The organism is Salmonella sp. NW722 (genome assembly GCF_051702785.1).
Lineage (GTDB): Bacteria > Pseudomonadota > Gammaproteobacteria > Enterobacterales > Enterobacteriaceae > Salmonella > Salmonella enterica.
Window position 1 is genome coordinate 57672 of the sequence record NZ_JAMMIN010000009.1, and the last position, 115343, is coordinate 173014.

Here is a 115343-nt window from a genome sequence, read left to right on the forward strand (position 1 = left end):
AGGTTTATACTCCTGCGCCCGGCGAAGAGACGCTACGTTTCGCCCAGTCGCTGGATAAAGAGGACGCGCCGCCGGAGGATATGGATTTAGGTAAACAGTTTGCCCAAACGGTGACCTTGCAATGTCAGTAATTTTTTCTCAACGCGCTCCGGGGCGGCGCTGGCTCTCGCTGTGGCCACTGGCGTTATTCCTGTTGCTGATGCTGGTTGGCGGTCTGTGGATATGGCAGGCCTGGCCGCAGGTGATGTTGAAAAGCGCTCTTTGGCAGCGGGACGTAAATCAGCAGTTGAGCGTGCTGCTTAACGCGGTGGCGACGCATCCTGAGCGGGCGGGCAGATCGTTGCTTCTGCTGAGTTTTATGTATGGCGTGCTTCATGCGCTGGGGCCGGGACACGGCAAAGTGGTGATCGCGACATGGCTGGCGACGCATCCTTCGAAGTTGAAATCGAGTATCGTGTTAACCCTCGCCGCCGCGTTATTACAGGGGCTCGTGGCTATCGGGTTGGTGGTGGGCGTGCTGACCGTATTGCAACTTCCGGCCAGGCAGCTCCATCTGAGCGGTTTCTGGCTGGAAAAGGGGAGCTATGCGTTAGTTGGCGGGCTGGGCATCTTGCTGTGCTGGCGGGCCATAAAAAGGTTACGCGCGCTGCTACGTAAACCTGTCTTTATCGCTTTTACGCCGCGCCATGTTCACCATGAAAAATGCGGCTGCGGACATCAGCATCTACCGACGCAGGAACAATTGCATAGCGGCGATGACTGGCGCGTGCGACTCATGATCGTACTGTCTATGGGGATGCGGCCCTGTTCCGGCGCGATAATGGTGCTGTTATTCAGTAAAGTGATTGGCGTTTTTAGCTGGGGAATGGTGTCGGTACTGGCAATGGCGGCGGGAACCTCGCTAACGATTACCTCGCTGGCGCTGCTGGTACACACTTTTCGTGCTCTGGCGGTGAAACTCAGTGGAAACAAAGCGCCGGCGTTATGGCGGCAGGTAGGCTGGTCAACGCTGGCGCTGGCCGGAGGGGTGATACTGCTTGTCGCGGCGCTGGTCATGTGGTTTAGCGTGCCGCAGCCTGTGGGCGGGCTGCGGCCATGGCGTGGTTGATTAGTGCCCGGCGGGTTTGAGATGCATCCGCGCGACGGATTCGTCTTCGGCCCAGTAAATGCGTTCGGCGACCATCGCTTCCGGATTGAGCTGAACGCCGCGCAGTACCCGTTCTTTAAAACGCAGGTAGCCGCCTTTGTCGATCAGATGGCCCATATGTAGATAGATCGGTTTTCCGCCGAGCATCTCTTTTTCAAATTCATACAGGTTAACGATCACCTGCTTTATCACATCTTCAGTCACCCAGTTGAGGAAGAGCTTGCCGACGCGCGGCGTCTTTTTACTGGTGCGTCCGCCCAGACGGACTTGCCAGAGCTGATCCGGCTTACGTTGCCAGGCCAGCGTCGGACAGGCCAGCACGCACTCGCCGCAGCCGATACAGGCGGACTCTTCTTTGACCGCTTTGCCGTTCTTCAGCGCCAGGCAGCCTACCGCGTGGTGACTACAGGCCTTCACGCAGGCGCCGCAACCGATACAGCGATCGGCAGTGAAGCGCATTTTCGCCACGCCAATAATTCCCAGATCGGCCATTGACGCCTTCGCGCAATCATTCGGGCAGCCGACGATGACCGTTTTGAGATGATAAGGGCTGGGATAGACCAGTTTTTCAAGACGACGGGACAGGCCGGTCGTGTCAGTGTTGGCTTTCTGGCAAATGCGGTTCCCCTGACAGGCGACAATATTTCGCCCGCCAATAGCGAGATAGCCCGCTTTGGTATCCTCAACCTGGACGTCGCACAGTTCTATTTCAATCTCGCGAAGAAACGGCTCCAGCGCAGCGTTCACGTTGTCGATATCTTCGTAACGGATACCCGGCATCGCCAGCTTCTGGCGGGTAGTGAGGTGAATTTGTCCGTTGCCCCAGGTTTCGGCGATGTCACGCGCCACCGTTAGCAAATGCGCAGGCAAAATACCACCGGGAATGCGGACGCTGATCATGGCTTCGCCGCGCACTTTTGACAGGCGATATTCGTTTTTCGCACGGGCTTTAATGATATCAATATCAATGCTCATGATGTTCTCCTTAATCGGCAAAACGTTGCGCGACGGCGTAGTTAAATATCGGGCCGTCGGTGCAGACATACACTTCGCCCATACGGCAGTGGCCGCACTTCCCTACGGAGCAGGCCATCCGGCGTTCGTAGTCCACCCAGATTTGCTCCGGCTTGAGCCCTTTTTGCAGCAGCATTTTTACGGTAAAGGTAATCATTATTGGCGGCCCAACGACGATGGACTGCATGGTGTCGATATCGCTAAGCGTCATGTCGGCAAGCCGATCGGTCACCCGGCCAATCTGGTAACGGTCATCAGCCTCGCCTTCATCCAGCGTGAGCACCAGATTATGTTTGCCGCGCCACGTCGCCATTTCTTCTTTGTACAGCACGCAATCGCGATTTTTATAGCCGAGAATCATATCCAGCTGACCAATTTCCTGGGGATTCTCAACGAAATAGCGCATTAAGCCTTTCACCGGCGCGACGCCCGTGCCGCCTGCGACAACCAGTAAGGGTTTATGGCGCAGCGTATCGACCGGATAGCCATTGCCATAGCAGCCGCGTAGCCACACGTTGTCGCCTTCTTTCAGCGTAAAGAGAGCGCTGGTCACTTTTCCGACATTACGAATCAGCAGATCTATCCAGCCGTCGCCGTAGTCGGAAACGGAGATGGGCGCTTCGCCGACGCGCGGCAGCGACACCTCAACAAATTGCCCCCAGTGCGCGGGAAAATCGACGGCCACGCGGAAATTCCACTCCAGCGGCGTGTGGCGAGTAATACTGAGGATGCGGTACGCCGCAGGCAGCAAACTGTGCTGCGGTTTATCATGACAGGAACAATGTGACATGCGTTATGCCTCCTCTGCCAGCGCCTGCCGAACGGCAGCGGTCATTTTGTTGATAATCAAAGAAAATTTGATGTATTGCGGGCAGCGATCGTCGCAGCGGCCGCAGCCGACGCACATATGTTCAATGCCGTTGCGCGCTTTGTAGTCATTGACCTTATGCAGGGCGCGGTAGCGCAGACGCTCGCCGGGTTTTTCGCGAAAACCATGACCGCCGGCCATGTCGCTAAAGCCCGGCACCATGCAGCTTGCCCACTGGCGGCGGCGTTCGCCGCGCTGCGGATTTTCATCATAGGCGACGTCAAAGACGCTATAGCAGGTACAGGTTGGGCACCCGGTAGTGCAGCGGCCACAACTGATGCAGCGGCTGTCGTAGGCGTCCCATAGCGGATGGCGGGTGAGAATGTCGCGAATTTTTTGCGGATCGCGGCAAACGCTGTCCGGCGTGACGACGGTTTCCCGGTTTTCGCTGACGAAAGAGGGGGTATAGTCAGCCTCCTGCCCCAGCCCTTGTATCGCCGCCTCGATAAAGGGATCGCGGATGCTGACAAGCGCGCCCTCATCGCTAAAACGCATGGCGGCGCTATAACAGTCAGTTTTATTAGTACCCATTGAGACGCAGAAACAATTTTCGAAGCTTTCTTCACACTCAATAAGGACGAAACGAATATGCTCCCGTAGCAGTTGATAACTGTAATCGGAATTATTCCCATTTGATAAATACATATAATCCAGCCGCGACATGGCGTTAATGTCGCAGGCGCGGGCAAAGATGATTATCGGGGAAGTGTCTGTCTCGGCAATTTGAATGGTGTCTTTATCGAAATAAAAGAGCGTTTCGGTGATAGGGGCGATAATGGTATTCGGCGACATGTGCGATTTCTCGTGCCAGATGAGATCGCGCCAGCCGCTAATCCGTTGATAAATAATGTTGTCAGTGTCGGAAAAACGTCCGCCGCGAAACTCTGCGGACGGGGCAAACACGCGCCATTTTTTGTTTAATCGCTGGATAAGCAAACTAAACTCGTCAGGCGTAATTTTGATAGCCATCACATACTCCACAGTAATATTCAGGAAAAACAAATGAAAATAAATTGTTATAAAAATCAGTTGAATATTACTGTTACGCTAGCGCTAATCCACCGCCTTCGCTAACGGGAAAAAATGGTTTTTACTATCGGTATAATAAATATATTCTTAATCATAAAATATGCATATATACAGCGTCGCGCTATTTAGCGGATAGCGCGGTCTGAATAAATTTAATCATTGCATCACGGTAAAGGTTTGCATAACGTCCGGAAAAAGCATCAATGTGATCGCCGTCAGGAATGAAGATTTTTTGTTTGGGCTCCCGGGCGAGGGCATACAATTTCTCACTGTCCTGCCAGGGAATAACATGGTCTGCCGTGCCATGAAGAATCAATACCGGAATGGGGCTGATGCTGGCAATATTGCGATCCGCGCTATAGCGGTCATCAAGCAAATAGCCGCTGCCTGGGATCATCTGGTTGGCGATGGAGGAATAGGATAAAAACGTTGAGTCGAGGATAATCGCACGTATGCCCGCCTGGTCGGCGTAGCGCATATTTGCGCAGCCTACGCAGTGGCCTACGGCGGCCAGCACATTATTTCCGCCCAGGCTCTGCCCCAGCAGTACCAGGCGCTCGGGGTTAACGTCGGCGCGATGCCGCACATAATCTATCGCGCTTTTCGTATCGTCCAGTAGCCCCTCTTGTGATGGGGTACCCTCCGATTCGCCAAAACCACGGTAATCAAACATAAACAGGTTTACGTTGCGTTCTGGCAGCCAGCTGACTAACGGCCAGTGCGCCGACATATTTCCGGCGTTGCCATGGACATGAATCACCGTCGCGACGGCGTTTTCCGGCCTGCCGAAAGCAGTGGGAATAAACCAGCCGTGCAGATGCGTGCCATCTTTGGCGGTAAAGGTAATGGATTCAGCTTCGGCAGGGGTTGGTCCATAGACTTTATTGTCCGGGTAATAAAAGGCATTGATCGCTACGCGGGGTAGCAGGTAAATACAGACCACAATAATAAACAGAATAAAAAGGGATTTGACGATGCGTCGGGTATGTTGAAGGGTCATGTTCGCTTCCTTGCCGCTTTATGCCAATAGCGGAGCAGGGAGCGATCGTACAAAAACATGCAGGCAAGTAAAGCGATGAGGCTGTGTTTAGGAAAAACGCCTGAAAAGGCACGGCGGATGAGTGGCCCCATCCGCCGAAGAGACTTAGCGCTTCAGCGCATCGCTCAGTTCGTCGCGCATATTCGCCAGCATGGCTTTAACGACGCGCGGATTCCCCGCCACGATATTACCGGTCATCATGTAGTTATGACCGCCGGTGAAATCGCTGACGATACCGCCCGCTTCACGAACCAGCAGTTCGCCCGCGGCGAAATCCCACGGACGAAGGCCAATTTCAAAGAAACCATCGACACGACCTGCAGCCACATAGGCCAGATCCAGCGCGGCGGAACCGGTGCGGCGGAAATCGGCGCATTCGGTGAACAGCTTGCCGATAATATTAATGTAGGTGGTCGCGTATTGTTTGGCTTTGAACGGGAAGCCAGTAGCGAGGATAGTGCCGTCCAGATCGCGCGCGGTACTGCCGCGCAGACGGTAGCCGTTCAGCTGTGCGCCCTGACCGCGGGTGGCGGTGAACAGTTCGTTACGCATCGGATCGTACACGACAGCCACTTCAGTACGGCCTTTAATGCGTACAGCAATGGAAACAGCGAAGTGTGGCAGACGTTTGATGAAGTTGGTGGTGCCATCCAGCGGATCGATAACCCATTGAACATCCTGATCTGTGCCAACGTGCTCACCGCTTTCTTCGGTGATAATAGTGTGTTGCGGGTAAGATTTGCGAATGGTGTCGATAATCACCGCTTCAGCGGCCTTATCTACATTGGTCACAAAATCGTTACTGCCTTTTTGGCTCGCTTCTACAGCGTCCGGAGTTTCATAGTTTTTGGCAATTACATTACCCGCCTTGCGCGCTGCGCGCACGGCGATGGTCAGCATCGGATGCATCGGTCTCTCTCACTGGATGTTAAAGAACGGGAAAACGGCGCAGAGTATAGCAGCGAGATCGGAATCTGTCTTGGTTTTATGGTAAGATGTCAGAATAATCTTTAGCTGAAGAAAGACAATGCTGCAAAACATTCGAATTGTGCTGGTGGAAACCTCCCACACCGGCAATATGGGCTCTGTGGCTCGCGCTATGAAAACCATGGGCTTAACTAACCTGTGGCTGGTAAACCCGTTGGTGAAACCGGACTCCCAGGCCATCGCCCTGGCGGCAGGCGCCAGCGATGTGATCGGTAATGCGCAGATCGTCGATACGCTGGATGAAGCGTTGGCTGGCTGTAGCCTGGTGGTCGGCACCAGCGCCCGTTCCCGCACTCTGCCGTGGCCGATGCTTGATCCGCGCGAGTGCGGCTTAAAAAGCGTGGCGGAAGCGGCAAATACGCCGGTTGCGCTGGTTTTTGGTCGTGAGCGTGTCGGGCTGACTAACGATGAGTTGCAAAAATGCCATTATCACGTCGCTATTGCCGCTAACCCGGAGTACAGCTCGTTGAATCTGGCGATGGCGGTACAGGTCATCGCGTATGAAGTCCGTATGGCCTGGCTGGCGACGCAGGAAAACGGCGACGCGGCAGATCATGAAGAGACGCCGTATCCGCTGGTGGACGATCTTGAACGTTTCTACGGCCATCTGGAGCAGACGTTGCTCTCCACTGGCTTTATTCGCGAAAACCATCCGGGGCAGGTGATGAATAAATTGCGCCGTCTGTTTACCCGCGCCCGCCCGGAAAGCCAGGAGTTGAATATTCTGCGTGGGATTCTGGCGTCTATTGAGCAGCAGAATAAAGGCAAGTAACCGCGTCAATACCGCACGGAACGCTAAATACCTGACTAATTTACTCAAGTAAATAGTTGACCAAATTACTCGGGAATGTCAGACTTGTCCCTGCTATGCAATACCCCCATTTTACAATAAAAAACCCCGGGCAGGGGCGAGTTTGAGGTTAAGTAAGACATGAGACTGACATCTAAAGGGCGTTATGCCGTGACCGCAATGTTAGACGTTGCGCTCAACTCCGAAGCGGGCCCGGTACCGTTGGCTGATATTTCTGAACGTCAGGGGATTTCCCTTTCTTATCTGGAACAGCTATTTTCCCGTTTACGTAAAAACGGTCTGGTTTCCAGCGTACGCGGGCCGGGCGGCGGTTATCTGCTGGGTAAAGATGCTGGCAGTATCGCGGTCGGCGAAGTGATCAGCGCGGTTGATGAATCCGTTGACGCGACCCGTTGCCAGGGCAAAGGCGGCTGCCAGGGCGGCGATAAATGCCTGACCCATGCGCTGTGGCGTGATTTAAGCGATCGTCTGACCGGTTTTCTCAACAATATTACTTTAGGCGAGCTGGTGAATAACCAGGAAGTTCTGGATGTGTCTGGTCGCCAGCACACGCATGACGCGCCGCGCGCCAGCGGTCGTGCGCAGGACGCTATCGACGTTAAATTACGCGCTTAATTAAAATATTACGCCATCTCTTCTGGCGGCCTCATGCGGTGAATGCCGCGGTCGTCTGAAGGATGAAGCGTAAAAAAGAATTCAGAATCAGGCCGGGACGCGGACGTCCCGTCAACACGGTCGTACATCCAGCCGGTTGCCTGATTCCTTGCATTGAGTGATGTACGGAGTTTAAGAGCAATGAAATTACCGATTTATCTCGACTACTCCGCAACCACGCCGGTGGACCCGCGTGTTGCCGAGAAAATGATGCAGTTTCTGACCCTGGACGGAACCTTTGGGAACCCGGCGTCTCGTTCACACCGTTTCGGCTGGCAGGCTGAAGAAGCCGTCGATATCGCCCGCAACCAGATTGCTGAACTGGTCGGCGCCGACCCGCGTGAAATCGTCTTTACCTCAGGGGCGACGGAGTCCGATAACCTGGCGATCAAAGGCGCTGCCAACTTTTATCAGAAAAAAGGCAAGCACATCATCACCAGCAAGACCGAGCACAAAGCGGTGCTGGACACCTGCCGTCAGCTTGAGCGCGAAGGGTTTGAAGTGACCTACCTGGCGCCGCAGCGCAACGGCATCATCGATCTCAACGAGCTCGAAGCAGCGATGCGTGACGACACCATTCTGGTTTCCATCATGCACGTGAACAACGAAATCGGCGTGGTGCAGGATATCGCGACCATCGGCGAAATGTGCCGCGCGCGCGGTATCATCTACCACGTTGACGCCACCCAGAGCGTGGGCAAACTGCCTATCGACCTGAGCCAACTGAAAGTGGATCTGATGTCCTTCTCCGGTCATAAAATTTATGGTCCGAAAGGCATTGGCGCGCTGTATGTGCGTCGTAAGCCGCGTATTCGCATTGAAGCGCAGATGCATGGCGGCGGGCACGAGCGCGGTATGCGCTCTGGTACTCTGCCTGTCCACCAGATCGTCGGCATGGGCGAAGCTTACCGTATCGCGAAAGAAGAGATGGAGACCGAAATGGCCCGTCTGCGCGGTCTGCGTAACCGTCTGTGGAACGGCATCAAAGATATTGAAGAAGTTTACCTGAACGGCGACCTTGAGCAGGGCGCGCCAAACATTCTCAACGTGAGCTTTAACTACGTTGAAGGCGAGTCGCTGATCATGGCGCTGAAAGACCTGGCGGTCTCTTCCGGTTCCGCCTGCACCTCCGCCAGTCTGGAACCGTCCTACGTGCTGCGCGCGTTGGGCATGAATGACGAGCTGGCGCATAGCTCTATCCGTTTCTCTTTAGGTCGTTTTACCACTGAAGAAGAGATCGACTACACCATTGATCTGGTACGTAAATCCATTGGCCGTCTGCGTGACCTTTCTCCACTGTGGGAAATGTACAAGCAGGGTGTGGATCTGAACAGCATCGAATGGGCACATCATTAATCGGTATCGGAATCAGGAGAATTTATAATGGCTTACAGCGAAAAAGTAATCGATCACTATGAGAACCCGCGTAACGTAGGGTCGTTTGACAACAACGACGATAACGTGGGAAGCGGCATGGTTGGCGCTCCGGCCTGCGGCGACGTCATGAAGTTGCAGATTAAAGTTAACGATGAAGGTATCATTGAAGACGCGCGCTTCAAGACTTACGGCTGCGGTTCCGCTATTGCCTCCAGTTCTCTGGTAACGGAGTGGGTGAAAGGGAAATCCCTGGACGAAGCGCAGGCGATTAAAAACACCGACATTGCAGACGAACTGGAGCTGCCGCCGGTGAAAATTCACTGCTCTATTCTGGCGGAAGACGCGATTAAAGCCGCTATTGCGGATTACAAAAGCAAACGCGAAGCGAAATAAAATAGAACGTTAACATTGAGGTTTTGTTATGTCGATTACACTTAGCGACAGTGCAGCAGCGCGAGTTAATACCTTCCTGGCCAACCGTGGTAAAGGGTTTGGTCTGCGTCTGGGCGTGAGAACCTCCGGCTGCTCAGGTATGGCTTATGTACTGGAATTTGTTGACGAGCCAACGGCGGAAGACACCGTGTTTGAAGACAAAGGCGTTAAGGTAGTGGTTGACGGCAAGAGCCTGCAATTTCTGGACGGTACACAGCTGGACTTCGTAAAAGAAGGTCTGAACGAAGGGTTTAAATTCTCCAACCCGAATGTGAAAGATGAGTGTGGTTGCGGCGAAAGCTTCCACGTGTAACCGTGTTCCGCTGTTATACCGAGCATTCGTGCTGCAGAAAAGCGGCAAGCGAGTGAATCCCCAGGCGCTTACTTGAGTAAATGACTGGGGGAACCCGCGCAGACAACGCATCTGCGGCGCGAAGTAAGAAGGTATAACCCCACCGTGGTCGCCTGCGTGTGGGGTTTGTTCTGACAGGCTATCCCTGAGAATGTTATGGATTACTTCACCCTCTTTGGCTTACCAGCCCGTTATCAGATTGACACCCAGGCGCTGAGCCTTCGTTTTCAGGATCTGCAACGCCAGTATCACCCTGACAAATTTGCCAACGGCACCCAGGCGCAGCAGCTTGCCGCCGTCCAGCAATCCGCCACGATCAACCAGGCCTGGCAAACGCTGCGTCACCCTTTGACGCGCGCGGAGTATCTGCTTTCCTTACACGGGTTCGATCTGGCCAGCGAGCAGCATACGGTACGCGACACCGCGTTTCTGATGGAACAACTCACGCTTCGCGAAGAGCTGGACGATATCGAGCAATCAAAAGACGACGCGCGGCTGGAAAGCTTCATCAAACGCGTACAAAAGATGTTTGATGCTCGTCTTCAGCAAATGGTGGAACAGTTGGACAACGCCGCGTGGGACGCGGCGGCGGATACGGTGCGCAAACTGCGGTTTCTCGATAAACTGCGAAGCAGCGCAGAACAACTCGAAGAAAAGCTGCTCGATTTTTAACTGGAATCTAACATGGCCTTATTACAAATTAGTGAGCCTGGTTTGAGCGCCGCGCCGCATCAGCGTCGTCTGGCGGCGGGCATCGACTTAGGCACTACCAACTCTCTGGTTGCGACGGTTCGCAGCGGCCAGGCGGAAACTCTGCCTGACCACGAAGGGCGCCACCTGTTGCCTTCAGTGGTTCACTATCAGCAGCAGGGCCATACGGTCGGTTACGCTGCGCGCGACAATGCCGCGCAGGATACGGCCAACACTATCAGCTCTGTGAAACGCATGATGGGACGCTCGCTGGCGGATATCCAGGCGCGCTATCCGCATCTGCCTTACCGGTTTAAGGCAAGCGTTAATGGGCTGCCGATGATTGACACGGCGGCTGGATTGCTCAATCCGGTACGCGTATCGGCTGATATTCTCAAAGCGCTGGCCGCGCGGGCTAGCGAATCGCTCTCCGGCGAGCTGGATGGTGTGGTGATTACCGTTCCCGCCTATTTCGATGATGCCCAACGTCAGGGGACGAAAGACGCCGCGCGGCTGGCAGGCCTGCATGTGTTGCGCCTGCTCAACGAACCGACAGCGGCGGCGATTGCCTACGGTCTGGACTCAGGCAAAGAAGGCGTTATTGCTGTTTACGATCTCGGCGGCGGTACCTTCGATATCTCTATTTTACGCCTGAGCCGCGGGGTGTTTGAAGTGCTGGCGACGGGCGGTGATTCTGCGCTCGGCGGCGATGATTTTGACCATCTGCTGGCGGACTATATTCGTGAGCAGGCGGGGATTGCCGATCGTAGCGACAATCGCGTTCAGCGCGAACTGCTGGATGCCGCGATTGCGGCGAAAATTGCCTTAAGTGATGCCGATACCGTTCGCGTTAACGTTGCGGGCTGGCAGGGGGAGATCACTCGCGAGCAGTTTAACGATCTTATTTCCGCGCTGGTTAAGCGCACGCTATTGGCCTGCCGTCGAGCATTGAAAGATGCCGGCGTTGAGCCCCAGGACGTTCTGGAAGTGGTCATGGTCGGCGGTTCGACCCGTGTACCGCTGGTTCGTGAGCGGGTGGGCGAATTTTTTGGCCGCACGCCGTTAACAGCTATCGACCCGGATAAAGTGGTCGCTATCGGCGCAGCGATTCAGGCCGATATTCTGGTCGGCAACAAGCCGGACAGCGAAATGCTGCTGTTGGACGTGATTCCACTCTCTCTTGGGCTGGAAACGATGGGCGGCCTGGTGGAAAAAGTCATTCCGCGCAACACCACTATCCCGGTGGCGCGCGCGCAGGATTTCACCACCTTCAAAGACGGCCAGACTGCGATGTCTATCCATGTGATGCAGGGCGAACGCGAACTGGTGCAGGACTGCCGCTCGCTGGCGCGCTTTGCGCTGCGCGGGATTCCGCCGCTGCCGGCGGGCGGGGCGCATATTCGCGTGACCTTCCAGGTAGACGCTGATGGCCTGTTGAGCGTCACCGCAATGGAAAAATCCACCGGCGTCGAGGCCTCCATTCAGGTCAAACCTTCCTATGGCCTGACCGATAGCGAAATCGCCTCGATGATCAAGGATTCCATGAGTTTTGCCGAGCAGGACGTGAAAGCGCGTATGCTGGCGGAGCAAAAAGTCGAAGCCGCGCGCGTGCTGGAAAGTTTGACCGGCGCGCTAACTGCCGACGCCGCGCTGTTAAGCGCCGCAGAACGTCAATGCATTGATGATGCCGCCGCACATTTAAGCGCGGTCGCACAAGGCGATGATGTTGACGCCATAGAACAAGCCATTAAAAACGTAGATAAACAAACCCAGGAATTTGCCGCTCGCCGCATGGACCAGTCGGTTCGTCGCGCGTTGAAAGGCCATTCCGTAGACGAGGTTTAACATGCCGAAGATTGTTATTCTGCCTCATCAGGATCTTTGTCCGGATGGCGCAGTTCTGGAAGCTGAGACCGGTGAAACCATTCTTGACGTTGCGCTGCGCAACGGCATCGAGATTGAACACGCCTGTGAGAAATCGTGCGCCTGCACCACCTGTCACTGTATTGTACGTGAAGGCTTCGACTCCTTGCCGGAAAGTTCGGAAGAAGAAGACGATATGCTGGATAAAGCGTGGGGGCTGGAGCCGGAAAGTCGACTGAGTTGCCAGGCTCGCGTTACCGACGACGATCTGGTTATCGAAATTCCACGTTACACAATCAACCATGCGCGTGAGCATTAACAGAGGGTAGTATGGGACTCAAGTGGACCGATAGCCGCGAGATCGGCGAAGCGTTATACGACGCATATCCTGATGTCGATCCTAAAACCGTTCGTTTCACCGATCTGCATCAGTGGATCTGCGAACTGGACGATTTTGACGACGACCCTAACGCATCCAATGAAAAAATTCTGGAGGCGATTCTGCTAGTCTGGTTGGATGAAGCAGAGTAAGTCAAATAACGGGCTGCCCTACGGCGGCCCGTTTGCTAATAAGGAAAATAACAATGACAGAAGCCATGAAAATTACGCTTTCCACGCAGCCTGCCGATGCGCGCTGGGGCGATAAAGCCACTTACAGTATTAATAACGACGGTATTACCTTGCATCTTAACGGTAAAGACGATCTGGGGTTGATCCAGCGTGCGGCGCGTAAAATCGACGGCCTGGGAATAAAACAGGTCGCGCTGACAGGCGAAGGATGGGATACCGAGCGTTGTTGGGCATTCTGGGCGGGTTACAAAGGACCAAAAGGCGTCCGTACCGTAATGTGGCCGGATTTAGACGATGCCCAACGTCAGGAACTGGATAACCGCCTGACCATTATTGACTGGGTGCGCGACACCATTAATGCTCCGGCGGAAGAGCTTGGGCCGGAGCAACTGGCGCAGCGCGCAGTGGATCTGCTGTGCAGCGTCGCGTGCGATAGCGTCACTTACCGTATCACCAAAGGCGAAGATCTGCGCGAGCAGAACTATATGGGGCTGCATACCGTAGGCCGTGGTTCTGAGCGTCCGCCGGTGCTGCTGGCGCTGGATTACAACCCGACGGGAGACAAAGATGCGCCGGTTTATGCCTGCCTGGTCGGTAAAGGTATCACCTTTGACTCCGGCGGCTACAGTATCAAACAAAGCGCTTTTATGGACTCAATGAAATCCGATATGGGCGGCGCGGCGACAGTAACGGGCGCGCTGGCGTTCGCCATTACCCGTGGGTTGAATAAACGCGTAAAACTGTTCCTGTGCTGCGCCGATAATCTGATCAGCGGCAATGCGTTTAAACTGGGCGATATTATTCGCTACCGTAATGGTAAGAATGTCGAAGTCATGAATACCGATGCGGAAGGGCGACTGGTGCTGGCGGATGGCCTGATTGACGCCAGCGCGCAACACCCGCAGCTAATCATTGATATGGCGACGTTAACCGGCGCGGCGAAAACGGCGCTGGGTAACGACTATCATGCGCTATTCAGTTTTGACGATACGCTGGCGGGGCGCTTGCTGACCAGCGCGGCGCAAGAGAATGAACCGTTCTGGCGTCTGCCGCTGGCGGAGTTCCACCGTAACCAGCTGCCGTCTAACTTTGCGGAACTGAACAACACCGGCAGCGCGGCGTATCCCGCCGGGGCAAGCACTGCCGCGGGTTTTCTGTCGCACTTTGTTGAAAATTACCGCGAAGGCTGGCTGCACATTGACTGTTCCGCCACTTATCGCAAAGCGCCGGTTGAGCAGTGGGCTGCCGGGGCAACCGGTCTGGGTGTGCGCACCATCGCGAATTTGCTGACCGCCTGAACGGTGTTTTTGTAGGCCGGGTAAGCGAAGCGCCACCCGGCATTTTGCCTGATGGCGACGCCGTGCGTCTTATCAGGCCTACAACCCATATACATAATTTGTGATTCCTATGTCCGAAACTAAAAATGAATTAGAAATCTTGCTGGAGAAAGCGGCGACTGAGCCCGCGCATCGTCCGGCATTTTTCCGTACCTTACTGGAGTCCACCGTCTGGGTGCCGGGCAGCGCTGCCGAAGGCGAGGCGATTGTGGAAGACAGCGCTCTGGATTTGCAGCACTGGGAAAAAGAAGACGGCACGACCGTCATTCCCTTCTTTACTTCTCTGGAGGCGCTGCAGCAGGCCGTGGAAGACGAACAGGCATTTGTGGTGATGCCGGCGCGCACGCTGTTTGAAATGACGCTTGGCGAAACGCTATTCCTCAACGCTAAATTGCCGACCGGCAAAGAGTTTATGCCGCGTGAAATCAGCCTGCTTCTCGCTGAGGAAGGCAGTCCGTTAAGTACGCAGGAAGTGCTGGAAGGCGGCGAGTCGCTTATTTTATCCGAAGTGGCCGAGCCGCCGTCGCAGATGATTGATTCCCTCACTACGCTGTTTAAAACCATCAAACCGGTGAAACGCGCGTTTCTCTGCGCGATTAAAGAACATGCGGACGCCCAACCCAATCTGCTGATTGGCATTGAGGCTGACGGCGAGATTGAAGAGATCATTCACGCAGCGGGCAATGTGGCGACCGACACGTTACCGAGTGACGAACCGATCGATATTTGTCAGGTGAGGAAGGGCGAGCAGGGTATCAGCCACTTTATCACTGAGCATATCGCGCCGTTCTACGAGCGCCGCTGGGGCGGGTTCCTGCGCGATTTTAAACAGAACCGCATCATCTGAAGAAAAGAAAGCTGCCCAACAGGGCGGCCTCCTGGCTTACCTGCTCTGGACGTTGAGCGTTACGGGAACAGAGCTACCTGGGTGGCTTCTGTCTGCGTGAAGACACAACGTGCCAGAAACAAGAAGCACGACACAAAAGTATCGTACCTTCATGTTGCGGTCCTTGCGAAGACCGCATCACGGCAGCACCGCTGGCGATAATGCCGTGATAGCAGGCACTACGGTGTGCCTGCGCTTACGGCCATGGGTTATCCTCTCCTGAAGCCAGCGCCCGTTTGCGAGACGGCGGAAAGGGCCGGGCAAGATAATACCTCAAATGTTGAATAGTTTCCCGGTAAATCATATTGACATTTGCTCCCTTAAAAGGGAGTATTAATCCCCTACGGTGTGCCTGCGTTGCTATGGCAACAAAGCCTGCTGGAAAGGCCGCGAACCGGACCAGCACAAAAAAACCGCTCAATTGAGCGGTTTTTTTGTGGCCTGCTTAAACAGAATTTATGTAGATTCGCTTTAAATCAGCCTGAACGGTAGGCCGGATAAGCGTGAGCGCCACCCGACATCATGTCGATTAATCGACGAGCGCGTCCAGTTTTGCCCAAAACGCCTCATGATAATCCTCCAGGTCAAGTAAAGCGGCATCGCGTTGTTCATTCATTTTTTGCTGTGCCTTCCATTGCGGAAGATGTAAATCCTCTTCGGTAAAGCCAATGTCTTTAGCGCCCGAAATAATATTATAGAGATATTCCACCAGAGAAGACTCCGCCAGCCAGAATTCATTACGTTCCATGCGGGCAATAGGGTATTCGCCGTTGGCATCCCGTTCTGTGATATAGATAAAAATGGCCTGATCGCCGACATGATCGATACGAATTAATGCCGGAAGACGGGGATCGTTACTCCAGACAGGCATCAGATCTTCAATATCAATACCTGAGCTATCCATGCCAACGCCGTAATACGCCTCTTCATCAGGGGAGTAAGAATGAATTACTCCCTCTTTATCAATAGATCTTTGTAATGTTTCAATCACAGGCATATTATAATTGCTAAGTAGATCGCGGTCGTAGGCCAGTAGCGCCTTCAGGCTTTCAGGTAACTCAGTGGTTTCCGTATTTTGCGGATCGCGATACTTACGCACTCGCAGACGACTTATTTCCTCGGCAGGCATAGGATTAGGCACCTTATTGCGGTTAACCTTTTTAACCAACTCAATTAAATTAGCGAGTGAAATATCCATTTTCCATCCTTAAAAAATTATATTTACAGGAGTTATTTCCCGGTGAAAACCAAAACAGCAGTGATGATACTCCTTATACCCGACGTAAAGTATTTACCGATAAAAAATAGGATTTTATTAAGAGAAAATAATGACCGTTTGCAGGACAGTGGAAAACAGCTGAATAAAAGCAATGTCTGTAGATCGTTTTACATCAGCCTGAACGGTAGGCCGGATAAGCGTGAGCGCCATCCGGCATGGCGGATATTAAGCGGGTTCAACCGGTAAATCGGTACGCGCGCCCCATTCGCTCCACGCGCCGTCGTAAAGCGTGACGTCAGGCACATCCAGCGTGGCGAGCGCCAGCACCACGACCGCGGCCGTCACGCCGGAACCGCAACTGGCGATAATCGGTCTGTCGAAACTCACGCCGTGGCTGAAAAAAACCTCATTCAGTTCGTCAGTGGTCTTTAATTCGCCCTCATACACCAGTTCCGTCCACGGGACGTTTAGCGCGCCAGGAATGTGTCCGCGCCTCAGCCCCGGACGCGGTTCATCAACCTGAGCGTTGAAACGTGCCGCCGGACGCGCGTCAACGATTTGCGCGGTTTTTTCATGACTTGCCAGCAATACGTCGGTGAGACGCACCATGGCTTGCGGCGTGAATTTCGCCTCAAACTCGCCTCCTTCATGCGCTTCCTCGCCTTCGCGCAATAGCCATTCGTCGCGCTGCCAGCCCGCCAGTCCGCCCGCCAGAATGGACACTTTCTCGGCACCGAACGTGCGCAGCATCCACCATGCCCGCGGAGCGGAGAACAGATTGCCTTCATCGTATATGACCAGGTGTTTATCCTGGCGAACACCCAGTTCACGCATGGCCACCGCAAACGCTTCCGGGCGCGGCATCATATGCGGCAACGGCGATGCGCGATCGGAAAGCGCTTCAATATCAAAAAACAGCGCGCCGGGAATATGTCCGGCGCGATATTCGCCCGCCATATCACGATGTTCCTGTCCTGGCGGCGCCATACGGGCGTCAAGAATTTGTATTTCCGGATCATCAATATGTTCGGCAAGCCAGTCGGCGGCGACAAAAAAGGCGGTGGTCATGGGCATCTCCATTGTTACCTGGTTATGGTCAAATTGTCGGACGTTTCCCGAAAAGGGACAAGTAGAAGAGGCTGTTTTGGCTGGCGAAACCACATTTCTGTGTAAAATTTTCGCATCATCACAGTAATACGGACTTACACAATAAAATTTCTCGCGCATAATATCTCATCAACCGTTGCTGACAGGCCGTTAAGGCCAGGGATGAAAGATGAAACATTTACGCGTGGTGGCCTGCATGATCATGCTGGCGCTGGCGGGATGCGATAACAACGATAAAACCGCCCCGACGACTAAAAGCGAAGCGCCAGCCGTAGCGCAGCCCTCGCCCGCGCAAGACCCGGCACAGCTACAAAAGCTGGCGCAGCAAAGCCAGGGCAAAGCGCTCACGCTATTAGACGCCTCCGAAGCGCAGCTTGACGGCGCGGCGACGCTGGTGCTGACGTTTTCAATTCCTTTAGATCCTGAACAGGATTTCTCCCGTGTGGTTCACGTGGTTGATAAGAAAAGCGGCAGCGTTGACGGCGCATGGGAGCTGGCGCCAAATTTAAAAGAGCTAAGGTTACGTCATCTGGAACCTGAGCGCGTGCTGGTGGTCACGGTTGATCCCGCCGTTAAAGCGCTGAATAACGCCACCTTCGGCAAGTCTTATGAAAAAACGATTACCACGCGTGATGTCCAGCCCAGCGTCGGCTTTGCCAGCCGGGGATCGCTGCTACCGGGGAAAATCGCGGAAGGATTGCCGGTCATGGCGCTTAACGTCAACCACGTTGATGTGAACTTTTTCCGCGTTAAGCCCGGATCGCTGGCGTCATTTGTCAGCCAGTGGGAGTACCGTAGTTCTCTCTCTAACTGGGAGTCCGACCATCTGCTGAAAATGGCGGATCTGGTTTATACCGGTCGTTTTGATCTTAATCCGGCGCGCAATACGCGTGAGAAACTGCTGCTGCCATTAAGCGATATTAAGCCGCTGCAACAGGCGGGCGTATATGTGGCGGTAATGAATCAGGCTGGACACTACAACTATAGTAATGCCGCTACGTTGTTTACCCTTAGCGATATCGGCGTGTCCGCGCACCGTTACCATAATCGGCTGGATATCTTTACGCAAAGCCTGGAAAACGGCGCGGCGCAGTCGGGAATTGAGATCGTTCTTCTGAATGATAAAGGTCAGACGCTGGCGCAGGCGACGAGCGACGCGCAGGGACATGTGCAACTGGAGGCTGATAAAGCGGCGGCGCTATTACTGGCGCGTAAAGAGGAGCAGACCACGCTGCTCGATCTCACGCTTCCGGCTCTGGATCTGTCGGAATTTAATGTCGCTGGCGCGCCCGGCTACAGCAAGCAGTTCTTTATGTTCGGCCCGCGCGATCTCTACCGACCAGGCGAAACGGTTATCCTCAACGGATTACTGCGCGATAGCGACGGTAAAACGCTGCCCGATCAACCCGTTAAGCTGGAAGTGGTAAAACCAGACGGACAGGTGATGCGTACCGTCGTCAGCCAGCCGGAAAACGGGCTATACCGTTTGAATTATCCGCTGGATATCAACGCGCCGACCGGCTTGTGGCATGTCCGCGCCAACACCGGCGATAATTTGCTGCGGAGTTGGGATTTCCACGTGGAAGACTTTATGCCGGAGCGGATGGCGCTCAACCTGACGGCGCAAAAAACACCGCTGGCGCCTGCGGATGAGGTGAAATTCTCCGTTGTCGGCTATTACTTGTATGGCGCGCCTGCTAACGGCAATACCCTGCAAGGGCAACTTTTCCTGCGTCCGCTGCGCGACGCTGTCGCGGCGTTGCCTGGCTTCCAGTTCGGCAATATTGCCGAAGAGAATCTTTCGCGCAGCCTGGACGAAGTTCAACTGACGTTGGATAAAGGCGGACGTGGTGAAGTGAGTACTGCCAGCCAGTGGCAAGAAGCGCATTCGCCGCTGCAGGTGATTTTACAGGCCAGCCTGCTGGAGTCTGGCGGCCGTCCGGTCACTCGTCGCGTAGAGCAGGCGATTTGGCCTGCCGATACGTTACCGGGAATTCGTCCACAGTTCGCCGCCAAAGCGGTATACGACTACCGTACGGATACCACCGTTAATCAACCGATTGTCGACGAAGACAGCAACGCCGCATTCGATATTGTTTACGCCAACGCGCAGGGCGAGAAAAAAGCGGTGTCTGGTTTACAGGTGCGGCTCATCCGCGAGCGTCGCGACTATTACTGGAACTGGTCGGAAAGCGAAGGCTGGCAGTCGCAGTTTGATCAAAAAGCTCTGGTGGAGGGCGAGCAGACGCTGAATCTGAACGCGGATGAAACCGGAAAAGTCAGCTTCCCGGTGGAATGGGGCGCGTACCGTCTGGAGGTCAAAGCGCCGAATGAGACGGTCAGCAGCGTTCGTTTCTGGGCCGGCTATAGCTGGCAGGATAACAGCGACGGTAGCGGCGCGGCGCGTCCGGATCGCGTCACCCTCAAACTGGATAAAGCGAGTTATCGTCCAGGCGACACCATGAAATTGCATATCGCCGCGCCGGTCGCCGGTAAAGGTTATGCCATGGTGGAGTCCAGCGACGGTCCGCTGTGGTGGCAGGCGATCGATGTGCCGGCACAAGGTCTGGAGCTCACGATTCCGGTGGATAAAACCTGGAATCGCCACGATCTCTATCTCAGTACGCTGGTGGTGCGTCCCGGCGATAAATCTCGTTCCGCGACGCCAAAACGCGCCGTAGGGTTACTACACCTACCGCTGGGGGATGAAAACCGCCGCCTCGATCTGGCGCTGGAAAGCCCGGCTAAAATGCGCCCGAATCAGCCGCTCACCGTCAGGGTGAAAGCCAGCGTTAAACACGGCGAAATGCCAAAACAGATCAACGTGCTGGTCTCCGCGGTCGATAGCGGCGTATTGAATATCACCGATTACGCGACGCCGGACCCGTGGCAGGCGTTCTTCGGTCAAAAACGCTACGGTGCGGATATCTACGATATTTACGGCCAGGTCATTGAAGGGCAGGGGCGGCTGGCGGCGTTGCGTTTTGGCGGCGATGGCGACGACCTTAAGCGCGGCGGAAAACCGCCGGTAAACCATGTCAATATCATCGCGCAGCAGGCGCAGCCGATCACGCTCAATGAGCAGGGCGAAGGGGTCGTAACGCTGCCGATTGGCGACTTTAACGGCGAACTGCGGGTTATGGCGCAGGCATGGACAGCGGACGATTTTGGTCGCGGCGAAAGCAAAGTCGTTGTCGCCGCGCCAGTGATTGCCGAGCTGAATATGCCGCGTTTTCTGGCGGGAGGGGATGTTTCGCGACTGGTGCTGGACGTCACCAATCTGACCGACCGCCCGCAGACGCTGAATATTGCGCTCGCCGCCAGTGGGTTACTGGAACTGCTTAGTCAACAGCCGCAACCGGTCAACCTGGCGCCGGGCGTGCGCACCACCTTATTCGTTCCGGTACGCGCGCTGGAAGGTTTTGGCGAAGGCGAAATCCAGGCGACCATTAGCGGTCTGAATCTGCCGGGAGAAACCCTCGGCGCGCAGCATAAGCAGTGGCAAATCGGCGTGCGTCCGGCCTGGCCTGCCCAAACGGTAAATAGCGGCATTGCGCTGGCGCCGGGAGAGAGCTGGCATGTACCAGAGCAGCATCTGGCAAACGTCTCGCCAGCCACGTTACAGGGACAACTGCTGTTAAGCGGAAAACCGCCGCTCAATCTGGCGCGCTACATTCGCGAGCTGAAAGCATATCCGTACGGGTGCCTGGAACAAACCACCAGCGGGTTATTCCCGGCGCTGTATACTAATGCCGCTCAATTGCAGTCGCTCGGTATTACCGGCGATAGCGATGAAAAACGGCGCGCCGCGGTGGATATCGGCATCTCCCGCATACTACAGATGCAGCGTGATAACGGCGGTTTTGCGCTATGGGATGAAAATGGGGCGGAAGAGCCCTGGCTAACGGCCTACGCGATGGATTTCCTCATTCGCGCGGGCGAGCAGGGATATAGCGTCCCGCCGGAGGCCATTAACCGGGGCAATGAGCGACTGCTGCGCTATCTGCAGGATCCCGGCACGATGCTGATGCTGATTCGTTATAGCGATAATACCCAGGCCAGTACTTTTGCCGCTCAGGCTTACGCCGCGCTGGTACTGGCGCGTCAGCAGAAAGCGCCGCTCGGCGCGCTGCGCGAAATCTGGGAGCGCCGTAGTCAGGCGGCTTCAGGACTGCCGCTGATGCAATTGGGCATCGCGTTAAACACGATGGGTGATGCCAGACGCGGCGAAGAGGCCATTACGCTGGCTCTGAATACGCCGCGTCAGGACGAACGGCAATGGATAGCGGATTACGGCAGTTCTCTGCGCGATAACGCTCTGATGTTGTCGTTACTGGAAGAGAACAACCTCAGACCGGACGCGCAAAACGCGCTATTAAGCTCGCTTTCTGAGCAGGCCTTCGGTCAGCGCTGGCTCTCTACCCAGGAGAACAATGCCTTGTTCCTCGCCGCGCATTCGCGACAGGCCAGCGCGGGCGCCTGGCAGGCGCAGACCTCGTTAGAGGCGCAGCCGCTGTCGGGCGACAAGGCGCTGACCCGTAATCTGGATGCTGACCAGCTGGCCGCCCTTGAGGTGACGAACACCGGTAGCCAGCCGCTATGGCTGCGTCTGGATAGCAGTGGCTATCCCTCATCTGCGCCTGAGCCTGCCAGCAACGTTTTGCAGATTGAACGACAAATACTGGGGACCGATGGTCAGCGCAAATCGCTGTCCTCGTTGCGTAGCGGCGAACTGGTGCTGGTCTGGTTAACGGTAGTGGCCGATCGCAATGTGCCGGATGCGCTGGTGGTGGACCTGCTCCCGGCCGGGCTGGAGCTGGAAAACCAGAATCTGGCTGACAGCAGCGCCAGCCTGCCGGAGAGCGGTAGCGAAGTGCAAAATCTGCTTAATCAGATGCAGCAGGCGGATATTCAGTATATGGAATTCCGCGACGATCGGTTTGTGGCTGCCGTCGTTGTCAATGAGGGCCAGCCCGTGACGCTGGTCTACCTGGCGCGCGCGGTAACGCCGGGGACGTACCAGCTTGCGCAACCGCAGGTGGAATCGATGTACGCGCCTCAGTGGCGGGCAACCGGCGCGAGCGAGGGGCTGCTGATTGTGACGCCTTAAATGAACGGTTGGCGTGGTAAACGTGGCCGCTGGCTGTGGCTGGCGGGCGCGCCGCTTTTTATTTTCCTGGCGTTATGGGCAGCGGATAAACTCTGGCCGCTGCCGCTCAATGAGGTCCATCCTGCGCGGGTCGTGGTAGCCCATGACGGTACGCCGCTGTGGCGCTTTGCCGACGCCGGGGGGATCTGGCGTTATCCGGTGACGATTGAAGAGGTCTCTCCCCGCTACCTGGAGGCCTTAATCAATTACGAAGATCGCTGGTTCTGGCGGCACCCTGGCGTTAACCCTTTCTCCGTCGCGCGCGCGGCATGGCAGGATCTTACCGCCGGGCGCGTTATTTCCGGCGGCAGTACGCTGACTATGCAGGTGGCGAGACTGCTGGACCCGCATTCGCGCACGTTCGGCGGTAAAATCCGCCAGCTTTGGCGCGCCCTCCAGCTTGAATGGCATTTGTCCAAGCGCGATATCCTGACTCTGTACCTGAACCGCGCGCCGTTCGGCGGCACGCTACAGGGTATTGGCGCTGCAAGCTGGGCCTACTTCGGCAAGCCGCCTGCGCGCCTGAGCTACGCTGACGCGGCGCTGCTGGCCGTATTGCCGCAGGCGCCGAGCCGGTTACGCCCCGACCGCTGGCCTGCGAGAGCCGAAGCGGCACGAAATAAAGTGCTGGATCGGATGGCGGCGCAGGGCGTCTGGCCTGCCGAAACGGTACGCGAGTCGCGTGAAGAACCGGTCTGGCTGGCGCCGCGTCAAATGCCGCAACTGGCGCCGCTTTTTGCCCGAATGATGTTGAGTAAAAGCCAGAACGACAAAATTGTGACCACGCTGGACGCCGGATTGCAGCGGCAACTGGAAGATCTGGCGCGGGCATGGAAAGGGCGGCTGCCTGCACGCAGTTCGTTGGCGATGATCGTTGTCGATCATACCGATATGAGCGTGCGCGGCTGGGTAGGATCGGTAGACCTTAATGACGACAGCCGTTTTGGTCATGTCGACATGGTAACGGCGATCCGATCGCCGGGATCGGTACTCAAACCCTTTGTGTATGGTCTGGCGCTGGATGACGGCTTGATCCATCCCGCATCATTATTACAGGACGTTCCGCGCCGCACCGGAGATTACCGCCCGGGAAACTTCGACAGCGGATTTCACGGCCCGGTCAGCATGAGCGACGCGCTGGTACGCTCACTGAATCTGCCTGCCGTTCAGGTGCTTGAAGCCTATGGGCCGAAACGATTTGCGGCAAAACTGCGTAACGTCGGCCTGCCGCTATATTTGCCTGCTGGCGCGGCGCCCAATCTTTCGCTGATTCTGGGCGGCGCGGGCGCGCGGCTTGACGAGATGGCGGCGGCATACAGCGCGTTCGCTCGTCATGGGAAAGCGGCGAAACTACGGTTACAGCCGGACGATCCGCTGTCGGAAAGACCATTAATGTCGCCGGGAGCGGCGTGGATCATTCGACGAATTATGGCGGATGAAGCGCAACCCTTACCGGATAATGCGCTGCCGCGCATTGTGCCGTTGGCGTGGAAAACCGGCACCAGCTACGGCTATCGCGATGCGTGGGCTATTGGCGTTAACGCGCGCTATATCATCGGCATCTGGACAGGCAGACCCGACGGCACGCCTGTGGTGGGGCAATTTGGTTTTGCCAGCGCGGTGCCATTGCTTAACCAGGTCAATAATCTGTTACTGGCGCATACGGGACGCCTGCCGGAAGATCCGCGTCCGCAGGCGGTAAGCCGCGGCGTCATTTGCTGGCCGGGCGGACAGACTCTGCCTGCCGGAGACAGCAACTGTCGCCGCCGACTGGCGACATGGCTGCTCGATGACAGCCAGCCGCCCACGCTGCTGTTACCTGAGCAGGAAGACATCAACGGTATTCGTTTCCCGGTCTGGCTGGATGATACGGGGCGGCGTGTCGCTGCCGACTGTCCGCAGGCGCGTGCGCATACGTTTATCGTCTGGCCGCGGCCGCTGGAGCCGTGGCTGCCGCCTGCGGAAAGACGTAGCGCCCGCTTGCCCGCGGCGTCCGACCACTGTCCGCCGCTACAGGGCAGTGATGCCGCGCCGTTAATGCTGTCAGGAGTGAGGGATGGCGCGGTGATCAGGCAATTGCCAGGCCAGGAAAACGTCACGCTGCCCGTCTCGACTACCGGCGGCAAAGGGCGGCGCTGGTGGTTTTTAAATGGCGAACCTGTTAATGGCGAAAATAATCGCCTTTCTTTATTACTCAATATCGCTGGACGTTATCAACTTGTCGTAATGGATGAGTCCGGTCAGGTTGCTGCGGTTAATTTTGAATTAATACGTTAACAACTCTTCAGAATAAATTATGAATTTCATTTAATTTAAAGTTAATGAGAATTATTAATTTTTCCGGAATTACCCTTAATGAGGGAGCTTGATAAATATCAAGAGATCTGACACTTAAAAACGTGAGAATGGGTTTTTATTTGACGAGTCGGATCATGAAAAATATAAAAAGCCAGGGAAATGGCGAACAGCCCGCTATTTCTCGCCGCCACTTTATCCAGGCCAGCTCCGCGCTTATTGCGTTACCGTTTGTCTCCTCGCCAGCTACCGCTCAGGCGCGCGCTGTGACGGCCACTGAAAACAGGCCTGCGGAAAAAGTCGTTCAGACATGCAGCACTTTTGACTGCGGGGGCAAATGCGATATTCGGGCGCATGTTAGTGACGGTATCGTGACGCGAATTTCAACGCGACCGGATAATGCGCTGGATGCGCAAATGCCGGTGATGCGTGCCTGTGTTCGTGGACGCGCATACCGTAAATTTGTTTATCATCCTGACAGACTTAAATATCCCATGAAGCGCGTAGGAAAACGCGGTGAAGGAAAGTTCGAGCGAATTTCCTGGGATGAAGCGACAACCTTAATCGCCGATAATTTAAAATCGATTACTGAAAAATATGGCCCGGCTTCGCGTTATGTTCATGTTGGCACCGCCGTTTCCGGCGGCACCTTTTCCGGCGATAAAATGGCGCGTCGCCTGCTGAATCTGACCGGCGGCTATCTCGAAAGCTACCATTCTGTGAGTATGGGCAACACGGCGGCCGCGACGCCTTATACTTACGGCATTGCCGCCAGCGGCAGTTCGCTGGATACGCTTTTGGAGACCAAACTGGTGATTCTGTGGGGCCATAACCCGACGGAGACCATTTTTGGTCATACCAACTATTTCTTGCAGAAGATGAAGCAGAACGGTACGCGGTTTATCGTGGTTGATCCGCGCTATTCCGACACCGTTTCGTCGCTGGCGGATCAGTGGATCCCGCTGCTGCCCACCACCGACAATGCGCTGATGGACGCGATGATGTACGTCATCATCAGCGAGAATCTGCACGATCGCGCATTTATTGCGCGCTACGCTATCGGTTTTGATGAAGACTCAATGCCGGAAGGCGTACCGGCTAACGAATCGCTGGTGGCGTATCTGACCGGCGCCAAAGACGGTGTCGTTAAGTCCCCCGAGTGGGCGGAAAAGATCACCCATGTGCCGGCGCAAACCATTCGCCAGTTAGCGCGTGATTACGCGAATACCAAACCCGCCGCGTTGATTCAGGGGTGGGGACCACAGCGCCACAACTGCGGCGAGCGCACCGCGCGCGGTTCGACTCTACTGGCGACCATTACCGGTAATGTCGGCATCAAAGGCGGTTGGGCTGCGGGTTACGGCGGCTGCGCTAACCGTAAATTCGCCGCGGGTCCGGAGATGCCGGATAACCCGGTAAAAGCCAAAATTTCGGTGATGAACTGGGTGCAGGCCGCAGACGACGCCAGCAAAGTGACGCCGGATATGGGGCTGAAAGATGCCGATAAGCTGGACAGTAACATCCGTATTCTGTTCTCGCTGGCCGGGAACTATCTGGCGAATCAGAACCCCGATCTGCACCAGGCGGTACGCGTACTGGAGGATGAATCAAAGATCCAGTTTATTGTCGCCAGCGATCTGTTTATGACGCCGAGCGCGAAATACGCTGATCTACTGCTGCCGGAAACCAGCTTTATGGAACGCTGGAACATCGGTGAAACCTGGGGTACGGCAAGCTACCTGATACTCTCTGAAAAACTGATCGAGCCTGAATTTGAGTGGCGCTCCGACTACGACTGGCTACGTGAGGTGGCGGCGAAATTAGGCATTGAGAATGAATTTAGCCAGGGGCGCGATGAGAAAGCGTGGATTGAACACATCTGGGAACAGACGCGCCTGGCGATGCCGGACGAAAATCTGCCGGATTTCGCCACGCTGCAAAAGACCCGTCAGCATCTGTTCAAAAGCGCGCCATTTATCGCCTTTGAAGACAATATTCGCGATCCGGAAAATCATCCGTTCCCGACGCCGTCAGGGAAAATAGAGATCTTCTCGAAGCGCCTGTACGACATGCAGCATCCGGAAATCCCGGCGTTATCGCACTACGTTCCCGCGCATGAAGGCCCGGAGGATGCGCTGGCGAAAGATTTTCCGCTCCAGTTAATTACGTGGAAAGGAAAAAACCGCGCCAACTCAACGCAATACGCTAACCCGTGGCTGATTGAAGTGCAGCAGCAGACATTGTGGATCAACCCGCAGGATGCGCAAAAGCGCGACATTACGCATGGCGACATGGTGCGCATTCATAACTCACGCGGGATTTGCGAAATCCCGGCGGAAGTGACGCCGCGCATTATTCCTGGCGTTGTCGCGATGCAGGCCGGCGCCTGGTGGCAGCCGGATGAGAACGGTATTGATAAAGGCGGCTGTGCGAACGTCCTCAGCTCGGCCCGTATTACCGCGCTGGCGAAGGGAAATTCACATCAAACCATGCTGGTGGAGGTGGCTAAAGCATGAGTCAGTTTACACATTACCCGCCGGTGAGCGATAAACAACTGGGGTTTTTCATCGACTCCTCACGCTGCTCCGGTTGTAAAGCCTGCCAGGTGGCCTGCAAAGACAAAAACAATCTGGAAGTAGGCCGTCGTTTCCGCCGCGTCTATGAAGTCAAGGGCGGAAGTTTCATCCCGACCGGGCAGGGCGGGGTCAGCAATAACGTATTTGCTTATACGCTTTCCATTTCCTGCAACCACTGTGCGGACCCTGTCTGCACCAAAAATTGCCCGACTACCGCTATGCATAAACGCCCGGGCGACGGCATCGTGCGCGTTGATACCGACAAATGCGTCGGCTGTGGCTATTGCGCCTGGTCCTGCCCTTACGGTGCGCCGCAGCTTAACGAGCAGACCGGCCAAATGTCCAAGTGCGACATGTGCGTTGATTTACTGGCGAAAGGTGAACCGCCCGTCTGTGTTGCGACCTGTCCGCTGGAGGCCATCAAGTTTGGTCCGATTGATGAACTGCGCGCGAAGTACGGTAGCGTATGCGACGTTAACGGGCTGCCAGATTCATCCATAACCAAGCCTAATCTGGTTGTAAAAGCGCATCAGGGCGCAGAAAAAGAGGGTAAACGCCATGCATGAGTTACCGCTGCTGATTTTTACGCTCTGTTTGCAAGGGTCTGTGGGTGTGACAGTGTGGCTGGCGTTGGGCCGCCAGTACGCCGTAGAGGGACGCGTGCCTGCACGCGGCGCGCTTCCCGCGATGGTGGGGGCGTTTGTACTGGCCTGCGTGGGGCTGCTTGCTTCAGCGCTGCACATGGGCTATCCCCTGAATGCGCTAAACGCGTTACGTCATGTCGCCAGTTCGTGGCTGAGTCGCGAAATCGTCTTTGCCAGCCTTTATCTGGCGGCGCTGGGACTGGGGGTTGTGCTGCTATTTTTCCGAAAACCAGGCTGGCAGCCGCTGCTGGCGCTGGCGGCAGCGTTTGGGCTGGTGGATGTATTCTGCATGGCGCAGGTTTATATCCATGCCTCGGTGGCGACCTGGCAGCATAGCAACACGCTGGCGCTGTTTTTTGGCACGTCAGGCATTATCGGTTCGGTAGTCATTGCGCTGGCTTATCTGCGCAACGCTGGCGCCGCAATGCGCTGCGCTGTGGTAGTGGTCGCACTGATGGTGCTGATTCGCCTGATCATGCAGCCGCTATGGCTGGCGGATATTAATGCGGTGGATACGACGGTCGTCACTTTCCCGCATCATCCGCTACAGGCGCTGGCGCAGTTGCGCGACGTCTATCTTCTCGGCTGGTGTGTCTCAGCGGCGGGAATGCTCTGCTTTGCCGCAGGCGGTCTGCGAAACGCCAGAGGGACTCTGGTGGCGGGCAGCGTATTGCTGCTTCTCGGCGAGATTATGCTGCGCTACGTCTTCTTTAGTATTGGCTGATGGTTAACCTGACGATCGATCCGGCGGTAGACGTGACGCAGGCCTGCGTCCGTCGTCGCTTTCGTTTTTCTTCCTGCCGCGCTTGCGCCGATGTTTGTCCGGCGCAGGCGTTTTCGCTGGCGCAGGGGCAGGTCAGCATAGATACGACGCGCTGCATAGCCTGTGGCGACTGTCTGTTTGTCTGTCCTGTTGACGCCATTACCGGTATCAAACCGGTTAAACGCTTTGTGCAGGGGGATACGTTGGTGGGGCCGTTTTCGCTACAGGCGCCAACGGTCGATGAACTGCTTCTCTGGCACAGCCAGTACGGTATTCGCTTTATTGATATTGCGGTGGAGCGATCGGCGCAGTGGCTGATGGCGCTGGCGAGGCTAAATTTAGCGCTGCGCCGCTACGGCGAGCCGGGCTGGTCTTTCAAACACGTTGTCGGCGCGGAGATTAACGCCTCGCGGCGCACTCTGTTTCATGTTCCGCGCGACGCCATTACCCCGTGCGCCGTCGAGCCGAGGAAACGGCGTCTCAGACAGGCGTTTTCCGCGTTCAGCGAATGCGTACCCGAAATCAGTCCGCAAGAGTGCAGGATGTGCGGTGCCTGCTGGCGAAGCTGCCCGGAGAACGTTATCCAGTTTGACGACAATACCCTGACGATAGCGGCGGCGCGTTGTACGGGATGCGGCGGCTGTGCGGCGGTATGTCCGCATCAGGCGCTGCGGCTGCGGTTTGACGTGGAACCCGCCTCAACGCGGCATAGTGCGGCGTATACGCTCACCTGCGAAAGCTGCAAACGTACTTTTCATGCTCTCACGCCTGAACACACGCACTGCGTGCTGTGTCAGTCCCCTGAGTTTGCTGTGCGCCTTTAACTTTTGTTGCTAATGCTCATTTTATTTTAAAAAAATGTTACCTGCATCCATAGGCAATTGATGGGATGCTCTTTATAATCCGCGCCTGACATAACAACAGAACATATTTCAGAGGTAAACATGGCTATTGAACGGACTTTTTCCATCATTAAACCCAACGCGGTGGCAAAAAACGTTATTGGCAGCATCTTTGCGCGCTTTGAAGCTGCAGGGTTCAAAATTGTTGGCACTAAAATGCTGCACCTGACCGTTGAGCAGGCGCGCGGCTTCTATGCTGAGCACGACGGCAAGCCGTTCTTTGACGGTCTGGTGGAGTTCATGACCTCTGGCCCTATCGTGGTATCCGTGCTGGAAAGTGAAAATGCGGTACAGCGTCACCGCGATCTGCTTGGCGCCACCAATCCGGCGAACGCGTTGGCGGGTACGCTGCGCGCCGACTACGCTGATAGCTTAACTGAAAACGGCACCCACGGTTCGGATTCGCTGGAATCCGCGCAGCGCGAAATCGCCTTTTTCTTCGGTGAAGGCGAAGTGTGCCCGCGCACCCGTTAATCTCCTTCGTCTTTCACGCTGTAAATGCGTTGGCGATAAATTATCGGTTCAAATATTATTTTTGCTAATGCCGCGTGCAGACGTGGCATCCTTACGCCAGAATTTGTACAATGCAGCGCCCCCGGACGAGCAGTAAGCTTACCGGGGCGTTTCTTTTTTCAACCCTCCAGGGGCCATAACGTGTAATAACGAGGCCGGAATAGCATATGTCTGAACAAATTGTCACACCTGAAAGCAGTACCCCGGTAGTTCTTAACAACGAAACAAAAATCAACCTGCTGGATCTCAACCGTCAGCAGATGCGCGAGTTTTTTAAAAACTTAGGTGAAAAGCCTTTCCGCGCCGATCAGGTGATGAAATGGATGTATCACTATTGCTGCGATAATTTTGATGAGATGACCGACATCAACAAAGTGTTGCGCGGCAAATTAAAAGAGGTCGCGGAAATCCGCGCGCCGGAGGTCGTTGAAGAGCAGCGTTCCTCAGACGGCACCATCAAGTGGGCGATTGCTGTCGGCGATCAGCGCGTTGAAACGGTCTATATCCCGGAGGACGACCGCGCTACGCTGTGTGTCTCTTCACAGGTAGGATGCGCGCTGGAGTGCAAATTTTGTTCAACTGCGCAGCAGGGCTTTAACCGCAACCTGCGCGTATCGGAAATTATCGGTCAGGTCTGGCGTGCGGCGAAAATCGTCGGCGCGGCCAAAGTCACCGGCCAGCGTCCGATCACCAACGTGGTCATGATGGGGATGGGCGAGCCATTGCTTAACCTGACCAATGTCGTACCGGCAATGGAAATTATGCTCGATGACTTTGGTTTCGGCCTGTCCAAACGCCGCGTCACGCTCTCAACGTCCGGCGTGGTGCCTGCTCTGGATAAACTGGGCGATATGATAGATGTCGCGCTGGCTATCTCCTTACATGCGCCGAATGACACTATTCGCGACGAAATCGTCCCGATCAACAAAAAATACAATATCGAAACGTTCCTGGGCGCGGTTCGCCGCTATCTGGAGAAATCCAACGCCAATCAGGGGCGCGTGACGATTGAATACGTAATGCTTGACCACGTTAACGACGGCACTGAACACGCGCATCAACTGGCGGAGCTACTAAAAGAGACGCCTTGTAAGATTAATCTGATTCCGTGGAACCCGTTCCCTGGCGCGCCGTATGGCCGCAGCTCTAACAGCCGTATCGATCGCTTTTCTAAAGTTTTGATGAGTTATGGTTTCACGACCATCGTACGCAAGACGCGTGGCGATGACATTGATGCGGCATGCGGACAGTTGGCAGGCGATGTGATTGACCGTACTAAACGTACTCTGCGTAAGCGTATGCAGGGAGAGGTGATTGACATCAAGGCTATTTGATAGCAGTTGCGCCACGGGGCATTCATTATACCGTGGCGCAATGTCAGTTGAATAATGTCTGGCGTTGTACTTGTCTGGTCAATAATAACGGTGCGTTTTTGTCGACTTTAAGGCAGTATGTAATGGTGCAACAAGAGTTTAGCCTTGTGTCTTAGCGGTTTTGTCATCTGCGGCCTGACAGGCTTATACTGTCTGACTAAGGTTAACTAACCTGATGTTTCGCGGTGTGGGCGGGCATTACGGCTCGTCGGCGCCTGAATCCTAATTTACACGTACCTGTAGCTGTAGCGAATGAATACTGAAGCCACGCACGACCAAAATGAAGCACAAACCACCGGCGTTCGTCTGCGCAATGCCCGTGAACAACTCGGACTCAGCCAGCAGGCTGTCGCTGAGCGACTTTGCCTGAAGGTTTCTACGGTACGCGATATTGAAGAAGATAAGGCGCCGTCCGATCTTGCTTCAACCTTCCTGCGCGGATATATCCGCTCATATGCGCGTCTGGTGCATGTTCCAGAAGAGGAACTGCTGCCGGGGCTGGAAAAGCAGGCCCCGCTGCGCGCCGCCAAAGTCGCCCCGATGCAGAGTTTCTCATTAGGAAAGCGTCGTAAAAAACGCGACGGCTGGTTAATGTCTTTTACCTGGCTGGTACTGTTTGTGGTCGTAGGGCTGACCGGCGCCTGGTGGTGGCAGAACCATAAGGCGCAGCAGGAAGAGATCACGACAATGGCCGATCAAAGCACGGCTGAACTGAACGCAGATAAAGACAGCGGCCAAAGCGTACCGCTGGACACCGGTGCCGCGACAAGCCAGGATACGACGCCAGCGCAAACGGCTCCGGCTCCTGCGACGCCGGTTGATTCGACGGCGGCGACGCAAACGCCAGCGCCAACGGCGGCGGCGACGCAAAATACGGTAGTCGCGCCTTCGCAGGCGAATGTCGATACGGCTGCGACATCTGCCGCGCCAGCGGCAACGGAGACGCCGTCCGCGCTGCCGACCAGTCAGGCTGGCGTAGCGGCGCCTGCTGCCGATCCGAACGCGCTGGTGATGAATTTTACCGCTGACTGCTGGCTCGAAGTCACTGACGCCACGGGTAAGAAGCTGTTTAGCGGTATGCAGCGTAAAGATGGTAATTTAAACCTAACCGGTCAGGCGCCTTATAAACTTAAAATTGGCGCGCCGGCCGCGGTGCAGATCCAGTATCAAGGAAAACCTGTCGATCTGAGCCGCTTTATCAGAACTAATCAGGTTGCGCGTCTGACCCTTAATGCCGAACCGACACCGGCGCAGTAACAGACGGGTAACGCGGGAGGTTTTTCATGCATAACCAGGCTCCGATTCAACGTAGAAAATCGACACGTATTTACGTTGGGAATGTGCCGATTGGCGATGGTGCCCCTATCGCCGTCCAGTCGATGACTAACACGCGTACCACTGACGTGGAAGCGACGGCTAATCAGATCAAAGCGCTGGAGCGCGTTGGCGCAGATATTGTTCGTGTTTCTGTACCGACCATGGACGCCGCCGAAGCGTTTAAACTTATCAAACAGCAGGTTTCAGTTCCGCTGGTTGCCGATATTCACTTCGACTACCGCATTGCGCTGAAGGTGGCGGAATACGGCGTTGACTGCTTGCGTATCAACCCCGGCAATATCGGTAACGAAGAACGTATTCGTATGGTGGTGGACTGCGCGCGCGACAAAAACATCCCTATTCGTATCGGCGTAAATGCCGGATCGCTGGAAAAAGATCTGCAGGAAAAATACGGTGAGCCGACGCCGCAGGCGCTGCTGGAATCAGCCATGCGCCATGTCGATCATCTCGATCGTCTCAACTTTGATCAGTTCAAAGTGAGCGTAAAAGCGTCCGATGTATTCCTTGCCGTTGAGTCTTATCGTTTGTTGGCTAAACAGATCGATCAGCCGCTGCATCTGGGGATCACCGAAGCGGGCGGCGCGCGTAGCGGGGCGGTCAAGTCGGCGATCGGTTTAGGTCTGCTGTTATCGGAAGGCATCGGCGACACGCTGCGCGTATCGTTGGCGGCCGACCCGGTGGAAGAGATCAAAGTCGGTTTTGATATCCTGAAGTCGCTGCGCATTCGCGCGCGCGGCATCAATTTCATCGCTTGCCCGACCTGTTCTCGCCAGGAGTTCGACGTTATCGGCACGGTGAACGCGCTGGAGCAACGTCTGGAAGATATCATCACCCCGATGGACGTCTCGATCATCGGTTGCGTAGTGAACGGGCCGGGCGAAGCGCTGGTATCGACGCTGGGCGTGACGGGCGGCAATAAGAAAAGCGGCCTGTATGAAGACGGCGTGCGTAAGGACAGACTCGATAACGACGATATGATCGCGCAGCTTGAATCCCGTATTCGCGCGAAAGCAAGTCAACTTGATGAAGCGCGTCGGATTGACGTGCTGCAGGTTGAAAAATAAGAACGTGATGGGAAGCGGCGCGCTTCCCGTGTATGATTGAACCCGCATGGCTCCCGGTTCGTTCGGGGAAGCGCTGAGGGTTCATTTTTATATTCAGAAAGAGAATAAACGTGGCAAAAAACATTCAAGCCATTCGCGGCATGAACGATTATCTGCCTGGCGAAACCGCCATCTGGCAGCGCATTGAAGGCACACTCAAAAACGTGCTCGGCAGCTACGGTTACAGTGAAATCCGCTTGCCGATTGTAGAGCAGACCCCGTTATTCAAACGCGCGATCGGTGAAGTTACTGACGTAGTTGAAAAAGAGATGTACACCTTTGAGGATCGCAACGGCGATAGCCTGACATTGCGCCCTGAAGGTACGGCGGGCTGTGTACGCGCCGGCATCGAACATGGTCTCCTGTACAATCAGGAACAGCGTTTGTGGTATATCGGCCCGATGTTCCGTCATGAGCGTCCGCAAAAAGGCCGCTACCGTCAGTTCCATCAGCTAGGCGCCGAAGTCTTCGGCTTACAAGGCCCGGATATTGACGCGGAGCTGATTATGCTGACCGCACGCTGGTGGCGCGCGCTGGGCATCGCTGACCACGTTAGCCTGGAGCTGAACTCTATTGGTTCCTTAGAGGCGCGTGCGAACTATCGCGATGCGCTGGTCGCGTTCCTCGAACAGCATCAAGAGACGCTGGACGAAGACTGCAAACGCCGTATGTATACCAATCCGCTGCGCGTGCTGGATTCAAAAAATCCGGACGTGCAGGCGCTGCTCAACGACGCGCCCGCTCTCGGCGACTATCTCGATGACGATTCACGCGAGCACTTTGCCGGCCTGTGTAAATTGCTGGACGCGGCGGGGATTGCCTACACCGTCAACCAGCGTCTGGTACGCGGTCTGGATTACTACAACCGCACCGTATTTGAATGGGTAACAAACAGTCTGGGGTCACAAGGCACCGTCTGTGCGGGTGGTCGTTATGACGGTCTGGTTGAACAACTGGGCGGTCGCGCTACCCCGGCAGTGGGCTTTGCGATGGGCCTGGAACGACTTGTTTTGTTAGTTCAGGCAGTTAATCCGGAATTTATTGCCTCTCCTGTTGTCGATATATACCTGGTAGCTGCCGGCGCACAAACGCAGTCTGCGGCAATGACGCTGGCGGAGCGGCTGCGCGATGAAATGCCAGGCGTGAAGCTAATGACAAACCACGGCGGCGGCAACTTTAAGAAACAGTTTGCCCGCGCCGATAAGTGGGGCGCCCGTATTGCACTGGTTCTTGGCGAATCTGAAGTCGCCGATGGGACTGTTGTAGTGAAGGATTTGCGCTCCGGTGAGCAAACGGCAGTGGCGCAGGACAGCGTCGCCGCGCATTTGCGCACTTTATTGGGCTAAGGAGAAGGACAGCGTGGAAATTTACGAGAACGAACACGACCAGGTGGATGCGATTAAACGCTTCTTTGCCGAAAACGGCAAAGCGCTGGCTGTCGGAGTGATTTTAGGGGTTGGCGCGCTGGTTGGCTGGCGTTACTGGAGCAGCCATCAGACGGAGTCCGCGCGTGCTGCTTCTCTGGCGTATCAAAATGCGGTGACGGCGGTAAGCGCCGATAAGCCGGATAGCATTCCCGCCGCTGAAAAATTCGCGGCTGAGAATAAAAATACCTATGGTGCGCTGGCGTCTATGGAACTGGCGCAGCAGTTTGTGGATAAGAATGAACTTAAAAAAGCCGAAGCCCAGTTGCAGCAGGGGTTGGCGGCCACCAGCGATGAAAATCTCAAAGCGGTGATTAATCTGCGTCTCGCTCGCGTTCAGTTACAGCTTAAGCAAGCTGATGCCGCGCTGAAAACTCTGGATGCCGTTAAAGGCGAAGGATGGACGGCCATTGTCGCTGATTTGCGCGGCGAAGCGTTGCTGAGTAAGGGTGATAAAAAAGGCGCGCGCAGCGCATGGGAAGCGGGCGTCAATAGCGATGCTTCTCCGGCGTTGAGCGAAATGATGCAGATGAAAATCAATAATTTGTCCATCTGAGAGGGACCCGATGCAATTGCGTAAATTACTTCTGCCAGGGTTGCTTTCCGTTACCCTGCTCAGCGGCTGTTCACTGTTTAGCGGCGAAGAAGATGTCGTCAAGATGTCTCCATTACCGCAGGTTGAAAACCAGTTTACCCCGACCACTGTCTGGAGCACCTCTGTCGGTAACGGAATTGGCGAATTTTATTCTAACCTTCATCCGGTAATGGCAGATAACGTGGTCTATGCAGCCGATCGCGCGGGCGTGGTAAAAGCGCTCAATGCGGATGATGGCAAAGAGATCTGGTCTGTGAATCTGGGCGAAAAAGACGGCTGGTTCTCTCGTTCGTCCGCGCTGTTGTCCGGCGGCGTCACGGTCGCGGGCGGTCACGTCTATATCGGCAGTGAAAAGGCCGAGGTTTATGCGCTGAATACCAGCGACGGCACCACAGCATGGCAGACGAAGGTCGCAGGCGAAGCGTTGTCTCGCCCGGTTGTCAGTGATGGAATCGTCCTTATCCATACCAGCAACGGTCAGTTGCAGGCGCTAAATCAGGCGGATGGCGCTATTAAATGGACGGTGAACCTGGATATGCCTTCGCTGTCGCTGCGCGGCGAATCTGCGCCGGCAACCGCGTTCGGCGCGGCTATCGTTGGTGGCGACAATGGCCGCGTCAGCGCCGTGTTGATGCAACAAGGCCAGATGATTTGGCAACAGCGTATCTCCCAGGCCACTGGCCCAACGGAAATTGACCGTCTGAGCGACGTTGATACCACGCCGGTTGTGGTAAACGGCGTCGTTTACGCGTTGGCGTATAATGGTAACTTAACGGCGCTGGATCTGCGCAGTGGTCAGATTATGTGGAAACGCGAGCTGGGTTCGGTCAATGACTTTATCGTCGACGGCGACCGTATCTACCTGGTCGATCAGAACGATCGCGTGCTGGCGCTGACCACTGACGGCGGCGTAACGCTGTGGACGCAAAGCGATCTGCTGCACCGTTTGCTGACCTCCCCGGTGCTGTATAATGGTGATTTAGTCGTCGGCGATAGCGAAGGTTATCTGCACTGGATTAATGTTGATGACGGGCGTTTCGTGGCCCAACAAAAAGTAGACAGTTCCGGTTTTCTGACCGAACCGACGGTGGCGGATGGTAAACTGCTCATCCAGGCCAAAGACGGTACGGTCTACGCGATTACGCGTTAATCGTCACGGTTGTGCGTTTTAAAAAACGGCTCCTGGTGTAGGGGCCGTTTTCCTGTTTTTAACAATGGCGCAAAATGCGCGCGTTGTCTGATGATTTTTTTAATGAGGCTTTAAACATGGTACCTGTGGTCGCGCTTGTCGGGCGCCCTAACGTCGGAAAATCCACGCTATTTAACCGTCTGACCCGCACCCGAGATGCGCTGGTTGCGGATTTCCCGGGTCTGACTCGTGACCGTAAGTACGGTCGTGCGGAGGTTGAAGGCCGCGAGTTTATCTGTATCGACACCGGCGGTATTGACGGCACCGAAGATGGCGTCGAAACGCGGATGGCGGAACAGTCGCTGCTGGCGATTGAAGAAGCGGATGTAGTGTTATTCATGGTAGATGCGCGCGCTGGCCTGATGCCAGCGGATGAAGCGATTGCCAAACATCTGCGTTCCCGTGAAAAACCGACCTTCCTGGTGGCGAATAAAACGGATGGTCTCGATCCCGATCAGGCGGTTGTCGATTTTTACTCGCTGGGATTAGGCGAAATTTACCCTATCGCCGCCTCACATGGTCGCGGCGTATTGAGCCTGCTGGAACATGTGCTTCTGCCGTGGATGGATGATGTCGCGCCGCAGGAAGAGGTGGATGAAGACGCGGAATACTGGGCGCAGTTCGAGGCGGAACAAAATGGCGAAGAAGCGCCGGAAGATGATTTTGACCCGCAAAGCCTGCCGATAAAGCTGGCGATTGTCGGTCGCCCGAACGTAGGTAAGTCCACACTCACTAACCGTATTCTCGGTGAAGAGCGCGTGGTGGTATACGACATGCCGGGCACCACTCGCGACAGCATTTATATCCCGATGGAACGCGACGAACGGGAATATGTGCTGATTGACACGGCGGGGGTGCGTAAGCGCGGAAAAATCACCGATGCGGTAGAAAAGTTCTCGGTGATTAAAACGTTGCAGGCGATTGAAGACGCTAACGTCGTACTGTTGGTCATCGATGCGCGCGAGGGGATCTCCGACCAGGATTTGTCTCTGCTGGGCTTTATCCTCAATAGTGGGCGCTCACTCGTTATCGTAGTCAACAAATGGGATGGCCTGAGCCAGGAAGTCAAAGAGCAGGTGAAAGAGACGCTGGATTTCCGTCTGGGCTTTATTGATTTTGCCCGCGTTCATTTTATCTCTGCGCTACACGGCAGCGGCGTCGGCAACCTGTTTGAGTCCGTACGCGAGGCTTACGACAGTTCCACTCGCCGGGTGAGCACTGCGATGCTGACCCGTATCATGACGATGGCGGTAGAAGATCATCAGCCGCCGCTGGTGCGCGGTCGCCGTGTGAAACTGAAATATGCCCACGCTGGCGGCTATAACCCGCCGATTGTGGTGATTCACGGCAACCAGGTAAAAGATCTGCCAGACTCCTATAAGCGCTATCTGATGAACTACTTCCGCAAGTCGTTGGAAGTGATGGGGACGCCGATTCGCATTCAGTTTAAAGAAGGGGAGAACCCATATGCGAACAAGCGTAACACACTGACGCCAACGCAAATGCGCAAACGTAAGCGTCTGATGAAACATATCAAGAAAAGCAAGTAATGCTTTTTCAGTAATATTCCAGGCCTGACAAGCGCTGCGCTATCAGGCCTTTCAAGTAAAAGTGAGTCACGCGCCTGAGGAGAATGTTATGGAAATAACCTGCCCCGTTTGCCATCACGCGCTGGAGCGCAATGGCGATACAGCGCATTGCGAGACATGCGCTAAAGATTTCTCGTTACAGGCAATGTGTCCTGACTGCCGCCAGCCGTTACAGGTTTTGAAAGCCTGCGGCGCAGTGGACTATTTTTGCCAGAACGGTCATGGTTTAATTTCAAAAAAACGGGTTAACTTCGTCATTTCCGATCAATAAAACCGCTGTCGACGTTGCGCCGCAGAGCAGAGGCGCCGACGTCTTATTCGGCTAAGGGCAAAAGCGTTATTCGATACTCCCGTAATATCAGCATAGTCTCCTGCCCGACGGCTATTTTATTCTTTTTATTGATTCAATTATTTATAGAGAATATTATTCCCAAAAATTAATATTAGAAATAAATAACAGCCTTCTTTTTATTTATTATATCAATATTATAAGTCTGTTTCATATTAAACTTTTCTTTTTAGGAATATATTTAGGTCTGTTAGTTATGATTCCATCTGAATCATCCATATAATATCTTTTCATCGAGGCGTGTTTATTTAACGACAGGGATATCATATGGTGCGAAGGATTCGCATTCTGGTTTTGCTATTAGTGTCTGGAGTATCGGTTGCGGCTTCCGGCGCAGATAACTCTGTATCTGCAAATGATGAAAGCCACTCCTCCTTGCCTGATTTAGCCAGCGAATCCGCCAAAAAAGAAGAACAGGAAAATAAAGGAAAGTCCTTTAAAGAACAGGGCGCTGACTACTTTATTAATTCCGCCACCCAGGGCTTTGATAATCTCACCCCGGAAGCGCTGGAATCCCAGGCGCGTAGCTATTTGCAAAACCAAATCACTTCCTCAGCACAGTCATATCTTGAAGGCGTAATGTCACCTTATGGCAAGATCCGTACCAGCCTCACCGTAGGCGAAGGCGGCGATCTGGACGGCAGTTCGCTGGATTATTTTATTCCCTGGTATGACAATCAGAGCACGCTTTTCTTTAGCCAGATTTCGGCTCAGCGTAAGGAAGACCGCACCATTGGTAACTTTGGGCTTGGCGTGCGCCAGAACGTCGGCAACTGGCTGCTTGGCGGCAACGCATTCTATGACTACGATTTTACGCGCGGTCACCGTCGATTAGGTCTGGGAACCGAAGCCTGGACAGATTACCTGAAATTCTCCGGCAACTATTACCATCCTCTTTCTGACTGGAAAGACTCCGAAGATTTCGACTTTTATGAAGAACGACCCGCGCGCGGCTGGGATATCTGCATGGAAAGCTGGCTGCCGTTTTATCCGCAGCTTGGCGCTAAATTAGTTTACGAACAGTACTACGGCGATGAAGTAGCGCTGTTTGGCACCGATAATCTGCAAAAAGATCCTCATGCCGTCACTTTGGGGCTGGAATATACGCCGGTACCGCTGGTCACGGTTGGTACGGATTACAAAGCCGGTACTGGCGATAGTAACGATTTTAGCGTTAACGCGACCGTGAACTACCAGATAGGCACGCCGCTGGCGGCGCAACTCGATCCGGAAAACGTTAAAATTCAGCACTCCTTAATGGGCAGCCGCACCGATTTTGTTGATCGCAATAATTTCATCATTCTCGAATATCGCGAGAAAGATCCGCTGGACGTCACGTTGTGGCTGAAGGCTGACGCCACCAACGAACACCCGGAATGCGTGATTGAAGATACGCCTGAGGCCGCGGTGGGGCTGGAGAAATGTAAGTGGACGGTCAACGCGCTGATTAACCACCATTACAAAATTATTTCTGCTTCCTGGCAGGCGAAAAACAACGCCGCCCGTACGCTGGTGATGCCGGTAGTAAAAGCTAATGCGTTAACCGAAGGCAACAATAACAGCTGGAATCTGGTGCTTCCTGCCTGGGTTAACGCCGATACCGAAGAGCAGCGCACCGCCCTGAACACCTGGAAAGTACGCATGACGCTGGAAGACGAAAAGGGCAATAAGCAGAACTCCGGCGTGGTGGAAATCACCGTCCAGCAGGATCGCAAAATTGAGCTGATCGTCGACAACATTGCCGATACCGATCGCAGCGATCACAGCCATGAAGCCAGCGCGCTGGCCGATGGCGAAGACGGCGTGGTGATGGATCTGCTGATCACCGATTCCTTTGGCGACTCCACGGATCGCAATGGTAACGAACTGGTGGACGATGCCATGACGCCTGAGTTGTACGACAGCAATGATAAAAAAGTCACCCTGGCCCAGACGCCCTGCACCACGGAAACCCCCTGCGTGTTTATTGCCAGCCGTGATAAAGAAGCGGGGACGGTGACGCTTTCCAGCACCCTGCCGGGCACTTTCCGCTGGAAGGCGAAAGCAGACGCCTATGGCGACAGTAACTACGTTGATGTCACTTTTATCGGCGACAACCTGAGCGCGCTGAATGCGGTGATTTATCAGGTCAAAGCCGCTAACCCTGTCAACCTTATCGGCAAAGAAGATAAGCACCCTACGGTCAATAATGCTTACCGTTTCCTGCTGTGGCGCGACAAAAATAAAGACAATGTTTTTCAGATGTCCGAGCAGCTCACGGAAGAAGAGATGGCGCTGTACGACTACCAGTGGGAGTTTACCGGGCAGAGTACAAACGGACATACCGGCGCGTTGGCCAACACCATGAATGAAGATCTTGTCCTGCCAGTAACCAATAAAGAGGCGGCGCAGAAGTTTGCCGCCAATGAGGAAGATGGCGTTCAGGGTTACGGCATACGCGTTACGTATAGCCAGAAATAGCGTCAGCGTTATGGCTGACCAGCCAGCCGCTGAATTTGGAGAAAAAGGAGAGTCTGAATGCAAGCAACAGTAAAACGGCGGCTGACGAAGGCCGCTTTAGCATTAGTAGTTGCCGGATATTGCGCCGCGCCAGCGGTGGCGGCAAACGGTAATCTGAAATCGGGGCAGTGGCAGATTGTCTCTGAACAGACGGGTACCATTCAGGGTACGGTGCCGTGGATTACCCGCGCGGCGGATAAAACTGCGGATACCGACAAAGATCACGTAACGGTAACTATCGATCGCGGCGATCGTACCGTTGTGACCGAAGGCGATAAGCAGTTTCACGTTGGCGATAAGGTCACGGTGAACTGGGTGATTGGCGATACGGAAGGCGACCTTGACGCCAACAACGCCGCCACGAAACAGACGGTGCAGTGGATGAGATACAGCGACCAGAATGGTAGCAATCCCGAAGAGATTGGCACCAAAGGTAGCGATACCTATGAAATTCAGGCGAGTGACGCAGACCATTATATCGGTATCAAAATCACGCCAACCACCACCACCGGTGACCCTGCCGTGGCAACCGAACTGCTGTTGAAAGACCTGTCGACCGATGCGGGTGGTGGTTCGGATGATGACGAAATTCCGGAAGGTCCGGTGGTGGATGAAAACGTCCATGTGGTTATCTACGAGTCTGGCTCAACCACCAACCTGCTGGGTACCTCTACTCCGCTCAAAACCAACACAACTTATAAAGTTCTGTTGTGGAAAGATAAAGAGGGTGGTACGGCAGGTAAATACGATACCGGTGAAGAGGTTACCAGCCAGTACGACTACCGCTGGAAATTCGTCGGCACCAGTAAAATTGCAGGTACTGGTACCGGCGGTATTGTCAACGAAAGCTGGAACGATAAAGACCTTGTCATCCCTGTCACCAACGTCGAAGCGAAAGCAGCGTTCGAGGGTGCGGAAGGCGGCGTTACCGTGGGTAGCGACGGTGTCCAGGGCTTTGGTTTGTCCATCGACTACAAACGCAAATAAGTTGTCCTCAACATACCACTCCCCGCGGGGAGTGGTATTTTCCGCGCACTTTGCTTAGCCGCGCGCTAAGCAAAGTGGGTTGAATTACGACAGAGAATGAAAACGGGTGGCTATCGCTCATGGACAGGAATCGGCAAGTGAATAAAGTTGTACATTTCTTACTGACATTACTGGTCATGTTTGCAGCGTCGATCGCGCCTGCGCAGGCGCTATTGAAGGGCGGAACCTGGCAAGAGCTGAACTCGACGACCGGCGCGGTTAACGGCACCGCGCCGCTGGCCGACGGGGCCATTATCCCCCTGTATCAGGGCAGTACGTTGCTTGACCCGAGCAAAACCCACGATATTGAATTCAGCGCCATGCCGCGCGATTTTAGCGCGGATGCTACCTCAACCTCGATGCAGGCGGTCAATTCCACCGATACCGAAGGTGATCTCTTTAGCGATCCGCCCACCATCGCCTGGGAAAACCGCCAGCCGCCCGCCATGGGGCTGGTATGGGCCGATGCCGCCACGCCCGACACGCCGCTCTCGCCGCAGCCGGTTCCGAACCTGACCTTTTGCGCCCAAAACCTCGCCGGGCGACAGCTGGTGGCCTGGGCGCAGGTGGAAGATGAAACCAACGTTCCCGCGCTGTGGCTCTTTACGAATACCGGGGTGCCGAATTATGCGACCATTCCGCTGTTAAGCCCGAAAGTGACGCTCAACATTAAACCGGCCACTGACACGCCGGTTACGGTCAGCGGCGATCACGTTGATTCGGCTTTTGAGGCATCAAAAGTGAAGGTAGGGGAGAGCATCACCCTCACCATCACCACCAAAGCGTGCGACGGCACGCCTGAAGGCAACGCGCCGTTTGTTATCCGCCGTAAAGATGCGGAAAACCGCCAGGGTGTGGTCAACAATGCCAACCCGGTTCGCGTTGGCGATACCGAACTTACGACCACCCAAACGGAATATCGCGGCGTCACTGACGCCAACGGCAACGCCACGGTGGTGGTCACCCAGAAGGAAGGCCCCGGCGTCAAAACGCCGCTGGTTGTCAGCTCGGTCAACTTCCCGGCGCTTACGGCTGAAACCGCCGTCATTTTCACCACCATCACCAGTCCGGACAGCGATAAGGCCAGTATGTACGGCCACATGATAGAGAGCGCTACCGCGACGCTGAACGGTATAACCTACACCTTCACCCGCCCGAAGCTGGCGGCGGAAGCGAGCGGCGCTGACAAAAGCGTCGTCGATACCAACGAAACCTGGGCGCTGTTCGACTGGAACGGCGCCGATAACCATTGCAATATTCTGCCGGACGCCGAACAACTGGTGCAGATGCGACATGAGCACAGCACGCTGGCAACGTACACCGGCTGGCCGGCGACGGACGATGCCGAATACTGGTCGTCGACCAAAGATCAGATGAGCGGCTACCACGCTGCCGTACATATGAACAGCGCGTCGGTTGCCAGGGCCGCCGACAGCGACACGCTGCTGGTCAGCTGTGTGGATAAAGCCCAGCCTGCGGCGCACCCGCAGATTACTCTCTCCCCGCAAGGGCCGTATAAAGCGCGGGTAGGGGAGTCGATTGATCTGGTGATGACAGTGGTTGACAGGGACACGCAAAAACCGCTGCCTTACCGTTATATGGAGCTGTTTATCGACCCGGCGAAAAACCGCAAAGGGGAGCATCAGGACGCGTGGGATAACCTGCGGGTCACCGTCGATTCCGAAGGCATGAGCGCCTCGTCGCCGGAGCACTATACCGGCGTGACTGACGTTAACGGCCAGGCGCATCTGACGTTAAAACACGACAGCGGTATGGGGGTCGAAACGCCTATCCGCATCGTGATGCCGGACGACGAAGGCGGCAACGTCGAGCTGCCCTTTAGCGTGATTTTCACCGTAATCACCAGCCCGGACGTGGACGGCGCCAACATGTGGGGCCATATGCGCGGCGTGGTGGACGCGGGCAACCTGTACAAACGCCCGCTGCTGGCGGTGGAGGCCAGCCATAAAGACGGCCAGTTCGACGAAAACAACGAACAGTGGGCGACATTTAACTCCGTGGCGTCGGCCACCGCGCAGTGCGGTACCGGCCAGGTGCCGGATCAGTCGTCGCTGGCGCATTTGTACAGCGAGCATCCGAGCGGACAGATGGAAAGCGAACACGGCTGGCCGACCGAAGATTATTTCATCGCCGCCGACAATGACGCCTCCGGGACGGTACACGTCAACCTCGAAAACGGCGATAGCGGCAAATTTACCGATACGCCGAACTACCTGACCTGCTCGGCCAACGAAATGGTGGCGGTGCTGGACGTCTATTTCAACGACGACCCGGCGACCAAAAACGCCGATATGACCGCCAAAGTGGGTGAACAGATTAAGCTGAACATCCATTCGCGCAACGCTCTTAACGGCATGGCGATCGCCAATACCGACTTCACCATCACCATGGCGAACGGCAGGCGGCGCGACGGGCTGACGACCGGTTTTACCGATACCAGCAACGGCGAGATGCAGTTTGACGGCGTCGGCTACATTGCCGGACAGGTTTATCAGGGGATCACCGACGCCAACGGCGATGCGACCATTATCCTCACCCAGGATAAGGGCGTGGGGTTGCTGACACAGTTAAGCATCGTGCCCATCCATTCATACATCAATACGCCGGTTTCCCGCAGCGTGAAGTTTACCGTCGCCACCAGCCCGGATACGGCAAAAGCCAAAATGTGGGGCCATATGGCCGACACAATTACCGTGGGTGACTGGACCTTTGAGCGGCCCAAACTGGCGGGTGAAGTGAGCAACCCGCTGCGTACCCAGGACGAGAGCAATGAGACCTGGACGCGTGTGGCCCACACCGACGCGGCGAGCAACCCGGATGCGGGCGGCTGCGCGGCGAACCGCCTGCCGCGCATCGACCAGCTTGAGGCGCTGTACAACGCCAACAGTGGCGGCAAAATTAACGGCATTCAGGGCTGGCCAGTCTATCTTAACTACTGGTCGTCCACCTACCAGAGCGCCACCACCTGGAAACTGATCGCGCTGAAGGATGGTAACGTCTCCGCGGGCAGCACCGACTCCATTTACGCCAGTTGTTTGGCCAGAGACAACCCGGTACCAGCCGCCATCACCATTGAACCGGTCGATCCATCGCTGTGGTACGACGGCAGCGACGTGCATGCAGTCAAAGTGAAAAAGGGCGATACCCTACAGCTCAAGGTGACGGTGAAGGACGCCAGCGGCAACCCGGTCCCGGAAGCGCCGTTTGTGCTCACCCGCGGCGACGGTTACGATCGCCGTGGCGAAAAGTATACCGCCCAGGACGGCGACGATATGCAAGGCATCGTGACGCCCGTGGTGATCGACGGCGAATCGCTGGCCTGGACCACCACTAAAATGGGGTCGCAGACCGGCCCTGACGGCACCCGCATTATTAGTGTTACCCGCCCGGACACCCACGGCACCCGCACCGCGATTAACGCGACGCTGTATGAAAATGCCGCCGTGAGCGCCAGCATCGACACCATCTTTACCGTCGTCACCAGCCCGGATGTCAGCGTCGCCCGCATGTGGGGGCATATGGCGCCGTCGCTGACGGCGGCAGATGGCGCGGTGTACCAGCGCCCGCTGTTGTACGCTGAGCTGGCCAGTACGGACAATACTACGACTAAGCAAGAAACCAACGAAACCTGGGCGATTTTTCATGGGCCAGCCAATACAGGGGCAAATTCGGCCCGCTGCGCGGCGGGCTATTACCCTGCCGTTGAGGCGCTGGATTCGCTCTACAGCAAATACCCGAACCGAACGATAAATACTGCCCAGGGCTGGCCGGTCTACTATTCTTACTGGAGCGGATCGAACTCGACGTCACTCTCCAGCGGGGCAAAAGTTGACTTCTATTACGTAGTCGATCTGGCTGATGGTTCGCGTCGGTCAGAAAACAGCTCGCCCAACTCTGTCTGGCAGTACCAAATTTGCGCCAGGACGCCGATACCGCAGGCCACGCAGATCACCCTCACCTCCCCGCAGGCGATGGATGACGCTATTCAGGCGGTGAAGGCGAAAAACAGCGAGTCGATCCCGCTGCTCATCACCACTACCGATGCGATGGGCAACCCGATGCCTTATACGGCTTTTTCGCTTAAACGCGACGCCGGGACGCCGCGCAACACTGACTATAATAAATTTGTAGCCACTAACGGCACCAACATGACGGTGACGCCGCTAGCCGGTGCGCAGCAACAGTTTTACTATGCCACATCGGCTCTGACCGGCACCACCGGCGCGGACGGTACGCTGACTCTGACACTTGCCGAACCCGGCGGCATAGGGTTGAAAAACCTGCTGACCGCGAGTCTGTACGATACGCCGACGGCGACCTCATCGCTGCCGGTGGTGTTCACCGTCCTCACCAGCCCGGACAGCGACAAGGCCAACATGTACGGCCATATGCCGGAGACCTTCACCGCCAGCAACGGTGCGGAGTTTAAGCGCCCGCTGGTGGTAGGCGAGCCCTCATCGGAGGCGCACACGGATACCTATTTCGAAACCAATGAATACTGGATCATGGTGAATAATTTTAATACCGGTAATTACGGTGGGTGTCCGATGAATCAGATGGCTGCGATAGATGATTTCACGGCGCTGTACAACGATCACCCAAGCGGCAAGGTGGCGACCGATATTGGATTGCCCGTCGGGAAGCGGTGGTGGGCTGGCGATAGCCTGCTGAAAGGCTCAACCCTTTACTGGCAGTATAAAGATCTCAAGACGGGGAAAAACTACAGCATGTCGGAAAACCCGGGTAACTACTACTTACAACTCTGCCTGACAACATCGCGCAGCGGGCTGAATATCGCGCTCTCTTCCGACGCATGGAACGCCGATAAATCAGCGGCCGTGGCGAAAAAAGGCGAAACGATACCGATGACGGTAACGGTGACTAACGACGACGGGCAGCCGCAGGCCGGGGTGGCCGTACTGTTGACGCGTGGATACGCTTATTCGCGCGGTGCGGTGGATAAGCAATACATTGATCCCGGCGTGATTGGCGAGCCGGTTCCGTTTACAACTTCGCCAGCGAATATGATGCTGACGCCGGTTGCACCTGCGGGTACGGCAGTGGTGTTTAATAACCAGAATGGCCTCAGCACAAAATGGTCTGGCTTCACTGGCGATGACGGTAAGTTGCGGTTTACGTTAACTCAGGATAAATCGTCGGGGTTAAAAACGTCTGTCACGGCGGCGCTTGCGAATCAATTTGATGAGGCGGCGAGTGTGGATGCAATCTTTACGGTACAAACCAGCCCGGATACGCCGTATGCGTCATACTGGGGTCATATGCCGGATACCGTGCAGGTGAACGGCGTTACGCTGCGCCGCCCGTATCTGAAAGCCGAGCTCTCTGCCATGCCCCAGTATACCTGGCTGATGACTAACGAATACTGGGCGTCGAACTATTATTATCAGTCCGAGCACGTTGAAACATCGCTGACACATCTTTGCGGATCGCAGGAAAATATGGCCTCGCTGGACGATCTGAAAGCGTTGCAGAGCGTTATCGGCACGTTGCAATGGCCGACGACATCGTCCTGGGATTATGTGTCGCAAGATGAAGGTCAAAGCAATAAGGTCTACTGTTCATTTAACGAAACGACCGGCCAGACAACCTGTAATCGTGAAAAATCGACGACCTCGGGCTTAGGCTCGTGCCGGGTGCCGTAGTGAATGGGGCCGGGAGCGCCTTTGAATGTTGGGTGACGCATTGCGTCGCCCAACCTGGGTATCCCTTGCGGCTGGCGTTGTTCCGGTAGCGATGCATTTTTACGTTTTTGTATTCACGGAATGAACTGCAACGAAATGGACCTTTCTCAGGTACGTCAGTGAAATCGAAAAAGTGTGTCGGTTTTTTATTCTGGCTGCTGCTATGCGCCCTCAGTTTAACGCCTTTCTTCGCGCAGGCCGTGCGAAGCAGCGGCGCATGGCAGGAACTCACTGAGCAAACTGCGGCTATTAACGGCACTCCGCCTCAGGCCGATAGTGTAACGATCCTGGTATATCAGGGTAGCGTTCAGTTGCGCTCTGATGCGGCGAATCCTGTAGCTCGTTAGGCTGGCCGACGCAGGGCTATCCCTGTTTATCTAAATCAACCTCGAGCGGCGGCATGTATTGCGGAGTGGATGAGAATACCAGGCAACAAAACTGCGCCATTAAGCCGGCAAGCACAGCAGGTTATGCGACGTGTGTGGAGTAACGTATTACGCGTCTGGCGCTACCTATATACTCTAAATAATTCGAGTTGCAGGAAGGCGGCAAGCGAGCGAATCTCCGGGAGCTTACTAAAGTAAGTGACTGGGGGAGGGAACGCAGCCGCAGCACATGCAACTTGAAGTATGACGAGTATATTTAAAATAACGCCAGGTGTCGCATGATAATTACCCCTTTTTGCCTCGCGCATCTATTTATCTCAATATATGAAATCATTAAATGATATTCACAATATAAATATATATAAAAGAGATGGATATATTTATATCAATTATAAATTAATCAAAAGTTGACCTGATATTGAAATAGGCCTTGAAATTGGTTAATAATTTGGCTTTGATAATATATTGTTACAGGTGATTGCAATTATTCATAGAACCATATTTTTGTTATTTATTATTTATCTCATTTATATACACCATTTAAAAGCTATTTACAGCCAATCAAAATCCAGTTTGCTTCGTGAACGTTATTAAAAGGAAATTTAAAAATTGAACAGGACCTACAGTATTGTCTGGAGCGCCGTGCGAAATATGTATGTTGTGGCTTCAGAACTGGCGCGAGGCCACAGCAAAGTTAAAGCGCAAGTATGCGCGAGTGAAACCCATTCCCCAAATAAAAAGTCCGAATATGGACAAATAATAAAAGCTACGCGAGCGGCGCTGGCTTGCGCCGTGGCTGCTGCGCTCGGATTTTTCAGCCCGCTGGCCATGGCCGATAATCAGGTATCATATGCTGATGCACAGACCCACGTTCTGGATAAGTCAACGCCGCCGATGGCCTATTCGGGAGTTGAGGATGGCGCGGCACTCTATGTCTCGGGTGTCGCCACCGTCGGCTGGCAGCCCACTACGGTCACAGGGACGGGGCTCGTCATTGAAACGACCGGGGGCGGGGCAAATGCTCCGGATGGCGGTAAGTACGTTTCCAAAGCCATTTCGATAGATCATTACGCCATCCTTGATCTTACCGACACGGAGATAACCACTGATAGTATTTATTCTCTGGGTATTTCCGCAGCGGATGGCAGCAAACTGACGTTAACGGACAGTACGCTAAAGATTGACGGCAATTACGGCATAATGACGCTGTATACGGGGTCAGAAGCAACGCTGGACGGCACCATCGTTGAGGCAGCTAACAGCAGCAGCGCGCAGGTGCAACAAGGCAGTACGCTGAACGTGCTGGACGGTAGCACAATCACCCTGGCGCAAGGCCAGATAAACGTTGTTGCCGGTACCGACGCGGCAAATGCGGGTTCCACCCTGAACCTGTCTGATAGCTCGGTCAGCTCTACAGGTACGAAGGACACCATTCAGGGCAGCAATAAGGCCGATCTTAATCTCACCAACGCGACCATAACGCATACCAACGCCAGCGGCGCGGCGGTGCGGGCCAACAACGCCACCACCCTGGATATTTCAGGCGGCAACATTACCTCTGCCGGTACGGGCGTGTATATTCTGGCGTCGGACGCCAGGATCAACGACGTCACCATTAACGCCGACAGCGATGGCATCTTTATCACCAGCAAAAGAAAACTTGACGGGTATGAGGATCTCAACGCGCTGACAATAAGCAACAGCGTGATTAACGCCGACACGGACAAAACAGGGCAGGGGATCGCGCTGCACATAGACGCCGATACCACGATTAACGGTCCTATTGTGGTGACCGACAGCACATTTGAAGCGCCGGAAGTGATCAAGCTGGGCAGCAAAGCGACTATTCAGGCCGAAAAAACGATGCTGACCGGCAACATTGTCCAGACTGACATGTCATCGTCATCTCTCTCTTTAAGCCAGGGGTCCACGTTAACCGGTAGTGTAGATGCGATGTTTACTACGCTGTCGCTCGACGATACCAGCCTGTGGAACATGACCGACCCGTCAACCGTCGGCAACCTGACCAACGACGGCGGCATTACGCTGGGCAACGCGAGCGGTTCGACAGGTACGCTGCTGACGGTGGATAATACCCTGACCTTGCAGGACGGCAGCCAGATAAACGCGACGCTGGATACCGCCAACAGCTCGCCAATTATCAAAGCCGCCAACGTCACGCTGGGCGGGACGTTGAACCTTAGCTCAACGGCCACCTTTGTCGCGCCCGAAACCGACGAACACTTTGGATCGGTCACGCTGATTGATTCGCAAACTGCGATCACTACCGATTTTGACAGCGTAACGCTGGATGCCGACACCTCTGCTATGCCGGATTACCTTACGATCAACGCGGGCGTTGATGCGAATGATAATACCAACTACGAGTTGTCTACGGGCTTGAGTTGGTACGCGGGCGCAAATTCTGCGCGCGCTGCGCATGGCACTTTTACCGTTGATGCAGACAGTACCTTTACCGTCACCAGCGAACTGGACGAAACCACGGCTAACTCCGACTGGGATGGCAGCAAGCTAACCAAACAGGGCGACGGCACGCTGATCCTCAGCAACACCGGCAACGACTACGGCGACACTGAAATTGTCGGCGGCATTCTGGCCGCCAAAGACGCCGCCTCGCTCGGCACTGGCGATGTGATGATTGCAGAAAACGCAAAGCTTGCGCTGAGCCAGGGCACGCTGGATAACAACGTGACCGGCGAGGGCCAAATTGTCAAAAGCGGTAGCGATGAGCTGATCGTGACCGGCGATAACAATTACTCCGGCGGCACCACTATTTCCGGCGGTACGCTGACGGCTGACCATGCGGATTCGTTAGGCAGCGGCGATATCGACAACAGCGGCGTGCTTAAGGTGGGCGAGGGCGAGCTGGAAAATACGCTTTCCGGCAGCGGCTCGCTGGTGAAAACCGGTACGGGCGAGCTGACGTTAAGCGGCGATAACAGTTACTCCGGCGGCACCACCATTGACGACGGTGTGCTGATTGCTGCCAACGTTAACGCGCTGGGCGGCGGTGATGTCTATAACGCGGGTACGCTGAAGCTGGACGCGGAGGGCGAATTCAACCTTGCGAATGTCACGACCCAGTCTGGAGCAACGACTGAGCTGGCCAAAGGTACGACGCTCAACGTCGACTCGCTGACTCAGCAAGCCGATAGTACGCTGAATATTGACCTCAGTAAGGCCAACGGTGAAAGCGCCATTATCGCCGACAGCGTCACGCTGGGCGGCACGCTGAATGTTACCGGCATCGGCAGCGTTACAGACAGTTGGACGCCTGAGGCATACACTTACACGCTGATTAACAGCGACAGCGCCATTACGACCGATTTCGACGATCTGACCATTGCAGGGATGAACCGCGAAGATGTTGACTTCCTGACTATCGACGGAAAAGTCGATGAAACGGACAACACCAACTATGACCTGACGGCCTCCCTTTCCTGGTATGCGGACAGAGACAACGCCACTACCGACGCCCACGGCACCTTTACCCTGAGCGACCCTGACGGCAGCTTTAACGTTGCGGCTACACTGACAGACGTTGATGACACGCTGGATCCGGGTAGCAGATGGGACGGTAAATCGCTGACCAAAGAAGGCGCAGGCACGCTGATCCTCTCCGGCGACAACGACTACAGCGGCGGCACCACCATCAATGAAGGTACGCTGGTCGCCGCCAGTACGACGGCGCTGGGCACCGGTCTGGTAGACAATAACGCCACGCTGGTGCTGGACGTAGACGGCGAAGTCAGCGCGGTGGGCGGCATCACCACTCATAGCGGCGCGACGACCCAACTGGCGCTCGGCACCTCGTTGGATCTCGGCGACAGCGCGTTAATTCAGCAAGATGGCAGTACGCTGAACGTTGAGCTGAATAGTGACTCAGTGCAACCGCTGATCACCGGCGGCAGCGCCACGCTTGGCGGCGATTTGGTCGTCAGCGACGCCAGCCTGCAAGCGCGCGCCTCCGACGCGGAGTTCCAGTCCTTTAAACTGATGGATATGGACAGCGATATCAGCGGCGACTTTACCAGCCTGACGATGAACCTCACCGACCAGCCGGACTATCTGACCGTAACCGGGACAATCAATCCTGCAGATGCGTCAGAATATTTGCTTACCGAAGGGCTGAGCTGGAATGCGACCGCCACGTCAGCGACGCCAGCACACGGCACGTTTACCCTGGGCGCAGGCGACAGTTTTGAAGTCACCAGCGTACTGGGCGATAAAACCGGCAACGGCGACTGGGACGGTAAATCGCTGACCAAACTGGGCGCGGGTAAACTGACGCTGAGCGGCGCGAACACCTACACCGGCGATACTAACGTACAGGAAGGCACGCTGTGGCTGTCCGGAGACGGCTCGATTGGCGAAATGGGCAGCCAGCAGGCGGTGAACGTCGCTTCCGGGGCGACCTTCGGCGGCAGCAACGGTACTACCGTTAACGGTAAGGTGACCAACGAAGGGACGCTGGTCTTTGGCGACAGCGAGGAGACAGGCGCTATCTTCACCCTCAATGGCGATCTGATCAACATGGGGACAATGACCAGCGGTAGCAGCTCCAGCACGCCTGGCAATACGCTTTATGTTGATGGCAATTACACCGGCAACGGCGGCTCGCTTTACCTGAATACCGTCCTGGGCGACGATGATTCGGCAACCGATAAGTTGGTCATTACCGGCGATGCCTCCGGCACCACCGATCTGTACATCAACGGCATCGGCGATGGAGCACAGACCACTAACGGTATCGAAGTGGTGGATGTTGGCGGCGTATCGACCAGCGATGCGTTTGAGCTAAAAAATGAGGTTAACGCCGGTCTGTATACCTACCGTCTGTACTGGAATGAAAGTGACAACGACTGGTATCTGGCGTCAAAAGCACAGTCTGATGATGACGACAGCGGCGGTGATGACACGCCTTCGGATGGCGGTGACGATGGCGGTAATGTCACACCTCCGGACGATGGCGGCGATGGCGGTAATGTCACGCCTCCGGACGACGGCGGCGACGGCGGCGATGTCACGCCTCCGGACGATGGCGGCGATGTCGCACCGCAGTACCGTGCGGATATCGGCGCGTACATGGGCAACCAGTGGATGGCGCGCAACCTGCAAATGCAGACCCTCTATGACCGCGAGGGCAGCCAGTATCGTAATGCCGATGGCAGCGTATGGGCGCGCTTCAAAGCGGGTAAAGCGGAATCCGAGGCTGTCAGCGGCAATATCGATATGGACAGCAACTACTCCCAGTTCCAGTTAGGCGGCGACATTCTGGCCTGGGGTAACGGCCAGCAGAGCGTTACCGTTGGCGTCATGGCGAGCTACATCAACGCCGATACCGACAGCACCGGTAACCGTGGCGCAGACGGTAGCCAGTTCACCAGTAGCGCCAACGTAGACGGCTACAACCTCGGTGTCTATGCCACCTGGTTTGCCGATGCCCAAACGCATAGCGGCGCGTATGTCGATAGCTGGTATCAATATGGTTTCTACAACAACAGCGTAGAGAGCGGTGATGCGGGATCTGAATCTTATGATTCAACCGCTAACGCCGTCTCGCTGGAAACTGGTTATCGCTACGATATTGCGCTTAGCAACGGCAATACTGTCAGTCTGACGCCGCAGGCGCAGGTTGTCTGGCAGAATTACTCAGCGGATAGCGTGAAGGATAACTACGGCACCCGGATCGATGGTCAGGATGGCGACAGTTGGACAACGCGCCTGGGTCTGCGTGTTGACGGCAAGCTGTACAAAGGCAGCCGTACGGTTATCCAGCCGTTTGCTGAAGCTAACTGGCTGCACACCAGCGATGATGTGTCGGTATCGTTTGATGATGCCACGGTAAAACAGGATCTTCCGGCTAACCGTGCGGAGCTGAAAGTGGGTCTGCAGGCAGATATCGATAAGCAGTGGAGCGTTCGCGCTCAGGTTGCCGGGCAGACTGGCAGCAATGACTTTGGCGATCTGAACGGTAGCCTCAATCTGCGCTATAACTGGTAAGCTAGACAAAACCGGGCGGGCGTTCCCTGCCCGGTTTTGAGGCGAATGACAAACCGGTTGATCGTCGAATTGTGGTTACACCTTATCCGACGTGGCGCGTAGGTTGGCTGAGGCGAAGTCGAAACCCAACATCGCGCTGCAAAGGGTGGGGGAGCGTTGGATTACGTGCCCGGCGTGACGGATTTGACTTCACTTTCAAGCCAGCCGTCCTCCAGTCGCGTGGTCATAATATCGCCTGCTTTGACCTGTTTGATCTTTTTCAGCACCTTGCCGTTCGTTGTCGTCGAAACCGTATAGCCGCGCGCCAGCGTGGCTAACGGGCTGACCGCTTCCAGATGCGTGACCGCGTTGCCGAAACGCTCGCGCTGTTCGCTTAACCGTGAGCGGATATTCTCCGTCAGACGATATTCCAGCTGTTGGATGCGCGACTGCGCGCGGTGAATGCGCGGCTGCGGATTTTGCTGGCTCAGGCGTTGACTTACGCGCTGTTGGCGCTGAGTGGCCTGCTTAATCCTGGCCTCAAGCGCAAATCCCATCCGTTGGCGTAAACGTTCCAGGGCGGTTTGCTGACGGGCCAGACGCAGTTGCGGATGTTGCTGTTGCAGACGGTGAAAAATCTGCGTGAAACGGCGGCTACGGTTAGCGAGGTAGTAGTCCATCGCCATGCCCAGACGCTGCTGGGCGGACTGGATCTGACGCAACAACTCCTGCTGGTTACGGCTGACAATTTCTGCCGCTGCTGATGGCGTAGGCGCGCGCAGGTCGGCGACAAAATCAGCTATCGTGACGTCGGTTTCGTGGCCGACGGCGCTGACTACCGGAATGCGGCTGGCAAAAATCGCCCGCGCCACGCGTTCGTCGTTAAAACTCCACAAATCTTCCAGCGAACCGCCGCCGCGTCCGACGATCAGTACATCACACTCGCCCCGCGCGTTCGCCAGTTCGATAGCACGAACGATCTGCCCCGGCGCGTCGTCGCCCTGGACCGCCGTCGGGTAGATAATTACGGGCAGGGATGGGTCACGACGCTTTAGCACGTGGAGAATATCGTGCAGCGCCGCGCCGGTTTTCGAGGTGATCACCCCCACGCAGTGGGCCGGGGAGGGCAACGGTTGTTTATGCTGCTGATCGAACAAGCCTTCGGCCTGCAGTTTGGCTTTTAGCTGCTCATATTTCTGCTGCAACAAGCCTTCGCCAGCCGGCTGCATACTTTCGGCGATGATTTGATAATCGCCGCGCGGCTCGTACAGCGTAATGTTGGCGCGTACCAGCACCTGCTGCCCGTGCTGCGGGCGGAACGTCACCCGGCGGTTGCTGTTACGGAACATCGCACAGCGCACCTGAGCGGTATCGTCTTTGAGCGTAAAGTACCAGTGACCCGACGCAGGCTGCGTGAAATTAGAAATCTCGCCGCTGATCCATACCTGTCCCATCTCCTGTTCTAACAGCAGACGAACCGTCTGGTTAAGGCGGCTTACGGTAAAAATTGAGGAAGTTTGAGAGGATAACATGTGAGCGGGATCAAATTCTAAATCAGCAGGTTATTCAATCGATAGTAACCTGCTCACGGGGGATCGCAAGCACTATTTGCAAAAAAATGTAGATGCAACCGATTACGTTCTGTATAATGCCGCGGCAATATTTATTAACCTCCCAGGTGAGATATTGCCCATGCTACGTATCGCTAAAGAAGCCCTGACGTTTGACGACGTCCTCCTTGTTCCCGCTCACTCCACCGTTTTGCCGAATACTGCCGATCTCAGCACGCAGTTGACGAAAACTATTCGTCTGAATATTCCTATGCTTTCTGCGGCGATGGACACCGTGACGGAAGCGCGCCTGGCAATTGCCCTGGCCCAGGAAGGCGGCATTGGTTTTATCCACAAAAACATGTCCATTGAGCGCCAGGCGGAAGAAGTTCGCCGCGTGAAGAAACACGAGTCCGGCGTAGTGACCGACCCGCAGACCGTCCTGCCAACCACCACGTTGCATGAAGTGAAAGCCCTGACCGAGCGTAACGGTTTTGCGGGCTATCCGGTGGTGACTGAAGATAACGAGCTGGTGGGGATCATCACCGGTCGTGACGTGCGTTTTGTGACTGACCTGAACCAGCCGGTAAGTGTCTACATGACGCCGAAAGAGCGTCTGGTGACCGTTCGTGAAGGCGAAGCCCGTGAAGTCGTGCTGGCAAAAATGCACGAAAAACGCGTAGAAAAAGCGCTGGTCGTTGATGATAACTTCCATCTGCTTGGCATGATTACCGTAAAAGATTTCCAGAAAGCGGAACGTAAACCAAACTCCTGTAAAGATGAGCAGGGCCGTTTACGTGTCGGCGCGGCGGTCGGCGCAGGCGCGGGCAACGAAGAGCGCGTTGACGCGCTGGTGGCGGCAGGAGTTGACGTCCTGCTGATCGACTCCTCTCACGGTCATTCGGAAGGTGTGTTGCAACGTATCCGTGAAACGCGCGCTAAATATCCTGACCTGCAAATCATCGGCGGCAACGTCGCCACTGGCGCAGGCGCCCGCGCACTGGCGGAAGCCGGTTGCAGCGCGGTGAAAGTGGGTATCGGCCCGGGTTCCATCTGTACCACTCGTATCGTGACTGGTGTGGGCGTTCCGCAGATCACCGCTGTTTCCGACGCGGTAGAAGCGCTGGAAGGCACCGGGATTCCGGTTATCGCTGACGGCGGTATTCGTTTCTCCGGCGACATCGCCAAAGCCATCGCCGCAGGCGCGAGCGCTGTCATGGTGGGCTCTATGCTGGCCGGTACCGAAGAATCCCCGGGCGAAATCGAACTCTACCAGGGCCGTTCGTACAAATCTTACCGCGGTATGGGCTCTCTGGGTGCGATGTCCAAAGGTTCTTCCGACCGTTACTTCCAAAGCGACAACGCCGCTGACAAACTGGTGCCGGAAGGTATCGAAGGTCGCGTAGCCTACAAAGGTCGCCTGAAAGAGATCATTCACCAGCAGATGGGCGGCCTGCGCTCCTGTATGGGGCTGACCGGTTGTGCTACCATCGACGAACTGCGTACTAAAGCGGAGTTTGTGCGTATCAGCGGTGCGGGTATCCAGGAAAGCCACGTTCACGACGTGACCATCACCAAAGAGTCCCCGAACTACCGTCTGGGCTCCTGATTTTCTTCGCCCGACCTTCGCGTCGGGCGATTTATTTAATCTGTTTCACTTGCCTCGGAATAAGCGTCAATGACGGAAAACATTCATAAGCATCGCATCCTCATTCTGGACTTCGGTTCTCAGTACACTCAACTGGTTGCGCGCCGCGTGCGTGAGCTGGGTGTTTACTGCGAACTGTGGGCGTGGGATGTGACAGAAGCACAAATTCGTGACTTCAACCCAAGCGGCATTATTCTTTCCGGCGGCCCGGAAAGCACCACCGAAGAAAACAGCCCGCGTGCGCCGCAGTATGTCTTTGAAGCAGGCGTGCCGGTATTTGGCGTCTGCTACGGGATGCAGACCATGGCGATGCAGCTTGGCGGTCATGTAGAAGGTTCTAATGAGCGTGAATTTGGTTACGCGCAGGTCGAAGTGTTGACCGACAGCGCGCTGGTTCGCGGTATTGAAGATTCCCTGACCGCCGACGGCAAACCGCTGCTGGACGTGTGGATGAGCCACGGCGATAAAGTGACGGCGATTCCGTCCGACTTCGTGACCGTCGCCAGCACCGAGAGCTGTCCGTTCGCCATTATGGCCAACGAAGAAAAACGCTTCTACGGCGTACAGTTCCACCCGGAAGTGACTCACACCCGCCAGGGTATGCGCATGCTGGAGCGTTTTGTACGCGATATCTGCCAGTGTGAAGCGTTGTGGACGCCGGCGAAGATCATCGACGACGCCGTGGCGCGCATTCGCGAGCAGGTAGGCGACGATAAAGTGATCCTCGGTCTCTCCGGCGGCGTGGATTCTTCCGTCACCGCAATGCTGCTGCACCGTGCGATCGGTAAAAATCTGACCTGTGTTTTCGTCGATAACGGCCTGTTGCGCCTCAACGAAGCCGAGCAGGTGATGGACATGTTTGGCGACCATTTTGGTCTGAACATTGTTCACGTACCGGCGGAAGATCGCTTCCTGTCAGCGCTGGCTGGCGAAAACGATCCGGAAGCCAAGCGTAAGATCATCGGTCGCGTTTTCGTTGAAGTATTCGACGAAGAAGCGCTCAAACTGGAAGACGTGAAATGGCTGGCGCAGGGCACCATCTACCCTGACGTTATCGAATCTGCGGCGTCTGCAACCGGTAAAGCGCACGTCATCAAATCTCACCACAATGTCGGCGGCCTGCCGAAAGAGATGAAGATGGGGCTGGTTGAACCGCTGAAAGAGCTGTTCAAAGACGAAGTGCGTAAGATTGGTCTGGAGCTGGGCCTGCCGTACGACATGCTGTACCGTCACCCGTTCCCGGGGCCGGGCCTCGGCGTACGCGTACTGGGCGAAGTGAAGAAAGAGTACTGCGACCTGCTGCGTCGCGCGGACGCTATCTTCATTGAAGAGCTGCGTAAGGCGGATCTGTACGACAAAGTCAGCCAGGCGTTCACCGTCTTCCTGCCAGTACGCTCCGTTGGCGTCATGGGCGATGGTCGTAAGTATGACTGGGTTGTCTCTCTGCGTGCCGTCGAAACCATCGACTTTATGACCGCACACTGGGCGCACCTGCCGTATGACTTCCTCGGTCGTGTTTCCAACCGTATCATCAATGAAGTCAACGGGATTTCCCGTGTGGTGTATGACATCAGCGGTAAACCACCGGCTACCATTGAGTGGGAATAAGCCGATAACCCTTCCTGTGTTTTCATGAACAGGTAAAGGTGAATTTAACCCTCTGTTTTTGCAGAGGGTTTTTATTTATGTGCATAGATGAGTTTTCTGTGTAGTGCACAGCTTCTGGCGGCAAATTTGACGTAATTACGAACCCACGAAGGTTGGCTGTATCTTGCCGTGGTCGTTGATTTGTTCTCGCGCAAAGTTATCGGCTGGTCAATGCAACCACGAATGACAAAAGATATTGTCCTGAATGCGCTTCTGATGGCCGTGTGGCGACGTCATCCCAAAAACAGGTGCTGGTTCATTCTGATCAGGATAGTCAGTACACCCGCTATGAATGGCTGAAATCGCACGGACTGGAGGGCAGTATGAGCCGTCGTGGCAACTGTCATGACAATGCGGTTGCAGAAAGCTTTTTCCAGCTACTGAAGCGTGAACGGATAAAGAAAAAGATCTACCAACGACTCAGAAGTGCCCAGGTTATCCGTGGCGATTCAGCCCAAATAAGGGGTATTTAAAATATAATAACTTTATTCTTCAACTATATAACCAACGTCCAGCTTTAGCACTTTCAACGAGCATACCAACCGTTAGTGGCTTACGCGGATCAGGCTCTTTACTTCCAAAGTACTCTGGATTCAGATAGTTGAGTATGTCAAATCCTTCTGGATCTACATTCCAACGCTTGAAGTACTCTTGTAGAAGTTCTTCACTATCTTCAAAAACGAGTTTAAGATCATCCCTAATACTGGTATCAAGCGTGATGGTTCGCTTTGGCCCACAGAGAAAGTACTTTTTAGTGTTATATTCCTGATCGATAAAATCGATAATTTCTTTCTTAATATCTCTCATTAGAAGTACGTCCACTGAATGCGATCTTTAGGAACCGCCACACGATTAAATGTATCTTTAATATCACGCTGGATATCATAAATCGTAGTGAATGTCATAACCCAACCGAGCCAGGGTACATTACGACCAACGAAACGACCTAAATTATTCGTTGAGCTTAGCTGTAATGAGTTGATGGTTTTGCCTGTCAACGTTGGTAATCTGATCCCAGGTGGCAGTTTATAGTTCAACCAATTACTGATGTACTTAGAAGCAATTGATGTTCCTGGAGTTGTCCCACGAGGTTTACCCCTCGTAGGTAGAACTGGTTGCCCTGAGATAACCAGTGCAGCATCGACCGCTGAGATCCCCAGATGATCGCTCACAACGGCGATGGTGATAGCCCACCATAGTTGTTGTGGTGTCAGGTTGGATAACCCGCCGTAGAAGTACGTACCATTCAATGTTTCAGTAGTGTCCATTTACTCACCCCTTCTAACCATGACCAAAAATTATACAACACCTAATCTCTTTGTTCTAACTAATAATTACGGGGTAGTAAGCGATTCACCTCTTTGAAAAAAAAGATCATCGGGGTTGTTTTGCAGTACATGATAGGGGCACGCTGAAGGCTATCGGGTTTTGTATTCGGTCGAGGGAATCTTAGTAACCGCGCATGTGATCTTATCACCCAGGCAGGATATCCCGCGGTTGCTCTTTAAGCGTCTGATCATGGCCTGAACCCATTGAGTGGGTTGTCTTTTTGCGTTAACGCTAAAGCTTCTTTTTCTTGCGCGGGCTTTTTAACGGATAACAGCTTAACGTTGTCCCGGTGTGGTGACAGAAAGCGATGATTGTTGCGCTTCTTTTTTATCCTGATGGTGCTGCCAGGCGCCGATAGAAGAGTAGACGAAACGTCCAAAGAAGAAGAGAAAACTGATAAGCAGTACGATACGGGTCATGCGAGTGTTAAATCGATGTCGTTTTCGCATACTGTTGGCCTGACTCACAAAGGGTTCCTTAACGTTGGCCCAGCGGTATGGGCGGGATCAGGCTGGGTTCTTCAAGGGTATTATCAAGGCGAAGAACGTAACAAGCCTGCGTTCACTCTACATTAAGGCATACTGCGAACCGATGGTCAATTCCTCTTAATGTAAAATTGCGTCAGTTGATTTATCTTATATTGTTATGGAAGATAATTTTAGTATTTACATTAATAATAAATTAATGATAACAAAGAATAAAAAGGCGAATAAAGGCTGCAGGAGAAAGGTAATAATTGACTTAAATCAAATGTTACTTTTGTTTAATAATTACAATCGATGACTATCGTGTGATGTATATCGCATCATCAATTTAAAGTCAGGTGGGATGCCTGTCTGTTAACGCCCCTTTGGGATTGGGGGGTTCTGCTGAGCATCTATGAAACTAAATAAAAATTATATAAATATCAGAGATAAATGGTGGGGACTACCGCTCATCCTTCCTTCGATTTTACTACCTGTTTTAAGTAGCGCAAATACTTATGCGCTTACCAGCACTGGAAATGTGGTTCTTTTTTACCTGCCGTTAGCTTTTATGCTTAGCCTGATGCTCTTTTTCGGCTGGGCAGCACTGCCGGGCATTGTGCTTGCTATCTTCTGGCGCAGATACCCGCAGACAGGGCTGTATGAAACCCTTTCCGTGACGATGCACTTTATCATCACTATCGTGCTAAGCTGGGGCGGCTATCGTGTCTTTTCCCCACGGCGAAACAATGTTTCCCACGGCGACGCCCACCTGTTGTTTCAACGAATATTCTGGCAGGTATTTTGTTCTGCAACATTATTTCTGGGCATCTACCAGTTTGCCGCTTTTGTTGGCATGTACGAAAGCAAAGCCAGCCTGATGGGGGTAATGCCCTTTAATATCAACACGCTGATTAATTACCAGGCGTTACTGGTCGGTAACCTTGTCGGCGTGCCATTGTGCTATTTTATTATTCGTACTCTCCGCAATCCGCTGCACCTACGGGGGTATTATCAGCAATTAAAGCTACAGATTGATAGCAAGGCCACTAAAAAAGAGATCGTTATTTGGCTGGCCGTATTGACTACACTAATGTTTATACTGTGTATGCCATTGACTGATAATAGTTCAATATTTAGTACCAACTATACGCTTTCGTTATTATTGCCGGTCATGCTGTGGGGCGCGATGCGCTATGGCTATAAGTTTATTTCAATTATCTGGGCCGTCGTGCTAATTACGTCGATTCATTATTATCAGCGTTATATGCCCTGGTATTCAGGTTATGATACGCAATTAGCGATTACCTCTTCGAGCTATCTGGTTTTTTCTTTTATTGTTAATTATATGTCTGTACTGGCCACGCGTCAGCGCGTAGTGAGTGGTCGCGCACGGCGGCTGGCCTATCTTGACCCGGTTGTACATCTTCCCAATTTACGTGCGTTAAACCGCGCGCTCCAAAATGCGCCCTGGTCTACGATCTGTTTTTTACACGTGCCGGGCCTGGAGCTATTGGGTAAAAATTATGGCGTCATGCTACGCATCCAGTATAAGCAAAAGCTCTCTCACTGGATTACGCCGATGCTGGCCTCAAATGAGTGCGTCTACCAGATGTCAGGGCACGACCTGGTGCTGCGTCTTAATACAGAGGCGCATCAGCAGCGTATTGAAGCGCTGGATAAACATATTAAGCAGTTTCGGTTTATCTGGGATGGACTGCCGCTACAGCCGCCTGTCGGCGTGAGCTACTGCTGCGTGCGTTCTCCGGTTAGCCACCTTTATCTTCTGCTGGGCGAATTAAGCACCAGTTCCGATCTTTCGTTGACGACTAACGCGCCGGAGGATTTACAGCGGCGCGGCGCAATGCACCTGCAGCGCGATTTGAAAGGCAGAATTGCGATGATGAATCGGCTGCAACAGGCGTTGGAGCACGATCATTTTTTCCTGATGGCGCAGCCTATTTTCGGCGTTCGTGGGGACGTTTACCATGAAATTTTACTGCGACTCAGGGATGACAACGGCGACGTTATCAACCCGGACAATTTTTTACCCGTGGCGCATGAGTTTGGTTTGTCTTCCGCTATCGATCTCTGGGTGATTGAAAACACGCTGCGGTTTATGGCGGCCAGCCGGGAATATATGCCCGCGCATCGTTTTGCCATTAATCTGTCGCCAACATCGGTATGCCGCGCTCGTTTTCCTGCAGAAGTTAAGCAGCTGCTTACGCAATATCAAGTTGAACCCTGGCAACTGGTTTTTGAGGTAACGGAAAGTAACTCTCTCACCAATGCTGAGCAGGCGCAGTTGACGCTGGGACAGCTACAGCAGTTTGGCTGTCAGATAGCGATTGATGATTTCGGTACTGGCTACGCCAGCTATGCGCGGCTGAAAAACGTTGACGCCGATATTCTTAAAATTGACGGCAGTTTTATTCGCAATATAGTGTCAAACAGTCTCGATTATCAGATTGTGGCTTCTATTTGTCATTTAGCGCGAATGAAAAATATGCAGGTCGTCGCGGAGTATGTCGAGAGCGAAGAAATACGAAGCGTCGTGCTCTCGTTGGGGATCGACTATCTTCAGGGATATTTAATTGGCGAGCCGCAGTTATTATCTGAGATTCAGTAAAGGCAGACGCCGCGGCGCGGCGTCTGATCCACAATTTACGCGGCGATCTCCGGCGAGCTTTCTTCCTCAATATTGAGACGCCAGCCAGTTACCGCTTCCCAGTACTGCTGTTCTTTTTCCAGATCAAGCAGTACCAGCGCATTCTGGCTGAACCAGTCATGCGGAAAACATAACGTCCAGTGGCTGTCATCGGTCGTTAGTCGCAGCGTCGGCGGCGTAGTGGTCGCCTGCCGCTGGTTGTTCAGTAATACGCCCAGACGAAGTAGCTGAATTAACGGCAGATACTGTTTTTTCTTAAACAGCGTAAAGCGGGGCATATCATCCAGTTTTATGGCTTTACGATGGTAACGCACCAGCGTCGCCATCATCATTTGCTGCTCCTGATTAAAGCCGGGCAAATCGCTGTGTTGCAGAATATAAGCCGAATGGCGATGTAAACCGCTGTGATTAATATTCAGTCCAACCTCATGCAGCATTGCCGCCCAGCGGAGCAACGCTTCAAGCTGCGGATGCGCCAGTTTTGGCTGCTGGGCCTGCCACTGCTCGTACATCTGCATGGTGGTTTCCAGCACGCGTCTGGCCTGTTCTCTGTCAATGTTGTATTGATTGGCCAGACTTTTTGCGGTACGGCTGCGAACATCCTGATGGCGGAAGCGGCCTTCCATTTCATACAGCACGCCTTCGCGCAACGCGCCGTCGGAAAGGCGAAGCTCGCGGATAGCCAGAGCATCAAAAACGCCGCACAGAATCGCCAGGCCCGGCACAAAGACCGCTTTTCGTTCTTCAGACAGACCCGGCAGGCTGAGCGCATTAAAGGAGCGGTGCTTCAACACTTCTGACTTCAGTTTATCGAGGCGCTCCGGCGTAATGAAGCCATCTTTCTCACCCAGCGCCAGGAGAACTTCATGAGCGGCCTTAATCGTACCGGAAGCGCCCATCGCCACGTTCCAACCCTGAATACGATACTGCCAGGTTAAGGTTTCCAGTTTTTGCGCCGCCGCCATTCGGGCGCGCTGGAAGTTTTCTTTATTGATAATGCCGCCGGGAAAGTAGAGCTGCGCGAAGCTCACGCAGCCCATACGACGGCTTTCAACCAGCCTGGGTTCGAAGTTTTCGCCAATGACCAGCTCTGTTGACCCGCCGCCGATATCGATCACCAGCTTGCGGCCTTTTTCCGGCTGCGTATGTTCTACGCCCATAAAAATCAGGCGCGCTTCTTCGTTACCGGAAATAATCTCTATCGGGTAGGGAATAACCTTTTCCGCGCGTTTGAGAAAATCAGCGGCATTTTGCGCCTGACGTAACGTATGGGTACCTACGATACAGACGCTGGAAGGGGAGAAACCTTGTAAGCGTTCAGCAAACAGCGACAGACAGCTAAGCCCCCGTTCCATGGCTTCTTCGCTGAGTTTGTTATCTGCGCCCAGCCCGTCCGCCAGATGGACGCGCTGTTTTAAACGGCCGATAATCTGCATTGCGCCGTCAACCACGCGGGCAATAACCATATGAAAGCTGTTTGAGCCGAGATCGACCGCAGCGAACTCCTGCGGGCGGGGGGATTTATCGTAAATTGGCATAGCGTTAGTCTGGTTGCTCGAGTGATTTGATGTAGTCATAAATTGCCAGCTGCGCCTGGACTTTACGGCGATTGCCGCGCGGTACGTAGCGGTTGCTGAGTTCTTTATCGATAAAACGCGCTTTTACCGTGTCGCTAAACAGAATGTCAATGATATCCAGGACGCGCTGTTTAAGCCGCGGGTCGAGGATAGGCGTAGCGACTTCGATACGGTAGTCAATATTACGCGTCATCCAGTCAGCTGAAGAGAGCCAAACTTGCTTATCACCGCCGTTTTCGAAAATATAAACCCGATCGTGTTCCAGATAGCGATCCACAATGCTAATCGCGCGAATATTATCGCTAATGCCTTCCAGTTGCGGAATAAGAGAACACATACCGCGCACCAGCAGATTGACCTGGACGCCCGAACCCGACGCGGCGTATAGCCTGTCGACCAACCCTTTATCGACCAGGTTGTTAAGCTTTAAGGTAATCCCTGACGGTAAGCCTTGTTGGGCATTGGCGATTTCACGATCGATCATCTCATACAGCAGACGCCGTGAGTTTTGTGGAGAAACCATCAAATAATCGAAAGTGACCGGGCGATAGGGGTTTTCAATAAAATTAAAGACCCGGCGCACTTCATTGGTAATGCGCGCATCGGCGGTCAGCAGCGAATAATCGGTATACAGCCGCGCCGTTTTTTCGTTGAAGTTACCGGTGCCGATATGCGCATAACGCACCACGTCATCGCCCTCTTTTCGTGAGATGAGAAAGAGTTTGGCGTGAATTTTCAGCCCGGGCGCAGAGAAAATAACGTGGACGCCCGCTTCGGTTAACCGCTTGGCCCAGTGAATATTTGCCTCTTCATCGAAGCGCGCCTGCAACTCCACCACCACGGTGACTTTTTTGCCGTTATGGGCGGCATGGATCATCGAGTCAATAATGCGCGAGTCTTTCGCTACGCGATAAATATTGATTTTGATCGCCAGCACGCTTGGGTCAAACGACGCCTGACGCAGCAGTTCCAGCACATGTTCAAAGGTGTGATAAGGATAATAGAGCAGCACATCACGTTCGCGAATCGCGTCGAAACCGTTACGAAACTTCTCTTTATCAAACCAAAGATGGCGTAACCGCGGTAACGGCTTATTGACCAGGTTGGCTTTACCGACATTCGGAAAATTAATAAAGTCTTTAAAATTGTGGTAGCGCCCGCCGGGTACGATTGAGTCATACCGGGAGATCGTCAGTTTTTCCCGCAGCACGTCGACCAGCGCGGCGGGCATATCGCGTTGGTAGACAAAGCGCACAGGTTCAGCGGTCAGGCGCTGCTTCAGGCTGGAAGACATCAGCTCCATCAGACTGGATTCCATCTCATGCACCAGGTCATATTCGGCATCGCGGGTCATTTTCATCGAATAGGCATTAAGCGCATCATAGTCGAAGAACCCTTTAAAAATGTCATCCAGGCAGTAGCGCAGAATATTATCCAAGAGGATCATCGGTTTGCGTCTGCGCGGTGTCTCCGGCGGCAGATTAACGAAGCGTGGGACTTTGTCGGACGGTATCTCCAGCAGCGCATAGTTGATGGTGTCGCCACGGATAATCTCCACCGCCAGATAGGTGTAATCATCTTTTAAAAACTGAACAAGATCCGTCTCCCGGTTAATGAGAATCGGGGTAATATGCTGGCGCAAATAGTGCTTAAAATAGTGGCGCAACCAGCTTTGTTGGTTCACCGAGAGCTGACGCTCGTTGATCAGAAAGATTTGATTACGCGCCATTTCCAGCAGTAATTCGTTGTACAGGCCGTCGAACTCCTGGTCTGCTTTCAACACGCGGGACTGAATTTTGCCTAACAAATGGCGTGAATGAGAATTTGAACCCTGTTCTTCGCTGATAATAATGCGTCGTTTCAGTTCAGCGAAACGCACTTTGTAGAACTCGTCGAGGTTATTAGAATAGATTCCCAGGAACCGCATCCGCTCAATCAACGGGTTGGATTTGTCCGCCGCTTCCTGTAACACGCGTTCGTTAAATGCTAACCAGCTTAGTTCTTTCTCGATATATAGCTTTTCCTGACCCATTACTACCTATACTCCGTTTTATTCACGGGACACTGCCTGATGATTATGGCGAGCATTACGCGTTAATGTCCAACTGCGCCAGAAAAATATGACAATAAACTGATAGCATAAAGGAAGGGAAAAGAGTAGGCCGGATAGGCATTTATGCCGCCATCCGGCAAGCAGACGCAGTCCTGTTCGATGACGTATTATTCGTCAGACGCATAACCTTGCGGCGGCAGACGACGCCCGTCCAGCCAGGCGGCGTTATCGCGCATCTTTAGACGCCCCTGCGCAAACCAGCTAATCACCAGCGGATAAATCGCATGTTCCTGAGTCTGTACGCGTGCGGTGATATCATCTTCGCTGTCGTCGGCAAAAACCGGCACCTTCGCCTGGAGAATGACCGGGCCGCCGTCGAGTTCGTCTGTCACGAAATGTACCGAGGTACCGTGCTCCTCATCGCCGTTTTCCAGCGCCTGGCGATGGGTATGCAACCCCGGATATTTTGGCAGCAGGGAAGGGTGAATGTTCAGCAGACGCCCGTAGTAATGCGCGACAAACATCGGACTCAGAATACGCATAAAACCGGCCAGCACGACCACATCGGGCGCATACGCGTCTATCTTGCGAATCAACTCGCGATCGAAGGCGTCGCGGCTGTCAAACCGATCGGCAGTCAGCGCTTGCGCCGGAATGCCGGCTTCTCTGGCGCGTTCAAGGCCGAACGCGTCGGCCTTATTGCTGAATACTGCCCTGAGGGTGCCTTTAATTTTCTTCGCTTCGCAGGCATCGATAATCGCCTGTAAATTGCTTCCATTGCCGGAAATCAGCACCACAATATTCATTATTCAATAACCACACGCTGTTCGGAATCAGAGGCTTTGATGATACCGATTTTCCATGCGTTTTCACCTTTCTCGTTTAGCAGAGCAAGCGCTTTGTCCGCTTCCGGAGCGGAGAGCGCAATCACCATGCCGACGCCGCAGTTAAAGGTACGGTACATTTCATGTCGGCTGACATTACCGGCGGTTTGCAGCCAGGTAAAGATGGCGGGCCACTGCCAGGACGACTCATTAATTACCGCCTGGGTATTCTCCGGCAGAACGCGCGGAATATTTTCCCAAAAGCCGCCGCCGGTGAGGTGGGCGATAGCGTGCACATCGACGTTTTCAATCAGTTCCAGAACCGATTTTACGTAGATACGGGTCGGTTCAAGCAGATGATCGGCCAGCGGCTTCCCTTCCAGCAGAGTGGTTTGTGGGTCGCAGCCGCTAACGTCAATAATTTTCCGCACCAGCGAATATCCATTCGAGTGCGGGCCGCTGGAGCCGAGCGCAATCAGCACGTCGCCTTCGGCAACCCGGGAGCCGTCGATGATTTCTGATTTTTCGACTACGCCGACGCAGAAACCCGCCACATCGTAATCTTCGCCGTGATACATGCCCGGCATTTCCGCCGTCTCGCCGCCGACCAGCGCGCAGCCGGATTGCAGGCAGCCTTCGGCAATACCGTTGATCACGCTGGCAGCGGTATCGACATCCAGTTTACCCGTGGCATAGTAATCGAGGAAAAACAGCGGTTCCGCGCCCTGAACGACCAGATCGTTTACGCACATCGCCACCAGATCAATACCGATAGCGTCGTGACGCTTTAAGTCCATCGCCAGGCGAAGTTTGGTGCCTACGCCGTCAGTGCCGGAAACCAGTACCGGTTCACGATATTTTTGCGGCAACGCGCACAGCGCACCGAAACCGCCCAGACCGCCCATAACCTCCGGGCGGCGAGTTTTCTTCACTACGCCTTTGATTCGATCAACCAGAGCGTTACCCGCATCAATATCGACGCCGGCATCTTTATAGCTAAGAGAGGTCTTATCGGTCACTGCCTGGTTCCCCACGTTTTTTCTTGCGGTAAAAGTTAAATTCGGCGCAATTCTAACAGGGAAAGCAAACGTTTGCGAGCGTGGTCTGCGCCCTGGATATCCGGGCGATTTTTTTGGCATGGTTTCGGTCGCTGCTTGAAAATTTCTCTGTTGGTAAAAAAGAAAAGGATATCCAGCACTTGGTTTACGACAGGTGGTCTGGACAGGCCATTCACCCTTAAAATTGCTAAGATTCAAACGGTTGTTAGCCTTTATCGCCTGTTTCAACGTGAGTGATTTATACTCACTTTTCCGCTATCTGCGCTTTTGGTTGATCCAGGTCAAGCATACATTGTGTTGCGTCAGAGAGGAAAAGCGGTATAATCCGGCGATTTTTTTTGTGGTTGCCAGTCATCTGAGGATAGGAGAAGAGTATGAAGATCGTGGAAGTCAAACACCCACTCGTCAAACACAAGCTGGGTCTGATGCGTGAAAACGACATTAGCACTAAACGCTTTCGTGAACTCGCCTCAGAAGTAGGCAGCCTGCTGACATATGAAGCGACAGCCGACCTGGAAACGGAAAAAGTCACCATCGAAGGCTGGAATGGCCCGGTGGAAATCGACCAGATCAAAGGTAAAAAAATTACCGTTGTGCCGATTCTGCGCGCGGGTCTGGGTATGATGGAAGGCGTTCTGGAAAATGTACCGAGCGCGCGTATCAGCGTAGTCGGGATGTACCGTAACGAAGAGACGCTTGAGCCAGTACCTTATTTCCAGAAACTGGTATCGAACATTGATGAGCGCATGGCGCTGATCGTCGACCCGATGCTGGCGACCGGCGGTTCTGTCATCGCGACCATCGACCTGCTGAAAAAAGCAGGCTGTAGCAGCATTAAGGTGCTGGTGCTGGTCGCCGCGCCGGAAGGCATTGCAGCGCTGGAAAAAGCGCACCCGGACGTTGAACTGTACACCGCCTCTATCGATCAGGGGCTTAACGAGCACGGATACATTATTCCGGGGCTTGGCGATGCCGGCGATAAGATTTTTGGTACCAAATAAGTGAATAAATAATTAAAAGCCGACTTTAAGAGTCGGCTTTTTTTTGAATAAAACAACTCATAACAAACACACTTAGAGGAAAACACTATGACGCGCCGTGCTATCGGGGTGAGTGAAAGACCGCCGCTTTTACAGACAATCCCGCTTAGTTTACAGCACCTTTTCGCCATGTTTGGCGCGACCGTGCTGGTGCCAGTTCTGTTTCATATCAACCCCGCGACGGTGCTGTTGTTTAACGGTATCGGAACGTTGCTGTATCTCTTTATCTGCAAAGGTAAAATTCCGGCCTACCTCGGATCGAGCTTTGCCTTTATTTCCCCGGTATTACTGTTGTTGCCGTTGGGTTATGAAGTGGCGCTGGGCGGTTTTATTATGTGCGGCGTGCTGTTCTGTCTGGTCTCTTTCATCGTTAAAAAAGCGGGCACCGGCTGGCTGGATGTGATGTTCCCGCCTGCGGCAATGGGCGCAATCGTTGCTGTCATCGGTCTGGAGCTGGCTGGCGTCGCGGCGGGGATGGCCGGATTGCTGCCTGCGCAAGGGCAGTCGCCGGACACGAAAACAATTATCATCTCCATGGTCACGCTGGCGGTGACGGTGTTCGGCTCCGTACTGTTTCGCGGTTTCCTGGCGATCATTCCGATTTTGATCGGCGTGCTGGCGGGCTATGCGCTGTCATTCGCGCTAGGAGTGGTCGATACCACGCCGATTGCCCAGGCACACTGGTTTGCGCTACCGACTTTCTATACGCCGCGTTTTGAATGGTTCGCGATCCTGACGATTCTGCCCGCGGCGTTGGTCGTGATTGCCGAGCATGTCGGTCATCTGGTGGTGACGGCGAATATCGTCAAAAAAGATTTAGTGCGCGATCCAGGTTTGCACCGCTCGATGTTCGCTAACGGACTGTCGACGATCGTCTCCGGTTTCTTCGGCTCCACGCCGAATACCACCTATGGGGAAAATATTGGCGTCATGGCGATCACCCGCGTTTACAGTACCTGGGTTATTGGCGGCGCGGCGATTTTCGCCATTCTGCTTTCCTGCGTCGGCAAACTGGCGGCGGCGATTCAGATTATCCCGTTACCCGTGATGGGCGGCGTCTCGCTGCTGTTGTACGGCGTTATCGGCGCGTCGGGGATTCGCGTCTTGATCGAATCGAAAGTCGATTACAACAAAGCGCAAAACCTGATCCTCACCTCGGTGATTTTGATCATCGGCGTGAGCGGCGCGAAAGTGCATATCGGCGCGGCAGAATTGAAAGGGATGGCGCTGGCGACCATCGTCGGGATTTGCCTGAGCCTGATTTTTAAACTGATTAGCCTGTTGCGTCCGGAAGAAGTGGTTCTGGAGGCAAATGATGCGGAGCCTCCGCATCAGTAACGGGTTGCCGGGCAGCGATGCTGCCCGGTTCTATCTCACGGGAATTATGTGGTAAACTCAGCGCGATTTTATGTCATCCTGGGTTGAGGTATCTCTGAACACACCGGCACAGCTCTCTTTGCCACTTTATCTTCCTGACGACGAAACTTTCGCAAGTTTCTGGCCGGGGGATAACGCCTCTCTACTGGCCGCGTTACAAAACGTGTTGCGCCAGGAACATAGTGGATATATCTACCTTTGGGCGCGTGAAGGCGCGGGCCGCAGCCATTTACTGCACGCCGCCTGCGCTGAATTGTCGCAGCGTGGAGATGCGGTAGGCTATGTCCCGCTCGATAAACGCACCTGGTTTGTGCCGGAAGTGCTCGACGGTATGGAACACCTCTCGCTGGTGTGTATTGATAACATTGAGTGTGTCGCTGGCGATGAACTGTGGGAGATGGCGATCTTTGATCTCTATAACCGCATTCTGGAGTCCGGTAAGACGCGGTTATTGATCACCGGCGATCGTCCGCCAAGACAGTTAAATCTGGGCTTGCCCGATCTCGCTTCCCGTCTGGACTGGGGGCAAATCTATAAACTCCAGCCTCTTTCCGATGAAGACAAACTTCAGGCGCTACAGTTGCGCGCCCGGTTACGGGGGTTTGAACTGCCGGAAGATGTCGGGCGGTTTTTACTCAAACGTCTTGATCGCGAAATGCGCACGCTGTTTATGACGCTGGATCAGCTCGATCATGCGTCGATCACTGCCCAGCGGAAATTGACGATCCCGTTTGTCAAAGAGATCCTGAAACTGTAATACGCCGCGACGGCGGCGTTCAACGGTTAACCGAGGATGTCCAGTACCTGCTCAGGCGGTCGGCCAATGCGCGCCTGACCATTTGCCACCACAATGGGGCGCTCCATCAGTTTAGGGTGTTCAACCAGCGCCTGGATTAACGCCTCTTCACTCAGCTGGCTATCCGCCAGGTGAAGCGTTTTATAGAGATCTTCTTTCTGGCGCATCAGTTCGCGCGCGCTGGACATGCCCAACATACGCAGCAGTTCCCGCACGGTGGCGGCATCGGCGGGCGTATCCAGATAAAGCACCACTTCCGGTTCCACGCCGTTAGATTTCAGCAGGTTCAGCGTGTCGCGGCTCTTCGAGCAGCGCGGGTTATGGTAGATTTTAATCGTGTCGGTCATGAGTTCTCCTTGTGACGCCATCCGGCTAATAAACGGCGATTACATTTTCGTGTATGGCTTGAAGCGTTCCTGTAACTGGCGCAACTGGTCGATACGCGCATCGTAACGCGCCTGTTGCTGGCTACCCAGTTTTGCCTGGGCGCTGGCGCTACTGAGCAGTGAAATTGCCTGATCCAGTCGTCCCGCCAGCGCATAACTTTCAGCGCGCGCCGCCAGCTCCTGATCGCGGTTGTTCAGCGCGGCTTCGGCCTGAGCAAGCAGATCCCAGCCGTTACCGTCATCTTTATGGCTAAAGGTGTAGCGATTCAGAATGGTTTCCGCCGCTTTCGGCTGGCCTCCCTGGAGGTACGCATTGGCGAGGTTTAACTGCAGCACAGGATTAACGCGCAGATCGCGGGCATTTTTCAGGCGATTAATCGCGTCGTTGGCTCTTTTCTGCCCGAGGTCAATATCGGTGGCGAGGTCAAGATACCAGGCGTTGTTCGGTTCCGCGCTTAATAGCGGCTGCAACGTTTTGCGCGCTTCATCGTACTTGCTCGCTTCCATCGCCTGCAACGCCCGGCCATATTGCGCCGCATGTTGCTGACGCACGTTGCCTTTAGACCACTGATCCAGCAGGTCGCTGGTGAGCTGGTTACGTCCGGAATTGTACATTCCCAGGGCGCGCGCTTTGGCGAGATAAAAGTCGGCGGAAGATTGCACCACGACCGGGCGCATCTGGTTGGCACGGTTGCGGGCATCCGCAAGGCGGCTTTCCGGTAAGGGGTGAGTGAGCAAAATTTCAGGCGGACGCGTGGAGTAACGCGCCTGGTCGAGCAGTTTTTCGAGGAAAGAGGGCATCGCCTGTGGGTCAAATCCGGCGCGTTGCAGTACCTGAATACCAATACGGTCGGCTTCTTGCTCATTTTGCTGGGTGAAACTTATCATTCCCTGGCGCGTTCCCGCCAGAGTACCGGTTAGTGCCGCCATACCGGCCTGTGGGCTGGCCATGGCCAGCAAAATGGAACCCAGCGCGCCCACCCAGGTAAGCGGCGCGCTGCGCTTTTGATCTTCCATCGCGCGCGCCAGGTGGCGCTGCGTCACGTGGGAGATTTCATGCGCCATGACTGAAGCTAGCTGGCTTTCGTTATCCGCGTAGCGAAAAAGCGCCGAGTGCAGCACCACATTGCCGCCAAAGAACGCGAACGCGTTGATTTCGTCATTATTGATCAAGAAAAAATGGAAGGGCGTTTTGACGGAGTCGGCGTGCGAGACCAGACGCATCCCCAGCGCGTTAATGTATTGCACCAGCAGCGGATCGTTGATTAACGGCGCGCTGCCGCGTAGCTGGCGCACATAAAAGTCGCCCATTTGCATCTCTTGTCCGATAGAAAGCGTGCTTCCTGCCGAGGTTCCCATATCGGGCAGCGTGTCGGCAGGGTCGGCAAATGCGGGCGCGACCTGACCGAGAGCCAATGCTGCAATGAGGGTTGCCACCAGGTTTTTTTTCAACTGCCTGAACATAACCTCTATCCTGTTGTTTTGAGATAGCCCTTTGACCAACGTCGTGAAATATCGTTCCACGCTCCGACACTTCATAAGTATAACTGTGATGAGCACAGACTCACTATTTTAGTTTCCTGAATCAACGATAAAAAGCGAAGTCTTTTTTGTGACATTTCGATACAATTCGGCATCACAATCCCGCAGTTGAGTTCTGGGAAGGGTTTTATGCTCGAAATGTTAATGCAATGGTATCGCCGTCGCTTCAGCGACCCGGAGGCGATTGCCTTGCTGGTCATTCTGGTGGCTGGTTTTAGCATCCTCTTTTTCTTTAGCGGCCTGTTAGCGCCGCTGCTGGTCGCTATCGTACTGGCCTACCTGCTGGAGTGGCCGACGGCGCGCCTGCAGGCGATTGGCTGTTCCCGGCGCTGGGCAGCCTCCATTGTCCTTATCCTCTTTGTCGGCATTCTGTTATTAATGGCGTTTGTGGTGATGCCGATTGCCTGGCAGCAGGGTATTTACCTGATTCGTGATATGCCCGGTATGCTGAATAAACTGTCCGATTTTGCCGCGACCTTGCCGCGACGCTATCCGGCGCTGATGGATGCGGGCATTATTGATGCGATGGCGGAAAACATGCGTACCCGGATGCTTAACATGGGCGATTCGGTGGTGAAGTATTCGCTGGCTTCGTTAGTCGGGCTACTGACGCTGGCGGTATATCTGGTGCTGGTGCCGCTGATGGTCTTTTTCCTGGTAAAAGATAAAGAGCAGATGCTGAATGCCGTGCGCCGCGTGCTGCCGCGTAATCGCGGGCTGGCGGGGCAGGTGTGGAATGAGATGAATCAGCAGATCACCAACTATATCCGCGGAAAAGTGCTGGAGATGGTGGTGGTGGGCGTAGCGACCTGGCTGGGCTTTTTGCTGTTTGGCCTCAACTATTCGCTACTGTTGGCGGTACTGGTGGGCTTTTCGGTCCTGATCCCCTATATCGGCGCTTTTGTGGTGACAATTCCGGTGGTGGGCGTCGCGCTGTTTCAGTTTGGTCTGGGGACGGAATTCTGGAGCTGTTTTGCCGTTTATCTGATTATTCAGGCGCTGGATGGCAATCTGCTGGTACCGGTACTTTTCTCCGAAGCGGTGAATTTGCATCCGCTGGTGATTATTCTGTCAGTGGTGATTTTCGGCGGTCTGTGGGGATTCTGGGGGGTGTTTTTCGCCATTCCATTGGCGACGCTGATTAAAGCCGTTGTCCATGCCTGGCCGGATGGTCAGGTGACGGATACCTCATCCTGAGCGGCCTGTACAAAAGTTGTAAAGCGTGAACGACATCATAGTGCCCTGCCGCCATTTTGCGCACGCCTGATGAGGGACAAGCGCTTAGAAAGCCGCTCTTTTTTTTTATGCCGCACCGTGTTGCGGCATTTTTATTGTTGGAACCTACAAAATTCTCGCTGTAAAGCCGCCAAAATTTGGTGACTTAGCCTAAGCATTCTTCTGAGAAATTCGTTAATAAGTGACATCATTGATGCGAGATTGTTTTTTTAATGTGAAGCGATAACGAAACAGGGAATGAGTGTGTTGAGAAAACATTACTTGAAAGGGTATACCGCGCGGCAAATTGTACAGCGAGCCATGAAAATTATTCCTTACTCGGTAAACGTCATGGATGAACATGGCGTCATTATCGCGTCTGGCGAACCTTCGCGGCTTCGCCAGCGTCACGAAGGGGCCATTCTGGCGCTGAAGGAAAACCGTATTGTAGAAATTGATTCCGCTACCGCCAATCAGCTAAAAGGCGTGCGATCCGGCATTAATCTTCCCATCTCTTTTCATGAACAGCTTATCGGCGTGGTCGGCATTACCGGCGAGCCGGAGGAGGTTCGCGCGTATGCCGAGCTGGTTAAAATGGCGGCGGAGCTGGTGATCGAGCATATGGTGCTGATCGAACAGCGACAGTGGGATAAACGCTATCGCGAAGAGCTGATCAACCAATTGATTTTGCGAGAAAATTCAACAGAGTCGTTGCGCTCCATGGCGGCCTATCTGGGCATTGATCTGGCGGTTCCCAGAGTGGTGCTGATTATTGAACTTTCCCAGCCGGATCGCGAAGCGCTGCGCAATGTAATGGATTATTTCGAGAATCACGCGCGCAACCATTTGGTGACGTTTACCGAATTTAATGAATTAATCATTATTAAGCCTATCACGTTAAAAGAGGGAAAGTGGAATACCCGCCAGGAAATGGGGGAATTGCAGATTTTTAAATCATGGGCTGCATCATCGGGCTTTAGCCGTATTTTGGTTGGGGGCTATTTTGCCGGCGAGACGGGATTGCACCGATCTTTGCTCACTGCGAGAGCCACGCAGGCGATGGCGAAAAGACAAAAGCTGCGCAGCCAGTACATTTTTTATCATGACCATGCGCTTCCCGCGCTGCTAAGCGGGCTGTCTGAAAGTTGGCAAGTGCAGGAGTTATCGCGTCTGTGGCTGCAACTGGCGCAACATGACGCGAAAGGCGTATTGCAACAGACGCTGCGGACCTGGTTTGAACATAATTGTGACCTGACGCAAACGGCCAAAGCATTGCATATTCATGTGAATACATTGCGCTATCGCTTACAGCGCTGTGAGGATATTACGCACATAAAAATCAACGAGTTAAAAAGTACGCTTTGGCTTTATATCGGTATGGAGCTCCAGGCCGAATCTGTACCGTCCGACAAGTTACCGCTGCCAGGTCGAATCGAAATTTGTTGAAAGCTCCAGCGGATTTTTAGGCGGGTTTTTCCATACTGCGCGCTCCATGTTAAAGGAGGCGCAGTATATGACGTCGATATCCACCCTGGGAGCCATTGCCGCATTGGTTGTGGCCATCGTATTAATTTTAAGAAAAGTGTCGCCAGCCTACGGCATGATGGCGGGCGCGCTGGTCGGCGGTTTGATTGGCGGCGCCGATCTTCTGCAAACCGTGTCGTTGATGGTGTCAGGCGCGCAGGGCATCGTTAATGCCGTATTGCGTATTCTGGCCGCAGGCGTACTGGCGGGCGTATTAATTGAGTCCGGGGCGGCGAATACGATTGCTGAGACGATTGTCCGCAAAGTGGGGGAAACCCGGGCGTTATTGGCATTAGCCATTGCCACACTATGTCTGACCGCCGTCGGCGTATTTATTGATGTGGCGGTGATTACCGTCGCGCCGATTGCGCTGTCGATTGCGCGTAATGCAGGGCTGTCAAAAAGCGCTATTCTGCTGGCGATGGTCGGCGGCGGCAAAGCGGGTAACGTGATGTCACCCAACCCGAACGCTATTGCCGCCTCCGATGCGTTTCATGTTCCTCTTACCTCTATTATGCTGGCGGGCGTGGTTCCGGGCATCGTTGGGCTTATTATCGCCTATCTGTTAGCGAAACGGCTGAATAATAAAGGCGCGGGCGTCGCCGATCATGAAGTGACTCACCATGATGACTCCGTCGCCAGACCCGGCTTTCTGGTGGCGATTAGCGCGCCGCTGGTCGCTATTTTCCTGCTTTCTCTCCGTCCGTTTGCCGGCATTTCCATTGACCCGTTAATTGCCCTGCCCGTAGGGGGATTGGTCGGTCTGCTGTTGATGGGACGCGCGCGCCACTGTAACCAGTACATGGTCGCCGGTCTGATGCGTATGGCGCCTGTCGCTATTATGTTGCTGGGAACCGGTACGCTGGCCGGCATTATCGCTAATTCCGAACTTAAAGATGTCCTGATTCATGGCCTCACCGCTTCGGGATTGCCGTCCTGGCTGCTGGCGCCCGTGTCTGGCGCCATGATGTCAATGGCGACGGCCTCAACCACGGCGGGAACGGCGGTGGCGTCCGGCGTTTTCTCTCCCACGTTACTTGAACTTGGCGTTTCCGCCCTGGCGGGAGCCGCTATGATCCATGCGGGCGCCACGGTGCTGGACCATCTGCCGCACGGCAGCTTTTTCCACGCGACGGGCGGCAGCGTCAATATGCAAATTCATGAACGTTTAAAGCTAATGCCGTATGAAACGCTGGTGGGGTTAGCCATTACCTTTATTTCTACTCTGATGTTCGGTTTCTTTGGTTTTGCAGGATAATCCCTATGAAAATTGTTATTGCTCCTGATTCATTTAAAGAAAGTTTGTCCGCAATGGCGGTCGCTGAGGCGATAGAAAAGGGGTTCCGCGAAATTTATCCTGACGCCGACTACGTTAAAGTGCCCATGGCGGATGGCGGGGAAGGAACCGTACAATCAATGGTGGAGGCCAGCGGCGGGCGTTATGTCGACCAGTGGGTACAAGGCCCGCTTGGGCAACCGGTGGCCGCGCGCTGGGGAATGCTGGGCGATAGCGATACCGCCGTGATTGAAATGGCGGCGGCATCCGGGCTGCATCACGTTTCGCCTGAATTGCGCAACCCGCTTAATACCACCAGCTACGGCACCGGCGAGTTAATCGTCGCGGCGCTGGAGCGTGGCGTAAAGCGTATTATTCTGGGAATTGGCGGCAGCGCGACGAATGACGGCGGCGCGGGGATGATGCAGGCGCTTGGCGTTATATTGCGCGATAAACAGGGGCGCTCGCTTTCTCCGGGCGGCGAGGCGCTGGCGGCGCTGGCCTCTATCGATCTGTCCGGTTGTCACCCATTGCTGCGTAAGGTATCGATAACCGTGGCGTGCGATGTCAACAATCCGCTGTGTGGTCCCCAGGGCGCATCGGCCATTTTTGGCCCACAAAAAGGGGCGACAGCGGAAATGGTGAATACCCTGGACGCGGCGCTGGAAAACTGGGGCCGACATATTTATCAGGCTACGGGGCGTGAGGTGATTAATGCTCCCGGCGCGGGCGCGGCAGGTGGAATGGGCGCCGCGCTTTTAGGGTTGCTCAATGCGGAATTACGCGCCGGCGTAGAGATTGTCGTGGAAACGCTACAGCTTGAGCAGGCGGTTAAAGATGCCGATCTGGTGATTACCGGAGAAGGGCGGCTGGACAGCCAAAGTATTTGCGGCAAGACGCCGATTGGCGTCGCCAGAGTGGCGAAGCGGTATCATAAACCGGTTATCGCGCTCGCCGGTGGGCTGCAACACGATCATCACGTTGTGTATCAACAGGGTATCGATGCGGCGCTGTCGATTTTGTCGCATATCGTTACGTTGCCGGAAGCCTTACACGAGGCGGAATATAACCTGAGCCTGTCGGCGCGCAATGTGGCGGCGATATGGCGTCTGGCGCGGCAAGCCTGACGGCGCATTCCCTTTCCAGGCCGCACATCAGCGCGGCCTGAGGCTTTTACGCGTTTTCTTTCAGCCAGTTCAGCACCACATCATGGTGATTGCTGGTTTTAAAATCATTAAAGACGTGTTCAATCTTACCATCAGCGTCAATCAAAAAGCTGATGCGGTGAATGCCGTCATACGTTTTGCCCATAAACGACTTTTCGCCCCAGACGCCGAACTGTTCACACACCTGATGGTTTTCATCGGACAAAAGGGTAAAGTTCAGCAGCTCTTTTTCAGCGAAACGGGAGAGTTTTTCAGGTTTATCGGTGCTGATGCCCAGCACGTCCACGCCTGCTTTTTTGAGCTCGTCCATGTTATCGCGTAAGCCGCAGGCCTGCACGGTACAGCCGGGTGTCATGGCTTTTGGGTAGAAATAAACCAGAACGCGCTGTCCCTGGAAGTCGGTCAAATTTACTTGTTCCCCGTCTTGATCCGGCAAGCTAAATTTCGGTGCGATATCACCGGCTTTCAGTGGATTCATTACTTAACTCCATCCTGTTCATCATGTTGTGAGTAATTGACGACGTTTATACTGCCTTGCGCATTGAGTTCTGTACATAGTGCTTTAAAGGCTTGCTCAATATTTGCGGAATTTTGCGACGCCGGGCTATGTGCGGTGATTTGAATAAATAATTGCGCAGCTTTATCACCTTCAGCCGGCTGCGTGCGGGAGACCAGCTCCGCAATATTCATTTCATGACTATTAAACAGCGCGGTGAATCGCTCAATTAAATGCGGGGAGTCGGCGACCTCAACCTGAACCCATACCGTCGCGGGCATTGCCGGGCGGGGGCGGTCGGACGTCCGTTTCATCACAATCAGCAGATCCAGCTCCGCGCCTTTTAACGGCAATGTCGATTCAATCAAGGTAATCGCGTTCCACGTGCCGGACAACAGCATAATAAACGTGAATTCATCGCCCAGCATCGCCAGTCGGCTGTCTTCGATATTACAGCCGCAACTGCTGACATGGCGAGTAATGGTATTCACAATACCGGGCCTGTCGGCGCCCAGCGCAGTGATAACCAAATAGTGTTGTGATGACGGTGTCAAACCAGTTATTCCTTTGAGCGGTGAGGTAATCTTAAGGAAACCATAAAAAAAACCTGCATACAACAATCAGAACGGCTTTGGTCGCTTGCTTTTATTGCCATACCAAACGTACCATTGAGAGACTTGTTTGCACAGAGGATGGCCCATGTTCACGGGAAGTATTGTCGCGCTTGTTACGCCGATGAATGAGAAAGGTAACGTCAGTAGGTCTTGCCTGAAAAAACTCATTGATTATCATGTCGCCAACGGTACCTCGGCGATTGTTTCGGTTGGCACTACCGGCGAGTCTGCCACGCTAAGCCATGATGAACATGGCGATGTCGTGATGATGACGCTGGAACTGGCTGACGGACGTATTCCGGTTATCGCCGGCACGGGCGCAAACGCGACCGCGGAAGCGATTAGCCTGACGCAGCGTTTTAACGATAGCGGCATTGTTGGCTGCCTGACGGTAACGCCGTACTACAATCGCCCCACGCAGGAAGGTTTGTTCCAGCATTTCAAAGCCATCGCGGAACACACTGACTTGCCGCAAATTCTGTATAATGTGCCGTCCCGTACCGGTTGCGACATGTTGCCGGAAACCGTGGGTCGTCTGGCGGAAATAAAAAATATTATCGCTATCAAAGAGGCGACAGGGAACTTAACCCGCGTTCACCAGATCAAAGAGCTGGTTTCAGACGATTTTATTCTGCTTAGCGGCGATGACGCGTCCGCGCTGGACTTTATGCAACTGGGTGGTCATGGCGTGATTTCCGTTACGGCTAACGTAGCGGCGCGCGAGATGGCTGACATGTGCAAACTGGCGGCGGAAGGGCAATTTGCCGAGGCGCGCGCTATCAACCAGCGTCTGATGCCGTTACACAACAAACTATTTGTCGAACCCAATCCTATCCCGGTGAAATGGGCATGTAAGGCATTGGGTCTTGTGGCGACCGACACGCTGCGCCTGCCAATGACGCCTATCACGGACCATGGTCGTGACATCGTCAAAGCAGCGCTTCAGCATGCTGGCCTGCTGTAAAGTTTAGGGAGATTTGATGGCTTACTCAGTACAAAAGTCGCGCCTGGCGAAGGTTGCGGGTGTTTCGCTTGTTTTGCTGCTCGCTGCCTGTAGTTCCGATTCGCGCTACAAGCGCCAGGTAAGCGGCGATGAATCCTATCTGGATGCCGCGCCGCTTGCTGAACTTCACGCCCCGGCAGGAATGATCCTGCCGATAACGACCGGCGACTACGTTATTCCGGTCACGAAGGGGAGCGGCGCGGTTGGTAAGGCGTTGGATATCCGTCCGCCAGCGCAGCCGTTAGCGTTAGTGAGCGGCGCGCGTACCCAGTTCTCTGGCGATACCGCTACGCTATTGGTGGAGAATGGCCGGAGCAGCACGCTGTGGCCGCAAGTCGTCAGCGTGATTCAGGCGAAAAATTATCCGATTGAAAAACGTGACGATGCCAGCCAGACCCTGACGACCGATTGGGTGAACTGGAACCGCCTGGATGAAGACGAACAGTATCGTGGACGTTATCAAATCTCGGTGAAGCCGCAGGGCTATCAGCAGGCGGTAACGGTAAAACTGGTTAATCTGGAACAGGCTGGCAAGCCGGTCGCTGACGCGGCGTCGCTGCAGCGTTATAGCACTGAAATGATGAACGTCATTTCCGCCGGTCTGGATAAGACCGCTACGGATGCGGCAAATGCCGCGCAGAACCGTTCCGCCGCAACGATGGATGTGCAGAGCGCCGCTGATGATACCGGTTTACCTATGCTGGTCGTTCGCGGTCCGTTCAACCTCGTGTGGCAACGCCTCCCGGCCGCGCTGGAAAAAGTGGGCATGAAAGTCACCGACAGCACTCGCTCTCAGGGCAGCATGGCGGTAACGTACAAACCGTTGTCTGACAGCGACTGGCGGGATCTGGGCGCTAGCGACCCGGGCCTGGCATCCGGAGACTATAAATTGCAGGTTGGCGATTTAGATAACCGCAGCAGCTTGCAGTTTATCGATCCTAAGGGGCATACTCTGACGCAAAGCCAGAACGACGCGCTGGTTGCCGTCTTCCAGGCAGCGTTCAACAAGTAATTTAACAGGGCTGGAGTAATCCGGCCCTTTTTTCTGATAAGATACGCAAACGTGTGCGTCGGTACAAAAACGCGATTTAACCGCTATTTCGCACCACAATTACAGGCCGACGTCTCCGGCAGGCGTAGCAGGAAATGAATACTTATCGTTAATTCACACCCAGGAGTGTTAAAGATGCAAAAGCAAGCTGAGTTGTATCGTGGTAAAGCGAAAACCGTATACAGCACGGAAAACCCGGACCTGTTGGTGCTCGAATTCCGCAATGATACGTCAGCAGGGGATGGCGCGCGCATTGAACAGTTTGATCGCAAAGGCATGGTAAATAACAAATTCAACCATTTCATTATGACCAAACTGGCCGAGGCGGGCATCCCGACCCAGATGGAACGTTTGCTGTCTGATACCGAGTGTCTGGTGAAGAAGCTGGAGATGGTGCCGGTTGAATGTGTGGTGCGCAACCGTGCGGCAGGGTCGTTGGTCAAGCGTCTGGGCGTGGAAGAAGGCATGGAGCTTAACCCGCCGATCTTCGATCTGTTCCTGAAAAACGACGCGCTGCACGACCCGATGGTGAATAGTTCCTACTGTGAAACGTTCGGTTGGGTAAGTCAGGAAAATCTGGCGCGTATGAAAGAGCTAACCTACAAAGCCAACGACGTACTGAAAAAACTGTTTGATGACGCGGGTCTTATCCTGGTGGATTTCAAACTGGAGTTTGGCCTGTATAAAGGCGAAGTGGTGCTGGGCGATGAGTTTTCACCGGACGGTAGCCGCCTGTGGGATAAAGAGACGCTGGACAAAATGGACAAAGACCGCTTCCGCCAGAGCCTGGGCGGTCTGATTGAAGCCTATGAAGCCGTCGCGCATCGCCTGGGCGTGAAATTAGATTAATTCCGCTTCTGACCGGGGGGCAACCGCTCTCCGGTATCATCCTTTCCTCATTCTGATAGCGTTTACCTGTGGTAATCCTGCGCCTGACCGCCTACGATCATCTGTATAACAAAGAGAGAATGAGGTGATTATGCGCTGGCAAGGGCGTCGTGAAAGCAACAATGTAGAGGACAGACGTAATCGGCCAGGCGGCCCCTCGCTGGGTGGCCCAGGCTTTCGTCTTCCGCGCGGAAAAGGCGGCATCATTCTGTTGGTGGTGGTGTTGGTCGCAGGGTACTATGGGGTGGATTTAACCGGTCTGTTGACCGGCCAGCCGGTTTCGCAGCAGCAGTCGACGCGTTCGATAAGCCCCAATGATGATGAAGCGGCAAAATTTACCTCGGTGATTCTGGCGACGACCGAAGATACCTGGGGTCAACTCTTTCAAAAAATGGGGCGCGGCTATCAGCAGCCAAAACTGGTGATGTACCGTGGTATGACGCGCACCGGCTGTGGTGCGGGTCAGTCCGTGATGGGGCCGTTTTACTGCCCGGCGGACGGCACCGTTTATATCGATCTCTCATTTTACGATGATATGAAAAATAAGCTGGGCGCGGACGGTGATTTTGCCCAGGGTTATGTCATCGCCCACGAAGTCGGCCACCACGTACAAAAACTGTTAGGTATTGAGCCGAAAGTACGCCAGTTACAGCAAAACGCGTCGCAAACGGAGGTGAATCGCCTTTCGGTGCGCATGGAGCTACAGGCGGATTGCTTTGCCGGCGTGTGGGGACACAGTATGCAGCAGCAAGGCGTACTGGAGGCGGGCGATCTGGAAGAGGCGCTCAATGCCGCACAGGCTATCGGCGACGATCGCTTACAGCAACAGGGGCAGGGGCGCGTCGTGCCGGATAGTTTTACCCACGGCACCTCAGAACAGCGCTACAGCTGGTTTAAGCGTGGATTTGACAGCGGTGACCCGGCGCAATGTAATACGTTTGGCAAAAACTTTTGATAAACCGGGGCAGGGATGTCTGATATCGATGCGCTACAGGCGTTAACGTCGCAAATGACACAGGAAGGCATTCGCCGTTTACTGGTCATCAGCGGCGATGCGGCGTGGTGCCGGGAGCGGGCCGAGGCGATACGCGCTGCGCTGCCCGGTGACTGGCTGTGGGTCGCGCCTGACGCGCCCGCCCAGCCGTGCTGTACGCCACAGGCGTTACAAACGCTGCTGGGCCGTGAATTCCGTCATGCGATATTTGATGCCTGGCAGGGCTTTGACGCCGCAGCGTTTGCCGCTCTGAGCGGGACCTTGCAGGCCGGAAGCTGGCTGCTTCTGCTGATGCCGCCGTACGAGACGTGGGAAAGCAGGCCTGATACCGATTCACTGCGCTGGAGCGACTGCGCGCAGCCTATCCCTACACCGCAGTTTGCACAGCATCTTAAACGGACTCTCTCCCGCGATCCGCAAACGCTGCTTTGGCGACAGCACCAGCCGTTTTGCTGGCCATCTTATCCTTTCCGTGGACGCTGGCGACCCGCCACCGGCGAGCCACAGCCGGAGCAGGCGGCTATCTTATCGCGTTTACGTGAAATGCCGCCCGGCGTGGCGACGGTGATTGCCCCCCGTGGGCGCGGCAAATCGGCGCTGGCCGGGCAATTCATCTCCCGGATGGCGGGCACGGCTATCGTGACCGCACCGGCGAAAACGGCAACGGATATCCTGGCAGCGTTTGCCGGTGAGCGGTTCTGCTTTATGGCGCCGGATGCGTTGCTGGCGAGCGGGGCAAGAGCCGACTGGCTGGTGGTTGACGAGGCGGCGGCAATCCCCGCGCCGCTGCTGCTGCAACTGGTTTCGCGCTTTCCCCGCATACTACTCACCACCACCGTTCAGGGCTACGAAGGCACCGGACGCGGTTTTTTACTTAAGTTTTGCGCCCGTTTTCCGCAGCTTCACCGCTTCACGCTTCGTCAGCCTGTCCGCTGGGCGCCAGAATGCCCGCTGGAAAATATCGTCAGCGAGGCGCTGATATTCGACGATGAAGCGTTTGCGCAGGCGCCACATGGCGCGATAGCAATCTCGGCGTTTTACCAACAGGCCTGGGTGAATACGCCCGCGTTGCCGAGGGCTGTGTATCAGTTACTGTCGGGGGCGCACTATCGTACTTCGCCGCTGGATCTGCGCCGAATGATGGATGCGCCAGGACAGCATTTCTTGCAGGCCACGGCGAATAACCGTGTGGCGGGCGCCGTCTGGCTGGTCGAAGAGGGCGGGTTATCCGCAGAACTCAGTCAGGCTGTATGGTGCGGTTTCCGGCGTCCGCGTGGAAATCTGGTGGCGCAGTCGCTGGCGGCGCACGGTAGCGACCCTTTAGCCGCGACGCTGGTCGGGCGTCGCGTAAGCCGTATCGCGGTGCACCCCGCCCGCCAGCGCGAAGGCATCGGTCAGCAGTTGATTGCCTGCGCGTGCGAGCAGGCGGCGCAGTGTGATTATCTTTCCGTCAGCTTTGGCTATACGCCGGAGCTGTGGCGCTTCTGGCAGCGCTGCGGCTTTGTGCTGGTACGGATGGGCAACCATCGGGAGGCGAGCAGCGGTTGCTATACGGCGATGGCGTTATTGCCGCTGAGCGACGCGGGAAAACGGCTGGCGCAGCAGGAACACCAACGTTTGCGCCGCGATGCGGATATCCTGACGCAGTGGAACGGCGAGGCGATACCGCTGGCGGCGTTACGCGAACAGGCGCTTAATGATGAAGACTGGCGTGAGCTGGTCGGTTTTGCTTTCGCGCACCGCCCGCTACTGACATCGTTAGGTTGCCTGCATCGTTTACTGCAATACAGCGCATTGCCATTACCGGCGCTGAGAGGGCGGCTGGAAGAAAAAGCCAGCGATGCCGAACTGTGCGCCCGGCTACGCATTTCAGGCCGTAAAGCTCTGCTGGCGTTGCAGCGTGCGCAGGCGGCGCAGGCGCTGATTGCGCTGGATGCCGGACGAACGCAGCGTTTACGCGACGTAATGCCCGGCGGTGGGGACCATGCCGGATAGCGATACCTGTCCGGCATGTTATCCGGTTACTTTTTCGGCTGATCTTTCTTCGGCCAGTCGTCTTCATCGTCCCACTTATCGTTAAAATCGCGATGCGGGGGCAGCTCAGGTTTATTGGCAAGGAATTTCTTATGGTCGATGCGTTTGAGATCTTTGATCACATTCAGCAGTACGCCTACCAGAAACACCAATACCAGAATCCACCAATATTTTGCCAGCCAGTCCATGCTTATTTCCTCTTACCGGAACGCTCATCAGGCGACGAGCTGTTCCATAATGCGTTGATACATACGGGCCAGTAGCTGGAGATCGGCGGCATTCACACATTCATTAATTTTATGAATGGTGGCGTTCACCGGCCCCAGTTCTACCACCTGCGCTCCCATACGGGCGATAAAACGTCCGTCGGACGTACCGCCCGTCGTCAGTAATTGCGGTTTAATTTCATTATAGTGCTCAATGGCGTTTACCACCGCGTCCACCAGCTTGCCGCGTGCGGTCAGGAACGGCTGGCCGGAAAGCCACCAGTCTACGGTATAACGTAGCTGATGCTTCTCAAGCAGCGCATGTACCCGCTCTTTGATCATCTCATCGGTCAGTTCCGTGCTGAAACGGAAGTTAAACTGCACGAACAGTTCGCCGGGAATGACATTATTGCTGCCGGTGCCTGCCTGGATATTGGCTACCTGCATACTGGTGGCCGGGAAAAAGTCATTGCCCCGATCCCACTCGATAGCGACCAGTTCATTAAGAAAAGGCGCAGCGCGATGAACAGGGTTATCCGCCAGATGCGGATAGGCGACGTGTCCCTGAACGCCATGAATAGTGAGGTTACAGGTGAGGGAACCGCGACGCCCGTTTTTGACGACATCACCCACAATTTCAGTACTGGAAGGTTCGCCGACCAGACAGTAATCCAGCCGCTCGTGACGGGCCATCAGCGCTTCAACCACCTTTACGGTGCCATTTTTTGCGCTGGCTTCCTCATCAGAGGTAATCAAAAACGCGAGGCGGCCCCGGTGATGAGGATGCTGCGCAACAAAACGTTCAGCAGCCACCACCATGGCCGCCAGTGAACCTTTCATATCCGCCGCGCCGCGACCGAACAACATTCCGTCGCGAATCGTAGGTTCAAACGGCGGATTGATCCAGCGATCGACATCGCCAGCCGGTACGACGTCAGTATGCCCGGCGAACGCCAGCGTTTCGCCACGCCCACGCCATGCCCAAAAATTTTGCGTGTCGCCAAAATCCATATGCTCAATGGTAAAACCGATTTTACGCAGGCGTTCAATCATTAATGCCTGACAGCCTGCGTCATCCGGACTCAGGGAGGGGCGACGAATAAGTTGCTGTGTCAGCTCAATAACCGGGCACGACATAGACTACACCTCATCAAAAAACTGCTGATAACGGGATTCACTGAAACCAAGCAGCATAGGCTTCCCGGGCGCGCAGAGCAATGGGCGTTTGATGATTGCCGGCTGTTCAACCATGAGAGCAGCGGCGGAGTCGGCATCGGTAATCCCGCTGCGGTCGCCTTCATCCAGTTTGCGCCATGTTGTGCCGCGCGTATTCAGTAACGGCTGCCAGCCGAGTTCGGCAATAAAGGTATTAAGAAGAGGGAGGTCTATGCCATCCACACGGTAATCGTGAAAACGATAATCAATGCCATGCTCCTCCAGCCAACGGCGCGCTTTTTTGATCGTGTCGCAATTCTTAATGCCATAGAGGGTAATCATATTGAATCCTTTAACGCGAAATTCGAATAAATAATCAATAGTATCGTCTGCGGGATAATAAGTGTGGCTGTTAATGGTTATTTATCCAGCGCTGATCGGCAATCAATATAACATTGTTGAGTGAATGTGAATAATGATTCCAAAACGTTCCAGATGTGGCTTGTTTATAATTCGCGGGGCAAATCCTATTTTGCGCACATGCAATTGATTGTTTTTTAACCCGATTTGATAAAGTAGTAGAAAAGGTATTAATGTTGCTAAATATTGCAGTAAGTCACATAAAATTTACGGCTACAGCGCCATAGTAATATCATAGACAGCGTAACCAGAGGATATCGCAACAATCGGTTAAATGAACTTCTCTCTATACCGCTAACTACGTAGAATACCCATAATAATAAGAGAGGCTATTATGATTGAACGTGAACTGGGGAACTGGAAAGATTTTATCGAAGTCATGCTTCGTAAATAAATGCCTGGAAGGCACCGCGCTCCCATAGGGGATAAGAAAAGGCGACTCAACGAAAGTCGCCTTTTTTGTGCCCGACACCTCGTATCAGGCTGGCTGGGAGCTTATTCCGGGCGCGGCTTCAGCGGGAAGCGGCGACGTATCAGCACGAAAAACAGGGGTACAAAGAAGATAGCCAGAATGGTTGCTGAGATCATTCCCCCCATCACGCCGGTTCCGACAGCATGTTGGCTACCCGAGCCTGCCCCGGTGCTGGTGGCCATCGGCAATACGCCAAAGATAAACGCCAGCGAAGTCATCAGTATCGGTCGCAGGCGCTGGCGGCTGGCGTACAGCGTGGCGTCTAACAGCGCGTGTCCCTTCTGATTCATTTCGTTGGCGAATTCCACAATCAGAATCGCGTTTTTCGCCGAGAGGCCGATAACGGTCAACAGCCCCACCTGGAAGTAAACATCGTTTTCCAGCCCGCGCATCCAGGTAGCGAGTAGCGCGCCAATGACGCCGAGCGGCACAACCAGCATCACCGAGAAGGGCACCGACCAGCTTTCATACAATGCCGCCAGACACAGGAAGACGACTAATAGCGAAATAGCGTACAGCGCGGGCGCCTGCGCGCCGGAGAGCCGTTCCTGGTAAGACATGGCTGTCCATTCCAGGCCAAAACCGCCCGGTAGCTGATGCACCAACGACTCCATGACATCCATCGCCGTCCCGGTACTGACTCCCGGCGCGGCCTCTCCGACAATTTCTACCGCCGAATAGCCGTTATAGCGTTCCAGACGCGGCGAGCCGGTTTCCCAGCGCGAGGTGGCGAAGGCGGAGAAGGGGACCATGCCGCCATCTTTGTTACGGACATACCAAAGATTAATATCATCCGGCAACATACGATATTTCGCTGCGGCCTGAACATAGACCTTCTTCACGCGGCCCCGGTCCATAAAGTCGTTGACGTAGCTCGATCCCCAGGCTGTTTGCAGGGTGTCGTTGATATCGTCAATCGATACGCCCAGCGCCTGCGCTTTCCGTTGGTCAATATCAATTTGCAGTTGCGGGCTGTCGTCCAGGCCGTTGTGGCGCACGCGGGTCAAGGAACTGTTTTTCCCGGCCAGCTCAATGAGTTGATCTCGTGCGGCCATCAGCGCGTCATGGCCTGCTCCGGCGTGATCCTGTAATTCCATATCAAAACCGGCGGAGCTGCCCAGACCGCTAATTGCCGGCGGGCTGCTGGCGAAGACGCGAGCTTCTTTAATCTGGTTAAACGCTTTTGTCGCCCGCTCAATAATGGCGAACGAGGAGCCGGTGGTGGGATCGCGCGCGTCCCAGTCTTTCAAGCGAACAAACATGCGTGCGACGTTTTGCCCATTCCCGCCAGGGCCGGAACCTACCGTCGAGAAGACCGACATAATGTTGTCTTTCTCATGGGTGAAGTAATATTTTTCAACCTTTTCAACGACTTTCAGGGTCTGCTGTTGCGTAGAACCGCTCGGTAGCTGGATAGACGTAGTGAACATGCCCCGATCTTCTTGCGGCAGAAAGGAGGTGGGGAGGCGCAAAAACAGGAACACCATGCCGCCAAGCAACAGAACATAAATCAGAATCCAGCGCAGGCTGCGATGCAAAATTTTCGCTACGCCTTTCTCATAACGTTCGGCATTACGATTGAAGGTACGGTTAAACCAGCCGAAAAATCCGCGTTGCCCGTGTTGTTCGCCTTTGTGCAGCGGTTTTAATAACGTTGCGCACAGCGCCGGTGTCAGGATCATGGCGACCAGCACCGACAGCACCATTGCCGAGACAATGGTGATAGAAAACTGACGATAAATCGCCCCGGTGGTACCGCCAAAGAACGCCATCGGCACGAATACCGCAGACAGCACCATCGCGATACCAACCAGCGCCCCCTGGATTTGCCCCATGGATTTGCGCGTCGCTTCACGCGGCGTGAGTCCTTCTTCGCTCATGATACGTTCGACGTTTTCCACCACCACGATGGCATCGTCGACCAGGAGCCCGATTGCCAGCACCATCGCGAACATGGTTAATGTGTTAATACTGTAGCCGAACGCGTAAAGCACAGAGAAGGTGCCCATTAATACTACCGGCACGGCGATCGTCGGAATCAGCGTGGCGCGAAAGTTTTGCAGGAACAGGTACATCACCAGGAAAACCAGCGCGATAGCCTCCAGCAACGTTTTGACCACATCGATAATCGAGGCTTTAACAAAGGAGGTGGTTTCATACGCGATCTTGTATTCCAGCCCTTGAGGGAAGTACTGCGCCAGCTCGTTGAGGCGATCCAGCACCAGCTTCGCGGTCGCCATTTCGTTCGCGCCGGAAGCCAGCTTAACGCCAAGACCGGAAGCCGGATTGCCGTTAAAACGGCTGAGGTAGTCATATTTTTCCGCCCCCAGCTCCACGGTGGCGACATCGCCCAGTTTGACCTCAGAACCGTCCTGATTAACGCGCAGGGTGATATCGCGAAATTGTTGCGGCGTTTGCAGCAGTGACTGCGCATTAATGGTGGCGTTCAGCGCCTGTTTGTCGACCGAAGGCGTACCGCCAAGCTGCCCGACGGCGATTTGCGCATTCTGCGACTCAATCGCATCGGTCACGTCTTTCGTGGTCATCTGAAAACTATTCAATTTGGCCGGATCGAGCCAGATACGCATAGAGTACTGTGAACCATAAGCGTCAATATCGCCGACGCCGTTGACGCGGCTGAGCGGGTCCTGAATATTACTGGCGACGTAGTCGGCGATATCCTGCTTGTCCATAGAACCGTCGGTAGAGACGAAAGCGATGGTCAAAATATTGGTATCGCCCGTTTTGCGTACCGTGACGCCTTGATCCTGTACCGCCTGCGGCAGTTTACGCATCGCGGACTGTAACTGGTTTTGCACCTGCTGAACCGCCTCATCAGGATCGGTTCCCGCAATAAAGCTCAGGGTGATGGTCGCCTGTCCGGTTCCGCTGCTTTGTGATGACATGTACATCAGATTATCGAGGCCCGTCATATTCTGCTCAATAACCTGGGTTACGGTATTTTCCAGCGTTTGCGCCGACGCTCCCGGATAATTCGCGGTAATACGTACGTTGGGCGGCGCCAGATCGGGATATTGTTCAACAGGTAAAGAGAAAATGGCTAACGCCCCTGTCAGGCACAACAGGATAGCCAGCACCCAGGCAAAAATGGGGCGATCGATAAAAAAATTCGCCATTAAAGGGGAACCTCGTGTTTCTACATATCGTTATAGATTTGAACTGCTTCACTGTAGCGGCAAGCTACGAGCCAAACGTGGAGAAATAAAGGAGATAATGTAAATTATCATGCGCTTTTACAGCATACTTTTTGTGCCAACGCCGGAAAGCCTGACATCTGGCCTTCCGGCGATTTGCCGTTCTTTACGTTAACTGACTCTCTTCCTTGTTGGAGGAGCGAAAACTGATACTGACCAGTGTGCCGCCGCCGGAGGGTTGCGAAAAATTCAGCGTGCCGCCAAGGCGCTCCGCGCGCTCACGCATTATATTCAGACCATAGTGTCCGGCAGGCTCATGCGGTTCGCCGATACCAATGCCATTATCGCGAATATAAACGGTATGATCGCCGTCAGGCGCGGTGACGCAGCTCACGGCGATTTCGCTCGCGTTGGCGTGTTTAATGGCGTTCAGGACCGCTTCACGCACAATTTGCAACAAATGCACCTGCATTTGCGCATCCAGCGCCAGCGTGGGTAAACGGCAATCCAACGTGAGTTTGGCCGGGGTCTGACTCTGTAAATCTTCCAGCATCTCATGCAATGCGGAGGGTAAATCGGCCTGCTGTAACGTCAGACGAAACGTGGTGAGTAACTCCCGAAGCTGACGGTAGGCGTCGTTCAGCGCTCTGGAGAAATCCGCCATGATGCTTTGCGCGCCGGCGTTATCTTTTGGAATGGCGCGCTTCAAAAGCGTTAACTGAATACGTAAATAAGAAAGTACCTGCGCCAGCGAATCGTGTAGCTCACGGGCAATCGTCGCGCGCTCTTCCATTAACAAAAGTTGCTGGAAGTGTTTTTGCGCCTGATTAAAGTACAAACCACGCCCCAGCATCGTGGAGACGCTGTTCAGCAGCGGCGTAGAGGCATTAACGTTGGGGCTTTGCCAGTGGAGTTCGCCATAGACCGTGTCCTGCATCGTCACTGGCAGCATTTGCATCGGTAGGTCGGGGCTTTGCGTGCCTTCGCTAATCCGCCAGTTATCGCCCACGGTTAACTCCAGATACCAGGCGGCGTCATGTTCACGGACAATTTGCAAAATATGGCGAAAACAGTGGACATCGATTTGGCTGGTATTCAGCGCCTGGGAGCACTGGTATAACACCTCCAGGCGGCGATGCGCTTCGTGCAGATCGTGCGTTTTTTCTTCCACCGAGGCTTCCAGCGAACGGTAAAGTTTATGCAGCTCGCTCGACATCTGACTAAACGTTTTCGCCAACAATCCCAGCTCATTGGGTAAGCTGGTATCCAGCGGCAGCGGGGCGAACTGACCATGTTCAATACGCTGACTGGCGGTGACCAGTTGATTCAGCGGACGAACGACCTGCTGGCGAATACGCCGTAGGGTAAAAAAGACCAGCGTAAATATGCCGATACCGCCCGCCAGCGATATGGCGACGACCAGCATGACTTTACGCTCGGCGTAATGCTGTAACGCCAGAACGAAGAGATCAATTTGATCGACGTAATTATTGATATTGGTCTGATACCAGGCAATGTCGCCGTCCTGTAGGCGGCTATTCATCTCCAGCCAGTTGGCGTGCAGGCGCGCGTAGCGAGTTTTCACCGCCTGCGGCACATACCAGGCGTTGAGATTTTGCAGTACCGGCGAGTTGAGCGCGTGCTGGAAAAGTTGACGATGCGCATTAATCTGCGGGCTACGGCTTTGCAGATCGTAACCCAGCCGATAGCTCTGCATTCGTAGCGAACCAGCGATATTGATCGCTTCTGCATCCCGTAAACTGCTGGTCAGCGTCAGTAATGCGCTGCCGGTGGACAGAATAGACAACAGCACAATATAGAAAAAAGCCTTAGCCAGACTGGCTGAGACCGGGCGTTTAACCGTCACGCTGGCACTCCCCGCATTTAGCTGAATCGCAATCGCATTTGCTTTGAAATAAATTGATCTGCCACAGGTTCTGGACAGATAGTTGTGCTTCCTGGGCAGATGAACATTGCCGACCCCGCCTTCGTCAGTTAATAACAATGCTCATATAAAGAATAAGGTTTTTACAACCAAAACAGAAGGATGCCATGAATCGTTTTATTATGGCCAATAGCCAGCAGTGTCTGGGCTGCCATGCCTGCGAGGTCGCCTGCGTAATGGCTCACAATGATGAGCGACATGTCCTGACGTCACAGCGCTATCAGCCCCGAATTACTGTCATCAAACATCAGCACCAGCGCAGCGCGGTCACATGTCACCATTGTGAAGATGCGCCCTGCGCCCGTAGCTGTCCGAACGGCGCGATCGCGCATATTAACGACAGCGTGCAGGTCAATGCGCAGAAGTGCATCGGCTGTAAATCCTGCGTCGTCGCCTGCCCATTCGGCACCATGCAGATGGTATTAACGCCCGTCGCGCCAAACCAGTTCAAAGCCAGCGCGCATAAATGCGATCTGTGTCAGGGACGTGAACAGGGCCCGGCCTGTGTGGAAAATTGCCCGGCGGATGCGCTGCAACTGGTCACCGAAGACTCGTTGACCCGTCTGGCTAAAACGCGACGGCTGCGTACCGCCCGGCAGGAGATTCGCCCCTGGCATACCGTGGATACACAACACAGTGGGACAGCAAGCAGCAAAGTCGAGCGTATGCAGGCGACGCCGCCGCGCGGCGAACCGGATAAACTGGCGATTGAAGCGCGTAAAACCACCTTTGAGGAAATTTATCTGCCGTTTCGCGCCGCGCAGGCGGCGCGTGAAGCGGCCCGCTGCCTCACATGCGGGGAACACAGTATCTGCGAATGGAGCTGTCCGCTGCATAACCATATTCCCCAGTGGATCGAACTGGTGAAAGCCGGCGATATTGATGCGGCGGTAGAGCTTTCTCACCAGACCAACTGCCTGCCGGAAATTACCGGGCGCGTCTGTCCGCAGGACCGGCTATGCGAAGGCGCGTGTACACTCCGCGATGAGTATGGCGCGGTTACCATCGGCAACATTGAGCGCTATATCTCCGATCGCGCTCTGAGCAAAGGCTGGCGTCCCGACCTGTCGGACGTACAGAAGAGCGATAAGCGCGTGGCGATTATCGGCGCGGGGCCGGCAGGTCTTGCCTGCGCTGACGTGCTGGCGCGCCATGGCGTAAGCGCCACCGTCTACGATCGCCATCCGGAAATCGGCGGTTTGCTCACCTTTGGTATTCCGGCTTTCAAACTGGATAAATCTCTGCTGGCGCGCCGTCGGGAGATCTTCAGCGCGATGGGGATTCGTTTCGAGCTTAACTGCGAAGTAGGGAAAGATATTTCTCTGGAGACGCTGCTGGAGAGTTATGACGCCGTCTTTGTCGGGGTAGGAACCTACCGTTCCATGAAGGCTGATTTACCGAATGAAGACGCGCCGGGGGTATATGATGCGTTGCCATTCCTCATCGCCAATACCAAACAGGTGATGGGGCTTCCGGCGTTGCCTGACGAGCCGTTTATTGATACTGCGGGCCTTAACGTGGTTGTGCTGGGCGGCGGTGACACCGCAATGGACTGCGTGCGTACGGCGCTGCGTCATGGCGCTGCTAACGTCACCTGCGCTTATCGCCGCGATGAGGCCAATATGCCGGGGTCGAAAAAAGAGGTGAAAAACGCGCGGGAAGAGGGCGCGAACTTTGAATTTAACGTTCAGCCGGTTGAGTTGGTGCTGGATACGCACGGGCGCGCCAGCGGTATTCGCTTTTTGCGTACGCGGCTTGGCGAACCGGATGGTCAGGGGCGACGCCGCCCGGTACCTGTACCGGACAGCGAGTTCGTGATGCCGGCGGATGCGGTCATTATGGCGTTTGGTTTTCATCCGCATGGTATGTCGTGGCTCGAATCGCATGGCGTGAAGGTGGATAACTGGGGACGTATTGCCGCCAGCGTCGAGAGCGAGTTTCGTTACCAGACGTCCAACCCGAAAATTTTCGCCGGCGGCGATGCGGTGCGCGGCGCCGATCTGGTGGTGACGGCGATGGCAGAAGGCCGACATGCCGCGCAGGGGATACTCGACTGGTTAGCTAAATAAGCGTATTTGTAGGCCGGTTAAGGCCTGGAACGGTTAAATGATTGAGTGATAAAAAATCTTAAACTTATTGGCTAACCTTACTCCGTTTGCAGAAATGTTGACGCTCGCAGGGCTGGACGCCCTGCGATAAACATTTTCCCGTCGGGTCGACGTTTAACAGGCCTGATGAGGCCAATCTTAGTATTGAAAATAGAGTGTAAATTGAAGGAAGGGACGCTATCAGAATCCCTTCTTAGAGCCTATCCCATTAGGGCTATTTTACTTGCCATTTTGGTCCTGGGCAGTGCTCGCCAAAACGCGTTAGCGTTTTGAACGCCGCTTGCGGCGGCCCGAAGGGCGAGCGTAGCGAGTCAAACCTCACGTACTACGTGTACGCTCCGGTTTTTGCGCGCTGTCCGTGTCCTAACTGGCTGCGTCAATAACGCCTGGTGGGATAGGCTCTTAATTTTTATTTTAAGGAACCATATATCTGGTCAACAATCCAGCCATACGTCGCCGCAGGTAATAATCCACTGACAAAAACATTTGGATTCACTTTAGGATTTGCTACCGGCGAGTGCGGCCTGTTACCTAAAATCACAATCGCCATATGGTTAACCGGATCGATAGACGTCAGCGTGCCGGTCCATCCGGTATGTCCATACGTTTGCGGACTGGCTAATACCCCGAATGTGGGGGTCATTGAGGCGTTGCCGTTAACGCGCCACCCCAGACCAAAGGTAGCGTCTTCTGGCGAGCGGCGAGTAAACTGCGCAACCGTTTTGTCGTCGAATAGCTTCACGTTACCGTAGCCGCCCCCATTGAGCATGACTTGCATTAACACAGCCATATCATGGGTGTCAGAAAACAGTCCGGCGTGTCCTGAAACGCCGCCCATTGAGTACCAGGCTTTTTCGTCATGCACCTGGCCCCATAGTGTATTGGTGCGAATATTGGGGAAATGAATCACGCCGTCACGCGTGTTGCCATGTAGTTCCGTTGCGGCGATTTGCGGCGGCGTGAAGCCTTTCATCAGCGGGTTAAAGACGGTATGTTTTAATCCGAGCGGTTTATAAATGGTGGTTTCGACGTAGCGATCTAATGGCATTGCCGTTATCGATTCAATGATAAAACCAAGAATCATATAATCCACGTCGCTGTAGATATGCTTCGACCCAGGTTGATATTCCAGCGGTGTCTTTTTAATCATCTCCAGAGTAGTGCTTTTACTCTGTGAAAATAATTTACCGGCGACGTTTTTATTGGGATATTGTGGGTCGGCGGGAAAGCCCGCGACGTGATGAAGAATATCAATAATGCGGAGTTTATCTTTGCCTTTTATTTTATCCCCAGGCATATCCTTAAAGCCGGGAATGTATTTTGATACCAAATCATTGACATCTATTTTTCCCTCATATACCAGTTTTTGCAATGCAAAGTTAGTGGCATACATTTTTGTGTTTGAAGCCAGGTCATACATCGTGTTAGTGGTCGCCCGAATGGGATGGGCTAACAGCGTGGAACCGTCATATTTTTTGGCATAGCCCCAGGCTTTTTGTAGAACAATATGATTATCTTTTATCACCAGAAGATTGATGCTGGGATATCCGGCATCAATTTGATTTTGAATCCAGCCATCAAGTCGGTGAAGTTTTTGGCTATCAAACCCCACCTGATCAGGGCTCGCGGTGGTCAATACCGGATACTCAACGGCAAAAGCTGAAAGGGAAAACGTCAGTAGAACCGTCGCAACGAGAGTAAATTTCATGATGATTCCCTCAGTCTCACTCCGGCCGTCAAATCATATCGCGAGCATGGACTCTGCGGCCCGGAGAAGCAGAATATGGTCATGGCAGTGACAGAAAAATATGGCTGTACATCCGTTCAGTCGGCATTAAGGATTAACCCTTCAGCAGACAAAACCGACCTCACGGCGTAATATTAATGCTCTTTTTACACCCTGGAGCCAGCATGTCGCAAACCATTACGCTTATTAAGGATAAAATTCTTTCTGATAATTATTTTACTCTGCGCAACATTACCTATGACCTGACCCGTCGTAATGGCGAGGTTATCCGTCACAAGCGTGAGGTTTACGATCGCGGGAATGGCGCAACCATTCTGCTTTACAACTCAACTAAAAAAACCGTGCTTCTGGTTCGTCAGTTTCGCGTGGCGACATGGGTCAACGGTAATCAAGACGGTATGTTAATTGAAACCTGCGCTGGCCTGCTTGATAACGACGAGCCGGAGGTCTGTATCCGTAAAGAGGCCATTGAAGAGACAGGGTATGACGTTGGTGAGGTACGCAAGATATTTGAGCTGTATATGTCGCCAGGCGGCGTCACGGAGCTGATTCATTTCTTCATTGCCGAATATCATGATAGCGAGCGCGCCAGCATCGGCGGCGGCGTGGAGGATGAAGAGATTGAGGTGCTTGAACTGCCGTTTTCCCGGGCGCTGGAAATGGTGCGCTCAGGCGAGATTCGGGACGGTAAGACCGTGTTATTGCTTAACTATTTACAGACGTCTCATCTAATGGACTGAAAAAAAAGAAATATATTTCTTTACACAAAAAAGACCAATCCGATAAATCTGATTGAGAACCCTGAGGCGCGCAAGGAAGATACCGCCTTAGCTGTGTTGTTCTGAATCTGGGGTTGTTCCGTTCATGCGCTACCGCGTTATTCTTTTTTGTCTGTTTGGCCTGTTGCCGGTCCAGCTACTGTGGGCTGCGCCAGCGCAACGGACTTTTTCCGACTGGCAGGTCACCTGCAATAACCAAAATTTTTGCGTAGCGCGCAATACTGGCGAACATCATGGGCTGGTGATGACATTAAGCCGCAGCGCCGGGGCGCGTACCGATGCGGTACTGCGTATCGATCGCGGCGGTTTGGCGCCGCCCGACGCTAAAGAAGCCGCAATTGCGCCTCGCTTATTGCTGGATGGCAAACCGCTTTCGTTCAACGGTCCACACTGGCGCGTGTCGCCCTGGCATCTCATGACCGGCGATCCTGCCACCATCACCGCATTTTTACAGACGATTCAGGATGCGCAGGCCATCACCTTAAAAAACGGCGTTCAGACGCTTTCGCTGGCGGGATTAAAAGCGGCATTACTGTTTATCGACGCGCAACAAAAACGTGTGGGCAGCGAAACCGCCTGGATTGAAAAAGGAAACGAACCGCCGCTCAGCGTGCCCCCGGCGCCGGCATTAAAGGGGATCGCCGTGATTAATTCAACGCCCGTACCGCTGAGTGAGGAAGAACGCGACGATCTGCTGGACTACGCCGCATGGCGGGTAAACGGCATTCGCTGTTCGCTTGACCCGCTGCGTCGCGAGACGCAGGTCAGCGCGTTGACGGATGATAAAGCGTTATTGATTGTTAACTGCGAAGCCGGCGCCTATAACACTATTGATCTCGCCTGGGTAGTTTCACGCAAAAAAACGCTCGTCTCGCGCGCCGTACGTTTGCGGCTGCCGTTTAATCGCGGCGTCGAAAGTAATGACATGGAGTTGATGAACGCCTTCTTTGACGAGAAAACGCGCGAGCTGGTGACGTTGGCGAAAGGGCGGGGGTTAACCGACTGCGGTATCCAGACGCGCTGGCGCTATGATGGCGATCGTTTTCGTCTGGTACGTTATGCCGAAGAACCGAGCTGCGATAACTGGCACGGGCCGGATGCCTGGCCTACGCTGTGGATCACGCGTTGAATCCTGGTTGTTATCCCCTTTTCAGAATAGGGATACACCTATTGAGGTTTCATTTATGGTATAGAGATTGCTACGTTACGGTAGGATTGTTACTTTACCCGATAGCCTCACCACAGCAGGAAATAGTATGAAAATAAATAATGGCCCCGTATTATGCCCCCATTGTGGCTGCCTGAGCGCTTATTATGAAATAGATCGGCTGGCGGCGATAAGAGAAAAAGTGAATAAAGAAGGCGGATCAGCGGCGTGGGATTCAACATTACAGGCGCATAAAAAAAAGGCCTTTTGCCTGATGTGCCATAAATCCATTGATGAGGTCGTCATCGGGCAGTCAGATGCGCCTGAGTCTACGAAGTAATTGTGCACAGCCTACAAACAGGTCTGCAGACTGTGCAAAGTCTGTGTTGCTAACGCTCGCCTTAGCCTTTGATGTTTAGCACCCGGCGGGCTTTTTCTACAATATTTTCCACGGTAAAGCCAAAATACGGGAACAGTTTGTCAGCCGGAGCGGATTCACCGTATCCCGTCATGCCGATAATTGCGCCTTTTAGGCCAACATATTTATACCAGTAGTCGGCTATACCGGCCTCCACCGCGACGCGGGCGGTTACGTGCGCCGGTAGCACTGATTCGCGATATGCCTCGTCCTGCGCATCGAAAATATCCGTTGAAGGCAACGACACCACGCGAACGTTATGCCCCTCGCCAGTCAATTTTTCCGCCGCCTGGAGGGTAATTTCCATTTCCGATCCGGTAGCGATCAGAATGATATCCGGCTTGCCGCCGCTATCTTTCAGAATATAACCGCCGCGGGCAATCGCTTTCACCTGTTCCGGCGTGCGTTCCACCTGCGCCAGATTCTGCCGCGAGAGAATCAACGCCGTCGGCCCGTGCTGACGTTCAATGGCCAGCTTCCAGCCGACCGCCGCCTCAACCTGATCGCAGGGACGCCAGGTGCTGAAGTTTGGCGTTAAGCGCAGGCTCGCCAGTTGTTCCACGGCCTGGTGCGTCGGGCCATCTTCGCCCAAACCGATGGAGTCGTGGGTATAGACCATAATCTGCCGGGCTTTCATTAAGGCCGCCATACGCGCCGCGTTACGCGCATATTCGACAAACATCAGAAACGTGGCGGTATACGGTACAAAGCCGCCGTGGTGGGCGATGCCGTTGGCAATGGCGGTCATGCCGAATTCGCGCACGCCATAGTGGATGTAATTACCTGCCGGATCCTCTTTCAACGAGGTCGAACCTTTCCAGATAGTCAGGTTGCTCGGCGCCAGATCTGCCGATCCGCCCAACAGTTCCGGCAACAGGGGACCGTAGGCATTGAGCGTATTTTGCGATGCTTTACGGGTGGCGATTTTGGCCGGATTAGCCTGCAAGTCGTTAATAAATTTTTGCGTGGCGGATTCCCATGTCTCCGGCAGTCCGCCGCTCATCCGGCGGGTAAACTCCGCGGCCAGCTCAGGATAAGCCTTCTCATAAGCAGCAAACTTTTCCTGCCACTGCTGCTGCGCTTTCTCGCCTTTTTCACGGCCATCCCACGCGCGGTAAATCTCTTTTGGGATCTCAAACGCCGGATGATGCCATCCCAGCTTCTGGCGAGTCAGCGCCACCTCTTCTTCGCCCAGCGCCGCGCCGTGCGACTCCTCCTTCCCGGCTTTATTCGGCGAGCCAAAACCTATCACCGTCCGACAGATAATTAGCGAAGGTTTATCTTTTACGCTCTGGGCTTCGAGAATGGCTTTTTTCACCGCCTCCGGATCGTGCCCGTCAATGTCATGCACGACATGCCAGTGGTAGGCTTCAAAACGTTTGGCGGTATCGTCGGTAAACCAGCCTTCGGTTTCGCCATCAATGGAGATGCCGTTGTGATCATAAAAGCCGATCAGTTTGCCCAGTCCCAGCGTACCAGCCAGCGAACACACCTCATGCGAGATCCCCTCCATCAGACAGCCGTCGCCCATAAAGACATAGGTGTAGTGGTCGACAATCTCATGGTCCGGCCGGTTGAACTGTGCGCCTAACGTACGCTCGGCAATCGCCAGCCCGACGGCATTCGCCAGCCCCTGGCCCAGCGGCCCGGTGGTGGTTTCAACGCCGGGCGTATAGCCAATCTCCGGGTGACCAGGCGTTTTAGAGTGCAGTTGACGGAAGTTTTTTAACTCCTCCAGCGGCAGGTCATAACCGGTTAAATGCAGCAGACTATAGAGCAGCATGGAGGCGTGACCGTTGGAAAGGATAAAACGGTCACGGTCATACCAGGTCGGATCGGTGGGGTTATGTTTAAGAAAATCGTTCCATAGCACTTCAGCGATATCCGCCATCCCCATCGGCGCGCCGGGGTGCCCGGAATTGGCTTTTTGAACGGCATCCATGCTCAGCGCACGAATCGCATTGGCAAGGTCTTTACGGGACATAAATCACTCCATGCAAGGTTTATAGTTTGGCGGCAAGCAGGTCTTCCAGTTTGCGCTGGTCAACGGCGAAAAGGCGGATACCTTCCGACAGCTTCTCTACGGCCATCGCGTCCTGATTATGTTCCCAGCGGAACTCCGCTTCCGTCATTGGCGTAGGACGGTGGAACATCTGCGAGGAAGGCACCAGTTTACGGATTACCGGTTCTTCTTTTTCTTTCAGCTCTTTAAGCAGGTTGGGGGAGATAGTCAGTCGATCGCAGCCGGTTAGCGCGAGGATTTGCTCAGTACGGCGGAAACTTGCCCCCATCACGATGGTTTCATAGCGATGCTGTTTAAAGTAATCGTAGATATTGCGTACCGATTTCACGCCGGGATCTTCCTCCACGACATAGGGCTCCAGCGGACTACGCGCCTGATACCAGTCGTAAATTCGGCCCACGAACGGAGAGATCAAATAGACGCCCGCTTCGGCGCAGGCGCGCGCCTGGGCAAAAGAGAACAACAACGTCAGGTTGCAATTAATGCCCTCTTTTTCGAGCTGCCCGGCGGCGCGGATACCTTCCCAGGTTGCGGCGAGCTTGATCAGAATGCGCGATTTATCAATACCCTGCTGCTGGTAGAGACCCACCAGATGGCGCGCTTTCTCGATACTTTTTTCTTTATCGAATGATAACCGCGCGTCGACTTCAGTGGAGACGCGACCGGGAATACTTTTCAGTATTTCCGCGCCAAAATTGACCGCCAGTTTATCGCTGGCTGCTGCAACCTGCTGTTCCTGCGTACCGCCGTGTTTTTTTCCCCAGGCAATCGCATCCTCAATCAAATGACCATACTGCTCAAGCCCGGCGGCTTTCAGCAGTAAAGAGGGATTTGTCGTGGCATCCTGCGGCTGGTAGTGGCGGATGGACTCAATGTCGCCGCTGTCGGCGACGACGGTAGTGAATTGTTTGATGCCGTCTAGCTGGTTCATAGGAAATACTCCTTGAAAAGTAAAGTGTTAGATGAGTGTGTTGATTCACACTTCTGAAAGATTGATACACTACATAACCAAAAAGCATAGCAGACAGGCATGGTATTGCTGGTATAAGCAGGTAACATGGCTGTTATAAGTTGATAACAAACTCTTGCGCCGCGTCGTGATAGTTTGCAGACCTTCAAAGTTTGTGTTGCGCAGTACGGTGATAATGTGCGGCGCACCAGGCCGCGTCACTTTTTGAACGATACGTGAAAGGAACAACAAAATGGATGAGCAGTTAAAACAAAGCGCCCTTGATTTCCACGAATTTCCGGTACCCGGTAAAATTCAGGTTTCTCCGACTAAGCCCCTTGCCACCCAACGCGATCTGGCGTTGGCTTACTCGCCAGGCGTGGCGGCGCCCTGCCTGGAAATCGAAAAAGATCCGCTGGCAGCCTACAAATACACCGCGCGCGGCAACCTTGTCGCGGTCATTTCCAACGGTACAGCGGTACTGGGGTTAGGCAACATCGGCGCGCTGGCCGGCAAGCCGGTCATGGAAGGCAAAGGCGTTCTATTTAAAAAATTCGCCGGCATCGATGTGTTTGACATTGAAGTCGATGAGCTTGATCCGGACAAATTTATCAATGTGGTCGCAGCGCTGGAGCCGACCTTTGGCGGCATTAACCTCGAAGACATTAAAGCGCCGGAATGTTTCTATATTGAGCAGAAACTGCGCGAGCGCATGAACATCCCGGTTTTCCATGACGATCAGCACGGAACGGCGATCATCAGTACGGCCGCCATTCTTAATGGCCTGCGAGTCGTAGAGAAAAATATTTCCGACGTGCGGATGGTCGTCTCCGGCGCAGGGGCGGCGGCAATCGCTTGTATGAACCTGCTGGTCGCGTTGGGGATGCAAAAGCACAACATCGTGGTGTGCGACTCTAAGGGCGTTATTTACAAAGGCCGTGAGCCGAATATGGCGGAGACCAAAGCGGCCTATGCGGTAGACGACAGCGGCAAGCGCACGCTGGATGAGGTCATTGACGGCGCGGATATTTTCCTCGGCTGTTCAGGCCCGAAAGTGCTGACTCAGGAGATGGTGAAGAAAATGGCCCGCGCGCCAATGATTCTGGCGCTGGCCAACCCGGAACCGGAAATTCTGCCGCCGCTGGCGAAAGAAGTGCGTCCGGACGCCATCATCTGTACCGGTCGTTCCGACTATCCGAACCAGGTGAACAACGTATTGTGCTTCCCGTTTATCTTCCGCGGCGCACTGGACGTCGGCGCGACGGCGATCAACGAAGAGATGAAACTGGCGGCGGTCCGTGCGATTGCCGAGCTGGCGCATGCCGAACAGAGCGAAGTGGTGGCCTCGGCCTATGGCGATCAGGACCTGAGCTTTGGGCCGGAATACATTATTCCGAAACCGTTTGACCCGCGTCTGATTGTCAAAATCGCTCCGGCGGTCGCGAAAGCGGCAATGGATTCCGGCGTGGCGACGCGCCCGATTGCTGACTTTGATGCCTATATCGATAAACTGACCGAGTTTGTCTACAAAACCAACCTGTTCATGAAGCCGATCTTCTCGCAGGCACGCAAAGATCCGAAGCGCGTAGTGCTGCCGGAAGGGGAAGAGGCGCGCGTGCTGCACGCAACCCAGGAGTTGATAACCCTGGGGCTGGCGAAGCCCATCCTGATCGGGCGTCCGAGCGTGATCGAAATGCGTATCCAGAAACTGGGGCTACAGATCAAAGCGGGCGTTGATTTCGAGATCGTGAATAATGAATCCGATCCGCGCTTCAAAGAGTACTGGAGCGAGTATTACCAGATCATGAAGCGTCGCGGGGTAACTCAGGAACAGGCGCAGCGTGCGATGATCGGCAACCATACGGCCATTGGCGCGATCATGGTGCAGCGTGGGGAAGCGGATGCGATGATCTGCGGCACCATCGGCGACTACCATGAGCATTTCAGCGTCGTGAAAGCCGTCTTTGGCTACCGTGACGGCGTGCATACGGCAGGGGCGATGAACGCCTTACTGCTGCCAAGCGGCAACACTTTTATCGCCGATACTTATGTTAACGAAGATCCCACGCCGGAACAGTTGGCGGAGATCGCCGTAATGGCGGCGGAAACCGTTCGCCGCTTTGGTATTGAGCCGAAAGTCGCGCTGTTGTCGCACTCTAACTTTGGTTCCTCAAATTCGCTGTCCGCCAGCAAAATGCGCGAAACCCTTGAGCGGGTACGCGAACGAGCGCCCGATCTGATGATTGACGGTGAGATGCACGGTGATGCGGCGTTGGTGGAAAGTATTCGTAATGACCGGATGCCGGATAGCCCGCTGAAGGGAGCCGCCAATATTCTGGTGATGCCGAATATGGAAGCCGCCCGCATTAGTTACAACTTACTCCGCGTCTCCAGTTCCGAAGGCGTCACGGTCGGTCCGGTCCTGATGGGCGTGTCTAAACCGGTACATGTATTAACGCCGATCGCCTCTGTACGCCGTATCGTGAATATGGTGGCGTTAGCGGTAGTTGAAGCGCAAACCACGCCGCTTTAATAACGCATTACTCTCTCTTCTGGCGCAGGTTCTCCTGCGCTTTTTTTATGCGCCGCTGGGCTTCGCCATGGCATGAAAGGCTCGGGTGGGGATATTCTGGAACCTATTGCGTTACCCCTACTTATTTCACTGAATCTGTACTATGCACAAATCGAGTGATACGCATTATTTTTATCAATAATAGTAATACAAAGAATAGCCAGTGGGTATTTATTGAGGAACAAGCTTAAATTCAGAATGACGCCTGAAAATGTGATGCACCACGATATTTATCGTTAACACCTTCGACAGAAGTCCCTTTTATTTTCTTTCTCTTAGTGATCTACCTCACCTTTTACATCACCTTGCCGAATTTTGTTATTTACTCCGACAAAAAATTGCCACGATGACGGCAGTTTCAGTGGAGACGGTGAGCAATGAATAAAGAACGCATTATTCAGGAATTTGTGCCGGGCAAACAGGTCACGCTGGCGCATCTCATTGCGCACCCTGGTGAAGAACTGGCGAAAAAGATCGGCGTTCCCGATGCCGGCGCGATTGGCATTATGACTTTAACGCCGGGGGAAACGGCGATGATCGCTGGCGATTTAGCGATGAAGGCTGCGGATGTACACATCGGTTTTCTCGACAGATTTAGCGGCGCGCTGGTGATTTATGGCACCGTCGGCGCAGTAGAAGAAGCGCTATTACAGACGGTCAGCGGACTGGGGCGATTATTAAACTTTACCCTGTGTGAGTTAACAAAAAGTTAATTGGTGGCGGTAATGAAACGTATTGCTTTTGTCGGCGCGGTCGGTGCCGGAAAGACAACGCTTTTTAACGCGTTACGGGGAAATTACTCCCTCGCCAGAAAAACGCAGGCCGTGGAATTTAATGATCATGGCGATATCGATACGCCGGGTGAATATTTTAGCCATCCCCGTTGGTATCACGCCTTAATTACCACGTTGCAGGATGTGGACACGCTGATTTATGTCCACGCGGCAAACGATAAAGAAAGTCGCTTACCTGCCGGGTTATTGGATGTTGGAACCCGTAAACGACATATCGCCGTTATCAGCAAAACGGACATGCCGGATGCCGACGTCGCCGCTACGCGGCAGTTGCTTTGCGAGATTGGATTCCGGGAGCCGATTTTCGAGCTCAACGGCCACGACCCGCAAAGCGTGCGGCAGTTGGTGGATTATCTGGCGGCTCTCAGTGAACAGGAGGAAGAGGCAGGTGAAAAAACTTATCACAGCTAACGATATTCGTGCGGCCCACGCCCGCGGCGAACAGGCGATGTCGGTAGTGCTGCGCGCCAGCATTATTACCCCGGAGGCTCGCGAAGTGGCGGAACTACTGGGCTTCACGATTACCGAATGCGACGAGCCCGTCCCGGCATCCACATCGGCGCAGTCGTGTAAAAGCGAAAGCCAGCGCATTCGGGAAGCCATCATCGCGCAGCTCCCGGAAGGGCAGTTTACTGAAAGCCTGGTGGCGCAGTTGATGGAAAAAGTGCTCAAGGAAAAGCAGTCGCTGGAACTGGGGACGATGCAGCCGAGCTTTACCTCCGTCACGGGTAAAGGCGGCGTGAAAGTCATTGACGGCAGCAGCGTGAAATTTGGCCGCTTCGACGGCGCCGAACCGCACTGCGTCGGCTTAACCGATCTGGTTACAGAGCAGGATGGCAGCAGCATGGCCGCCGGGTTTATGCAGTGGGACAACGCCTTTTTCCCGTGGACGCTGAACTACGACGAAATCGACATGGTGCTGGAGGGCGAACTGCATGTACGCCATGAAGGCGAAACCATGATTGCCAAAGCCGGAGATGTCATGTTCATCCCTAAAGGCTCCAGCATTGAATTTGGCACGCCAACGTCCGTGCGCTTCCTGTACGTCGCCTGGCCTGCAAACTGGCAATCCGTATGAACGATTTCATCACCGAAACGTGGCTCAGAGCGAATCATACGCTCAGCGAAGGATCGGAAATCCATCTGCCCGCTGATGCACGACTGACGCCCTCGGCCCGGGAACTGCTGGAAAGCCGCCGCCTGCGCATTAAGTTTCTGGATCCGCAAGGTCGGCTGTTTGTCGATGATGACGAACAGCAGCCGCAGCCGGTACATGGCTTAACCAGTAGCGATACGCACCCACAGGCCTGCTGTGAACTGTGCCGCCAGCCGGTGGTGAAAAAGCCCGATACGCTGACCCATCTGACGGCGGACAAAATGGTCGCCAAAAGCGACCCGCGCCTCGGCTTTCGCGCCGCGCTCGACAGCGCCATCGCGCTGACCGTGTGGCTACAAATCGAACTGGCGGAACCCTGGCAGCCGTGGCTTTTCGATATCCGCTCGCGGCTGGGCAACATTATGCGCGCCGACGCTATAGATGAACCGCTGGCGGCTCAGTCTATCGTCGGGCTGAACGAGGATGAGCTGCATCGGCTTTCCCACCAGCCGCTGCGCTATCTCGACCACGATCACCTGGTGCCGGAGGCCAGCCACGGTCGCGATGCGGCGCTGCTTAATCTGCTGCGAACCAAAGTCCGCGAAACGGAAACCCTCGCCGCACAAGTGTTTATTACCCGTAGTTTTGAGGTCTTGCGCCCGGACATTTTACAGGCGCTGAACCGTCTCTCCAGCACGGTTTACGTGATGATGATTTTGAGCGTGGCGAAACATCCGCTGACGGTCGCCCAAATTCAACAACGGTTGGGAGAGAAGCCATGATCATTGAACGCGCCCGCGAACTGGCGGTACGCGCCCCCGCCAGAGTCGTCTTTCCCGATGCGCTGGACGAACGCGTGCTGAAAGCGGCGCATTACCTGCAACAGTGCGGTCTGGCTCGCCCCGTTCTGGTCGCCAGTCCGTTTGCGCTGCGTCAGTTTGCCCTGAGTCATCGTATGGCGATGGATGGCATTCAGGTCATCGACCCACACAGCAACCTGAGTATGCGCCAGCGTTTTGCGCAACGCTGGCTCGCCCGTGCCGGAGAAAAAACGCCGCCGGACGCAGTGGAAAAGCTTAGCGACCCGCTAATGTTCGCTGCCGCCATGGTGAGCGCCGGTGAGGCTGATGTGTGTATCGCAGGCAACCTGTCGTCAACGGCGAATGTGCTGCGCGCAGGGCTGCGGGTGATTGGCCTGCAACCCGGGTGCAAAACATTGTCGTCTATTTTCCTGATGCTGCCGCAGTATGCCGGTCCGGCATTAGGGTTCGCCGATTGCAGCGTAGTGCCGCAGCCGACGGCGGCGCAGCTGGCGGATATCGCTATCGCCAGCGCCGACACCTGGCGGGCCATTACCGGCGAAGAGCCGCGCGTGGCGATGCTGTCATTTTCAAGCAACGGCAGCGCCCGTCACCCCAATGTTGCCAACGTGCAGCAGGCGACAGAGCTCGTTCGCGAACGTGCGCCGCAACTGCTTGTGGACGGTGAATTGCAGTTTGACGCCGCTTTCGTCCCGGAGGTCGCCGCGCAAAAAGCGCCTGACAGCCCGCTGCAAGGCCGCGCCAACGTGATGATTTTCCCGTCGCTGGAGGCGGGCAATATTGGCTACAAAATAGCTCAGCGTCTGGGAGGCTATCGCGCTGTTGGGCCGCTAATTCAGGGGCTTACCGCGCCGCTTCACGACCTCTCCCGAGGCTGTAGCGTGCAGGAAATTATCGAACTGGCGTTGGTGGCAGCCGTGCCGCGCCAGGCTGACGTGAGCCGCGAACGCAGCTTACACACACTGGTTGAATGAACGGTCCCGTTCTGGACCCCTTTAATGAGAGGAAAACACGATGGAAGCATTAGGAATGATTGAAACCCGGGGCCTGGTTGCGCTGATTGAGGCCTCAGATGCGATGGTAAAAGCCGCACGCGTGAAGCTGGTCGGCGTGAAGCAGATTGGCGGTGGCCTGTGTACGGCCATGGTGCGTGGCGACGTGGCGGCGTGCAAAGCCGCAACCGATGCTGGCGCCGCTGCGGCGCAGCGCATTGGCGAGCTGGTCTCTGTACACGTGATTCCACGCCCGCACGGCGATCTGGAAGAAGTGTTCCCGATCAGCTTCAAAGGCGACAGCAACATTTGATGGTAGGCCGGATAAGACGCGCAGCGTCGCCATCCGGCATGAATGCGCGCCATTGCCTGATGGTGCGCAGATTCAAGGCCTACGACCCAACGGGCAATCCATGGAGGCGGATATGAAACTGGCAGTCGTCACAGGACAAATCGTATGTACCGTCCGCCATCAGGGACTGGCGCATGACAAATTGCTGATGGTGGAAATGATCGATGCCCAGGGCAACCCCGACGGGCAGTGTGCCGTCGCTATCGACAGTATCGGGGCGGGAACCGGAGAGTGGGTACTGCTGGTCAGCGGCAGTTCCGCACGCCAGGCGCATCGCAGCGAATTATCACCGGTCGATCTGTGCGTCATTGGCATCGTCGATGAAGTGGTGGCTGGCGGGAAAGTGGTTTTCCATAAATAGGACTGAACATCATGAATCAACAGGATATTGAACAGGTGGTGAAAGCGGTACTGCTGAAAATGAAAGACAGCAGCCAGCCGGCCAGCACTGTTCATGAGATGGGCGTTTTTGCCTCCCTGGATGACGCAGTGGCGGCAGCAAAACGTGCCCAGCAGGGGCTGAAGAGCGTGGCGATGCGCCAGCTTGCTATTCATGCCATTCGCGAGGCGGGCGAAAAACACGCCCGAGAATTAGCGGAGCTTGCCGTCAGCGAAACCGGCATGGGACGCGTTGACGATAAATTTGCCAAAAACGTGGCGCAGGCGCGCGGCACGCCGGGCGTCGAGTGTTTATCTCCGCAGGTGCTGACCGGCGATAACGGCCTGACGCTGATTGAAAATGCACCGTGGGGCGTGGTGGCCTCGGTCACGCCGTCCACCAATCCGGCGGCGACGGTGATTAATAACGCCATCAGCCTGATTGCCGCAGGCAACAGCGTCGTGTTTGCCCCGCATCCGGCGGCGAAAAAGGTCTCTCAGCGGGCAATCACTCTCCTCAATCAGGCGGTGGTCGCCGCCGGTGGCCCGGAAAATTTGCTGGTCACCGTGGCGAATCCGGATATCGAAACCGCCCAGCGGCTGTTCAAGTACCCCGGTATTGGCCTGCTGGTGGTGACTGGCGGCGAAGCGGTGGTGGACGCGGCGCGCAAACATACTAATAAACGCCTGATTGCCGCCGGTGCCGGTAATCCCCCGGTGGTGGTGGATGAGACCGCCGACCTGCCGCGCGCCGCACAATCCATCGTCAAAGGCGCGTCGTTTGATAACAACATCATCTGTGCCGACGAAAAAGTGCTGATTGTGGTGGATAGCGTCGCCGACGAGCTGATGCGTCTGATGGAAGGTCAGCACGCGGTGAAACTGACCGCCGCTCAGGCCGAACAGCTCCAGCCGGTGCTGCTGAAGAATATCGATGAACGCGGCAAAGGCACCGTCAGCCGTGACTGGGTCGGTCGTGACGCGGGCAAGATCGCCGCAGCCATCGGCCTGAACGTCCCGGATCAAACGCGCCTGCTGTTTGTGGAAACGCCCGCTAACCATCCGTTTGCTGTCACTGAAATGATGATGCCGGTACTGCCGGTGGTGCGGGTCGCCAACGTCGAAGAAGCCATCGCCCTGGCGGTTCAGCTTGAAGGCGGTTGCCACCATACGGCGGCGATGCACTCGCGCAATATCGACAACATGAACCAGATGGCGAACGCCATCGGCACCAGCATTTTCGTCAAAAACGGGCCGTGCATTGCCGGGCTTGGATTGGGCGGAGAAGGCTGGACCACCATGACTATCACCACGCCAACCGGCGAAGGGGTGACCAGCGCGCGTACCTTTGTGCGGCTGCGTCGATGCGTGCTGGTGGATGCGTTTCGCATTGTATAAGGGATGACTCATGGCGCACGACGAACAACTCTGGCTCACCCCAAGACTGCAAAAAGCGGCGGCCCTGTGTAACCAGACGCCCGCCGCCAGCGATACACCGCTGTGGCTGGGCGTCGATTTGGGCACCTGCGACGTGGTGTCGATGGTGGTCGACGGCAACGCCCAGCCGGTGGCGGTATGCCTTGACTGGGCCGACGTTGTGCGTGACGGCATCGTCTGGGATTTCTTCGGCGCCGTCACCCTCGTGCGCCGCCATCTCGACACCCTTAAACAGCAGCTCGGCTGCCGCTTTACCCACGCGGCGACCTCGTTCCCGCCGGGCACCGACCCGCGTATTTCGATCAACGTGCTGGAGTCTGCCGGGTTAGAAGTCAGCCACGTACTGGATGAACCGACGGCGGTAGCGGATCTGCTGGCGCTTGATAATGCAGGCGTGGTGGATATTGGCGGCGGCACTACCGGCATTGCCATCGTCAAACAGGGCAAGGTGACTTACTCCGCCGATGAAGCCACTGGCGGGCACCATATCTCCCTGACGCTGGCGGGCAACCGCCGTATTCCCCTGGATGAGGCGGAACAGTACAAGCGCAGCAATGCGCAGGAGATTTGGTCGGTAGTGAAGCCGGTGTACGAAAAGATGGCGGAAATCGTTGCTCGCCACATTGAAGGGCAAGGAATTGCTGATTTATGGCTGGCGGGCGGTTCCTGTATGCAGCCGGGCGTGGAGGCGTTATTTCGCCAGCGTTTCCCGGAGTTACAGGTGCATTTACCGCAGCACAGCCTGTTTATGACCCCGCTGGCGATAGCTAACAGCGGGAGAGCGAAAGCGGAGGGACTCTATGCAAGCTGAACTACAGACGGCGCTGTTTCAGGCATTCGACACACTGAATCTGCAACGGGTGAAAACGTTCAGCGTACCGCCGGTCACGCTGTGCGGGCTTGGGGCGCTCGGCGCCTGCGGGCAGGAAGCGCAAGCGCGAGGCGTAAGCCATCTGTTTGTGATGGTCGACAGCTTCCTGCATCAGGCGGGAATGACCGCGCCGCTGGCACGCAGCCTGGCGATGAAAGGCGTGGCGATGACGGTCTGGCCGTGTCCGCCAGGCGAGCCGTGCATCACCGATGTCTGCGCGGCGGTGGCGCAACTGCGTGAGGCGGCGTGCGACGGCGTAGTGGCCTTTGGCGGCGGTTCGGTGCTGGACGCGGCGAAAGCGGTCGCCCTGCTGGTGACTAACCCTGACCAGACGCTGAGCGCCATGACCGAGCACAGTACATTACGCCCGCGTCTGCCGCTGATTGCGGTGCCGACCACCGCCGGAACCGGTTCTGAAACCACCAACGTGACGGTGATTATCGACGCGGTCAGCGGGCGCAAGCAGGTGCTGGCACACGCGTCACTAATGCCGGACGTGGCGATTCTTGATGCTGCCGTGACCGAAGGCGTTCCGCCAAACGTGACGGCGATGACCGGTATCGATGCGTTGACGCATGCGATTGAGGCCTACAGCGCGCTCAACGCCACGCCGTTTACCGACAGCCTGGCGATTGGCGCGATAGCGATGATTGGCAAATCGCTGCCGAAAGCCGTGGGTTACGGCCACGATCTGGCGGCGCGTGAAAATATGTTACTGGCCTCCTGTATGGCGGGAATGGCCTTTTCCAGCGCTGGTCTGGGGCTGTGTCATGCGATGGCGCACCAGCCAGGGGCGGCGCTGCATATTCCGCACGGCCAGGCCAACGCCATGCTGCTGCCAACGGTCATGGGCTTTAACCGGATGGTATGCCGCGAGCGCTTCAGTCAAATCGGTCGGGCGCTAACCAATAAGAAATCGGACGATCGCGATGCGATTGCGGCGGTGAGCGAGTTGATTGCCGAAGTAGGGCAGAGCAAACGGCTGGCTGACGCTGGCGCCAAACCCGAACACTACAGCGCGTGGGCGCAAGCCGCGCTGGAGGATATTTGTCTGCGCAGTAACCCACGCACCGCCACACAGGCACAGATTATCGACCTGTACGCGGCTGCCGGGTAATGCCTGTAGGCCGGATAAGGTGCTCGCACCGCCATCCGGCAATAACACGGCGTTAATGCCGGAGGCGACGTAAACGTCTTATCCGGCTTACAAATCAAAAATGACAGGGAGTAGGGGCTATGGGAATTAACGAAATCATCATGTACATCATGATGTTCTTTATGCTGATTGCCGCCGTGGACAGAATCCTGTCGCAGTTCGGCGGGTCGGCGCGCTTCCTCGGTAAATTCGGCAAGAGTATCGAGGGGTCTGGCGGCCAGTTTGAAGAGGGCTTTATGGCGATGGGCGCTCTGGGGCTGGCGATGGTCGGTATGACCGCGCTGGCGCCGGTGCTGGCGCATGTACTGGGGCCGGTTATTATCCCGGTATACGAAATGCTGGGCGCGAACCCATCCATGTTCGCGGGTACGCTACTGGCCTGTGATATGGGCGGATTCTTCCTCGCCAAAGAGCTGGCCGGCGGTGATGTCGCGGCGTGGCTATACTCAGGGTTAATACTTGGGTCGATGATGGGACCGACCATTGTGTTCTCCATTCCGGTGGCGCTCGGCATTATCGAACCGTCTGACCGCCGCTACCTGGCGCTTGGCGTACTGGCGGGTATCGTCACCATTCCCATTGGCTGCATTGCGGGGGGATTGATCGCCATGTACTCAGGCGTGCAGATCAATGGTCAGCCAGTGGAGTTTACCTTCGCGCTGATCCTGATGAACATGATCCCGGTATTGATCGTCGCGGTGCTGGTAGCGCTGGGGCTGAAGTTCATCCCGGAAAAAATGATCAACGGTTTCCAGATTTTCGCCAAATTTCTGGTGGCGCTGATCACCATCGGTCTGGCGGCTGCGGTGGTTAAATTCCTGTTGGGCTGGGAGTTGATTCCGGGGCTCGACCCGATCTTTATGGCGCCAGGCGACAAACCCGGCGAAGTGATGCGCGCCATTGAAGTGATCGGCTCTATCTCCTGCGTGCTGCTCGGCGCGTATCCGATGGTGCTGTTACTGACCCGCTGGTTTGAAAAACCGTTGATGAATGTCGGTAAGCTGCTGAACGTAAATAATATTGCGGCGGCAGGCATGGTAGCGACCCTGGCGAACAATATCCCCATGTTCGGCATGATGAAGCAGATGGATACCCGCGGCAAAGTGATTAACTGCGCATTTGCCGTCTCTGCGGCGTTCGCGCTGGGCGACCATTTAGGCTTCGCCGCCGCCAACATGAACGCCATGATCTTCCCGATGATTGTCGGCAAGCTGATCGGCGGCGTGACGGCGATTGGCGTGGCGATGATGCTGGTGCCGAAAGATGACGCCGCCCAGGTGAAAACCGAAGCGGAGGCGCAATCGTGAAC

Annotated in this window: 94 protein-coding genes and 3 pseudogenes (2 of these 97 cut by a window edge); 69 read left to right on the top strand and 28 right to left on the bottom strand. The window is 54.7% G+C overall.

Annotation, left to right across the window (positions count from 1 at the left end):
- Positions 1–131 carry the 3' portion of a DUF1007 family protein gene (locus tag NA330_RS19735; protein WP_000843762.1) on the top strand. It extends 508 nt beyond the left edge of the window, so only the last 131 of its 639 coding nucleotides appear in the window; its start codon lies beyond the left edge, outside the window; it ends in the stop codon at positions 129–131.
- A complete protein-coding gene (locus tag NA330_RS19740; protein ID WP_023241641.1) occupies positions 122–1108 on the top strand; it encodes a nickel/cobalt transporter in 987 nt (328 codons plus the stop codon). The genes NA330_RS19735 and NA330_RS19740 overlap by 10 nt, the downstream gene beginning before the upstream one ends.
- Here the strand turns inward: NA330_RS19740 and asrC are convergent, their stop codons facing one another.
- The 5 genes from asrC to suhB form a co-directional block, all read right to left on the bottom strand.
- The gene (asrC, locus tag NA330_RS19745; RefSeq protein ID WP_000020685.1) at positions 1109–2122 is read right to left on the bottom strand and encodes a sulfite reductase subunit C; all 1014 of its coding nucleotides are present in this window, start codon (positions 2120–2122) and stop codon (positions 1109–1111) included. It abuts the gene before it with no gap.
- A gap of 10 nt (positions 2123–2132) precedes the next feature.
- Entirely contained in the window at positions 2133–2951 is an 819-nt protein-coding gene (gene asrB, locus NA330_RS19750; protein ID WP_023241640.1) for an anaerobic sulfite reductase subunit AsrB, read from the bottom strand.
- Positions 2952–2954: 3 nt separating this feature from the next.
- Complete coding sequence (asrA, locus tag NA330_RS19755) at positions 2955–3998, bottom strand: anaerobic sulfite reductase subunit AsrA (protein ID WP_000985209.1); 1044 nt, start codon at positions 3996–3998, stop codon at positions 2955–2957.
- A gap of 181 nt (positions 3999–4179) precedes the next feature.
- Positions 4180–5058, bottom strand: a complete 879-nt coding sequence (locus NA330_RS19760; protein ID WP_020899089.1) for an alpha/beta hydrolase — start codon at positions 5056–5058, stop codon at positions 4180–4182.
- A gap of 144 nt (positions 5059–5202) precedes the next feature.
- Complete coding sequence (gene suhB, locus NA330_RS19765) at positions 5203–6006, bottom strand: inositol-1-monophosphatase (RefSeq protein ID WP_000553467.1); 804 nt, start codon at positions 6004–6006, stop codon at positions 5203–5205.
- Positions 6007–6124: 118 nt separating this feature from the next.
- On the opposite strand from suhB, the gene trmJ reads away from it, so the two are divergent.
- The 11 genes from trmJ to sseB all read left to right on the top strand — a co-directional run bounded on the left by trmJ (position 6125) and on the right by sseB (position 15017).
- A complete protein-coding gene (trmJ, locus tag NA330_RS19770; protein ID WP_000940032.1) occupies positions 6125–6856 on the top strand; it encodes a tRNA (cytosine(32)/uridine(32)-2'-O)-methyltransferase TrmJ in 732 nt (243 codons plus the stop codon).
- Between the two features lie 159 nt (positions 6857–7015).
- Positions 7016–7510, top strand: coding sequence for a Fe-S cluster assembly transcriptional regulator IscR (gene iscR, locus NA330_RS19775; protein ID WP_001241346.1), 495 nt, complete (start codon positions 7016–7018; stop codon positions 7508–7510).
- A 180-nt stretch (positions 7511–7690) separates the two neighbouring features.
- Entirely contained in the window at positions 7691–8905 is a 1215-nt protein-coding gene (gene iscS, locus NA330_RS19780; protein ID WP_000775263.1) for a cysteine desulfurase, read from the top strand.
- A 27-nt stretch (positions 8906–8932) separates the two neighbouring features.
- Positions 8933–9319 (top strand): Fe-S cluster assembly scaffold IscU, encoded by a 387-nt coding sequence (gene iscU / locus NA330_RS19785; RefSeq protein WP_000331704.1) that lies wholly within the window; start codon positions 8933–8935, stop codon positions 9317–9319.
- A 28-nt stretch (positions 9320–9347) separates the two neighbouring features.
- The gene (gene iscA, locus NA330_RS19790; protein WP_000028952.1) at positions 9348–9671 is read left to right on the top strand and encodes an iron-sulfur cluster assembly protein IscA; all 324 of its coding nucleotides are present in this window, start codon (positions 9348–9350) and stop codon (positions 9669–9671) included.
- Positions 9672–9866: 195 nt separating this feature from the next.
- Positions 9867–10382 (top strand): co-chaperone HscB, encoded by a 516-nt coding sequence (gene hscB, locus NA330_RS19795; protein ID WP_000384396.1) that lies wholly within the window; start codon positions 9867–9869, stop codon positions 10380–10382.
- Between the two features lie 12 nt (positions 10383–10394).
- Complete coding sequence (gene hscA, locus NA330_RS19800; RefSeq protein WP_001196654.1) at positions 10395–12245, top strand: Fe-S protein assembly chaperone HscA; 1851 nt, start codon at positions 10395–10397, stop codon at positions 12243–12245.
- Between the two features lies 1 nt (position 12246).
- Entirely contained in the window at positions 12247–12582 is a 336-nt protein-coding gene (gene fdx / locus NA330_RS19805; RefSeq protein ID WP_001124466.1) for an ISC system 2Fe-2S type ferredoxin, read from the top strand.
- 11 nt (positions 12583–12593) lie between these two features.
- Positions 12594–12794, top strand: a complete 201-nt coding sequence (gene iscX, locus NA330_RS19810; RefSeq protein ID WP_000523621.1) for a Fe-S cluster assembly protein IscX — start codon at positions 12594–12596, stop codon at positions 12792–12794.
- Between the two features lie 53 nt (positions 12795–12847).
- On the top strand, positions 12848–14131 hold the full coding sequence (gene pepB / locus NA330_RS19815; protein WP_000133541.1) for an aminopeptidase PepB: 1284 nt from the start codon (positions 12848–12850) through the stop codon (positions 14129–14131).
- A gap of 109 nt (positions 14132–14240) precedes the next feature.
- The gene (sseB, locus tag NA330_RS19820; protein WP_052894807.1) at positions 14241–15017 is read left to right on the top strand and encodes an enhanced serine sensitivity protein SseB; all 777 of its coding nucleotides are present in this window, start codon (positions 14241–14243) and stop codon (positions 15015–15017) included.
- A 36-nt stretch (positions 15018–15053) separates the two neighbouring features.
- Here the strand turns inward: sseB and timP are convergent, their stop codons facing one another.
- From timP to sseA, 3 genes are all read right to left on the bottom strand, one after another.
- Positions 15054–15170, bottom strand: coding sequence for a small toxic inner membrane protein TimP (timP, locus tag NA330_RS19825; protein ID WP_350028759.1), 117 nt, complete (start codon positions 15168–15170; stop codon positions 15054–15056).
- A 415-nt stretch (positions 15171–15585) separates the two neighbouring features.
- The gene (locus NA330_RS19830; protein ID WP_023241638.1) at positions 15586–16254 is read right to left on the bottom strand and encodes a DUF5066 family protein; all 669 of its coding nucleotides are present in this window, start codon (positions 16252–16254) and stop codon (positions 15586–15588) included.
- Between the two features lie 246 nt (positions 16255–16500).
- Positions 16501–17343: a 3-mercaptopyruvate sulfurtransferase gene (sseA, locus tag NA330_RS19835; RefSeq protein ID WP_023241637.1), complete on the bottom strand. Its 843-nt coding sequence runs from the start codon at positions 17341–17343 to the stop codon at positions 16501–16503.
- 208 nt (positions 17344–17551) lie between these two features.
- On the opposite strand from sseA, the gene NA330_RS19840 reads away from it, so the two are divergent.
- The 20 genes and pseudogenes from NA330_RS19840 (at position 17552) to shdA (ending at position 54842) form a co-directional block, all read left to right on the top strand.
- Positions 17552–22492, top strand: a complete 4941-nt coding sequence (locus NA330_RS19840; RefSeq protein WP_023241636.1) for an alpha-2-macroglobulin family protein — start codon at positions 17552–17554, stop codon at positions 22490–22492.
- Positions 22493–24808, top strand: a complete 2316-nt coding sequence (pbpC, locus tag NA330_RS19845) for a peptidoglycan glycosyltransferase PbpC (protein ID WP_023241635.1) — start codon at positions 22493–22495, stop codon at positions 24806–24808.
- Between the two features lie 155 nt (positions 24809–24963).
- Complete coding sequence (locus NA330_RS19850) at positions 24964–27342, top strand: DMSO/selenate family reductase complex A subunit (protein WP_023241634.1); 2379 nt, start codon at positions 24964–24966, stop codon at positions 27340–27342.
- Complete coding sequence (locus NA330_RS19855) at positions 27339–27968, top strand: DMSO/selenate family reductase complex B subunit (protein ID WP_000077436.1); 630 nt, start codon at positions 27339–27341, stop codon at positions 27966–27968. The genes NA330_RS19850 and NA330_RS19855 overlap by 4 nt, the downstream gene beginning before the upstream one ends.
- Positions 27961–28770 carry a dimethyl sulfoxide reductase anchor subunit family protein gene (locus NA330_RS19860; RefSeq protein WP_023241633.1) on the top strand — a complete coding sequence of 270 codons (810 nt, stop codon included), beginning with the start codon at positions 27961–27963 and terminating at the stop codon, positions 28768–28770. Before NA330_RS19855 ends, NA330_RS19860 begins: the two co-directional genes overlap by 8 nt.
- Positions 28770–29633, top strand: a complete 864-nt coding sequence (locus NA330_RS19865) for a 4Fe-4S binding protein (protein ID WP_023241632.1) — start codon at positions 28770–28772, stop codon at positions 29631–29633. Before NA330_RS19860 ends, NA330_RS19865 begins: the two co-directional genes overlap by 1 nt.
- A gap of 120 nt (positions 29634–29753) precedes the next feature.
- Complete coding sequence (gene ndk / locus NA330_RS19870) at positions 29754–30185, top strand: nucleoside-diphosphate kinase (RefSeq protein ID WP_000963846.1); 432 nt, start codon at positions 29754–29756, stop codon at positions 30183–30185.
- 206 nt (positions 30186–30391) lie between these two features.
- Positions 30392–31558: a bifunctional tRNA (adenosine(37)-C2)-methyltransferase TrmG/ribosomal RNA large subunit methyltransferase RlmN gene (locus NA330_RS19875; protein ID WP_000003206.1), complete on the top strand. Its 1167-nt coding sequence runs from the start codon at positions 30392–30394 to the stop codon at positions 31556–31558.
- A gap of 291 nt (positions 31559–31849) precedes the next feature.
- Positions 31850–32854, top strand: coding sequence for a cytoskeleton protein RodZ (gene rodZ / locus NA330_RS19880; protein WP_001090890.1), 1005 nt, complete (start codon positions 31850–31852; stop codon positions 32852–32854).
- Positions 32855–32880: 26 nt separating this feature from the next.
- Complete coding sequence (gene ispG, locus NA330_RS19885; RefSeq protein ID WP_023241631.1) at positions 32881–33999, top strand: flavodoxin-dependent (E)-4-hydroxy-3-methylbut-2-enyl-diphosphate synthase; 1119 nt, start codon at positions 32881–32883, stop codon at positions 33997–33999.
- Between the two features lie 110 nt (positions 34000–34109).
- Positions 34110–35384 carry a histidine--tRNA ligase gene (gene hisS, locus NA330_RS19890; protein ID WP_001107139.1) on the top strand — a complete coding sequence of 425 codons (1275 nt, stop codon included), beginning with the start codon at positions 34110–34112 and terminating at the stop codon, positions 35382–35384.
- Positions 35385–35397: 13 nt separating this feature from the next.
- Entirely contained in the window at positions 35398–36018 is a 621-nt protein-coding gene (locus tag NA330_RS19895) for a YfgM family protein (protein ID WP_000409190.1), read from the top strand.
- A gap of 10 nt (positions 36019–36028) precedes the next feature.
- Positions 36029–37207, top strand: coding sequence for an outer membrane protein assembly factor BamB (bamB, locus tag NA330_RS19900; RefSeq protein ID WP_001177072.1), 1179 nt, complete (start codon positions 36029–36031; stop codon positions 37205–37207).
- A gap of 116 nt (positions 37208–37323) precedes the next feature.
- Entirely contained in the window at positions 37324–38796 is a 1473-nt protein-coding gene (der, locus tag NA330_RS19905) for a ribosome biogenesis GTPase Der (protein ID WP_000249411.1), read from the top strand.
- 88 nt (positions 38797–38884) lie between these two features.
- Positions 38885–39106: a zinc ribbon domain-containing protein gene (locus NA330_RS19910; RefSeq protein ID WP_000406469.1), complete on the top strand. Its 222-nt coding sequence runs from the start codon at positions 38885–38887 to the stop codon at positions 39104–39106.
- Positions 39107–39451: 345 nt separating this feature from the next.
- Positions 39452–41644 (top strand): intimin-like inverse autotransporter SinH, encoded by a 2193-nt coding sequence (sinH, locus tag NA330_RS19915; protein WP_023241630.1) that lies wholly within the window; start codon positions 39452–39454, stop codon positions 41642–41644.
- Positions 41645–41701: 57 nt separating this feature from the next.
- Positions 41702–42670 carry a SinI family autotransporter-associated protein gene (locus NA330_RS19920; protein ID WP_023241629.1) on the top strand — a complete coding sequence of 323 codons (969 nt, stop codon included), beginning with the start codon at positions 41702–41704 and terminating at the stop codon, positions 42668–42670.
- A 119-nt stretch (positions 42671–42789) separates the two neighbouring features.
- Entirely contained in the window at positions 42790–48393 is a 5604-nt protein-coding gene (gene ratA, locus NA330_RS19925) for a DUF823/DUF824 repeat adhesin RatA (RefSeq protein ID WP_071786994.1), read from the top strand.
- Between the two features lie 158 nt (positions 48394–48551).
- Positions 48552–48770, top strand: a pseudogene (locus NA330_RS19930) (hypothetical protein); the annotation flags it as partial.
- A 657-nt stretch (positions 48771–49427) separates the two neighbouring features.
- Positions 49428–54842, top strand: coding sequence for a fibronectin-binding autotransporter adhesin ShdA (gene shdA / locus NA330_RS19935; RefSeq protein ID WP_071786993.1), 5415 nt, complete (start codon positions 49428–49430; stop codon positions 54840–54842).
- 161 nt (positions 54843–55003) lie between these two features.
- On the opposite strand, the gene xseA is transcribed toward shdA, so the two are convergent.
- Positions 55004–56353: an exodeoxyribonuclease VII large subunit gene (gene xseA / locus NA330_RS19940; RefSeq protein WP_020899077.1), complete on the bottom strand. Its 1350-nt coding sequence runs from the start codon at positions 56351–56353 to the stop codon at positions 55004–55006.
- A 160-nt stretch (positions 56354–56513) separates the two neighbouring features.
- Between xseA and guaB the strand changes: the two genes are divergently transcribed.
- The 3 genes and pseudogenes from guaB to NA330_RS19955 form a co-directional block, all read left to right on the top strand.
- Positions 56514–57980, top strand: a complete 1467-nt coding sequence (guaB, locus tag NA330_RS19945) for an IMP dehydrogenase (RefSeq protein WP_000944174.1) — start codon at positions 56514–56516, stop codon at positions 57978–57980.
- Positions 57981–58049: 69 nt separating this feature from the next.
- Positions 58050–59627 carry a glutamine-hydrolyzing GMP synthase gene (gene guaA, locus NA330_RS19950; protein WP_000138293.1) on the top strand — a complete coding sequence of 526 codons (1578 nt, stop codon included), beginning with the start codon at positions 58050–58052 and terminating at the stop codon, positions 59625–59627.
- Positions 59628–59762: 135 nt separating this feature from the next.
- A pseudogene (locus NA330_RS19955) lies at positions 59763–60082 on the top strand (DDE-type integrase/transposase/recombinase); the annotation flags it as partial.
- 76 nt (positions 60083–60158) lie between these two features.
- Here NA330_RS19955 and NA330_RS19960 read toward each other — a convergent pair.
- Both NA330_RS19960 and NA330_RS19965 read right to left on the bottom strand, forming a co-directional pair.
- Positions 60159–60488: a DUF1493 family protein gene (locus NA330_RS19960; protein ID WP_023994424.1), complete on the bottom strand. Its 330-nt coding sequence runs from the start codon at positions 60486–60488 to the stop codon at positions 60159–60161.
- Positions 60473–60934, bottom strand: coding sequence for an STM2901 family protein (locus tag NA330_RS19965; protein ID WP_000381628.1), 462 nt, complete (start codon positions 60932–60934; stop codon positions 60473–60475). The genes NA330_RS19960 and NA330_RS19965 overlap by 16 nt, the downstream gene beginning before the upstream one ends.
- A 139-nt stretch (positions 60935–61073) precedes the next feature.
- On the opposite strand from NA330_RS19965, the pseudogene NA330_RS19970 reads away from it, so the two are divergent.
- Positions 61074–61193, top strand: a pseudogene (locus NA330_RS19970) (hypothetical protein); the annotation flags it as partial.
- Positions 61194–61270: 77 nt separating this feature from the next.
- Here the strand turns inward: NA330_RS19970 and NA330_RS19975 are convergent.
- On the bottom strand, positions 61271–61462 hold the full coding sequence (locus NA330_RS19975; protein ID WP_000075924.1) for a YfgG family protein: 192 nt from the start codon (positions 61460–61462) through the stop codon (positions 61271–61273).
- A 178-nt stretch (positions 61463–61640) separates the two neighbouring features.
- Here NA330_RS19975 and NA330_RS19980 point away from each other — a divergent pair, with 178 nt between their 5' ends.
- Both NA330_RS19980 and NA330_RS19985 read left to right on the top strand, forming a co-directional pair.
- On the top strand, positions 61641–61778 hold the full coding sequence (locus NA330_RS19980) for a hypothetical protein (RefSeq protein ID WP_001540598.1): 138 nt from the start codon (positions 61641–61643) through the stop codon (positions 61776–61778).
- A gap of 96 nt (positions 61779–61874) precedes the next feature.
- Entirely contained in the window at positions 61875–64088 is a 2214-nt protein-coding gene (locus tag NA330_RS19985; protein ID WP_023241625.1) for a bifunctional diguanylate cyclase/phosphodiesterase, read from the top strand.
- Positions 64089–64123: 35 nt separating this feature from the next.
- Here NA330_RS19985 and ppx read toward each other — a convergent pair whose 3' ends face one another.
- From ppx to purM, 4 genes are all read right to left on the bottom strand, one after another.
- Complete coding sequence (gene ppx, locus NA330_RS19990) at positions 64124–65665, bottom strand: exopolyphosphatase (protein WP_023181768.1); 1542 nt, start codon at positions 65663–65665, stop codon at positions 64124–64126.
- A 4-nt stretch (positions 65666–65669) separates the two neighbouring features.
- Positions 65670–67736: a polyphosphate kinase 1 gene (ppk1, locus tag NA330_RS19995; protein ID WP_000529555.1), complete on the bottom strand. Its 2067-nt coding sequence runs from the start codon at positions 67734–67736 to the stop codon at positions 65670–65672.
- Between the two features lie 188 nt (positions 67737–67924).
- Positions 67925–68563, bottom strand: a complete 639-nt coding sequence (gene purN, locus NA330_RS20000; protein WP_001028589.1) for a phosphoribosylglycinamide formyltransferase — start codon at positions 68561–68563, stop codon at positions 67925–67927.
- Positions 68563–69600, bottom strand: coding sequence for a phosphoribosylformylglycinamidine cyclo-ligase (gene purM / locus NA330_RS20005; protein WP_000130477.1), 1038 nt, complete (start codon positions 69598–69600; stop codon positions 68563–68565). Before purM ends, purN begins: the two co-directional genes overlap by 1 nt.
- Positions 69601–70013: 413 nt before the next feature.
- Here purM and upp point away from each other — a divergent pair, with 413 nt between their 5' ends.
- The 3 genes from upp to NA330_RS20020 all read left to right on the top strand — a co-directional run bounded on the left by upp (position 70014) and on the right by NA330_RS20020 (position 72813).
- Positions 70014–70640 (top strand): uracil phosphoribosyltransferase, encoded by a 627-nt coding sequence (gene upp, locus NA330_RS20010; protein ID WP_000706208.1) that lies wholly within the window; start codon positions 70014–70016, stop codon positions 70638–70640.
- A gap of 87 nt (positions 70641–70727) precedes the next feature.
- Entirely contained in the window at positions 70728–72017 is a 1290-nt protein-coding gene (uraA, locus tag NA330_RS20015; protein ID WP_000198343.1) for a uracil permease, read from the top strand.
- Between the two features lie 94 nt (positions 72018–72111).
- Positions 72112–72813 (top strand): DnaA inactivator Hda, encoded by a 702-nt coding sequence (locus NA330_RS20020; protein ID WP_061835882.1) that lies wholly within the window; start codon positions 72112–72114, stop codon positions 72811–72813.
- A gap of 26 nt (positions 72814–72839) precedes the next feature.
- Here the strand turns inward: NA330_RS20020 and arsC are convergent, their stop codons facing one another.
- Both arsC and bepA read right to left on the bottom strand, forming a co-directional pair.
- Positions 72840–73199 carry an arsenate reductase (glutaredoxin) gene (gene arsC / locus NA330_RS20025; protein ID WP_000132650.1) on the bottom strand — a complete coding sequence of 120 codons (360 nt, stop codon included), beginning with the start codon at positions 73197–73199 and terminating at the stop codon, positions 72840–72842.
- Between the two features lie 39 nt (positions 73200–73238).
- On the bottom strand, positions 73239–74702 hold the full coding sequence (bepA, locus tag NA330_RS20030) for a beta-barrel assembly-enhancing protease (RefSeq protein WP_000489631.1): 1464 nt from the start codon (positions 74700–74702) through the stop codon (positions 73239–73241).
- A 207-nt stretch (positions 74703–74909) separates the two neighbouring features.
- On the opposite strand from bepA, the gene NA330_RS20035 reads away from it, so the two are divergent.
- From NA330_RS20035 to NA330_RS20050, 4 genes are all read left to right on the top strand, one after another.
- The gene (locus NA330_RS20035; RefSeq protein WP_000892057.1) at positions 74910–75977 is read left to right on the top strand and encodes an AI-2E family transporter; all 1068 of its coding nucleotides are present in this window, start codon (positions 74910–74912) and stop codon (positions 75975–75977) included.
- 276 nt (positions 75978–76253) lie between these two features.
- Positions 76254–77441 (top strand): sugar diacid recognition domain-containing protein, encoded by a 1188-nt coding sequence (locus tag NA330_RS20040; RefSeq protein ID WP_001533732.1) that lies wholly within the window; start codon positions 76254–76256, stop codon positions 77439–77441.
- A gap of 67 nt (positions 77442–77508) precedes the next feature.
- Positions 77509–78777: a GntP family permease gene (locus NA330_RS20045; RefSeq protein WP_000200859.1), complete on the top strand. Its 1269-nt coding sequence runs from the start codon at positions 77509–77511 to the stop codon at positions 78775–78777.
- A gap of 5 nt (positions 78778–78782) precedes the next feature.
- Positions 78783–79922 carry a glycerate kinase gene (locus NA330_RS20050; protein WP_000706377.1) on the top strand — a complete coding sequence of 380 codons (1140 nt, stop codon included), beginning with the start codon at positions 78783–78785 and terminating at the stop codon, positions 79920–79922.
- A 46-nt stretch (positions 79923–79968) separates the two neighbouring features.
- Here NA330_RS20050 and bcp read toward each other — a convergent pair whose 3' ends face one another.
- Together bcp and NA330_RS20060 are read right to left on the bottom strand one after the other, a co-directional pair.
- Positions 79969–80439, bottom strand: a complete 471-nt coding sequence (bcp, locus tag NA330_RS20055; RefSeq protein WP_001068686.1) for a thioredoxin-dependent thiol peroxidase — start codon at positions 80437–80439, stop codon at positions 79969–79971.
- Positions 80439–81011, bottom strand: a complete 573-nt coding sequence (locus NA330_RS20060; protein WP_000189061.1) for a glycine cleavage system transcriptional repressor — start codon at positions 81009–81011, stop codon at positions 80439–80441. Before NA330_RS20060 ends, bcp begins: the two co-directional genes overlap by 1 nt.
- A gap of 145 nt (positions 81012–81156) precedes the next feature.
- Here NA330_RS20060 and dapA point away from each other — a divergent pair, with 145 nt between their 5' ends.
- From dapA to tmcA, 5 genes are all read left to right on the top strand, one after another.
- Positions 81157–82035, top strand: coding sequence for a 4-hydroxy-tetrahydrodipicolinate synthase (dapA, locus tag NA330_RS20065; protein ID WP_023241624.1), 879 nt, complete (start codon positions 81157–81159; stop codon positions 82033–82035).
- 16 nt (positions 82036–82051) lie between these two features.
- The gene (gene bamC / locus NA330_RS20070; RefSeq protein ID WP_000331877.1) at positions 82052–83086 is read left to right on the top strand and encodes an outer membrane protein assembly factor BamC; all 1035 of its coding nucleotides are present in this window, start codon (positions 82052–82054) and stop codon (positions 83084–83086) included.
- A gap of 174 nt (positions 83087–83260) precedes the next feature.
- Positions 83261–83974, top strand: a complete 714-nt coding sequence (purC, locus tag NA330_RS20075) for a phosphoribosylaminoimidazolesuccinocarboxamide synthase (protein ID WP_001171630.1) — start codon at positions 83261–83263, stop codon at positions 83972–83974.
- A 130-nt stretch (positions 83975–84104) separates the two neighbouring features.
- Positions 84105–84968 (top strand): KPN_02809 family neutral zinc metallopeptidase, encoded by an 864-nt coding sequence (gene ypfJ / locus NA330_RS20080; RefSeq protein WP_001267523.1) that lies wholly within the window; start codon positions 84105–84107, stop codon positions 84966–84968.
- A 15-nt stretch (positions 84969–84983) separates the two neighbouring features.
- Positions 84984–87002: a tRNA cytosine(34) acetyltransferase TmcA gene (gene tmcA / locus NA330_RS20085; RefSeq protein ID WP_023241623.1), complete on the top strand. Its 2019-nt coding sequence runs from the start codon at positions 84984–84986 to the stop codon at positions 87000–87002.
- Between the two features lie 26 nt (positions 87003–87028).
- On the opposite strand, the gene NA330_RS20090 is transcribed toward tmcA, so the two are convergent.
- Genes NA330_RS20090 through NA330_RS20100 form a run of 3 tightly spaced genes read right to left on the bottom strand, consistent with a single transcriptional unit; the run spans position 87029 to position 88744 of the window.
- Positions 87029–87229, bottom strand: coding sequence for a YpfN family protein (locus NA330_RS20090; protein WP_000383839.1), 201 nt, complete (start codon positions 87227–87229; stop codon positions 87029–87031).
- Positions 87230–87256: 27 nt separating this feature from the next.
- The gene (gene dapE, locus NA330_RS20095) at positions 87257–88384 is read right to left on the bottom strand and encodes a succinyl-diaminopimelate desuccinylase (RefSeq protein ID WP_001277822.1); all 1128 of its coding nucleotides are present in this window, start codon (positions 88382–88384) and stop codon (positions 87257–87259) included.
- A 3-nt stretch (positions 88385–88387) separates the two neighbouring features.
- On the bottom strand, positions 88388–88744 hold the full coding sequence (locus NA330_RS20100) for an ArsC family reductase (RefSeq protein ID WP_000631923.1): 357 nt from the start codon (positions 88742–88744) through the stop codon (positions 88388–88390).
- A 412-nt stretch (positions 88745–89156) separates the two neighbouring features.
- Here NA330_RS20100 and ypfM point away from each other — a divergent pair, with 412 nt between their 5' ends.
- Positions 89157–89216 (top strand): protein YpfM, encoded by a 60-nt coding sequence (gene ypfM / locus NA330_RS20105; protein ID WP_001386977.1) that lies wholly within the window; start codon positions 89157–89159, stop codon positions 89214–89216.
- Positions 89217–89317: 101 nt separating this feature from the next.
- Here ypfM and acrD read toward each other — a convergent pair whose 3' ends face one another.
- Together acrD and narQ are read right to left on the bottom strand one after the other, a co-directional pair.
- Positions 89318–92431: a multidrug efflux RND transporter permease AcrD gene (acrD, locus tag NA330_RS20110; protein ID WP_023241622.1), complete on the bottom strand. Its 3114-nt coding sequence runs from the start codon at positions 92429–92431 to the stop codon at positions 89318–89320.
- A 184-nt stretch (positions 92432–92615) separates the two neighbouring features.
- Positions 92616–94316 carry a nitrate/nitrite two-component system sensor histidine kinase NarQ gene (gene narQ / locus NA330_RS20115; RefSeq protein ID WP_023241621.1) on the bottom strand — a complete coding sequence of 567 codons (1701 nt, stop codon included), beginning with the start codon at positions 94314–94316 and terminating at the stop codon, positions 92616–92618.
- A gap of 185 nt (positions 94317–94501) precedes the next feature.
- Here narQ and aegA point away from each other — a divergent pair, with 185 nt between their 5' ends.
- Positions 94502–96463, top strand: a complete 1962-nt coding sequence (gene aegA / locus NA330_RS20120; protein ID WP_023241620.1) for a formate-dependent uric acid utilization protein AegA — start codon at positions 94502–94504, stop codon at positions 96461–96463.
- A gap of 448 nt (positions 96464–96911) precedes the next feature.
- Here aegA and pbp4b read toward each other — a convergent pair whose 3' ends face one another.
- A complete protein-coding gene (pbp4b, locus tag NA330_RS20125; RefSeq protein ID WP_000673293.1) occupies positions 96912–98210 on the bottom strand; it encodes a penicillin binding protein PBP4B in 1299 nt (432 codons plus the stop codon).
- Between the two features lie 203 nt (positions 98211–98413).
- Here pbp4b and nudK point away from each other — a divergent pair, with 203 nt between their 5' ends.
- The 3 genes from nudK (at position 98414) to NA330_RS20140 (ending at position 100515) form a co-directional block, all read left to right on the top strand.
- Positions 98414–98989, top strand: a complete 576-nt coding sequence (gene nudK / locus NA330_RS20130; protein WP_000084033.1) for a GDP-mannose pyrophosphatase NudK — start codon at positions 98414–98416, stop codon at positions 98987–98989.
- Positions 98990–99113: 124 nt separating this feature from the next.
- Positions 99114–100157 carry a DUF1176 domain-containing protein gene (locus NA330_RS20135; protein WP_023241619.1) on the top strand — a complete coding sequence of 348 codons (1044 nt, stop codon included), beginning with the start codon at positions 99114–99116 and terminating at the stop codon, positions 100155–100157.
- A 127-nt stretch (positions 100158–100284) separates the two neighbouring features.
- Complete coding sequence (locus NA330_RS20140) at positions 100285–100515, top strand: hypothetical protein (protein WP_000700635.1); 231 nt, start codon at positions 100285–100287, stop codon at positions 100513–100515.
- 61 nt (positions 100516–100576) lie between these two features.
- Here NA330_RS20140 and tkt read toward each other — a convergent pair whose 3' ends face one another.
- Both tkt and tal read right to left on the bottom strand, forming a co-directional pair.
- Positions 100577–102577 carry a transketolase gene (gene tkt, locus NA330_RS20145; protein WP_000087331.1) on the bottom strand — a complete coding sequence of 667 codons (2001 nt, stop codon included), beginning with the start codon at positions 102575–102577 and terminating at the stop codon, positions 100577–100579.
- A gap of 19 nt (positions 102578–102596) precedes the next feature.
- On the bottom strand, positions 102597–103547 hold the full coding sequence (tal, locus tag NA330_RS20150) for a transaldolase (protein ID WP_023181777.1): 951 nt from the start codon (positions 103545–103547) through the stop codon (positions 102597–102599).
- A gap of 271 nt (positions 103548–103818) precedes the next feature.
- Between tal and maeB the strand changes: the two genes are divergently transcribed.
- The 13 genes from maeB to eutA all read left to right on the top strand — a co-directional run.
- Positions 103819–106098: an NADP-dependent oxaloacetate-decarboxylating malate dehydrogenase gene (gene maeB / locus NA330_RS20155; RefSeq protein WP_000344299.1), complete on the top strand. Its 2280-nt coding sequence runs from the start codon at positions 103819–103821 to the stop codon at positions 106096–106098.
- Positions 106099–106514: 416 nt separating this feature from the next.
- Positions 106515–106850, top strand: a complete 336-nt coding sequence (gene eutS / locus NA330_RS20160; protein ID WP_001031445.1) for an ethanolamine utilization microcompartment protein EutS — start codon at positions 106515–106517, stop codon at positions 106848–106850.
- A 12-nt stretch (positions 106851–106862) separates the two neighbouring features.
- Complete coding sequence (eutP, locus tag NA330_RS20165) at positions 106863–107342, top strand: ethanolamine utilization acetate kinase EutP (RefSeq protein WP_000820751.1); 480 nt, start codon at positions 106863–106865, stop codon at positions 107340–107342.
- The gene (gene eutQ, locus NA330_RS20170; protein ID WP_000733862.1) at positions 107320–108009 is read left to right on the top strand and encodes an ethanolamine utilization acetate kinase EutQ; all 690 of its coding nucleotides are present in this window, start codon (positions 107320–107322) and stop codon (positions 108007–108009) included. Before eutP ends, eutQ begins: the two co-directional genes overlap by 23 nt.
- Positions 108006–108809, top strand: a complete 804-nt coding sequence (eutT, locus tag NA330_RS20175) for an ethanolamine utilization cob(I)yrinic acid a,c-diamide adenosyltransferase EutT (RefSeq protein WP_000997656.1) — start codon at positions 108006–108008, stop codon at positions 108807–108809. The genes eutQ and eutT overlap by 4 nt, the downstream gene beginning before the upstream one ends.
- Positions 108806–109822: a phosphate acetyltransferase gene (pta, locus tag NA330_RS20180; RefSeq protein ID WP_023195166.1), complete on the top strand. Its 1017-nt coding sequence runs from the start codon at positions 108806–108808 to the stop codon at positions 109820–109822. Before eutT ends, pta begins: the two co-directional genes overlap by 4 nt.
- A 40-nt stretch (positions 109823–109862) precedes the next feature.
- Complete coding sequence (gene eutM / locus NA330_RS20185) at positions 109863–110153, top strand: ethanolamine utilization microcompartment protein EutM (RefSeq protein ID WP_000387716.1); 291 nt, start codon at positions 109863–109865, stop codon at positions 110151–110153.
- A gap of 112 nt (positions 110154–110265) precedes the next feature.
- Positions 110266–110553, top strand: coding sequence for an ethanolamine utilization microcompartment protein EutN (eutN, locus tag NA330_RS20190; protein ID WP_001522340.1), 288 nt, complete (start codon positions 110266–110268; stop codon positions 110551–110553).
- Positions 110554–110564: 11 nt separating this feature from the next.
- Complete coding sequence (locus NA330_RS20195) at positions 110565–111968, top strand: aldehyde dehydrogenase family protein (RefSeq protein WP_023241618.1); 1404 nt, start codon at positions 110565–110567, stop codon at positions 111966–111968.
- Positions 111969–111978: 10 nt separating this feature from the next.
- On the top strand, positions 111979–112818 hold the full coding sequence (gene eutJ / locus NA330_RS20200; RefSeq protein WP_023241617.1) for an ethanolamine utilization protein EutJ: 840 nt from the start codon (positions 111979–111981) through the stop codon (positions 112816–112818).
- A complete protein-coding gene (eutG, locus tag NA330_RS20205; RefSeq protein WP_001147501.1) occupies positions 112808–113995 on the top strand; it encodes an ethanolamine utilization ethanol dehydrogenase EutG in 1188 nt (395 codons plus the stop codon). The genes eutJ and eutG overlap by 11 nt, the downstream gene beginning before the upstream one ends.
- Positions 113996–114114: 119 nt before the next feature.
- Positions 114115–115341, top strand: a complete 1227-nt coding sequence (eutH, locus tag NA330_RS20210) for an ethanolamine utilization protein EutH (RefSeq protein WP_000512359.1) — start codon at positions 114115–114117, stop codon at positions 115339–115341.
- Positions 115338–115343 carry the 5' portion of an ethanolamine ammonia-lyase reactivating factor EutA gene (eutA, locus tag NA330_RS20215; RefSeq protein WP_001097510.1) on the top strand. 1398 nt of this gene lie beyond the right edge of the window, so 6 of the gene's 1404 nt are visible here — the first part of the coding sequence; it begins with the start codon at positions 115338–115340; its stop codon lies beyond the right edge, outside the window. The genes eutH and eutA overlap by 4 nt, the downstream gene beginning before the upstream one ends.

Excerpts from the sequence above, each read along its gene's own strand:
- NA330_RS19740 (WP_023241641.1), top strand. The coding sequence starts at position 122 with ATGTCAGTAATTTTTTCTCAACGCGCTCCGGGGCGGCGCTGGCTCTCG.
- asrC (WP_000020685.1), bottom strand. The coding sequence starts at position 2,122 with ATGAGCATTGATATTGATATCATTAAAGCCCGTGCGAAAAACGAATAT.
- asrB (WP_023241640.1), bottom strand. The coding sequence starts at position 2,951 with ATGTCACATTGTTCCTGTCATGATAAACCGCAGCACAGTTTGCTGCCT.
- asrA (WP_000985209.1), bottom strand. The coding sequence starts at position 3,998 with ATGGCTATCAAAATTACGCCTGACGAGTTTAGTTTGCTTATCCAGCGA.
- NA330_RS19760 (WP_020899089.1), bottom strand. The coding sequence starts at position 5,058 with ATGACCCTTCAACATACCCGACGCATCGTCAAATCCCTTTTTATTCTG.
- suhB (WP_000553467.1), bottom strand. The coding sequence starts at position 6,006 with ATGCATCCGATGCTGACCATCGCCGTGCGCGCAGCGCGCAAGGCGGGT.
- trmJ (WP_000940032.1), top strand. The coding sequence starts at position 6,125 with ATGCTGCAAAACATTCGAATTGTGCTGGTGGAAACCTCCCACACCGGC.
- iscR (WP_001241346.1), top strand. The coding sequence starts at position 7,016 with ATGAGACTGACATCTAAAGGGCGTTATGCCGTGACCGCAATGTTAGAC.
- iscS (WP_000775263.1), top strand. The coding sequence starts at position 7,691 with ATGAAATTACCGATTTATCTCGACTACTCCGCAACCACGCCGGTGGAC.
- iscU (WP_000331704.1), top strand. The coding sequence starts at position 8,933 with ATGGCTTACAGCGAAAAAGTAATCGATCACTATGAGAACCCGCGTAAC.
- iscA (WP_000028952.1), top strand. The coding sequence starts at position 9,348 with ATGTCGATTACACTTAGCGACAGTGCAGCAGCGCGAGTTAATACCTTC.
- hscB (WP_000384396.1), top strand. The coding sequence starts at position 9,867 with ATGGATTACTTCACCCTCTTTGGCTTACCAGCCCGTTATCAGATTGAC.
- hscA (WP_001196654.1), top strand. The coding sequence starts at position 10,395 with ATGGCCTTATTACAAATTAGTGAGCCTGGTTTGAGCGCCGCGCCGCAT.
- fdx (WP_001124466.1), top strand. The coding sequence starts at position 12,247 with ATGCCGAAGATTGTTATTCTGCCTCATCAGGATCTTTGTCCGGATGGC.
- iscX (WP_000523621.1), top strand. The coding sequence starts at position 12,594 with ATGGGACTCAAGTGGACCGATAGCCGCGAGATCGGCGAAGCGTTATAC.
- pepB (WP_000133541.1), top strand. The coding sequence starts at position 12,848 with ATGACAGAAGCCATGAAAATTACGCTTTCCACGCAGCCTGCCGATGCG.
- sseB (WP_052894807.1), top strand. The coding sequence starts at position 14,241 with ATGTCCGAAACTAAAAATGAATTAGAAATCTTGCTGGAGAAAGCGGCG.
- timP (WP_350028759.1), bottom strand. The coding sequence starts at position 15,170 with ATGAAGGTACGATACTTTTGTGTCGTGCTTCTTGTTTCTGGCACGTTG.
- NA330_RS19830 (WP_023241638.1), bottom strand. The coding sequence starts at position 16,254 with ATGGATATTTCACTCGCTAATTTAATTGAGTTGGTTAAAAAGGTTAAC.
- sseA (WP_023241637.1), bottom strand. The coding sequence starts at position 17,343 with ATGACCACCGCCTTTTTTGTCGCCGCCGACTGGCTTGCCGAACATATT.
- NA330_RS19840 (WP_023241636.1), top strand. The coding sequence starts at position 17,552 with ATGAAACATTTACGCGTGGTGGCCTGCATGATCATGCTGGCGCTGGCG.
- pbpC (WP_023241635.1), top strand. The coding sequence starts at position 22,493 with ATGAACGGTTGGCGTGGTAAACGTGGCCGCTGGCTGTGGCTGGCGGGC.
- NA330_RS19850 (WP_023241634.1), top strand. The coding sequence starts at position 24,964 with ATGAAAAATATAAAAAGCCAGGGAAATGGCGAACAGCCCGCTATTTCT.
- NA330_RS19855 (WP_000077436.1), top strand. The coding sequence starts at position 27,339 with ATGAGTCAGTTTACACATTACCCGCCGGTGAGCGATAAACAACTGGGG.
- NA330_RS19860 (WP_023241633.1), top strand. The coding sequence starts at position 27,961 with ATGCATGAGTTACCGCTGCTGATTTTTACGCTCTGTTTGCAAGGGTCT.
- NA330_RS19865 (WP_023241632.1), top strand. The coding sequence starts at position 28,770 with ATGGTTAACCTGACGATCGATCCGGCGGTAGACGTGACGCAGGCCTGC.
- ndk (WP_000963846.1), top strand. The coding sequence starts at position 29,754 with ATGGCTATTGAACGGACTTTTTCCATCATTAAACCCAACGCGGTGGCA.
- NA330_RS19875 (WP_000003206.1), top strand. The coding sequence starts at position 30,392 with ATGTCTGAACAAATTGTCACACCTGAAAGCAGTACCCCGGTAGTTCTT.
- rodZ (WP_001090890.1), top strand. The coding sequence starts at position 31,850 with ATGAATACTGAAGCCACGCACGACCAAAATGAAGCACAAACCACCGGC.
- ispG (WP_023241631.1), top strand. The coding sequence starts at position 32,881 with ATGCATAACCAGGCTCCGATTCAACGTAGAAAATCGACACGTATTTAC.
- bamB (WP_001177072.1), top strand. The coding sequence starts at position 36,029 with ATGCAATTGCGTAAATTACTTCTGCCAGGGTTGCTTTCCGTTACCCTG.
- der (WP_000249411.1), top strand. The coding sequence starts at position 37,324 with ATGGTACCTGTGGTCGCGCTTGTCGGGCGCCCTAACGTCGGAAAATCC.
- NA330_RS19910 (WP_000406469.1), top strand. The coding sequence starts at position 38,885 with ATGGAAATAACCTGCCCCGTTTGCCATCACGCGCTGGAGCGCAATGGC.
- sinH (WP_023241630.1), top strand. The coding sequence starts at position 39,452 with ATGGTGCGAAGGATTCGCATTCTGGTTTTGCTATTAGTGTCTGGAGTA.
- NA330_RS19920 (WP_023241629.1), top strand. The coding sequence starts at position 41,702 with ATGCAAGCAACAGTAAAACGGCGGCTGACGAAGGCCGCTTTAGCATTA.
- ratA (WP_071786994.1), top strand. The coding sequence starts at position 42,790 with ATGGACAGGAATCGGCAAGTGAATAAAGTTGTACATTTCTTACTGACA.
- xseA (WP_020899077.1), bottom strand. The coding sequence starts at position 56,353 with ATGTTATCCTCTCAAACTTCCTCAATTTTTACCGTAAGCCGCCTTAAC.
- guaB (WP_000944174.1), top strand. The coding sequence starts at position 56,514 with ATGCTACGTATCGCTAAAGAAGCCCTGACGTTTGACGACGTCCTCCTT.
- guaA (WP_000138293.1), top strand. The coding sequence starts at position 58,050 with ATGACGGAAAACATTCATAAGCATCGCATCCTCATTCTGGACTTCGGT.
- NA330_RS19965 (WP_000381628.1), bottom strand. The coding sequence starts at position 60,934 with ATGGACACTACTGAAACATTGAATGGTACGTACTTCTACGGCGGGTTA.
- NA330_RS19980 (WP_001540598.1), top strand. The coding sequence starts at position 61,641 with ATGGAAGATAATTTTAGTATTTACATTAATAATAAATTAATGATAACA.
- NA330_RS19985 (WP_023241625.1), top strand. The coding sequence starts at position 61,875 with ATGAAACTAAATAAAAATTATATAAATATCAGAGATAAATGGTGGGGA.
- ppx (WP_023181768.1), bottom strand. The coding sequence starts at position 65,665 with ATGCCAATTTACGATAAATCCCCCCGCCCGCAGGAGTTCGCTGCGGTC.
- ppk1 (WP_000529555.1), bottom strand. The coding sequence starts at position 67,736 with ATGGGTCAGGAAAAGCTATATATCGAGAAAGAACTAAGCTGGTTAGCA.
- purN (WP_001028589.1), bottom strand. The coding sequence starts at position 68,563 with ATGAATATTGTGGTGCTGATTTCCGGCAATGGAAGCAATTTACAGGCG.
- upp (WP_000706208.1), top strand. The coding sequence starts at position 70,014 with ATGAAGATCGTGGAAGTCAAACACCCACTCGTCAAACACAAGCTGGGT.
- uraA (WP_000198343.1), top strand. The coding sequence starts at position 70,728 with ATGACGCGCCGTGCTATCGGGGTGAGTGAAAGACCGCCGCTTTTACAG.
- arsC (WP_000132650.1), bottom strand. The coding sequence starts at position 73,199 with ATGACCGACACGATTAAAATCTACCATAACCCGCGCTGCTCGAAGAGC.
- bepA (WP_000489631.1), bottom strand. The coding sequence starts at position 74,702 with ATGTTCAGGCAGTTGAAAAAAAACCTGGTGGCAACCCTCATTGCAGCA.
- NA330_RS20035 (WP_000892057.1), top strand. The coding sequence starts at position 74,910 with ATGCTCGAAATGTTAATGCAATGGTATCGCCGTCGCTTCAGCGACCCG.
- NA330_RS20040 (WP_001533732.1), top strand. The coding sequence starts at position 76,254 with ATGAGTGTGTTGAGAAAACATTACTTGAAAGGGTATACCGCGCGGCAA.
- NA330_RS20045 (WP_000200859.1), top strand. The coding sequence starts at position 77,509 with ATGACGTCGATATCCACCCTGGGAGCCATTGCCGCATTGGTTGTGGCC.
- NA330_RS20050 (WP_000706377.1), top strand. The coding sequence starts at position 78,783 with ATGAAAATTGTTATTGCTCCTGATTCATTTAAAGAAAGTTTGTCCGCA.
- bcp (WP_001068686.1), bottom strand. The coding sequence starts at position 80,439 with ATGAATCCACTGAAAGCCGGTGATATCGCACCGAAATTTAGCTTGCCG.
- dapA (WP_023241624.1), top strand. The coding sequence starts at position 81,157 with ATGTTCACGGGAAGTATTGTCGCGCTTGTTACGCCGATGAATGAGAAA.
- bamC (WP_000331877.1), top strand. The coding sequence starts at position 82,052 with ATGGCTTACTCAGTACAAAAGTCGCGCCTGGCGAAGGTTGCGGGTGTT.
- purC (WP_001171630.1), top strand. The coding sequence starts at position 83,261 with ATGCAAAAGCAAGCTGAGTTGTATCGTGGTAAAGCGAAAACCGTATAC.
- ypfJ (WP_001267523.1), top strand. The coding sequence starts at position 84,105 with ATGCGCTGGCAAGGGCGTCGTGAAAGCAACAATGTAGAGGACAGACGT.
- tmcA (WP_023241623.1), top strand. The coding sequence starts at position 84,984 with ATGTCTGATATCGATGCGCTACAGGCGTTAACGTCGCAAATGACACAG.
- NA330_RS20090 (WP_000383839.1), bottom strand. The coding sequence starts at position 87,229 with ATGGACTGGCTGGCAAAATATTGGTGGATTCTGGTATTGGTGTTTCTG.
- dapE (WP_001277822.1), bottom strand. The coding sequence starts at position 88,384 with ATGTCGTGCCCGGTTATTGAGCTGACACAGCAACTTATTCGTCGCCCC.
- NA330_RS20100 (WP_000631923.1), bottom strand. The coding sequence starts at position 88,744 with ATGATTACCCTCTATGGCATTAAGAATTGCGACACGATCAAAAAAGCG.
- acrD (WP_023241622.1), bottom strand. The coding sequence starts at position 92,431 with ATGGCGAATTTTTTTATCGATCGCCCCATTTTTGCCTGGGTGCTGGCT.
- aegA (WP_023241620.1), top strand. The coding sequence starts at position 94,502 with ATGAATCGTTTTATTATGGCCAATAGCCAGCAGTGTCTGGGCTGCCAT.
- pbp4b (WP_000673293.1), bottom strand. The coding sequence starts at position 98,210 with ATGAAATTTACTCTCGTTGCGACGGTTCTACTGACGTTTTCCCTTTCA.
- nudK (WP_000084033.1), top strand. The coding sequence starts at position 98,414 with ATGTCGCAAACCATTACGCTTATTAAGGATAAAATTCTTTCTGATAAT.
- NA330_RS20135 (WP_023241619.1), top strand. The coding sequence starts at position 99,114 with ATGCGCTACCGCGTTATTCTTTTTTGTCTGTTTGGCCTGTTGCCGGTC.
- NA330_RS20140 (WP_000700635.1), top strand. The coding sequence starts at position 100,285 with ATGAAAATAAATAATGGCCCCGTATTATGCCCCCATTGTGGCTGCCTG.
- tkt (WP_000087331.1), bottom strand. The coding sequence starts at position 102,577 with ATGTCCCGTAAAGACCTTGCCAATGCGATTCGTGCGCTGAGCATGGAT.
- tal (WP_023181777.1), bottom strand. The coding sequence starts at position 103,547 with ATGAACCAGCTAGACGGCATCAAACAATTCACTACCGTCGTCGCCGAC.
- maeB (WP_000344299.1), top strand. The coding sequence starts at position 103,819 with ATGGATGAGCAGTTAAAACAAAGCGCCCTTGATTTCCACGAATTTCCG.
- eutS (WP_001031445.1), top strand. The coding sequence starts at position 106,515 with ATGAATAAAGAACGCATTATTCAGGAATTTGTGCCGGGCAAACAGGTC.
- eutP (WP_000820751.1), top strand. The coding sequence starts at position 106,863 with ATGAAACGTATTGCTTTTGTCGGCGCGGTCGGTGCCGGAAAGACAACG.
- eutT (WP_000997656.1), top strand. The coding sequence starts at position 108,006 with ATGAACGATTTCATCACCGAAACGTGGCTCAGAGCGAATCATACGCTC.
- pta (WP_023195166.1), top strand. The coding sequence starts at position 108,806 with ATGATCATTGAACGCGCCCGCGAACTGGCGGTACGCGCCCCCGCCAGA.
- eutM (WP_000387716.1), top strand. The coding sequence starts at position 109,863 with ATGGAAGCATTAGGAATGATTGAAACCCGGGGCCTGGTTGCGCTGATT.
- eutN (WP_001522340.1), top strand. The coding sequence starts at position 110,266 with ATGAAACTGGCAGTCGTCACAGGACAAATCGTATGTACCGTCCGCCAT.
- NA330_RS20195 (WP_023241618.1), top strand. The coding sequence starts at position 110,565 with ATGAATCAACAGGATATTGAACAGGTGGTGAAAGCGGTACTGCTGAAA.
- eutJ (WP_023241617.1), top strand. The coding sequence starts at position 111,979 with ATGGCGCACGACGAACAACTCTGGCTCACCCCAAGACTGCAAAAAGCG.
- eutG (WP_001147501.1), top strand. The coding sequence starts at position 112,808 with ATGCAAGCTGAACTACAGACGGCGCTGTTTCAGGCATTCGACACACTG.
- eutH (WP_000512359.1), top strand. The coding sequence starts at position 114,115 with ATGGGAATTAACGAAATCATCATGTACATCATGATGTTCTTTATGCTG.